Origin of the sequence: Flavobacterium sp. 83 (assembly GCF_000744835.1) — a bacterium.
GTDB lineage: Bacteria > Bacteroidota > Bacteroidia > Flavobacteriales > Flavobacteriaceae > Flavobacterium.
This window is the reverse complement of sequence record NZ_JQMS01000001.1, coordinates 3,632,975-3,748,317: the sequence shown is the minus strand read 5'-3', so window position 1 is coordinate 3,748,317 and position 115,343 is coordinate 3,632,975. Positions and strand designations below refer to the sequence as shown.

Annotated in this window: 95 protein-coding genes (2 of these 95 running past the window's edge); 50 read left to right on the top strand and 45 right to left on the bottom strand. The window is 33.6% G+C overall.

All coding sequences use genetic code 11. The features are described 5' to 3' along the window. Positions 1-890: the 3' portion of a peptidylprolyl isomerase gene (locus T410_RS16170; RefSeq protein ID WP_035674757.1), read on the top strand. The gene continues 43 nt to the left of window position 1, outside the view; 890 of the gene's 933 nt are visible here — the last part of the coding sequence; its start codon lies beyond the left edge, outside the window; it ends in the stop codon at positions 888-890. A 98-nt stretch (positions 891-988) separates the two neighbouring features. On the opposite strand, the gene T410_RS16165 is transcribed toward T410_RS16170, so the two are convergent. Both T410_RS16165 and T410_RS16160 read right to left on the bottom strand, forming a co-directional pair. Then, the gene (locus T410_RS16165) at positions 989-1,888 is read right to left on the bottom strand and encodes an alpha/beta fold hydrolase (protein ID WP_035673779.1); all 900 of its coding nucleotides are present in this window, start codon (positions 1,886-1,888) and stop codon (positions 989-991) included. A gap of 167 nt (positions 1,889-2,055) precedes the next feature. After that, positions 2,056-2,610: a thioredoxin family protein gene (locus tag T410_RS16160; RefSeq protein ID WP_035673777.1), complete on the bottom strand. Its 555-nt coding sequence runs from the start codon at positions 2,608-2,610 to the stop codon at positions 2,056-2,058. A 172-nt stretch (positions 2,611-2,782) separates the two neighbouring features. On the opposite strand from T410_RS16160, the gene T410_RS16155 reads away from it, so the two are divergent. Further along, positions 2,783-3,118 (top strand): tRNA-binding protein, encoded by a 336-nt coding sequence (locus tag T410_RS16155; RefSeq protein WP_035673775.1) that lies wholly within the window; start codon positions 2,783-2,785, stop codon positions 3,116-3,118. A 4-nt stretch (positions 3,119-3,122) separates the two neighbouring features. Here the strand turns inward: T410_RS16155 and T410_RS16150 are convergent, their stop codons facing one another. The 4 genes from T410_RS16150 to T410_RS16135 all read right to left on the bottom strand — a co-directional run bounded on the left by T410_RS16150 (position 3,123) and on the right by T410_RS16135 (position 8,869). Beyond that, positions 3,123-3,671: an alpha/beta hydrolase gene (locus T410_RS16150; RefSeq protein WP_035673772.1), complete on the bottom strand. Its 549-nt coding sequence runs from the start codon at positions 3,669-3,671 to the stop codon at positions 3,123-3,125. 144 nt (positions 3,672-3,815) lie between these two features. After that, positions 3,816-6,335, bottom strand: coding sequence for a magnesium-translocating P-type ATPase (gene mgtA / locus T410_RS16145; RefSeq protein WP_035673769.1), 2,520 nt, complete (start codon positions 6,333-6,335; stop codon positions 3,816-3,818). Positions 6,336-6,657: 322 nt separating this feature from the next. Beyond that, the gene (locus T410_RS16140; protein ID WP_035673767.1) at positions 6,658-7,038 is read right to left on the bottom strand and encodes a PUR family DNA/RNA-binding protein; all 381 of its coding nucleotides are present in this window, start codon (positions 7,036-7,038) and stop codon (positions 6,658-6,660) included. A 70-nt stretch (positions 7,039-7,108) separates the two neighbouring features. After that, positions 7,109-8,869: an ABC transporter ATP-binding protein gene (locus tag T410_RS16135; RefSeq protein ID WP_035673764.1), complete on the bottom strand. Its 1,761-nt coding sequence runs from the start codon at positions 8,867-8,869 to the stop codon at positions 7,109-7,111. A 203-nt stretch (positions 8,870-9,072) separates the two neighbouring features. Between T410_RS16135 and T410_RS16130 the strand changes: the two genes are divergently transcribed. The 3 genes from T410_RS16130 to yajC all read left to right on the top strand — a co-directional run bounded on the left by T410_RS16130 (position 9,073) and on the right by yajC (position 11,621). After that, positions 9,073-10,179, top strand: a complete 1,107-nt coding sequence (locus tag T410_RS16130; RefSeq protein WP_035673761.1) for a Glu/Leu/Phe/Val dehydrogenase — start codon at positions 9,073-9,075, stop codon at positions 10,177-10,179. A gap of 226 nt (positions 10,180-10,405) precedes the next feature. Next, the gene (nusB, locus tag T410_RS16125; protein WP_035673759.1) at positions 10,406-11,317 is read left to right on the top strand and encodes a transcription antitermination factor NusB; all 912 of its coding nucleotides are present in this window, start codon (positions 10,406-10,408) and stop codon (positions 11,315-11,317) included. Between the two features lie 31 nt (positions 11,318-11,348). After that, positions 11,349-11,621 (top strand): preprotein translocase subunit YajC, encoded by a 273-nt coding sequence (gene yajC / locus T410_RS16120; RefSeq protein WP_035673758.1) that lies wholly within the window; start codon positions 11,349-11,351, stop codon positions 11,619-11,621. Between the two features lie 269 nt (positions 11,622-11,890). Here yajC and T410_RS16115 read toward each other — a convergent pair whose 3' ends face one another. The 6 genes from T410_RS16115 to T410_RS16600 all read right to left on the bottom strand — a co-directional run bounded on the left by T410_RS16115 (position 11,891) and on the right by T410_RS16600 (position 17,061). Further along, positions 11,891-12,613: a transposase gene (locus tag T410_RS16115; RefSeq protein WP_238567389.1), complete on the bottom strand. Its 723-nt coding sequence runs from the start codon at positions 12,611-12,613 to the stop codon at positions 11,891-11,893. Between the two features lie 370 nt (positions 12,614-12,983). Next, on the bottom strand, positions 12,984-13,427 hold the full coding sequence (locus tag T410_RS17140) for a hypothetical protein (protein ID WP_051929471.1): 444 nt from the start codon (positions 13,425-13,427) through the stop codon (positions 12,984-12,986). Positions 13,428-13,715: 288 nt separating this feature from the next. Further along, entirely contained in the window at positions 13,716-14,303 is a 588-nt protein-coding gene (locus T410_RS16105; protein ID WP_035673752.1) for a YdeI family protein, read from the bottom strand. Then, positions 14,304-15,581 carry a peptidase T gene (gene pepT, locus T410_RS16100; protein WP_035673749.1) on the bottom strand — a complete coding sequence of 426 codons (1,278 nt, stop codon included), beginning with the start codon at positions 15,579-15,581 and terminating at the stop codon, positions 14,304-14,306. It abuts the gene before it with no gap. 224 nt (positions 15,582-15,805) lie between these two features. Continuing rightward, positions 15,806-16,228, bottom strand: coding sequence for a DUF1003 domain-containing protein (locus T410_RS16095; protein WP_035673746.1), 423 nt, complete (start codon positions 16,226-16,228; stop codon positions 15,806-15,808). Between the two features lie 161 nt (positions 16,229-16,389). Next, positions 16,390-17,061, bottom strand: a complete 672-nt coding sequence (locus tag T410_RS16600; RefSeq protein WP_051929470.1) for an alpha/beta family hydrolase — start codon at positions 17,059-17,061, stop codon at positions 16,390-16,392. Positions 17,062-17,304: 243 nt separating this feature from the next. On the opposite strand from T410_RS16600, the gene T410_RS16085 reads away from it, so the two are divergent. The 4 genes from T410_RS16085 (at position 17,305) to T410_RS16070 (ending at position 21,328) form a co-directional block, all read left to right on the top strand. Next, positions 17,305-18,324 (top strand): quinone-dependent dihydroorotate dehydrogenase, encoded by a 1,020-nt coding sequence (locus tag T410_RS16085; protein WP_035673744.1) that lies wholly within the window; start codon positions 17,305-17,307, stop codon positions 18,322-18,324. 98 nt (positions 18,325-18,422) lie between these two features. Continuing rightward, positions 18,423-19,286 (top strand): hydroxymethylglutaryl-CoA lyase, encoded by an 864-nt coding sequence (locus T410_RS16080; RefSeq protein WP_035673742.1) that lies wholly within the window; start codon positions 18,423-18,425, stop codon positions 19,284-19,286. A 99-nt stretch (positions 19,287-19,385) separates the two neighbouring features. After that, on the top strand, positions 19,386-19,937 hold the full coding sequence (locus T410_RS16075; RefSeq protein ID WP_035673740.1) for a hypothetical protein: 552 nt from the start codon (positions 19,386-19,388) through the stop codon (positions 19,935-19,937). Then, complete coding sequence (locus tag T410_RS16070; protein ID WP_035673738.1) at positions 19,934-21,328, top strand: DUF5723 family protein; 1,395 nt, start codon at positions 19,934-19,936, stop codon at positions 21,326-21,328. Before T410_RS16075 ends, T410_RS16070 begins: the two co-directional genes overlap by 4 nt. Before the next feature lie 6 nt (positions 21,329-21,334). Here the strand turns inward: T410_RS16070 and T410_RS16065 are convergent, their stop codons facing one another. Further along, the gene (locus T410_RS16065) at positions 21,335-23,836 is read right to left on the bottom strand and encodes a cation-translocating P-type ATPase (RefSeq protein ID WP_035673735.1); all 2,502 of its coding nucleotides are present in this window, start codon (positions 23,834-23,836) and stop codon (positions 21,335-21,337) included. A 162-nt stretch (positions 23,837-23,998) separates the two neighbouring features. Here T410_RS16065 and guaB point away from each other — a divergent pair, with 162 nt between their 5' ends. Continuing rightward, a complete protein-coding gene (gene guaB, locus T410_RS16060; RefSeq protein ID WP_035673732.1) occupies positions 23,999-25,471 on the top strand; it encodes an IMP dehydrogenase in 1,473 nt (490 codons plus the stop codon). Between the two features lie 63 nt (positions 25,472-25,534). Here the strand turns inward: guaB and T410_RS16055 are convergent, their stop codons facing one another. The 4 genes from T410_RS16055 to T410_RS16040 all read right to left on the bottom strand — a co-directional run bounded on the left by T410_RS16055 (position 25,535) and on the right by T410_RS16040 (position 31,072). Next, positions 25,535-27,775: a cation:proton antiporter gene (locus tag T410_RS16055; RefSeq protein ID WP_035673730.1), complete on the bottom strand. Its 2,241-nt coding sequence runs from the start codon at positions 27,773-27,775 to the stop codon at positions 25,535-25,537. 385 nt (positions 27,776-28,160) lie between these two features. After that, the gene (locus T410_RS16050; protein ID WP_051929469.1) at positions 28,161-28,946 is read right to left on the bottom strand and encodes a polysaccharide deacetylase family protein; all 786 of its coding nucleotides are present in this window, start codon (positions 28,944-28,946) and stop codon (positions 28,161-28,163) included. Positions 28,947-28,965: 19 nt separating this feature from the next. Next, positions 28,966-30,312, bottom strand: coding sequence for an adenylosuccinate lyase (purB, locus tag T410_RS16045; protein ID WP_035673727.1), 1,347 nt, complete (start codon positions 30,310-30,312; stop codon positions 28,966-28,968). 67 nt (positions 30,313-30,379) lie between these two features. Continuing rightward, the gene (locus T410_RS16040) at positions 30,380-31,072 is read right to left on the bottom strand and encodes an NAD-dependent deacylase (RefSeq protein ID WP_035673724.1); all 693 of its coding nucleotides are present in this window, start codon (positions 31,070-31,072) and stop codon (positions 30,380-30,382) included. Positions 31,073-31,137: 65 nt separating this feature from the next. Here T410_RS16040 and T410_RS16035 point away from each other — a divergent pair, with 65 nt between their 5' ends. Next, a complete protein-coding gene (locus tag T410_RS16035; RefSeq protein ID WP_035673722.1) occupies positions 31,138-31,800 on the top strand; it encodes an RNA methyltransferase in 663 nt (220 codons plus the stop codon). Between the two features lie 70 nt (positions 31,801-31,870). On the opposite strand, the gene T410_RS16030 is transcribed toward T410_RS16035, so the two are convergent. The 8 genes from T410_RS16030 to T410_RS15990 form a co-directional block, all read right to left on the bottom strand. Next, the gene (locus T410_RS16030) at positions 31,871-32,176 is read right to left on the bottom strand and encodes a type II toxin-antitoxin system RelE/ParE family toxin (protein WP_035673720.1); all 306 of its coding nucleotides are present in this window, start codon (positions 32,174-32,176) and stop codon (positions 31,871-31,873) included. Next, positions 32,176-32,394: a hypothetical protein gene (locus tag T410_RS16025; RefSeq protein ID WP_035673717.1), complete on the bottom strand. Its 219-nt coding sequence runs from the start codon at positions 32,392-32,394 to the stop codon at positions 32,176-32,178. The genes T410_RS16030 and T410_RS16025 overlap by 1 nt, the downstream gene beginning before the upstream one ends. A gap of 432 nt (positions 32,395-32,826) precedes the next feature. Beyond that, positions 32,827-33,441: a hypothetical protein gene (locus T410_RS16015; RefSeq protein WP_035673711.1), complete on the bottom strand. Its 615-nt coding sequence runs from the start codon at positions 33,439-33,441 to the stop codon at positions 32,827-32,829. Between the two features lie 383 nt (positions 33,442-33,824). After that, on the bottom strand, positions 33,825-37,193 hold the full coding sequence (gene secA, locus T410_RS16010; RefSeq protein ID WP_035673709.1) for a preprotein translocase subunit SecA: 3,369 nt from the start codon (positions 37,191-37,193) through the stop codon (positions 33,825-33,827). A gap of 84 nt (positions 37,194-37,277) precedes the next feature. Then, positions 37,278-37,499 carry a DUF2795 domain-containing protein gene (locus T410_RS16005; RefSeq protein WP_007138072.1) on the bottom strand — a complete coding sequence of 74 codons (222 nt, stop codon included), beginning with the start codon at positions 37,497-37,499 and terminating at the stop codon, positions 37,278-37,280. 175 nt (positions 37,500-37,674) lie between these two features. Then, a complete protein-coding gene (locus T410_RS16000; protein ID WP_035673706.1) occupies positions 37,675-38,244 on the bottom strand; it encodes a cob(I)yrinic acid a,c-diamide adenosyltransferase in 570 nt (189 codons plus the stop codon). A 31-nt stretch (positions 38,245-38,275) separates the two neighbouring features. Continuing rightward, a complete protein-coding gene (locus T410_RS15995; RefSeq protein WP_035673703.1) occupies positions 38,276-39,133 on the bottom strand; it encodes a RimK family alpha-L-glutamate ligase in 858 nt (285 codons plus the stop codon). Between the two features lie 153 nt (positions 39,134-39,286). After that, a complete protein-coding gene (locus tag T410_RS15990) occupies positions 39,287-39,973 on the bottom strand; it encodes an ABC transporter ATP-binding protein (RefSeq protein WP_035673700.1) in 687 nt (228 codons plus the stop codon). 372 nt (positions 39,974-40,345) lie between these two features. On the opposite strand from T410_RS15990, the gene T410_RS15985 reads away from it, so the two are divergent. Next, entirely contained in the window at positions 40,346-41,020 is a 675-nt protein-coding gene (locus T410_RS15985; RefSeq protein WP_035673697.1) for a DUF6565 domain-containing protein, read from the top strand. 103 nt (positions 41,021-41,123) lie between these two features. On the opposite strand, the gene T410_RS15980 is transcribed toward T410_RS15985, so the two are convergent. Together T410_RS15980 and T410_RS15975 are read right to left on the bottom strand one after the other, a co-directional pair. Then, positions 41,124-41,753 carry a carbonic anhydrase gene (locus T410_RS15980; RefSeq protein ID WP_035673694.1) on the bottom strand — a complete coding sequence of 210 codons (630 nt, stop codon included), beginning with the start codon at positions 41,751-41,753 and terminating at the stop codon, positions 41,124-41,126. A 26-nt stretch (positions 41,754-41,779) separates the two neighbouring features. Continuing rightward, positions 41,780-42,586 carry an O-methyltransferase gene (locus T410_RS15975; protein WP_035673691.1) on the bottom strand — a complete coding sequence of 269 codons (807 nt, stop codon included), beginning with the start codon at positions 42,584-42,586 and terminating at the stop codon, positions 41,780-41,782. Between the two features lie 183 nt (positions 42,587-42,769). Here T410_RS15975 and T410_RS15970 point away from each other — a divergent pair, with 183 nt between their 5' ends. Together T410_RS15970 and T410_RS15965 are read left to right on the top strand one after the other, a co-directional pair. Then, positions 42,770-44,320 carry an SDR family NAD(P)-dependent oxidoreductase gene (locus T410_RS15970; RefSeq protein ID WP_035673688.1) on the top strand — a complete coding sequence of 517 codons (1,551 nt, stop codon included), beginning with the start codon at positions 42,770-42,772 and terminating at the stop codon, positions 44,318-44,320. 291 nt (positions 44,321-44,611) lie between these two features. Further along, entirely contained in the window at positions 44,612-44,917 is a 306-nt protein-coding gene (locus T410_RS15965) for a hypothetical protein (protein ID WP_035673686.1), read from the top strand. 100 nt (positions 44,918-45,017) lie between these two features. Here the strand turns inward: T410_RS15965 and T410_RS15960 are convergent, their stop codons facing one another. The 4 genes from T410_RS15960 to T410_RS15945 form a co-directional block, all read right to left on the bottom strand. Beyond that, positions 45,018-46,712 carry a hypothetical protein gene (locus T410_RS15960; RefSeq protein ID WP_051929468.1) on the bottom strand — a complete coding sequence of 565 codons (1,695 nt, stop codon included), beginning with the start codon at positions 46,710-46,712 and terminating at the stop codon, positions 45,018-45,020. 150 nt (positions 46,713-46,862) lie between these two features. After that, the gene (locus T410_RS15955) at positions 46,863-47,657 is read right to left on the bottom strand and encodes a hypothetical protein (protein ID WP_035673683.1); all 795 of its coding nucleotides are present in this window, start codon (positions 47,655-47,657) and stop codon (positions 46,863-46,865) included. A gap of 67 nt (positions 47,658-47,724) precedes the next feature. Then, positions 47,725-47,985, bottom strand: coding sequence for a hypothetical protein (locus T410_RS15950; protein WP_035673680.1), 261 nt, complete (start codon positions 47,983-47,985; stop codon positions 47,725-47,727). A gap of 442 nt (positions 47,986-48,427) precedes the next feature. Then, positions 48,428-50,290: an ABC-F family ATP-binding cassette domain-containing protein gene (locus T410_RS15945; protein ID WP_035673678.1), complete on the bottom strand. Its 1,863-nt coding sequence runs from the start codon at positions 50,288-50,290 to the stop codon at positions 48,428-48,430. Between the two features lie 320 nt (positions 50,291-50,610). On the opposite strand from T410_RS15945, the gene T410_RS15935 reads away from it, so the two are divergent. The 10 genes from T410_RS15935 to ftsY all read left to right on the top strand — a co-directional run bounded on the left by T410_RS15935 (position 50,611) and on the right by ftsY (position 58,425). Continuing rightward, entirely contained in the window at positions 50,611-51,798 is a 1,188-nt protein-coding gene (locus T410_RS15935; RefSeq protein ID WP_035673672.1) for a glycosyltransferase family 2 protein, read from the top strand. Between the two features lie 83 nt (positions 51,799-51,881). Beyond that, complete coding sequence (locus tag T410_RS15930) at positions 51,882-53,183, top strand: dihydrolipoamide acetyltransferase family protein (protein WP_035673669.1); 1,302 nt, start codon at positions 51,882-51,884, stop codon at positions 53,181-53,183. Positions 53,184-53,316: 133 nt separating this feature from the next. Next, on the top strand, positions 53,317-54,090 hold the full coding sequence (locus T410_RS15925; RefSeq protein ID WP_035673667.1) for a 3'-5' exonuclease: 774 nt from the start codon (positions 53,317-53,319) through the stop codon (positions 54,088-54,090). A gap of 91 nt (positions 54,091-54,181) precedes the next feature. Next, entirely contained in the window at positions 54,182-54,793 is a 612-nt protein-coding gene (locus T410_RS15920) for a fumarylacetoacetate hydrolase family protein (RefSeq protein ID WP_035673665.1), read from the top strand. Beyond that, entirely contained in the window at positions 54,793-55,137 is a 345-nt protein-coding gene (locus T410_RS15915; protein ID WP_035673663.1) for an Hpt domain-containing protein, read from the top strand. Before T410_RS15920 ends, T410_RS15915 begins: the two co-directional genes overlap by 1 nt. 206 nt (positions 55,138-55,343) lie before the next feature. After that, positions 55,344-56,597, top strand: coding sequence for a CinA family nicotinamide mononucleotide deamidase-related protein (locus T410_RS15910; protein WP_035673661.1), 1,254 nt, complete (start codon positions 55,344-55,346; stop codon positions 56,595-56,597). A gap of 72 nt (positions 56,598-56,669) precedes the next feature. Continuing rightward, complete coding sequence (rpmB, locus tag T410_RS15905; RefSeq protein ID WP_024980263.1) at positions 56,670-56,906, top strand: 50S ribosomal protein L28; 237 nt, start codon at positions 56,670-56,672, stop codon at positions 56,904-56,906. A gap of 27 nt (positions 56,907-56,933) precedes the next feature. Then, positions 56,934-57,116 carry a 50S ribosomal protein L33 gene (gene rpmG / locus T410_RS15900; protein ID WP_017495179.1) on the top strand — a complete coding sequence of 61 codons (183 nt, stop codon included), beginning with the start codon at positions 56,934-56,936 and terminating at the stop codon, positions 57,114-57,116. A 74-nt stretch (positions 57,117-57,190) separates the two neighbouring features. Continuing rightward, complete coding sequence (locus T410_RS16835; protein WP_073370281.1) at positions 57,191-57,343, top strand: DUF4295 domain-containing protein; 153 nt, start codon at positions 57,191-57,193, stop codon at positions 57,341-57,343. Between the two features lie 128 nt (positions 57,344-57,471). Continuing rightward, positions 57,472-58,425: a signal recognition particle-docking protein FtsY gene (gene ftsY / locus T410_RS15890; RefSeq protein ID WP_035673656.1), complete on the top strand. Its 954-nt coding sequence runs from the start codon at positions 57,472-57,474 to the stop codon at positions 58,423-58,425. A 187-nt stretch (positions 58,426-58,612) separates the two neighbouring features. Here ftsY and T410_RS15885 read toward each other — a convergent pair whose 3' ends face one another. Continuing rightward, positions 58,613-59,689 carry a serine hydrolase gene (locus T410_RS15885; protein WP_035673653.1) on the bottom strand — a complete coding sequence of 359 codons (1,077 nt, stop codon included), beginning with the start codon at positions 59,687-59,689 and terminating at the stop codon, positions 58,613-58,615. A gap of 243 nt (positions 59,690-59,932) precedes the next feature. Between T410_RS15885 and T410_RS15880 the strand changes: the two genes are divergently transcribed. Both T410_RS15880 and T410_RS15875 read left to right on the top strand, forming a co-directional pair. Further along, positions 59,933-60,376 carry a hypothetical protein gene (locus T410_RS15880; RefSeq protein ID WP_035673650.1) on the top strand — a complete coding sequence of 148 codons (444 nt, stop codon included), beginning with the start codon at positions 59,933-59,935 and terminating at the stop codon, positions 60,374-60,376. Next, entirely contained in the window at positions 60,357-60,653 is a 297-nt protein-coding gene (locus tag T410_RS15875) for a DUF721 domain-containing protein (protein ID WP_035673647.1), read from the top strand. Before T410_RS15880 ends, T410_RS15875 begins: the two co-directional genes overlap by 20 nt. A 164-nt stretch (positions 60,654-60,817) precedes the next feature. On the opposite strand, the gene T410_RS15870 is transcribed toward T410_RS15875, so the two are convergent. Both T410_RS15870 and bshC read right to left on the bottom strand, forming a co-directional pair. Then, entirely contained in the window at positions 60,818-61,237 is a 420-nt protein-coding gene (locus T410_RS15870) for a nucleoside-diphosphate kinase (RefSeq protein ID WP_035673645.1), read from the bottom strand. A gap of 86 nt (positions 61,238-61,323) precedes the next feature. Beyond that, a complete protein-coding gene (bshC, locus tag T410_RS15865) occupies positions 61,324-62,913 on the bottom strand; it encodes a bacillithiol biosynthesis cysteine-adding enzyme BshC (protein ID WP_035673643.1) in 1,590 nt (529 codons plus the stop codon). 104 nt (positions 62,914-63,017) lie between these two features. Here bshC and T410_RS15860 point away from each other — a divergent pair, with 104 nt between their 5' ends. After that, positions 63,018-64,301 carry an MFS transporter gene (locus T410_RS15860; RefSeq protein WP_035673640.1) on the top strand — a complete coding sequence of 428 codons (1,284 nt, stop codon included), beginning with the start codon at positions 63,018-63,020 and terminating at the stop codon, positions 64,299-64,301. Between the two features lie 7 nt (positions 64,302-64,308). Here the strand turns inward: T410_RS15860 and T410_RS16595 are convergent, their stop codons facing one another. Beyond that, entirely contained in the window at positions 64,309-67,377 is a 3,069-nt protein-coding gene (locus T410_RS16595) for a T9SS type B sorting domain-containing protein (RefSeq protein WP_051929467.1), read from the bottom strand. A gap of 144 nt (positions 67,378-67,521) precedes the next feature. Here T410_RS16595 and T410_RS15845 point away from each other — a divergent pair, with 144 nt between their 5' ends. The 4 genes from T410_RS15845 to T410_RS15830 all read left to right on the top strand — a co-directional run bounded on the left by T410_RS15845 (position 67,522) and on the right by T410_RS15830 (position 73,566). After that, positions 67,522-69,744 (top strand): radical SAM protein, encoded by a 2,223-nt coding sequence (locus T410_RS15845; protein ID WP_035673638.1) that lies wholly within the window; start codon positions 67,522-67,524, stop codon positions 69,742-69,744. Between the two features lie 104 nt (positions 69,745-69,848). Further along, a complete protein-coding gene (locus T410_RS15840; protein WP_035673636.1) occupies positions 69,849-70,334 on the top strand; it encodes an acetyl-CoA carboxylase biotin carboxyl carrier protein subunit in 486 nt (161 codons plus the stop codon). Positions 70,335-70,338: 4 nt separating this feature from the next. Then, positions 70,339-71,778, top strand: a complete 1,440-nt coding sequence (accC, locus tag T410_RS15835; RefSeq protein ID WP_035673633.1) for an acetyl-CoA carboxylase biotin carboxylase subunit — start codon at positions 70,339-70,341, stop codon at positions 71,776-71,778. 246 nt (positions 71,779-72,024) lie between these two features. Beyond that, the gene (locus T410_RS15830) at positions 72,025-73,566 is read left to right on the top strand and encodes an acyl-CoA carboxylase subunit beta (RefSeq protein ID WP_035673631.1); all 1,542 of its coding nucleotides are present in this window, start codon (positions 72,025-72,027) and stop codon (positions 73,564-73,566) included. 88 nt (positions 73,567-73,654) lie between these two features. On the opposite strand, the gene T410_RS15825 is transcribed toward T410_RS15830, so the two are convergent. Next, complete coding sequence (locus tag T410_RS15825) at positions 73,655-74,482, bottom strand: DUF4339 domain-containing protein (protein WP_035673629.1); 828 nt, start codon at positions 74,480-74,482, stop codon at positions 73,655-73,657. Between the two features lie 441 nt (positions 74,483-74,923). Between T410_RS15825 and T410_RS16980 the strand changes: the two genes are divergently transcribed. The 6 genes from T410_RS16980 to T410_RS15800 all read left to right on the top strand — a co-directional run bounded on the left by T410_RS16980 (position 74,924) and on the right by T410_RS15800 (position 83,054). Beyond that, complete coding sequence (locus T410_RS16980) at positions 74,924-75,109, top strand: hypothetical protein (protein ID WP_152556966.1); 186 nt, start codon at positions 74,924-74,926, stop codon at positions 75,107-75,109. Positions 75,110-75,358: 249 nt separating this feature from the next. Then, positions 75,359-76,849, top strand: coding sequence for a Fic family protein (locus T410_RS15820; RefSeq protein ID WP_035673626.1), 1,491 nt, complete (start codon positions 75,359-75,361; stop codon positions 76,847-76,849). Positions 76,850-77,028: 179 nt separating this feature from the next. Beyond that, positions 77,029-78,120, top strand: coding sequence for an SGNH/GDSL hydrolase family protein (locus T410_RS15815; RefSeq protein WP_035673623.1), 1,092 nt, complete (start codon positions 77,029-77,031; stop codon positions 78,118-78,120). After that, positions 78,110-79,489: a sialate O-acetylesterase gene (locus T410_RS15810; RefSeq protein WP_035673621.1), complete on the top strand. Its 1,380-nt coding sequence runs from the start codon at positions 78,110-78,112 to the stop codon at positions 79,487-79,489. The genes T410_RS15815 and T410_RS15810 overlap by 11 nt, the downstream gene beginning before the upstream one ends. A 213-nt stretch (positions 79,490-79,702) precedes the next feature. Further along, complete coding sequence (gene bglX / locus T410_RS15805; RefSeq protein WP_035673618.1) at positions 79,703-81,997, top strand: beta-glucosidase BglX; 2,295 nt, start codon at positions 79,703-79,705, stop codon at positions 81,995-81,997. Between the two features lie 100 nt (positions 81,998-82,097). After that, complete coding sequence (locus tag T410_RS15800) at positions 82,098-83,054, top strand: aldo/keto reductase (RefSeq protein ID WP_035673616.1); 957 nt, start codon at positions 82,098-82,100, stop codon at positions 83,052-83,054. A gap of 41 nt (positions 83,055-83,095) precedes the next feature. Here the strand turns inward: T410_RS15800 and T410_RS15795 are convergent, their stop codons facing one another. From T410_RS15795 to T410_RS15770, 6 genes are all read right to left on the bottom strand, one after another. Further along, positions 83,096-84,385 (bottom strand): cellulase family glycosylhydrolase, encoded by a 1,290-nt coding sequence (locus tag T410_RS15795; RefSeq protein ID WP_035673613.1) that lies wholly within the window; start codon positions 84,383-84,385, stop codon positions 83,096-83,098. Between the two features lie 179 nt (positions 84,386-84,564). Beyond that, complete coding sequence (locus tag T410_RS15790; protein ID WP_051929466.1) at positions 84,565-87,408, bottom strand: TIM-barrel domain-containing protein; 2,844 nt, start codon at positions 87,406-87,408, stop codon at positions 84,565-84,567. 42 nt (positions 87,409-87,450) lie between these two features. Beyond that, on the bottom strand, positions 87,451-88,653 hold the full coding sequence (locus tag T410_RS15785; RefSeq protein ID WP_035673611.1) for an AGE family epimerase/isomerase: 1,203 nt from the start codon (positions 88,651-88,653) through the stop codon (positions 87,451-87,453). A gap of 2 nt (positions 88,654-88,655) precedes the next feature. After that, on the bottom strand, positions 88,656-89,849 hold the full coding sequence (locus T410_RS15780; protein WP_035673608.1) for a glycosidase: 1,194 nt from the start codon (positions 89,847-89,849) through the stop codon (positions 88,656-88,658). Between the two features lie 23 nt (positions 89,850-89,872). Beyond that, positions 89,873-91,264 carry an MFS transporter gene (locus T410_RS15775; RefSeq protein WP_035673605.1) on the bottom strand — a complete coding sequence of 464 codons (1,392 nt, stop codon included), beginning with the start codon at positions 91,262-91,264 and terminating at the stop codon, positions 89,873-89,875. 33 nt (positions 91,265-91,297) lie between these two features. Further along, positions 91,298-92,443, bottom strand: a complete 1,146-nt coding sequence (locus T410_RS15770; protein WP_035673603.1) for a glycoside hydrolase family 26 protein — start codon at positions 92,441-92,443, stop codon at positions 91,298-91,300. Between the two features lie 281 nt (positions 92,444-92,724). Between T410_RS15770 and T410_RS15765 the strand changes: the two genes are divergently transcribed. The 12 genes from T410_RS15765 to T410_RS15710 all read left to right on the top strand — a co-directional run bounded on the left by T410_RS15765 (position 92,725) and on the right by T410_RS15710 (position 111,216). After that, positions 92,725-93,603: an AraC family transcriptional regulator gene (locus tag T410_RS15765; protein ID WP_035674737.1), complete on the top strand. Its 879-nt coding sequence runs from the start codon at positions 92,725-92,727 to the stop codon at positions 93,601-93,603. A 461-nt stretch (positions 93,604-94,064) separates the two neighbouring features. Further along, a complete protein-coding gene (locus tag T410_RS15760) occupies positions 94,065-97,373 on the top strand; it encodes a VCBS repeat-containing protein (protein ID WP_035673600.1) in 3,309 nt (1,102 codons plus the stop codon). Positions 97,374-98,037: 664 nt separating this feature from the next. After that, the gene (locus tag T410_RS15755) at positions 98,038-101,184 is read left to right on the top strand and encodes a TonB-dependent receptor (protein ID WP_035673598.1); all 3,147 of its coding nucleotides are present in this window, start codon (positions 98,038-98,040) and stop codon (positions 101,182-101,184) included. Between the two features lie 14 nt (positions 101,185-101,198). Next, on the top strand, positions 101,199-102,761 hold the full coding sequence (locus T410_RS15750; protein ID WP_035673596.1) for a RagB/SusD family nutrient uptake outer membrane protein: 1,563 nt from the start codon (positions 101,199-101,201) through the stop codon (positions 102,759-102,761). A gap of 268 nt (positions 102,762-103,029) precedes the next feature. Continuing rightward, the gene (galA, locus tag T410_RS15745) at positions 103,030-105,894 is read left to right on the top strand and encodes a beta-galactosidase GalA (RefSeq protein WP_035673593.1); all 2,865 of its coding nucleotides are present in this window, start codon (positions 103,030-103,032) and stop codon (positions 105,892-105,894) included. Positions 105,895-105,905: 11 nt separating this feature from the next. Continuing rightward, positions 105,906-107,147 (top strand): glycoside hydrolase family 27 protein, encoded by a 1,242-nt coding sequence (locus T410_RS15740; protein WP_035673590.1) that lies wholly within the window; start codon positions 105,906-105,908, stop codon positions 107,145-107,147. A 2-nt stretch (positions 107,148-107,149) separates the two neighbouring features. Continuing rightward, positions 107,150-108,115, top strand: a complete 966-nt coding sequence (locus T410_RS15735) for a glycoside hydrolase family 5 protein (RefSeq protein ID WP_035673588.1) — start codon at positions 107,150-107,152, stop codon at positions 108,113-108,115. Between the two features lie 414 nt (positions 108,116-108,529). Then, a complete protein-coding gene (locus T410_RS15730; RefSeq protein ID WP_035673584.1) occupies positions 108,530-108,949 on the top strand; it encodes a ubiquinol-cytochrome c reductase iron-sulfur subunit in 420 nt (139 codons plus the stop codon). Positions 108,950-109,031: 82 nt separating this feature from the next. Continuing rightward, positions 109,032-109,430: a hypothetical protein gene (locus tag T410_RS15725; protein WP_035673582.1), complete on the top strand. Its 399-nt coding sequence runs from the start codon at positions 109,032-109,034 to the stop codon at positions 109,428-109,430. Between the two features lie 11 nt (positions 109,431-109,441). Next, a complete protein-coding gene (locus T410_RS15720) occupies positions 109,442-110,305 on the top strand; it encodes a DUF5777 family beta-barrel protein (RefSeq protein WP_035673580.1) in 864 nt (287 codons plus the stop codon). Positions 110,306-110,323: 18 nt separating this feature from the next. Continuing rightward, positions 110,324-110,665 carry a hypothetical protein gene (locus T410_RS15715; protein ID WP_035673578.1) on the top strand — a complete coding sequence of 114 codons (342 nt, stop codon included), beginning with the start codon at positions 110,324-110,326 and terminating at the stop codon, positions 110,663-110,665. 5 nt (positions 110,666-110,670) lie between these two features. Next, the gene (locus tag T410_RS15710; RefSeq protein ID WP_035673576.1) at positions 110,671-111,216 is read left to right on the top strand and encodes a YceI family protein; all 546 of its coding nucleotides are present in this window, start codon (positions 110,671-110,673) and stop codon (positions 111,214-111,216) included. Between the two features lie 66 nt (positions 111,217-111,282). Here the strand turns inward: T410_RS15710 and T410_RS15705 are convergent, their stop codons facing one another. The 3 genes from T410_RS15705 to T410_RS15695 form a co-directional block, all read right to left on the bottom strand. After that, entirely contained in the window at positions 111,283-112,617 is a 1,335-nt protein-coding gene (locus T410_RS15705) for an aminotransferase class III-fold pyridoxal phosphate-dependent enzyme (protein WP_035673574.1), read from the bottom strand. Between the two features lie 23 nt (positions 112,618-112,640). Further along, positions 112,641-113,090, bottom strand: coding sequence for a GNAT family N-acetyltransferase (locus T410_RS15700; protein WP_051929465.1), 450 nt, complete (start codon positions 113,088-113,090; stop codon positions 112,641-112,643). 104 nt (positions 113,091-113,194) lie between these two features. Beyond that, the gene (locus T410_RS15695) at positions 113,195-114,652 is read right to left on the bottom strand and encodes a CoA-acylating methylmalonate-semialdehyde dehydrogenase (protein ID WP_035673569.1); all 1,458 of its coding nucleotides are present in this window, start codon (positions 114,650-114,652) and stop codon (positions 113,195-113,197) included. A gap of 202 nt (positions 114,653-114,854) precedes the next feature. Here T410_RS15695 and T410_RS15690 point away from each other — a divergent pair, with 202 nt between their 5' ends. Further along, positions 114,855-115,343 carry the 5' end (the start) of a Na+/H+ antiporter NhaC family protein gene (locus tag T410_RS15690; protein WP_035673566.1) on the top strand. Its footprint extends 1,038 nt past the window's final position, so the window shows 489 of its 1,527 coding nt (coding positions 1-489); the start codon lies at positions 114,855-114,857; the stop codon falls past the right edge of the window.

The following is a 115,343-nucleotide window of genomic DNA, read 5'->3' as shown; positions in this document are numbered from 1 at the left end:
CGATTTTAGTAAAACTAACACACGATTTAACACCAGGAACAGTAGGGAACTTTGTAGCTCTTGCTGAAGGAAATATGGAAAACAAAATAAAACCGCAAGGACAAAAATTCTATGATGGTTTAAATTTTCATAGAGTTATTCCTGATTTTATGATTCAAGGGGGATGTCCTCAAGGAACAGGAACTGGAGACCCAGGTTATAAATTTGATGATGAATTCCATAAAGATTTACGTCACAATGCACCTGGTGTTTTGGCAATGGCTAATTCAGGTCCGGGTTCTAATGGATCTCAATTTTATATCACACACGTTGCAACACCTTGGCTAGATGATAAGCATACCGTTTTTGGTAATGTTGTAGAAGGACAAGATGTAGTAGATGCAATTGCTCAAGGAGATGCTTTAGAGTCAGTTGAAATCATTAGAGTAGGAGACGAAGCTAAAAACTGGAATGCTATTGAAGCATTTGTTGGTTTAAAAGGCGCTCGTTTAAAAAAAATAGCCGCTTTGAAAGCTGAATCAGAAGCAAAAATGGAAAAATTAGCTGCAGGATTTGAAAAAACAGAAAGCGGATTGCGTTACCAATTTATCCAAAGAGGTTCTGGTAAAAAAGCAGAAGTAGGAAAAACAGTTGCTGTTCACTACGAAGGATCTTTAGAAAGCGGAAAAGTTTTTGATTCTTCTTATCCAAGAAAAAAACCAATCGAATTTAGATTAGGTCAAGGTCAAGTTATTGAAGGATGGGACGAAGGGATTGCTTTATTGCAAGTTGGCGATAAAGCCCGTTTCGTTATTCCTTCTGATTTAGCATATGGTTCAGCAGGTGCAGGAGGAGTAATTCCTCCAAATGCAACATTGATTTTTGATGTAGAATTAATGGACGTTAAATAGTCTAATTCAGATAATATTTTTTAGTTGTCAGATAAAACAAAAAACCCAAAACGAAAGTTTTGGGTTTTTTTATACGGCAAATCAATTTATTACTTTTTTTAAACCTCTGAATTTAGAAATTCAAGTAAATCCTTGTTTAATTTATCTTTTTCAATGTAAAATAAACCATGTGGCGCTCCTTCGTAAATAATAAACTTATTATCCGGGATCAGTTTTGTAGCTATTTCTGAAGTAATTTCAATAGGAACGGTTTTGTCTTCATCACCATGAATAATTAATGTAGGTACATTTACCGAAGCCATTTCGCTACGAAAATCGGTTGAGGAAAATGACTTTGCACATTCTATAGTTGCGCGCGGTGATGCCAATGAACATAACATTCTGTAATAATCTAATAAGGGTGAACTGATGGGCTTACTTATAAAGCTTACCCCGAAAAATGTTTTTCCAAAACTATCCAAAAAGCCAATACGATCGTCTTTAATTTGTTCTGCCATTGCATCGTATTTTTCTTGTGGAACACCATCTGGGTTGGAATCAGTTTTTAATTGAAATGGAGTTACTGAAGATATTAATACTGCTTTTGAAACTCCTTTGCCACCATGACGACTAAAATAACGTACCACTTCACCACCTCCCATCGAAAATCCTACCAGCGTAACTTCCTTTAAATCCAATTGATCAATAATAGCTTTTAAATCATCCGCCAATGTATCATAATCATAACCATTCCATGGTTGTGAGGATTTTCCAAAACCACGACGGTCATACGTAATAACTCTAAAATTATTATGAACCAACGTGTCAATTTGATATTCCCACATTTCATTAGACAGTGGCCAGCCATGAATAAGAATTACGGGTTTTCCTGTGCCATAATCTTTTACATATAGTTTTACATTTGTAGCTGTTACAATGTATTTATCTGTGAGCATTTTCAATTCAGAAAAATTATCTTCACTAAGTAATTCACTTCTGTTAATTTGACTATTTTCCATAACATTTATTGTTTACAAAATGAATTTAGTATTCATCATATTGTAAAATTAGATGTATTTGACAAAAACAGTATTACAGAATTACTTTGAATAGTTGTAACTTTTTTGTTTTGAGGTAAATAAAAAAGTATGCTGCTGAAAATTAAGGTGTTCTTCTAAAAGGGGAGTTATTTCCACTTAATATTACAACCAATACTTGGTTTTTGATTCGGATTAATTATTCGATTATAAATCACACTATCTATTGCACCCCGTAAATCAGAACCGCTAAGTGAAATTCCATTTCCTGGTCGGCTATCATCTAGCTGTCCGCGATATACTAATTTATTTTGGTTGTCAAACAAGAAAAAATCCGGAGTGCAAGCCGCGTCGTATTCTTTGGCTACCTCTTGTGTTTCGTCATATAAATAGGGGAATTCCATTTTATTTTCGAACGCAAATTCTGTCATCAACTCCGGTGCATCTTCGGGATATTGTGAAATATCATTACTTGAAATAGCGATTATACCAATTCCCTGAACACGATAATCATTAGCAATCATTATAATTTCTTCAATGATATGGCACACAAACGGGCAGTGATTGCAGATGAAAATGACTAAAGTTCCTTTTTCTCCTTTTAAATCTGAAAAAGAAAACCATTCACTAGAATTAGTGTCTTTCAAATGAAATTCAGGAGCAACAGTTTCAAGCGGAACCATTTTTGAAGCAGTTTTTGACATTTATTTTTTCTGGGATTTAAGTTTTTAAAAGCGCTCTTTTTAAAAGTGTTGAAGTTTTTTTAGATTTTAAACTTTAAAGTTATGAAAAATGGATTGTTTCTAAACAGAAAATAGTAAATTTCGTTTGTAAAATAGTGTCATTGAAAATTGACTTTAAAATGAAAATAAATTTATGGATTTAACTTGGTCTGAATTTGAAAGAGTAGAAATGCGTGTGGGAACAATCTTAGAAGTAAATGATTTTCCCGAAGCCAGAAAACCGGCTTATCAATTAACAATAGATTTTGGTGCAGCAATTGGAATTAGAAAAACATCAGCGCAAATAACTAAGCGCTACCAAAAGGAAGAATTGAAAAACCGACAAATTGTTGCAGTGGTCAATTTTCCTAAAAAGCAAATTGGGAAATTCATGAGCGAATGCTTAGTCTTAGGTGCAGTAGGAGATGAGGGAGATGTTATTTTATTGGCTCCTGATTTTAAAATTGAAAATGGATTGCGAATCGGATAAAAAATTAATTATTAATTTTATTGATTAATTGTTGCAATAGCATTTGTCCTTCTTCCCAATAATTAAGATTTGATTCAGAATTAATATGTCCTTTTTGACCAATATTTATAAAGTCACTTCCCCACATTTCAGCTAAATACTCTGCTCTTTTTGATGATATGTAAGGGTCATTTTCGCTGGTCACCACGATGGAAGGGAAATCTAATTTAGATATGGGTATCGGTGAAAAGTTCCAAACTTTCTCTGGTGTATGTTCTGGAGAATCCACATCAGCAGGAGCAACCAGTAAAGCACCAATTATATTAGGATTATTATTTGCAGAAACCCAATGCATTACTAAAGAAACGGCAAGACTGTGTGCAACCAAAATAGTGGGTTCTTCCAGTTTTAGTATTGCTTCGTTTAGTTTTGAAAGCCAATCCTCGCGTTGAGGTTCGTCCCAATTGTTTTGAATTACCTTAGTAGCATTTTTATATTTTTTGAGCCAGTAGCTTTGCCAATGGTTTTCTCCTGAATCTCCCAAGCCTGGGATAATTAATAATTTTATTTCCATTCTAAATATATAACTAATAGGAGTCCGTCTAAAAAAGCGTAAGTATTTAGAAGAACTATTTTGTGGAATAAAAATATACAATTTAATCGATATAAAAATCCTTTTCAGAAATAAAAAAAGACTTTCATTTGACTCTATTATTTATTAAGATCGTACATACTTTTTGAAAAACCAAACCTTTAAAAGGTCAGCTGTAATGATATAGATTAAAACTATTAGTATCATAATACCCATATTGAGTAAGGGAAGAGGGCTTAATCCTACTGTACTTGCGATGGGAAGATAAGGGAGTGTGATTGTAATAAGTAGCCCTAGCATACTCAAAATAAAAAGATATTTTCCCGGTTTGCTTTTAAAGAAGTTTTTATGTGTTCGTATTATAAACAGGATGAATAATTCAGTAAGTATAGATTCTACAAACCAAGCAGTTTGAAAGGCAGATTCTTTTACTTTGAGTACATAATAAAGTATAAGGAAGGTGATCACGTCAAATAATGAACTGTGAATCCCGAAAATAATCATATAATTTCTAATAAATTTTAAATTCCATTTTCCGGGTTTGTTCAATTGTTCTGGGTCCACATTATCAGATGCGATTGTGAGATAAGGGAAGTCAGTTATGAAATTAGTTAGTAAAATTTGTTTCGGCAACATGGGCAGAAACGGCAATAGAAGAGAGGCAATAGCAACACTGAACATATTGCCAAAAGTAGAGCCTGTATTTATGAAAATATATTTTAGAGTATTTGCAAAAGTCTTTCTTCCTTCTTTAATGCCATCTATAATAACTGCTAAATCTTTTTCCATTAATACAAAATCAGCAGCTTCTCGAGCGACATCAACAGCATTTTCTACAGATATTCCAATATCAGCAGCAGTTAATGCTGAAACATCATTAATGCCGTCGCCTACATAAGCAACGGTGTATGTTTTTCTTAATGCTTGGATGATGTGTTCTTTTTGCTGTGGTTCTACTTCGGCAAAAATATGTGTTTTTCTTACCAGATTTTTCAGTGCTTCCGGACTTGTACTGAGTAGTTCTTGCCCTGTCATTACAACTGGATTTGTGATGCCAATTTTTAAAGCGATAGATTGTGCTACATTTTTATTATCACCAGATATTATTTTAAGGTGTACTTGTAGTTTTTTTAATTCCTCAATTGTTTCTGTAATGCCATTTTTTATGGGATCTTCCAGTAAAATAAAACCAGCAAAAATCATAGCAGTTTCATCTTCTTTTACTATCGCATTGGAATTGATGTTTTTATAACAGATGCCTATGCTTCTCAAACCTTTTATTCCAAATTCTTCATATTTGTTTTCAATTTCGGCTTTATGTTGTTCTATGTCCTCAACAGCTCCATTATTCAATCGCACCATAGTACAAATACTCATAATGTTGTTAAACGCGCCTTTGCTGATCAATAATTTATTTGTGTCAGTAGTGATAGCGATGCTTAATCTTTTGCGTATAAAATCATAAGGGATTTCACCTAATTTTGTTGGATTAGCCTTTGCTTCTATTTGCATCTTTTTTATAGCCTCGTCGATTGGGTTAGCATAACCTGTTTCAAAATAAGCATTCCAATAGGCTAATTCTTTTACAAATTCATTTTCAGAACCTAAGCCATCAACGGTTCCTGCAACTATAATTGCACCTTCTGTAATGGTGCCAGTTTTATCAGTACATAATAAATTGACTTCTCCTAAGTTTTGAATAGAAGCCAATTTTTTTACGATTACTTTCTTCTCTAACATTCTTTTGGCACCAGCACTCATTGCAATAGTAGTGATTGCGGGGAGCAGTTCAGGCGCCATTCCTACGGCTAAAGCCAATGCAAATAAGGCCGATTCAATGGCACTTTTGTGATTTAATAAATTAACAATCAGTATGAATATTGATAGCACTAATGTTATTTTCATTAAAAAATAACCAAAGTCTTTGATACCTTTTTCAAATTTAGTTTCTACTGTAGCGGAAGCACTTTTTGCAATAGCACCAAAAATGGTTTTGCTTCCGGTATTAATTACTAACGCTTTGGCTGTACCGCTTACTATATTTGTTCCTTCCCAGAGGCAGTTTGTTCTTTTAGTTAGTTCCGTTTTGGCATCCACTATTCCTACCATTTTTGCTGTTGGATAGGATTCTCCGGTTAAACTGGCTTCATTGGCATGTAATTCATTCGCTTCAATAATGAGGCAATCTGCGGGCAACATATCCCCGGCTTTCAAGAAAATAATATCCCCGGGAACTATAGTAGAAGAAAGGATTTCCTGTGCTTCTCCGTCTCTCAGAATGGAGCTTTTTAATGCAATCATAGATTGTAAAGCAGCTACAAAGCGGCCTGCATTTCTTTCTTGGAAAAAACTAAGAAAACCGGTAGACAAAACGATAAAGAGTATTATAAAAACATCGGAGGTGTCACCAAGAAAGGCTGATAGTATGACAGCTCCAATAAGCAGTAACATCAACGGGCTTTTAAATTGTCCTATGAAGAGTAAAAAATCTTTTTTTAAGACAGATTTGTTTATTTTGTGTTCTCCTGATTCTAGCAGAATTTTATCAGCGACAGTTTTGGATAAACCGTTGTCGCTGCTATTTAGTTTTTGAAACCAATAGTTGGGGGCAAATTGCCAAAAATTATCTGTTGGAGAAGTTTGCATAGAGACTAATTTTTTAAACTGTAAATTAGAAAAGCAATTGAACTGTTTTTTTTTGCTAAATATAATAGTAAGGAACTAATGTGTAATTGGGTGATAATAGTTGAAATGATAACTTGAAAAATAAATTATATATAGTTGATTATCAAAGTTAATCATTTTAAATATTAAATTGATATATTGAAAAGTTTAATAAATTAATAGCTATTGAACCATTTTTTTTAAGCTAGTTGTTTTGATGTGAAATCACCTGATTTTGAAAGTAAAAAAGTCCAAAAATCATAAGACTTTTGGACTTTTTAGTTGGTAAGTAGGGAACTAAAAATTAAATATCATCAAATTCTATATCAGTAAAAGTTGATGTTTGTGGTAGAATTTCATCATCTGTTTTGTCAGATGCATATTCTTTTTTGAAATCTTTTTGGTGTCTCTCAGAGATTACTTCTTCGCCCTTGTGGTTCAAAACATAAGAAGTCATTTCTCCAAGAATTTCTGTAAAAGCGGCAAAGTCTTCTTTGTATAAATAAATCTTGTGCTTTTTAAAATGAAACGATCCGTCTTCTTCGGTGAATTTTTTGCTTTCGGTAATCGTTATGTAATAATCATCAGCTTTTGTAGCTCTCACATCAAAGAAATAGGTTCTTCTTCCAGCACGCAAAACTTTAGAAAATATCTCTTCTTTTTCTAACATGTCATTTTCTCTCATAATCCTTTCTGTCAATTTTTTTTATTTAATAGCAATCAAAAATCATAAAAATTTATGTATTATACAACAATTACAGTAATTCTTTTTCGGAAAGTTGCTTTAAATACAAGGATGCATAATATCCTTCTTGATTTATCAATTGATTATGAGAACCTTGTTGGATAATTTTTCCGTCTTCAAGAATGATAATATTATCTGCATTTTTAGCTGATGAAACTCTATGACTAATGATAATTGTGGTTTTATCCTTGCAAATTTCATAGAGGTTGTTTAAAATAGCTTCTTCAGTTTCTGTATCAACGGCCGATAAACAGTCGTCGAAAAGTAAAATAGCCGGGTTTTTAATAATAGCTCTGGCTATAGAAACACGTTGTTTTTGCCCACCTGAAAGTGTTATTCCACGTTCGCCAAGAATGGTGTCGTATTGTTTGTTGAAACCAATGATATTGTCATGTACCACCGCATTTTTTGCTGCAGTTTCGACTTCCTCATCAGTTGCATTTTCTTTTCCGAATTTAATATTGTTCTTAATACTATCCGAAAACAAAAAGGCATCTTGTGGAACAATCCCGATACTGTTTCTTAAATCATAAAGGTTTAATGTGCTAATTTCATTGCCGTCAACGATTATTCTTCCATCTGTAACTTCATACAAGCGAGAGATTAAAGAAGAAATAGTCGATTTTCCAGATCCTGTTTTTCCGAGAATTGCCAGCGTTTCTCCTTTTTTTACTTTAAAGGAAATATTTTTTAAGGCTTCTATATTCGTATCTTCATAGGTGTAGCTCACATTTTCGAATGAAATAGTACCTTCAATAATAGATTTATTTGGATTTTTGTTTTTTATTTCCGGTTCGATTTTCAGGAACTCATTTAGACGTTTTTGGGAAGCTTCGGCCTCCTGAACCATTGATGAAACCCATCCTAACGAAGCAACTGGCCAAGTTAACATGTTGACGTACAAAATAAATTCTGCGATGGTTCCAATGCTTTTTATAGTTCCGTTTATGTACATTAAACCTCCAAAATAAATCACAACTAAGTTACTTATTCCTATCAACGCCAACATTAAAGGACCGAATAAAGACTGCACTTTTGCCAAATCCAAACTCTTGCTTTTACTTTCGTTTGCCAAATCGACCATGTTGTTTTGATGTTGGTCTTCTAATGAATAGGCTTTTATAACTCGTATTCCAGAAAATATTTCTTGTGAAAAACTGGAAACTTTCGATAGGTATTGCTGGAAAATAGTACTTCTTTTATTGATTTCCGAACTTAATTTGAAGATGCAATACGATAAAACCGGTAAAGGAAGGATGGTATATAATGTCAATCGTGGCGATACATTATACATATAGCCAATTACAATTGCAAAACGGATAAAGGTGTTTATAGTATACATTACTGCTGGTCCCACGTACATTCTTACTTTGGAAACATCTTCGCTAATACGGTTCATTAAATCACCGGTCCGGTTTTGTTTGTAGAAATTTTGAGACAAGTTTTCATATTGTCTAAATACTTCGTTTTTTAAGTCAAACTCAACATGTCTCGACATCACAATAAGGGTTTGTCTCATCAAAAAAGTAAGAAAACCTGCGATAATCGTGGTTGCAATAATCAATAAAATGTTTGAAACTAATTCTTGTTGAATTACATCTGCTGTAACAGATTTGTCCTTTGAAAAAGCTTCAATCGCTTTAAATGATTTACTGATCAATTTTGGCGTAAACAAAGAAAATATTTGGGCGATAATTGTAAATAAAATACCAAGAGAAAAGCTGTATTTATATTTGATGAAGTATTTATTTAAATAACGTAATTCTTTCATTTTTTTAAGATATTCTGTGTTGAAAAAGTTTTATTTTTTGGATAATAATCAATTTTTAACAATGCTAAAAAATGATTATTTAATTATTGTTGTTGTGAAATTGATAAATAAAAGTGTTTAAATTAGGATATATTTATTTTTTATGTAAATTTGATTTGTCTTTTTGACAAATTCGCAATTTATTACTATAAAAAATAATACTTATGAATGCAGCTTTCACAACTGGAAAGGAACTTCAAAAAATGGATCCTGTTTTTGGTCAACTTTCATTTGACGATCATGAACAAATTGTATTTTGTAACGACAAAGATACGGGTTTAAAAGCAATTATTGGTATTCATAATTCGGTTATGGGGCCTGCTCTAGGTGGTACACGTATGTTTAATTATGCCAATGAATGGGAAGCACTAAATGATGTATTGCGACTTTCTCGTGGTATGACTTATAAAGCGGCTATAACAGGATTAAATATTGGTGGAGGTAAAGCGGTTATTATTGGCGATGCCAAAACGCAAAAGACACCTGAATTGATGCGGAAGTTTGGTGAATTCGTTCATTCGCTAAGCGGAAGATACATTACTGCCGAAGATGTGGGAATGGAAACCAGAGATATGGATATTGTAAGAGATGTTACCCCCTATGTTACTGGAATTTCTGAAGAAAGAGGAGGTGCAGGAAATCCTTCGCCTATAACAGCTTATGGAGTGTATTTAGGAATGAAAGCAGCAGCGAAACATCAATTTGGTACTGATGTTTTGGAAGGTAAAAAAGTATTAGTACAAGGAATTGGGCATGTGGGAGAAACTTTGGTTGATTATTTGACAAAAGAAGGTGCGCTAGTAATAATAACTGATATTAATGAAGAAAGATTGTATGAAGTAGGAGCGAAGTACCATGCAAAAATATTTAATGGAGCTGATTTATACAGTGCCGATGTTGATATTTATGCGCCTTGTGCTATGGGTGCAACTATAAATGATGCAACGGTACATAAAATTAAAGCAAAAGTAATTGCTGGTGCGGCTAATAACCAATTGGCAAATGAAAATATCCACGGAGCAATCTTGCAGGAACGAGGAATTCTTTATGCACCCGATTTCTTGATTAATGCTGGTGGAATTATCAATGTATATGCGGAATTAGCCCATTATGACAAAGCTGAAATAATGCGTAAAACGGAAAATATTTATAATACTACATTAGAAATTATTGATTTTGCTATTGCAAACAATATGACGACACACCACGCAGCTTTGACGATAGCGCAAAATAGAATTGATCAAAGAAAGTTAGATAACAGTAAGAAGTAGTTTTAGTTTTTATTTACAGTCGCAGTTTACAGTAAAAGTTTTCAGGTATAACCGAAAATTATAACTGAATTCTGCGACTGTTTTCTTATAGGATAATCTAAATTAGAACCAAAAGCTTTTTTTAACGTTTTAATTTTATTTTAAAAAATGAAATTCTTATTTTTGCGGACTAATTAATAAAAGTTCTTACAAGGTGGTAAATAGAAGACACATACGCGTTAAAGTCATGCAGTCCATTTATGCGATGCATCAAAGCGGTTCAGATAATCTGGAGAAAGAAGAAAAATTCCTTTTTTACAGTATCGACAATATTCAAGATTTATACCTTATAATGCTTTCTTCGCTGATTGAAATTTGTAAAACAGAAACTGTCTTTTTACATAAATCAAGTTTGAAACATCTTGCAACTCCTGAGGAGCGTAAACCCAATGAAAAATTCGTTAAAAATCAAATTTTTCAAATTCTTTCCGAAAATAATTCATTAAACATTGCACTGGAAAACCGTAAAATTAATAATTGGACTTTAAACGACGATTATATTTTATTGCTTCTTAATGAGATAAAAGCAAGTAAATTGTATGCGGATTACATGAGTAATTCAGTGAATAAATTTGAAGAAGACCGACAATTTATCGTTGATTTATTCATGGAAGTAATTGTTCCAAACGAAAAATTATACGACTATTTAGAAGATGATAAGTTGACTTGGGTTGATGACATTCCATTAGTGAACACCCATATTATCAAGCAATTAAAAGCGATTAAATCTGGTGAAGATGATAATTTCAGAGTTCCAAAATTGTACAAAGACAACGAGGACAAAGACTTTGTTAAGGATTTGTTCCGAAAAACAGTCTTAAATGAAACAGAATTAGCCAAAGAATATATTGACAAAACACCAAACTGGGACAGTGACAGGATTGCTGAAATTGATACTATTATTCTTAAAATGGCAATTTGTGAATTTTTGAAATTTCCATCTATTCCTGTGAAAGTTACCTTAAATGAATATTTAGAAGTTGCCAAAGAATATTCTACACCAAAAAGTAGTATTTTTATCAACGGTATTTTAGATAATTTAGTCAAAGAACTGGAGGCCAGTAAAAAAATTATTAAAGCCGGTCGTGGTTTAATGTAATATTTATAAATAAAAAAAGAGAATTAAAATTATGGGACAATTAACTCAATTTGCGCCGTTTCTATTAATGTTTGTGGTAATCTATTTCTTTATGATCAGACCACAACAAAAAAGAGCTAAAAACGAAAAAGAATTTGAAAGCAGCTTGAAAGTTGGCGATAAAATTATCACAAAAAGTGGTCTTCACGGAAAAGTTTCTGAGTTAGCTGATACTACTGTAGTTGTTGAAACTATGTCAGGAAAATTGAAAATGGAGCGTTCAGCTATTTCTATGGAAATGAGTGCTGCTTTGAACAAAAAATAATTTTGCTTTAGCGATTTAAAAAAGTCCCAACCGAATTTTCGGATTGGGACTTTTTTTTGATAAAAAAGGTAATGCGGTCAAAAATGGTTGGTAAATTTTCATTTTAGATTGCTTATATTTCAGCATCAAATTGAAGAGGAAGTTGGCACTGCTGAGGAGCAACCAACCAGCAATAAGTTTGATGATTATACGATAATTGAAAGGATAGTTTTTTAGCTATCCTTTTTTATTAATTATCGGCAATCTGATATGGCTAAAGAAAACCTACTTTACGTTTGGTTTTTATAATATAAATACCATTTCAAGAAGTTCTTTCTATTGGCTAAACTTAATCCTCTATGAATATTCAAGTTACCTTTTAAGTGTCCAAAAAAGGATTCTAAAGAGTTTGTTGAGTTGGGTATTTTGTCGTCCTTGAGATACAGAAACATATTGGGTAAAGCTTTCTTGATTACGGTAAATGATCTTCTAACCATTTTATGAGTATACCAATATCTTCCCGTTTCAGTATTGTATGATTTTTGATTGATAAAATATCTGTATTGTTCTTCCCACTGGATAAGTTCAATAAGCCATAATTGACGTTTATATTCAGAATTGATATGATGAATTTTAACGGCTATTTGCTTGAGTTCAAAACCAGATTTATGTTTCGGATTTTGTGTAAGCCATATTCTACACATTCTTGAAATATGCACCAAACACCTTTGGAAAGGCACTCTCGGACAGACTTTTTTGATGGCTTTGATAGATGATTTGTCTCCATCGGATGTGATACTTTTTATTTTGATTCCTAAATTCAACAGGTTTTGCAAGTCTTCGGCAATTTCTTCAAAATGTTCTCCATTGGTCATCCTGTAAAGCTGTGTCAACTTTAAATGAAAGTTTCTGTAAACCACCAAACAGACATCATTAGGAAAATAAGTTCCGTCAATTATCAGGTAAATTTCATCCGTGGAACTGAATTCTAAAACAGGTGCTTTGCGTAACATTTTAGAAAAATAACGTTGCAATGTACTTTTGCTGTATCCTGATTCGAGTGAGATTTTATCAAATGTATCTTTGCCAATTATCCAATTTTTGAACCAAATTTCTTTGTTGGAATCCGAAACAGATTTATTGCTGGAAGTGAATAATTGACAGCAATCTTTACACTTAAATCGTTGTTTGCTTTCCCTTATTCCCCATTTAATTGTTTGAAGACTTTTACACGTTGGACAGCGTTTTTTTTTGAGTTTTTCATAAATAAAAAAAGTTTATTGAAACGAATTTCAATAAACTTTCGGGAATATCATATTTTACAATGCTTCACAGCATTTTTACCAACCATTTTTGACTATTAAACCATAAAAAATGATAGCTTTATTTTTTATTTTTCTTCGCTTTCTTTGCTTTTTTGGATTTTGCTTTTGCTTTTTTAGCTTTTATCTTTGCTTTGACTTTTGCTTTTTTTGCTTTATCCTTTTTTGCTTTTTTTGCCTTTTTAGCTTTTGCTTTCGCTTTTTGTTTTGCTTTTTCTTTAGCGTCTGCTTTTTTTGCTTTTTTCTTGTCTTTGTCTTTCATTTTTACTTTGTTTTTAGTCTCGTTTTTGCTTTTTTTCGTTTTTGAAAAGTCACCATTATCCTCTAAACTAATAGTCGAAATCTCTATAGTTTCCGTTATGATTTCTTCAATTACGGGTTCTGTAATTTCAACAGGTTCAGCTATAGGTTGAACGACTTTTGTTTTTCGCACTCTAATTGGCTTGTCAATTTCAGGTTTTTCTGGAGATACAGGAGTTGTTTCCGTTTCTTTGTTTTGTGTCATAATTTATAGTATTAGCTTTTATTCAATTTAAGGTGTAGTTGTTTCATTGTTAATAAATTATTAAGTTATTGTAAGTAAATATAGTGATTTAATACACTAGTCAATGTTAAGTTTTTTAGGATGATTTCTATATTTCATTCTGATTTGCAGTGAATCGTATTATCTTTTTTTAAAAGTATAGCGCAGCTGTTTTTGCAGTGGATTTCCGATAGCTGTATTATGAAGTTATTCTGATTAGGATTAAATAAAAAAAATCCCAACCTGACACTTCAGAATTGGGATTTTAGTTTATCGGTATTTGTCATTTAAACCAATATTTGCTAATAGCATTGGTTTTATTTTTTCGATTCGGGAACGTTTGGTTTCCTCTCGTTTTGCGGTTTCAATATATTCTAAAAATTCCTTTTGTTTGTATGGAGAGAATTTTAGAAATGCTTCTGCTAAATTTATATCAGCATCCAATTCCTTTTGTAAAAATTCTGAAACGATACTTTTTCCTTTTTCGGGTTTCAGATTTTTTCCTTGTTTTTCATTTTCTATGGCTCCATGAATATAATGTAAAACTGCTTCTTCATTAACTTCATCTTTGGATGAAAACCGCCATTGTCGCAAAGATTTGGTAACACCTTCTTGTGCATTGACTAAAACTTGTTTCTCATCTTTTAGGAAAACACCATTGAAAAACCAAATCGTAAAATAGTTTTTGAATCCTCCAATTCCAAGTACATTCTTGCCATTGAGTACATAAACACAACCGCCCCATTTTGTGGTTTCAATCAGTTCCGTTTTAGCAATAATTGATTTCAGAAATTCCAATTCTTCTGACCAACTATCGTTTTTATCCCAAATGTGTGTATTGGTTTTTAACGGTTCCAATTATTTCGTATTTTTAGCTATTTCTTCTGTTTTAGTGAAATCTCCTGCTGCGGTCAATTCGGCAATTTTTACAATTACGTTAACTGCTTTTTGCATACTTTCTACAGGAACATATTCGTATTTTCCGTGAAAATTATGTCCGCCGGCAAAAATATTTGGGCAAGGCAACCCTTTATATGATAATTGAGAACCATCTGTTCCGCCACGAATTGCTTTTATAAGTGGTTTTATATCCAATTCTCTCATTGCTTTTTCGGCAATATCCACAATATGTTTTACGGGTAAAACCTTTTCTTTCATATTGTAATATTGGTCTTTAATCTCAGCAATAGCTATATCTTCGCCAAATTGCTTCGCAAATTTCTTGTTGATTTTTCGAGTGATTTTCTCAATTAGCTCCTTGCGTTTTTCAAATTTTTTCTTGTTATGATCGCGGATAATAAGTTCAAGAACTGTTTCTTCAATGCTTCCCGTTAGATGATGCACATGGAAAAAACCTTCGTAGCCTCTTGTTTCTTGTGGTGTTTCATCTTTTGGTAATTCATTTATAAAATCATTGGCAATCAACATGGAATTAATCATTTTTCCTTTGGCATAACCGGGATGTACGCTTTTTCCTTTGAAAATAATTTTGGCTCCAGCCGCATTAAAATTTTCATATTCTAATTCTCCTACTTGACTGCCGTCCATAGTGTATGCCCAATCTGCTGCAAATTTATCCACATCAAAATGGTGTGCGCCACGACCAATTTCTTCATCTGGTGTAAAACCAATTCTGATTTTTCCGTGTTTGATTTCTGGATTTTGGATTAGGAATTCCATTGCGGTAACAATTTCGGTAATTCCGGCTTTATCATCTGCTCCCAATAGAGTTGTTCCGTCAGTGGTAATCAAAGTTTGTCCTTTATAAAGCAACAAATCTTTAAAATAGCTAGGTGATAGCACAATATTTTTATCGACATTTAATACAATGTCTTTGCCGTCATAATTAGCAATAATTTTCGGTTTTACATTTGCACCGCTAAAATCAGGAGAAGTATCAAAGTGAGAAATAAACCCGATAGTAGGTACTTCATGATCTACATTACTGGGCAAAGTAGCCATGATGTAGGCTTTGTTATCTATTGTCACATCTTGCATTCCAATAGCTTTTAATTCCTCTACCAGTTTATTGGCTAAATTCCATTGTTTTTCAGTGCTTGGTGTCGTTTCTGAGTTGGGATCAGATTCAGTATCTATAGTTACATAACCAATGAAACGGTCAATAATATGTTGCATAAAGTATATTTTAATGAGTCACAAATATACAGTTTATTTAGAGATTCATTTTATTGTGAAGAGTTTGTATTTTCTTCATTTGTATTAAAATAAAACGAAAATGAATAGGCTATAAGCTGATGATTTCATTTAATACTTAACATAAAAGGTGAGAAAATCACATACTCTTTTAATGATTGGAAAATCTACAATTTCATCTAAACTATTTTAGTTGATTTTAGATTTTATTTTGAAGAATTTTTCTTCATTTCTTCTAACATCGTAATGATTACATCTAATTTTTCTACTTCTAATTTATTCAATTTTATTGTCAAAGCTTCAATTTCGAGTTTAGCATCTATATTCGTTTGGTAATCTGCTTGCGCCTGAACTCTGTCTCGATCATTTTGCCTGTTTTGGGACATCATAATAATAGGGGCGGCATAAGCTGCTTGTGTAGAAAAAAGGAGGTTTAGTAAAATAAATGGGTACACGTCCCAATGGTACATGAATCCTACTAAATTTAATGCCATCCATAGAACCACTAAGACAGTTTGAATAATAATGAATCTCCAGGATCCCATTCCTTTTGCAACTGAATCTGCTAAACGGCTTCCAAAGCCTAATGTTTCAATGTGTTTTTCGTGCCAGTTTTTATGATTAATCATGTTGATGAATTTAGTTTAGTGGATATTTTTGCTATGGTATAGATTAATATGCCGCTTATTTTTTGGTGAAAAATATTTAATCGAAATTAATTTTGAGTAAATATATGATTTAATAGACTTTAATGTTTTTATAATTTGAACTTATCTTTTATTTATGAATTTTATGGAAGATTAATTATGGTATTAATTTTTGCAAGCACATTTTTCCAATCATCATCTGAAGTTTTAAAATCATGATCTGTATCTACAAAAAATAGTTCAATGCTAGGAGAAAGGGCATAATTCCCTATCGTTTCAATTCCACCATATTCATCTTTTTTACCTTGAATGATTAAAAAAGGGGTTTGTAATTTTTTTAAATGAATAAAGCGATGCGGTTCTGTTTCTTTTTCAGGATGTTTGAAAGGATAGCCAAGGCAAATAATATGCTTTATATTAAATTCATCTGCAATTAGAGAAGCTATTAATCCACCAGCAGACCTAGATATTATAATTATTTCTTTTTCGGTACCCATTTTAGAAATTAACTGTTTTAGTATTCTGGAACGGAATTCAACGTAGTTAATGTTTGCTTTGTAATAATTATAATAATTTTTGAAATTCAGAGCTGCATATTTAAAAAGGCAAATTTTTCTGTTTATTTTCTTAAATATATTGGGTAACCAAATATATTTTTTTTCAAAATTCAAGATGTGATAATAGGCACTTCCAATAGGTTCATATAGAATCGTAAACTGATGTTGTTCTAAATATGCGAACAACGAATTATTTAATGAACCATCTTTTCTTAAATTTTCTCGTCCTACAATTAAAATAATTTTATTAGAATTCATGTTTTTATCCTCTGATTTTTTTAAAATATAGCACTAATTTATTAAATATAATTAGAAAACATTAAACAGTATTTTAACTTTATATTTTTATGAAATGGAGTGGTATAATAGTAGTGAAATGAAATAGTTTAGATTTTTTTCATTGTTGGGTTTTTGATGGAACAAAATTATTAAATAAATTATTTTGCAAATATTTAATTATCGAATAGATAGTTCTATTTTTGCACCATTAACTCAACAACCATGTATAAATTACTTATTCGCCCGATACTTTTTTGTTTTGATCCAGAAAAGGTTCATTATTTTACTTTTTCATTGATTCGTTTCTTGTCTAAAATTCCAGGATTTTCATTTATTTTTAAATCGCTTTACGAAGTAAATGACCCAAGATTAGAAACCGAAGTTTTTGGATTAAAATTTAAAAATCCGGTAGGGTTAGCTGCTGGTTTTGATAAAGATGCCAAGTTGTATAAAGAATTGTCCAACTTTGGTTTTGGTTTTATCGAAATAGGAACTCTTACCCCAAAAGGACAAGAGGGAAACCCTAAAAAGCGTTTGTTTCGTCTAAAAGAAGATAGCGCGATTATCAACAGAATGGGGTTTAATAATGGTGGTGTTCAGGAAGCTGTTGAACGATTAAAAAGCAATAAAGGTGTTTTAATTGGTGGAAATATTGGAAAAAATAAACTAACTCCAAACGAAGAAGCAACTTCAGATTACGAAATTTGTTTTGATGCTTTGTATGATTATGTGGACTATTTTGTGGTGAATGTTAGTTCTCCAAATACACCAAATCTTCGCGCTCTGCAAGACAAGGAACCGTTGACGCAATTATTGCAAACCTTGCAAAATAAGAATTTGGCTAAGCCAAAGCAAAAGCCAATTCTCTTGAAAATTGCTCCTGATTTAACGGATGAGCAATTATTGGACATTATAGATATTATCAAGGAAACTAAAATCGCAGGAGTTATTGCCACTAATACCACGATTTCAAGAGAAGGATTACAATCCGAAAACAAAACCGAAATGGGTGGATTGTCAGGGAAACCATTGACAAATCGTTCCACTGAAGTAATTCGATTTTTATCTCAAAAAAGCAATAAAGCCTTTCCGATTATTGGAGTTGGAGGAATTCATTCTGCAGACGATGCTGTAGAGAAACTTGAGGCAGGAGCGTGTTTGGTTCAATTATACACTGGTTTTATTTATGAAGGACCAGCTTTGGTAAAAGCAATCAACAAAAAGATTTTAGAAAAATTGTAGGTTTTTTTAATAGGCTAAATTACGTAATAGTATCAATTTAGCGAAATTTAAAATTGATGATTTAAAATTCATAATTGTTTTTCTATCTTTGGTTTTCTATGGAACCAATAAAAATTATAGAATGTCCACGCGATGCCATGCAAGGCATTAAGCAATTTATTCCTACTGAGCGAAAAGTATCTTATATACAATCTTTATTGCGTGTAGGATTTGATTCCATAGATTTTGGAAGTTTTGTTTCGTCAAAAGCGATTCCGCAAATGCAGGATACCGCAGCAGTTTTATCACAACTTGATTTGTCACAAACCAGAAGCAAACTTCTTGCGATTATTGCTAATACACAAGGCGCAGCTTTAGCCTCTGTTCATCCTGAAATAAACTATTTAGGTTTTCCTTTTTCGATTTCAGAGAATTTCCAAATGAGAAATACGCACAAAACAATAGCGGAATCTTTGGTTACGTTGCAAGAAATTCTTGAAATTGCTTACAAAAGCAATAAAGAAGTAGTAGCATATCTTTCGATGGGTTTTGGAAATCCGTATGGAGATCCTTGGAATACCGAAATAGTAGGCGAGTGGACCCAAAAATTATCTGATATGGGAGTTAAAATCCTTTCGCTTTCGGATACAGTGGGAAGTTCAACACCAGATGTAATCTCCTATTTATTTTCAAATTTAATTCCAAAATATCCCCAAATAGAGTTTGGTGCCCATCTTCATACTACCCCTGATAAATGGTTTGAGAAAATTGATGCAGCTTACAAAGCAGGTTGCCGACGTTTTGATGGAGCAATCCAAGGTTTTGGAGGATGTCCCATGGCAACAGATAACTTAACAGGAAATATGCCTACCGAGAAATTATTGTCCTATTTTACTTCTCAAAAAGAAAATACCAACACAAGTCCTATGAGTTTTGAAAGTGCTTATAATGAAGCTTCTAAGTTGTTTGGAGCGTTTCATTAGAAAAAGACAGCTTTTACAAGAGGGATTAAAATAATATGTAGCACTTTGCTGCGTTGGTAGTTTAGTAATAACGAGATTGATTTTAATAAATAAAATACAATGAAACTACTGGCTTTTAATAGGGTTTTAGGAATGCTAATTCTGGGATTATTATCTTTTTCTTGTTCAAGTAATCTTGATTTTAATCAGGCAAATGATTTAAAATTAGAACCTGTTGTTGTTGCTAATTTGGCTTATTTTGATGTTCCAGCAAATCAGTTTGTAACTAATGGAGTGGAACAAACTGTAACTATTGATACACCTACCGTTGATGTTTTTAATGATGCTTTTTTTAAAAATAATTTAGCAAGGGCTGATTTTTATTTTGAAATTAATAACACCATAAATAGAGCTTACGCTTTAGACTTAGTGTATTTGGACAAAAATGATCAGGTTCTTTATTCAACTAATTTTGTTATACCTGATTATACAGGCATTGAAAATTTGGTGACTAAAACCGATATGTTTGCAAATACTAAACTTGATTTATTGAAAAGAACTACTAAAATTGCTTTCATCCTGAGAATGTTCCCTGGGCCTGTAGTAACCGAAAATAGTATAGGAAGTATCAAATTGCGTTCGAGTGTAACGGCTTATTTAGTTATACAATGAGAAAAATAATCTTTCTTTTAGTACTGTTGATATCGGTTAAATCGATTTCCCAAAACAAACAAATTTTATATAATTTCACCTCAGTTCCTCAGTCTTTGATGGCTAACCCTGGTTCTGATGTGAAGTACAAAGGATATTTTGGAATTCCTTTATTATCTGGAATTTCTGCTAATATTGGCTCCAGCGGATTCTCAGCCTATGATTTGTTTGCCAATGACGGAGTTGATTTTAATGTAAAATTACGGAATGTTGTATTTTCTACCACCAGAAAAGATAAAGCAACAATCAACGAGCAGATTGAATTATTCAATGGAGGTTTCAAAGTAGGCGATTGGGAAAGTAATTCTTATGTTTCTTTTGGAATGTATCAGGAATTTGATTTTCTGAGTTATATGCCTAAAGATTTAGCTACACTTGCTTTAGACGGGAATAGAGATTATTTAGGAAAAGTCTTTAATTTAGGGGATTTGAATGTTAAGGCCGAAATGCTTTCGGTTCTTCATATTGGATATCATAAAAATATTAATGAGAATTTGATCGTTGGGGGTAGAGGGAAAATTTATTCCAGTGCTTTTAATGTTACCTCTACTAATAACTCTGGATATATTTATACAATTCCTTCTACTAATGGAATTTATGAACAAGTTATTTCTTCTAATTTAGAACTCAATACCTCCGGAATTTCAAAATATACTGAAAAAGATTATTCAGGTGATATAGTAAAAGACATCACTAAAAAAGCTTTTTTTGGAGGTGATTTAGGGCTTGGTTTTGATGCAGGCCTTACGTATTATCCTAAAAAAAATATTCAGTTTACGGCAAGTATTGTTGATGTTGGATTTATAAAACATTCTAAAAATGTGGAAACTTTCACCTATAAAGGGTATTATAAATATGAAGGTATTACTCCTAATTTTACAAATGGGAATTCTTCAGGAAATGTATATCAGGAATTTAAGGATGCAATTCCATTGGATACTTTATATACTAAATATACTACTTGGCGTCCAGCAAAATTTAATTCTTCCTTTCAATATTCCTTCGATGATGCAAGAAGTAAAGATTGTAATTGTGAAGGAATTGCTTCCGGATATAAAAATGCTGTAGGTGCTCAATTATTTATAATGTCTACTCCAAGACTACCTTTTATGGCTTTCACCACCTACTATAGAAGGCGTGTCTTTAATTCTTTAGAAATGAAGGCAACCTACACATTAGATTCATATTCTTATAAAAACATTGGATTAGGATTATCAGGACAGTTTGGAAAACTTAATTTATATGCTCTCGCGGATAATCTTTTAGAATATCGTGATTTGGCAAAAGCGAATAGTCTTTCTTTTCAATTGGGATTAAATATTATTTTCAAAGATAGTAATGAGCCTTATTGATTATAGTTACTGATGGCTTCTTCTTTTGAACCATTTGTAAATTTCTATCCAAAGTACTGAAACCAATCCCACTAAAATACTCATTCCTATTTGTGTTCCAGAAACACTTTCGAACTGGAAAAAATGAGCAAATAAAGGAACAAAAAGCAACAATGCTGTAATTAGAATGGTCATACCAATAATAAGCAGTACTAAATTGTTTTTATAGCCTAAAGTTGTAAATATAGAATAGTAAAAGGAACGATTAGTAAGTGTCAAGAAAATATTTGAAGCTATTAATGTTAAGAAAACAGTAGTTCTTGTTACACTTTCAGAACAATTGTCAGCCACACAATATTGATAGACAAATAAAAGTCCTATTGTGATAATTATACCTTGAATTATACTAATGGCAATCTCTTTCAGGTTGAAAAAAGTGGTAGTAAAAGGCCTTGGTTTCAACAGCATTAAGTTACGCTCCATGGGTTCATTTTCATAAATAATAGAACAAGTTGGGCCCATAATTATTTCTAGAAAAATAACATGCACAGGAGAGAAAATATTAGGATATAACCATCCTAATGCCAAAGGAATAAAGACAATCATGATGATAGGAATGTGTATCGAAATGATGTATTGTATGGCTTTTTTTAAATTGTTATATATTTTTCGGCCCATTGCAATCGCATCAATCATTTTAGAAAAATCATCGTTAACTAAAATAAGATTAGCAGCTTGTTTGGCAATTTCGGTACCTTTTTTGCCCATAGCTATTCCTATGTGAGCCGATTTTAGGGCAGGACCATCATTCACACCGTCACCAGTCATGGCTACAATTTGGTTGTTATCTTTTAGTGCTTTTATAATTTTGAGTTTGGCTTCAGGAAACATTCTTGTGAAAATGGTTGTTTCCATCACTTTTTCTTTTAGCGTTGCTTCATCCATTGCCATTAATTCATCTCCATTCAATGTTTTTTCTGGGTTTTGAAAACCAATTTGTTTAGCAATCGTGGCAGTTGTCTCTGCATTATCACCTGTAACTATTTTTACCTGAATTCCTGCTTTATAAAATGTTTCAAAAACCGTTTTTATATTTTCTTTTGGAGGATCGTAAAAAGCAACTAAGCCTTTAAAATGAAATGAAAAATCCTGCTGTTTTTTTGGATAATCTGTTCCTGAGAAATCAGCAACACCAACACCTAAAACGCGGAATCCAGCTTTAGCCATAGTTGTCATTGCCGTAAGGATTTGTTGTTTTTCTTTTTCGGATAAATTGGAGCTTGCAATCAATGCTTCCGGAGCACCTTTGGCAGCAATAATTCTTGTTCCGTTTTGGTTTTCAAAAACATGAGTCATCATAGGAGGCTTTCCGCTCAATGGATATTCATGGATTAATTTGAAATTAGGACGTTCATCGGTAATTTCTAATTTTGAATACGCTTCATGTAGTGCAATTTCCATTGCATCAAACGGGATAGGTTCACTGGCCCACATAGAGAGTGTTACTAATTCCTTGTCTTCGCTACTTGGAACTTCTTTTGGATTCGAAATTTCATTCGACGAAAATGTATACCATTGCGCCAGACTCATTTTGTTTTCGGTAATGGTTCCTGTCTTATCAGTACAAATTACGGTAGCGCTACCCAAGGTTTCAACCGTTTTTGTCTGTTTTGCAATAACCCCCATATTCATTAATCGCCAGGCACCAAGTGCCATAAAAGTGGTAAATGCAACAGGAATTTCCTCTGGAATAATACTCATTGCTAAGGTTAATGCTTTCAATAGACTGTCTAAAACATCGTTTGAATTGTAATAATTAATCGACCAAACAATACCAAAAATGACTAGTCCTATGAAAGACATTTTTTTTACAAAGTTGCCTATTTGCATTTGCAAAGGCGTTTTGTCTTCTATAATTGTTTCTAGACTTTTACCTATTTTACCTAGTTTTGTTTGGTTGCCAATAGCAGTTACTTCACAAATTGCTAAACCACCGGTAACAATTGTTCCTAGAAACACATGTTGGTTATCGGAAGATTCGTTTTTAAAAACAGAAAGCGATTCACCTGTAAGAATAGATTCGTTTACGGAGAAATCGTTGGATTGTAAAATGATGCCGTCGGCTGGGATAAAGGTACCTTCTTCCGTTTGAATCAAATCTCCCAAGACAATTTCCTCACTTGGAATTTCCATTATTTCGCCATTGCGAATGACTTTACTTTTGGGCTGTGATAATTTCTTTAAAGCCTCAATTGCATTCCTACTTTTTGATTCCTGATAAAGAGAAATAGTAGAAACTATTAGTATAGCGATGGTCATGAAAATTCCATTTCCAAAATCTCCTGTAATGAAATAGATACTGGTAGCAGTTAGGAGTAATAAAAACATAGGCTCTTTAACCATTTCGATTAAAGAAGTGAAGAAATTATTTTTACCCCGATGTGCTATGGAATTAGAACCGTACTTTGCTCTTGATTGAATGACTTCATCATTTGAAAGTCCTTTTAATTGTTGTTTAGCTTCAGTCATGAAAAGAAATGAATCAAATTTATAGATTGTAAATAATACTGTAGTTCGGGATAGAAATAATTGGCTATTAATGCAATTTAATCATTTATTATAAAAAACTATCGTTTTTTCGCTTAAGATTGTCTATATTTGCACGCAATTTAACTACAACTACAAATTGCAATGATCGCACACAATTCTAAGATTATCGGCGAAGGATTAACTTACGATGATGTACTATTAGTTCCTAATTACTCAAATGTTCTTCCACGCGAAGTGAGTATTCAATCAAAATTTTCAAGAAACATAACACTTAATGTACCTATTGTGTCCGCTGCTATGGATACTGTTACCGAAAGCGCAATGGCAATTGCTATGGCGCAAGAAGGAGGGATTGGTGTTTTACATAAAAACATGACTATTGAGCAACAAGCTGCAAAAGTTCGTAAAGTAAAAAGAGCTGAATCAGGGATGATTATTGATCCAGTGACTTTGCCATTGACTTCGACTGTAGCCGATGCTAAAAATGCAATGAAAGAATTCGGAATTGGTGGTATTCCAATTGTCGATGAAAATAAAATATTGAAAGGGATTGTTACCAATAGAGATTTACGTTTCGAAAAAAACAATGCCAGACCTATCGTCGAGATAATGACTAGTGAAAACTTGGTAACTGTTGCCGAAGGTACTTCTCTTGAACAAGCCGAAGTAGTTTTGCAAGGGTATAAAATCGAAAAACTTCCGGTAGTAAATGCTGATTATAAATTAGTAGGTTTAATTACGTTTAGAGATATTACTAAATTGACTCAAAAACCAAATGCAAACAAAGACAAATACGGACGTTTACGTGTTGCCGCTGCATTAGGTGTTACTGCAGATGCTGTTGAAAGAGCGACTGCTTTAGTTAATGCTGGAGTAGACGCAGTTATAATTGACACAGCTCACGGACATACAAAAGGAGTTGTAGATGTGCTAAAATTAGTTAAAGCTAAATTCCCTGACTTAGATGTTATTGTTGGTAATATTGCTACTCCTGAAGCAGCCAAATATCTTGTAGAAAATGGTGCAGATGGTGTAAAAGTAGGAATTGGACCTGGTTCTATTTGTACAACTCGTATCGTTGCAGGTGTTGGTTTTCCACAATTTTCTGCGGTACTTGAAGTTGCGGCAGCGATTAAAGGTACTGGAGTTCCTGTAATTGCAGATGGTGGAATTCGTTACACTGGTGATATTCCTAAAGCTATCGCTGCTGGTGCTGATTGTGTGATGTTAGGTTCCTTATTAGCCGGAACAATGGAATCTCCTGGAGAAACTATCATTTTCGAAGGAAGAAAATTCAAATCATACCGTGGAATGGGTTCTGTAGAAGCGATGCAAGAAGGATCTAAAGATCGTTATTTTCAAGATGTGGAAGATGACGTTAAGAAACTGGTGCCGGAAGGAATTGTAGGACGAGTTCCTTACAAAGGAGAATTGAATGAAAGTATGCAACAATTCATTGGTGGTCTTCGTGCCGGAATGGGATATTGTGGTTCAAAAGATATTCCAACTTTACAAGATACAGGTCGTTTTGTTCGCATTACTGCGAGTGGAATCAATGAAAGTCATCCGCATAATGTGACAATTACTAAAGAAGCACCGAATTATTCGAGATAAAATAGTCTGAAAAGACAAATGATAAAAAGTGCAAGATTCGTTTCTTGCACTTTTTTTTTATCCCTAATCATGAACTAAATCGGCTAATAATTTTTTGTCACCAACAATCCAAAGTATATCATTTTTTTCAAGAATAATATTGGACTCCGGATTGAGAATTCGATTTCCTTTTTTTTCTATTCCTACAATCAACCCACTCGTTTTTTCTCGTAATTGGGATTGACGGATGCTTTTTCCTATGAATGCTTCGTTTTTTAATTCTATTTGTCGCAACACAATTTCTGCTTCTTTGATTATATTAGGAACATCAATTTCATGTTGGTCCAAATAGGATTTAAATGCAGCCACTTGAGAATCTGTTCCTATTACACATAGTTCATCGCCAGGAAATATACGCTCATTTTTGTTGGGAATATTAATCATAATATCCCCTCGTTTAATAAATGCAATATTTATTCCTATTTGCTCTCTGATTTTCAGTTCTTCCAATGTCTTTCCTGCAATATTTGACTCTGTCGCAATATCGAAAAAAGTCATGTGCCCATCCCAAGGAGATAAATCGCTACGGCTTCTTTTGGCTTTAGTAATTTCTCGGGCATTAAGGTTTTTTAAGAAATGATTTTCAATTTTGTGATATTGTGCATTTAATCTTTTTTGGAAAACAAAATAAACAACTAAAGCTACAATCAACGTGATGAAAGCAATAACTGGAGAGAAAAAAATGTTTAGTAAAAAACCAATAAAAAATATGGTGAGTAGTAATCGTAATAAAAACATCATCAGGATTGGACCGCGATATTTTCGTTCTTCAAGCAAGATTGCCACTTCATTTACGGCCACACGACGTAATGACAGCGCCCATAAAAAAGGAGAAAGTACTACTAACGTAATTAATGCGCCTAAAGCATTTCCAAATTTAAAATCAGTAACCATTGGTAAAAGATATTTTGACGAAAGTAAAATGGCGGCAAATATAATTACGGAGTAAACGACAACTTGAACAATATAGGCGTTGATTACAATCTGCCAATTGCTAACTGATTTAATTGACTGAGCATTAGCGCTGTAACGCTCAATGCTTTTGGTCCATTTTCTAGGTAATTTTCTAGATAAATATTCTGAAAATGGCGTAGACATTTTTATCATAAACGGAGTAGTAAAGGTAGTAACTGCCGAAACTGCCACCACTATAGGATATAAAAAAGAGCTTGTTACGTTCAATGTCATTCCTAACGTTGCAATGATAAACGAAAATTCACCAATTTGTGACAAACTCATTCCCGTTTGTACAGATTGTTTTAACGGTTGCCCGGAAAGTAATGCCCCAATTGTAGAACTTATGGATTGTCCAAAAATGGTAACGATAGTCAAAATCATTACGGGAATAGCATGTGCATATAAGGTTTGTGGATTGATTAACATTCCTACAGATACGAAGAAAATTGCTCCAAATAAATCCTTAACAGGCTTTACTAAATGCTCAATATGTTCTGCTTGAGTTGTTTCGGCAATAATGGACCCCATGATAAAAGCACCTAGAGCAGGTGAAAAACCAACATCTGCTGCTAGAATTACCATCATCAAACATAAAGCAAGCGAAATAATAAGCAACATTTCATCTGATAATAAATGTTTTGCTCTTTTGAGTAATGTAGGAATAAAAAAGATGCCTCCAATAAACCAGATTGTTAAGAAAAACACCAATTTTAAAACAGATAGGAATAATTCACTTCCCGAAAATTGTTGGCTCACAGCAACTGTCGAAAGTAAAACCATCATCAAAATGGCAATTATATCTTGAACAATGAGCGAGCCTATTACAATACCTGCAAATTTTTGTGCTTTTACGCCTAATTCATCAAAGGTTTTGAGAATGATTGTTGTTGATGAAATCGAAAGAATAACACCTAAAAAGATACTGTCCATTTTCGACCAATCCATCCACTGACCTACTAGAAAACCCACCAATACCATCGTGAAAATTTGAGTAATCGCGGTAATAGAGGCTGTACCACCTACTTTCATCAATTTTTTAAAGCTAAATTCCAGACCCAAACTGAATAATAAAAAGATTACACCAATTTCTGCCCAAACCTCCACACTTTTAATATCTGTTACTGATGGGAAAAAATTAAAATGATTTCCTGCTAAAAAACCTGCAATCAAATAACCCAAAACAAGTGGTTGTTTTATTTTTTTAAACAACAAAACAGCAACTCCTGCTGTCATTAGGATTAATCCTAAATCGCTAATCAGTGGTTCTAAATGGTGTGCAGCTTGTGATACAGTTTCTGTTGGATTCATAGGCGAGTACTTTATTTGTATGGTTTTTTCTATTCTTGTAATATAGATAAAATTTTAAAAAACACTCCTGTTAAGCATTAGTTTTAAGATAAATTTATAAAAATTATTATCCTGTAAAAGTTAAAATCCAATTGGTTTTCCGTTACCTTTTTTTAAATAAATAAATAAACTATTTGAGTTTTTTAGGAGCTATTACAGCCTTAAATTTCAAGCTCTCGCTAATGATTTTTTTTCTATTGTGCTTTCAGGAACTTTTTCTGGTCGCTCTGTAAGGACAAAAAAAATAGCTTTATTTCCTCAACGCTTTTCACTCCTGTCTGGGCTATTTAACCCGAAGCATTTGTGCTTTTATAAAATTAACACTTTTTGCAGTTGTAATGAAATCTTATTTTATATTGTTTAATTCCGATAAAGTGTAAAAGGTCATGTTGTGTTGTTTGACATAACTGCAAATCAGTTGTAATGTTTCCATTTTAGTCTGATAATTAGCGGTTATGTTTTGCACTGGTTTATGACCAAACAATACCAGAATTTTGTGCTTTCGTTCAGCATAATCCAATAATTTTAGAAGATACGGAATACTGAAATTGGGATGATCCGTATCAATCCCTATTCCATAGACTAGTCTGGAGTTATTGAAATAGCAGTTTTGAAAAAAGGGATCTTCCGCACCGTAAGTAGTTCCTCTGATGATTTTAAACTTTTTAAAAAGTGCTTTATCAATGTTAGTATTTCTAAAACCAAATGGATAGGCAAATGAAGTTACTTTAAAATTATAAAAGTGCATTAAAGTAAGCATCGGGTTGATTTCCTGATTGATGTAGGCATCAACTCCGTTTTTTGCAACAAATTTAGGAGCATTAAAATGATGGAAGCCATGTCCCGCAATTTCATGTCCCTCTTTTTGTAATTGCTTGAGTTCTTTTATTTCAGAATGAGATAGCGTATTTATTTTGGAAACACAAAAAGTAGCTTTCCAAGAATATTTACTTAATATTTTATCTGCTTGATACCATTCATTAATACTTGTGTCGTCAAATGAGATTACAACTCCAGGATTAATCTCTTTAGCATTGCTTTTTTGAGAAGTAGTTTTATTTTCACAAGAAAATAAAAAAAAAGTACAAAGTAATATGAATTTGAAGATTTTGTTGTTCTTATTACTTTGCACTTTATAGATGTGGTTTTATTTAAATTCCCAAGAAATTACTTGGAGTGATTTGCATTAATTCGGCTTTAATGGCATCCGAAACGTCTAAAGTAGCTATAAATCCGTGAATCGCATTTTTGTCAATCGCTTCATTGGTTCTGGTTAATCCTTTCAACGCTTCATACGGATTAGGATAGGCTTCACGACGTAAAATTGTTTGAATTGCTTCAGCAACAACTGCCCAGTTTTTCTCTAAATCTTCGTGGAATTTTGGTTCATTCAATAACAATTTGTTTAATCCTTTCAAAGTTGCTTCAAAAGCGATTAACGTATGTCCCATTGGTACGCCAATGTTTCTCAAAACCGTACTGTCTGTTAAATCGCGTTGCAATCTTGACAATGGTAATTTAGCTGATAGATGTTCGAAAATAGCATTGGCTATTCCTAAATTTCCTTCTGAATTTTCAAAATCAATAGGGTTTACTTTGTGTGGCATCGCTGAAGATCCTATTTCTCCCGCTTTGATTTTTTGCTTGAAATATTCCATCGAAACATATGTCCAAATATCTCTGTCTAAATCAATGATGATGGTATTTATTCTTTTCAACGCATCAAAAAATGCAGCGAAATGATCGTAATGTTCAATTTGTGTAGTAGGGAAGGAGTGGTGCAAACCAAGATTTTCTTCAACGAATTTCCCTCCGAATTTTCTCCAGTCAATTTGTGGATATGCCACATGATGTGCGTTATAATTTCCTGTTGCTCCGCCAAATTTAGCCGCAAAAGGGACATTAAATAACAAACGCATTTGCTCTTCTAAACGCTCTACAAAAACACCAATTTCTTTACCCAAACGAGTTGGTGAAGCAGGCTGTCCATGTGTACGAGCAAGCATTGGTATAGCCGCCCATTCAATACTTAACTCTTTCAATTTTGAAGTTAAAGTAATCAAAGAAGGCATGTACACTTTCTCGAAAGCTTCTTTTGTAGAAAGCGGAATCGCAGTGTTGTTAATATCTTGAGAAGTCAATCCAAAGTGGATAAACTCTTTGTATTCAGATAGGCCTAATTTTTCAAAAGCATCTTTGATAAAGTATTCAACCGCTTTTACGTCGTGGTTGGTTACTTTTTCTGTTTCTTTAATCCAAAGAGCATCTTCGGTAGAGAAATTTTTATAAATGTCGCGTAAACTTTCGAATAAATTCGGGTTTACATTTTTTAGTTGTGGTAAAGGAACTTCGCACAAAGCAATAAAATATTCAATTTCAACTAATACGCGGTATTTGATTAAAGCTTCTTCAGAGAAAAATGGAGCTAGAGAAAGGGTTTTACTTCTATATCTTCCATCAATAGGAGAAATAGCATTCAATTCGTTTAAAGTAGTCATTGTCGTGTTATTTATTGGAAAAGCACAAATATAAACCTTTCGAGACAAAATAGAAAACGAATGGTTTTTAAATAAGTCCGATTAGCTTCTTTTTTAGTGTTTTCACTCCTTCTGAAGCTACTTCTGGAATTACTTCCAATGGATTTTTAAGATTTGGGATTTTTATAGGTTTTGGATCAATATAAAAAACGGGCGTTTCGCGCTTTGTAAAATCAATTAATCCTGCCGCTGGATACACTTGCAACGAAGTACCGATAACAGCAAAATAATCTGCAGTCTGTGTTATTGCAATAGCTTCGTCAAGCGCAGGAACTTCCTCTCCAAACCAAACAATATGAGGTCGTAATTGGTTTTGATTATTATCGAAATCACCAAAATTCAAATCATTCTCCCAATCCAAGATATAGTTTTGATTTTTTGTGCTTCTTACTTTTAATAATTCGCCATGCAAATGCAACACATTCGAACTTCCGGCGCGTTCATGTAAATCGTCAACATTTTGTGTGATAATAAAAACATCAAATTCATTTTCTAATTCTGCTAAAATTTGATGACCTAAATTTGGTTGTACTTCTTTAAGTTGTTTTCGTCTTTGATTATAAAAATCCAGCACTAAAGCGGGATTTTTATGCCAGCCTTCCGGAGTTGCGACATCCATAACGTTATGTCCTTCCCAAAGTCCGTCACTATCCCGAAAAGTTTTGATGCCACTTTCCGCACTAATTCCAGCACCAGTCAGAACCACTAATTTCTTTTTCATTTGTAAAATGCATTAGGAGATAAAACTACTCTTTTTTAGTATTTTTGCCAAAAAAATAACCCACAATGATTGATATCGATTATCTTAATTTTCTTGAAAATATTCTGACTGATAACCGAAAAGAAAAATTTCTAAAAGTATTGGAAAACAGAACCAATCATTTTACCATTGCCGTTGAAGATATTTTCCAGATGCACAATACTAGTGCGGTAATGCGCAGTTGCGAGGTTTTTGGGATTCAGGAATTGAATGTGATTGAGCAACGGTACGGAAAAAGTATCGATAAGGAAATTGCGATGGGCGCTCAAAAATGGGTCGACATCAATACCTTCGACAGCATTACGAACTGTGTTGATACTTTGAAAGCTAAAGGATATCAAATCATTGCCACAACCCCTCACGAGAATGATTGTTTGATGGACGATTTTGATATTTCGAAACCAAGCGCTTTGTTTTTTGGAACCGAAAGAGACGGGTTGTCAGAAGAAATTTTACAACGTGCCGATGGTTTTCTAAAAATTCCCATGGTAGGTTTTACCGAAAGTTTGAATATCTCGGTTTCAGCGGCAATCATTATTCAAAACTTGACAAATCGATTGCGAAATTCAAACATTGATTGGCATTTATCCGAAGAAGAAATTTTAGTAAAAAGATTGGCTTGGGCCAAAAATTCCATAAAAGATATCAAAAGAATAGAGGAACGATATTTTGAAGAGAACCCGAAGTAGATTGGATTTATTTATGGATTCCAAATTAAAAAAAATGTTATAAATACCAATAGGAGCATACTTTTCAAACTTATCGTATGTCCTTTTCTAATTGGTCTGGATTCTGTCTTGTGTCAAAAACGGTGATAATCTCGACTTCTTTTTTGTCAAAGTTTATTCTGTAGTAGAAAGAGGTTTGTTTTGTTACAACACATCTAAAAAGCCCTTGAAATACGGAAGATTGCGGGCAACTTTCAGGTTGATTTGAAATTTGTTCAATTTTAGAAGTTAGCTTTTTAATAAAATCATTTCGAACTTTCAAATTCCAATTCTCTAAAAGAAAATCATTCAATTTTAAAAGTTTATTTTCAGCTAATTCGGATAAAAATACTTTCACTAAGAGATTTTTTTCAAAAAGTCATTGAACGCAACTTTTTTTCCTTTATTTAACTCTTTTATCCCTTTTTCAATTTCTTCTTGTTCGGGTACACTCAATTCATCCCAAAAATCAACTTTTTCTCTTTGTATGAATTCTGTGATTTTTTCGATGAATTTATCATTCTCAATGTTGAGAATCATTTTTACCAATTCTATTTTAGAAGTTTGAATATCCATAATATTTATTTCTTAAATTCAAAGTTACAAAAAATATTTTCATCCTATATTATAATCTTGCCTTTTAGACGATGGAAGAATATCATCCATTATTTCGATAAAGTAGTTGACAAGTTTGCGGAAGTGTGTAGTTTTTAGTTTAAGAAACCGCGTTACAAACGCTACGATGGTGCTCCAAATTAAAATGGTACTCGTTGCAAACGAGCACCAGACATTGGGGAGTAGTGTTTTTTATGTGGATTTATTTTGAATATAATTTTTAGTATAAAAGTATAATGAAAATACAACTGAAATACTCGTTAAAATGGAAAGAAAAAGTCCAAAATAATATGATGTTTTTAAATTGAAATATTCTGAACTTCCTAATGTTAACAATGCTACAATTAGGGCCCATAAATTTTGATTCAAATTTATTTTAAAATTTTCCATTTTTTATTTTATATTGTTAAGTATATTTTCATAAATTTCTAAGTCACTTGGTCGTGTTCCATAAACTTCATTTGAATCATCATTTTCATAATACCTTATTTCGTCGGGAGGTTTTTCCCCTTCAATTGTTTTCTTATAAATCACTTCATTTGTTTTTTTATCGATATAAGTTATAATTATGTTATTTTTAAATCCAACTTTATTTGTTCTAGAATAATGACCTATGTTAATTAAAGTATCACTTATTAAAACGATTGTATTTATTTCGCTATTTTTAAATGACATATATTTATTTTTAAGTTTAGTATTTAATTGGTAGTTAAAAAATATTTCTTTTTTTGTATCATAAACCCTTTTTTGAAATATGAGAATTGGTTTTCTTGGAATTGACTTTTGAATATTTTGAAGATTGACATTTTCAATATCCTTCACAATTTCTTCAAAATTAAAATCAAATTGCTTTAAGTATGTTTTTCTTTGTTCGGATAATTCATCATACTCTTTTTGTTTTTCGTTATCACGTATTTTATCATTACAGGTATTTACTATAAAAAAAGGAATTGCTATTACAATGATTATTAAATAGCAACCCAAAGGCATTTGATTATTTCTACTCATTCCGTTTTTTTTTTTTACATTACTGCCAACTTGTATATAGGTCTGACAGCATTAGACTTATCATCCCAAAATTGAGAAGGTAGGTCTGATAAACGTTAGACTTTATTTATTTTCAAATATATAAATTAATCACTGAAAAATCTTATAAATAAGAATTACTACTTAATTTATCTTCAAAGATATATTCTTTGATTACAGGATCATTACGGTAAACCGTAAACGGAGTTATTTATCGCAAATCCCTAGCCCCGACAGCAGTGGAAATCCTTGTGGGGCTTTCGTTTTGCCCCACAAGATTGAAACGTATGGCGGGAATAGCTCCAAAAAAAAATCCCCAACTACTTTCGTAATTGAGGAATTTAATTTAAGGAATCTAACGGTTATTAGTTAACGATAACCCATTGCCCTGAAGCGATTAAGCTTTCGGCTTTTTTGTATTTCATTTCTTGTGTTTGTCCGTTAGCCACGTTTTGAATTGTAACGTTGTCATTGCGATTGATTTTTGGCATATCTCTCACGATAGTTTCTGTTACTTGTCGTTGTTGGGTTTGCTTCGCCTGTTCGCTTGCGCTCGAGTCTCCCGCTTCGCGATTCGCACTTTCACTATTTGGAATTTCGTCTTTACTCAGTTTATAGTCTTCTTGTTGACGAACTTCTTTCGCTTCCTGAATTTGTTGATTCTCTTGTGCTGGTAAATCACCTTTAAACAAGAATGAAATAACTTCTTTATTTACATTGTCAAGCATTCCTCTAAACAAATTGAATGCTTCCAGTTTGTAAATAAGCAATGGATCTTTTTGTTCGTGAACGGCCAATTGAACTGATTGTTTCAACTCGTCCATTTTACGCAAGTGTTTTTTCCAAGCCTCGTCAACTATAGATAAAGTGATGTTTTTCTCAAAATCAGCAACAAGTTGCGCTCCTTGAGTTTCATACGCTTTTTTCAAATCAGTAACCACACTTAAGGTTTTGATTCCGTCAGTGAATGGAACTACAATACGCTCAAATTGATTGTTTTTATCTTCGTAAACATCTTTTATTATAGGGAACGCTTCTCTGGCGCTTCTTTCTGTTTTCTCTGTATAAAATTCTAGTGTCGCTTTATACACTTTACCAGTTAATTCCATTTCAGTTAATTTCACAAACTCACTTTCGGTAACCGGAGAAGTGATAGAGAAATAACGAATTAATTCGAATTCAAAGTTCTTGAAATTATTTGTTGCTTTGTTTTCGTCAACAATCAATTCGCAAGTATCGTAGAGCATGTTGGCAATATCCAATTTCAAACGCTCTCCAAACAAAGCATGACGACGACGTTTGTAAACTACTTCACGTTGTGCATTCATAACATCATCATATTCCAATAAACGTTTACGAACACCAAAGTTATTTTCTTCTACTTTTTTCTGAGCACGTTCGATAGATTTTGTCATCATAGAATGCTGAATCACTTCACCTTCCTGCAATCCCATTCTGTCCATCACTTTAGCCACTCTGTCAGAACCAAACAAACGCATTAGGTTGTCTTCAAGAGAAACATAAAATTGAGAACTTCCCGGGTCACCTTGACGACCTGCACGACCACGTAACTGACGGTCAACACGACGTGAATCATGACGTTCTGTTCCTACAATCGCTAATCCACCAGCGGCTTTTACTTCGGCAGATAATTTGATATCGGTACCACGACCAGCCATGTTTGTTGCAATTGTTACGACACCAGGTTTTCCTGCTTCTTCAACGATTTGAGCTTCTTGTTTGTGCATTTTTGCATTCAAGACATTGTGTGCAACACCTCTCATTTTCAACATTCGGCTTAACAATTCTGAAATCTCTACAGAAGTTGTACCAATAAGTACAGGTCTTCCTGCATTTGATAATTGGGTTACATCCTCAATTACGGCATTGAATTTTTCACGAGTAGTTTTATATATAAAATCTTCTTTGTCTAATCTAGCCATTCCTCTGTTGGTAGGAATTTCTACCACATCCAGTTTGTATATTTGCCATAACTCACCCGCTTCAGTAACTGCAGTTCCAGTCATACCGCCTAGTTTGCTGTACATTCTGAAATAATTTTGTAAAGTTACTGTTGCAAATGTTTGTGTTGCAGCTTCAATTTTTACATTTTCTTTGGCTTCAATAGCTTGGTGCAATCCATCAGAATAACGACGACCATCCATAATACGACCTGTCTGTTCATCAACAATCATGATTTTGTTATCCATGATTACATATTCTACGTCTTTTTCGAATAAAGAGTAAGCTTTCAAAAGTTGAGTCAATGTGTGAATGCGCTCACTTTTTACACCAAAATCTTGGAATAATCTTTCTTTTTCCTCTGCCTCTGCGTCTTTATCCAGTTTTTTCTTTTCGATAGCTGCAATTTCAGTTCCAATATCTGGAAGTACAAAAAAGTCAGCATCTGTATCTCCTGAAAGGAATTTGATTCCGTTATCAGTCAATTCAACTTGGTTGTTTTTTTCTTCAATTACAAAATACAAGGCTTCATCAATCTTATGCATTTCACGATTGTTGTCCTGCATGTATTGATTCTCCGTTTTTTGAAGCAATTGTTTGATTCCTTCTTCACTCAAAAATTTAATTAAAGCTTTATTTTTAGGTAAACTTCTGTAGGCTCTTAATAATAAGAAACCGCCTTCTTTAGTATTTCCTTCTTTGATTAATTTTTTAGCTTCAGATAAGAAACTGTTAGCTAATTGACGTTGCAAACTAACTAAGTTTTCAATTTTCGGTTTCATTTCCATGAACTCATGGCGATCACCTTGCGGAACTGGTCCTGAAATAATCAACGGTGTTCTGGCATCATCAATCAAAACTGAATCGACTTCATCGACAATAGCATAATTGTGTTTTCTCTGAACTAATTCGTCTGGCGTATGTGCCATGTTATCTCTTAAGTAGTCAAATCCAAATTCATTATTCGTTCCGTAAGTGATGTCAGCATTGTATGCTTTTTTTCTTCCTTCAGAACTTGGTTGGTAATTGTCAATACATTCAACAGTTAAGCCATGAAATTCGAATAAAGGTGCTTTCCATGTACTATCACGTTTAGCTAAGTAATCATTCACAGTAACTAAATGTACACCGTTTCCAGTCAAAGCATTTAAATAAAGAGGCAAAGTTGCCACCAATGTTTTTCCTTCACCTGTTTGCATTTCAGCTACTTTTCCTTCATGCAAAACCATTCCACCTATTAACTGTACGTCATAGTGAATCATGTCCCAAGTAATTTCTTTACCGGCAGCACTCCAGGAATTAGCCCAAATTGCGTTGTCACCATCTAAAGTGATATAGCTTTTAGTTGCTGAAAATTCACGATCTTTTGCAGTTGCCGTAACAACGATTTGAGTGTTGTCTTTAAATCGTCTTGCAGTTTCTTTTACTACTGCAAATGCTTCAGGAAGGATTTCCATCAGCGTTTTCTCCGAAATTTCGTAAGCTTCTTTTTCCAGCGCATCAATAGCGATATAAATATCTTCTCTTTTATCAATGTCTTCAATGCTTTCCACTTCCTGTTTCAATGCGTTTATTTTTGCATCTTTTTCAGAACGGGCTTGTTTTATTTTGTCTTTGAAAAATACGGTACGTGCTCTAAGTTCATCATTAGATAATGCCATTAGAGGATTTTCAAAAGTTTTAATTTTGTTAAGATAAGGCTGTAAGGCTTTTACATCTTTTTGAGATTTATCTCCAACAAAGACTTTAATGATACTGTTTATAAAACTCATAATATGTTTTTATTTCTATTTGTGTAATTCTGTAAATTTAAACAAAAAAAAAGCCTCTTTTGAGACTTTTTCTTGGTTTACTTTTTAATATTCATCCTCATTCCAAAGATAATCTTCGTCTGTAGGATAATCTGGCCAAATTTCTTCCATTGATTCATATATTTCGCCTTCGTCCTCAATAGATTGAAGGTTTTCTACTACTTCTAATGGAGCTCCTGCTCTAATAGCGTAGTCAATAAGTTCGTCTTTGTTAGCAGGCCACGGTGCATCACTTAAATAGGATGCTAATTCTAATGTCCAATACATCTGTTGTCGATTTAGTTTTGTGCAAAAATAAATTTTTTACTGAAAAATACAAGTAAAAAATCATTTATTTTTAGTTAAAGTTAAGAACGTCTTTTTTGTTTAAAGTTTAAGGTTTAAAAGTTTAATTTTTTTTAACCTGAAATACAGCTGAAAACTGACCGCTGCATATTATAAACTACTTCCTTGGAATCCATTTGACCTCCGCAGCGTTCAAATCATGAGACAACTTTCGTGCCAACACAAAGAGGTAGTCAGAAAGTCGGTTTAGGTACTTGATTGCGATCTCAGCAACGGGTTCATTATGGCTTAAATGGACTGCTAAACGCTCTGCTCTGCGACAAACGCAACGCGCTATATGACAATATGACACAGTTGTGTGTCCCCCAGGAAGTACAAAATGAGTCATGGGTGGCAATGCTTCTTCCATAGCATCAATTTCATTTTCCAATAATTCAATATCGGATTCGATAATACCTAATTTTTTTAAACGCAACTCTCCGTTTTTCATCACCTCTTTTTCCGGAGGCGTAGCAAGAATTGCTCCAACAGTGAATAATCGATCTTGAATTTCAATAAGGATTTCTTTATAATGGCTATTCATTTCCTGATCCCGAATTAATCCTATATAGGAATTCAATTCGTCAATAGTGCCATAACTTTCTATACGGGCATGGTCTTTCGGGACTCTGGTTCCGCCAAAAAGTGCTGTTGTTCCTTTATCTCCAGTCTTTGTATATACTTTCATCTACCGTTTATTTGATTTTAAAAGAACAAATTTAAGGTATTAATTCCACTATTGCAGCTACAAATCGTTCCAGTGAATCAGGACTAAGATTGAAATACAAATCGGGTTCTATGCATTCCATCTCCATTAAGTACAAATCATTGTCAATTACTATTCCGTCCACTCTTGCATACAATAAATTCTCTGGGAATGTCTCCGTTATTTTTTGTGCTTTTTCAATAAGCTCCTGACTTGGTTGAACCAAATTGTATTTTCCTCCAAATTGAGATTGTACTCTAAAATCCCCGTCTACAGGTTTTTTATTGACACAATGGGAGAATTTTTTATTGAAAAAGATAAAAGAGGTTTCGCCCAATGTTTGAATTTGAGGCATGAATTCCTGCAAAAGCAATTCTTTCTCCGAAGCGATAGTTTTGTATTGTTTGTTTATTCTAGGAATGTCTGATCTTTCAAAAACTTCAGTTAGATAAGAACCCGCGGAAAATGCTGGTTTTATAACTGCTTTTTTCCATTTAGTTGGAATTAGCATTGCGAGATCAAGATTGCTCGTTTTGTCTATGAAAACAGTTGGGAGGATTTTTATCTCCCGTTTTTCCATTTCTCTTAGATAAAACTTATGTATATTTTGTTTGATTACTCCAATAGGGTTAAGCGTTTTAATTCCTGATTTTTCTATTTGGTCGAGCCAAATAGTAAATTCGGTTTCTTTTTCGAAATAATCCCATGTATTGCGAAAAATTAAATAGTCGAAATCGCTCCAGTTGATGGTTTTGTCACTCCAAATCACAGCTTTGGCTTCTATATTATGCTTGGCTAATTCAGGAATTAATTTTTGATCTTCGGGAGTTAAATCAGGAAGTTTTTCGCAGGTCAGTAAAGCAATTTTCATTTTGGTTGCAGATGTTATTTGGAATTTTATATAGCATTTTTAGTGGGATTTCCTAGCCCGGATAGCAGCGGTATCCTCTTTTATGTTATTCAGACGAAGAAAGAATCACATAAAGAGATACAAGCGAATAGCCGGAATAGCTTCTAAAAAAAACTATTTTGTAGTGTCGCTTTCTATAAGGCCATCTCTTAAACGGATAATTCTATTGGCGTAAGCAGCAATTTCCTCTTCGTGAGTTACTAAAATCACTGTATTTCCATTGGCATGAATGTCGCCAAAAAGCTTCATTATCTCAACGGATGTTTTACTGTCTAGATTTCCTGTAGGCTCATCAGCAAGGATAATGGACGGTTTGTTGACCAATGCACGGGCAATTGCCACACGTTGCCGTTGTCCACCTGAAAGTTGGTTGGGTTGATGATCCATTCTGTCAGCAAGATTTACCTGTTCTAATACTTCGGTAGCTCGGGCATTTCTCTCGGATTTAGAAAATCCTGCATAAATCATAGGTAAGGCTACATTATCTAAGGCGGTTGTTCTGGGCAAAAGGTTGAAAGTCTGGAAAACGAAACCAATTTCTTTATTACGAATTTCAGCTAATTCATCATCTTTCATCTGGCTGACATCTTTTCCGTTAAGAATATAACTCCCTGAAGTAGGCGTGTCCAAACAACCTAGTAAATTCATTAGAGTTGATTTTCCAGATCCGGATGGTCCCATTAATGCAACATATTCCCCTTTATTTATTTGTAAATCAATGCCTTTTAGTACATAAACGATTTCGTTTCCGAGTATAAAGTCTCGTTTGATATTGGTTATTTTTATTAACGGGTTTGCCATTGGTATTTTAGATTTTCACCCTTGAGCATCGCTTAGGGAACTATTAGATTAGATTTTAAAAGTACAAAAGACTTTTGAATTATTAATAAGTAGTTGTTTTTTTAAAATTGTTACATTTTTAGAATCAATTTAAAAGAGTAAAGTGATTTGTAGAATTTGAAGAATTGTGTTTTTTACTTCAAATACTATTTTAATACGCATAATTACTTTTTGAGGTTTTATATTATTTTAGTCATAATTTGTATAATTCACATTATTTTATTTTTTATTTCACAATTAATTTGATTTATTTCATAATTTTTGGTTTTTTATTAAAAATGTTGCAGTGCTGATTACATTTGTATGTGTAATATTTAATAAAATCAAGTAATTATGGAAAATACAAAGTTGTTGTTAGGATTAGCGGTAATCGCTTTAGGATTTACATCTTGTAAGGATGAAAAAGCAGAACAAGCAGAAAAAACAGTTGATACCTATGTAATGTATGTAGATTCATTAGGTAATGTAGAAGCTAAGGATGCTAAAGAAAATTGGCAAGGTATTGAAGCGACATATCAAATAAGAAATGGAGAAGCACAAGCAGCTTTGACAAATATGAAAGATAATGCAAAAATGCAGGAACGTCTTGATGCGGCCAATGCAAAATACGAAGCCTTGAAAGCTAAAGTTGAAGCTGAAAAAACAGCTGAACAAAAAGTTATAGTGGTTGCAAATCCAAAACAGCAACTAAGAAATGCTCTGTTTGGTGAAGGAAAAATAGGGGATGATATGAATTTTAACTGGGTAAATGCAGCTAACATTCATAGAGTTTACCAACAATTTGTGCATGCTGTGGAGGACAATAAAGATAAATACTCTCGTGAAGACTGGGATGAAGTTAAATTAATGTATGAAGCATTGGACAGTAGAAAAAATACTGTTGAAAAAGAAGGACTTTCGTCTGAAGATAACAGAAAAATTGCTGGTTTAAAATTGAAATTTGCACCAATGTATACATTGAATAGAATGGGAGCAAAATCAGGAGAAATGAAAAGAGCAAAAGAATAAGAAATTACTAATTCAATGGAAAGATGACAGTCAGTAATGGCTGTCTTTTTTTTTATACAATCCTAAAGGGTGTAATTTAATGGGTAATGTCGCGAACGGTCAATTAGGTCACTATTTTATAAATTTCTGTAATATCTTTTAATATTTCATCAAAGTTTATTTTTAGGTCAACTAGTGTGCCGGTATGAATGTCAAAAATCCATCCATAAACTTTTAAATTACGTTCGCTGTTTGCTTTTTGAACTTCGGCTGTTTTGATGATATTGATACATTGTTCCTGTACATTCAATTCCACGAGTCTTTTGTACTTTTCTCCTTCATTTGTTATGGAGTTCAGTTCTTTCCTGTGAATTCGGTATACATCGCGAATGTTTCTTAACCAAGGATTTAAAATACCCAAATCAGATTGTTGCATTGCCGCATGAACACCGCCACAAACATAATGTCCACAAACAACAATATGATTTACTTTTAGATGTACTACGGCATAATTAATAACTGACATGGAGTTCAGGTCAGTATTAGGAACCATATTGGCAATGTTTCGGTGCACAAAAACCTGTCCAGGTTGTAAACCCATTAGTTCTTCGGCAGAAACACGACTATCAGAACAACCGATATAAAGGAATTCCGGAGATTGTCCTTCTGATAGTTTTTCAAAATAATTTTCGTCAGCTTGAAGTTGTTTGGCAATCCAGTTGCGATTATTTTCAAAAATTTGTTTGATGTCCATGTGGTGATATTTTAAATGTACAAAATCTAAATTCGAATTACAAAATGTTCTTTCGGTTGTTCTCTTCTAAAAAAAACCAATCCCCATTGAAACGTATCAATAGTAACAGTCACTTTGGGATGTTTTTGGATGATTTTCCAAACTTGTTCCATTTCTACCGACCAATGAATGTCATCGAAAATCCAAACAGTTTCATTGGTAATCGTTGGCAACAAAAGCTCGAAATAGTCCAATGTTGCTTTTTTGGAGTGATTGCCGTCGAAGTAAATGAGTCGAAAGTTTAAAGTCGAAAGTCGAAAGTCACTCAAATAACTGGTGAATTCAGAAACTTCACTAGTTACATTCTTGAAATTGAATTTTTGAAATTGTTCTTGAGCAATTTTTGCCGTTTCAGGACAACCTTCGAGTGTAGTTATTTTGGATTTTAAATTGCCTAAAGAAAGTGCAGAAGTCGCTAATCCTAATGAAGTGCCAATTTCTAAAATAAAATGCTTTGCTTGTTCACTATGGCTTGAATCAGGTTGCAAATAATTCGTGATTCTAAATAATAATTCGGCTCGTTTTGGAGAAATTCCAGCAGTTTTTGCAATCTTGGAAATTACTCTTGTATTCGATTTGAAAACTTTCGAACCGGCACCAAAATCAGTTACTTCAATCGTATTGTTGTTTTTTAAAAGCGATTTTCTGTAATTCTTTAGAACAACATATTCGGGTTTTGACTTGTTATCATAAAAACATTTTGTCAATAAAGTAAACACAAATGGTGAATGTACCGCATGCTCATTTTTTGAGTGCCAAAGGAATTGTAAGTACGATTTTATTTGGAATAACATAGAAACATTTGCAAAGTAAGCGCGAAGATACTAAGATAATAGTCGAAAGTCAAACGTCTTAAAGCAGAAAGTGACAAAATCAAAAGCAAAGACTTTACGACTTTCGACTTTGAAACTTTACGACTTTAAAAGTCTATCTTTGCGCCCTTGGAATTTGCAGAAGAATAATATCCATTTTTTACAATGATGATTGAACAAATAGAAAATATAAGTGCCATAAGCTCGGAAGAAATTGACCGATGCATCGCTATTTTGGCACAATTGAATACCGATACCGACCAAATATTTGATATTCCAAAAGAACAACGAACGGCTTTAATTAAAGCGGCAGGAATGTTTTCCAGACCAGATCGTGACGAACTTTCCAGAAGAAAAAAAGACGGGAAAGTGGCGGCCAAACGTAAAATGGAAAAGAGGGACCGAACCGCCCGTAAGGAAACCGGAATCCGTCACGCCCGTGAAGCGAGTATTTTTGTGGCGCCAAAACTATTGGCTTCGCATGATCTCGCCCACAAAGAGCAATTAGAACTGGAAACTCCTAGAAATTGTTATGTATGTAAAACCGAGTTTACTAAAATGCACCACTTTTATGATACGATGTGTACGGATTGTGGGGATTTTAATTACGCGAAACGTTTTCAAACCGCAGATGTAAAGGGACAAGTTGCCGTTATTACAGGTTCGCGCTTAAAAATTGGGTATCACATTACGTTGATGCTCTTGCGCGGAGGTGCGACTGTTATTGCAACGACTCGTTTTCCGGTGGATTCAGCATTGCGATTTTCTAAAGAACCCGATTTTATGGATTGGGGACATCGTTTAAAAATTCACGGATTGGATTTACGACACATTCCGAGTGTGGAGATTTTTTGCAATTTCATAGAGCAAAAATATGAACGATTGGATATTCTAATTAATAATGCAGCACAAACCGTAAGACGTCCTGCCGGATTCTATACCCATTTAATAGAAAACGAGGAGCGTTCAATTGCTTCTTTACCACAGCAAGCACAGGAATTATTATTGGATCATACTAATTGTTTGGATGAATTAAAAGTATTGACATCAGGAGCTTCCTCCAATCAAAATATGCCGGTGACTTGGCATGGGCCAGAACCAGGAATTGGTTTACGTGCTTCCGCCAAATTATCTCAGATTCCATATTCTTTTGATAATGCATTGGTCGCAAATGAAGTTTTCCCTGAAGGAGAACTTGATGCCGATTTACAGCAAGTGGATTTAAGAAAAACCAACAGCTGGCGCTTGCGATTGGGACAAATAGAAACCACCGAAATGATTGAAGTGCAGTTGGTGAATTCAGTGGCACCTTTTGTATTGTGCAACCGCCTTTCCGAAGTGATGAAGAAAGAAAACACGGGGCAAAAGCATATCATTAATGTGTCGGCAATGGAAGGGAAGTTTCATCGTTTTTTCAAAGAAGACCGTCATCCGCATACCAATATGGCCAAAGCCGCTTTGAATATGCTAACGCACACTTCCTCAGGAACTTTGGCTAAAGATGGGATTTTTATGAATGCGGTTGATACCGGTTGGGTTACTGACGAAGATCCCGCAGAATTAGCCAAAAGAAAACAGGAAGAAGAAGATTTTCAACCTCCATTGGATATTGTAGATGGTGCTGCCCGGGTTATGGATCCGTTGTTTGACGGAATTAATACTGGAAAACACTGGTGTGGAAAGTTCTTGAAAGATTATAATCCGATTCCCTGGTAGGAATTATTTATTTATAAAATTAAAAACCACAACCGAATTAGATTTTGTTGTGGTTTTTTGTTGGCCTGTTTTACTGTTACGGAATATAAATCTGTATAACCTCATAATTTATGAAATTTTTAGAGTTTTATATGGGGTTTGAAACTATTTTATTAATTAGTTTTGTTGTAAATTAATAATTTAAGGGCTGTTATTGTGCAGTTTTCTTTTTATTAGTATCTTTAATAAAGAATTTAGCAAAATATTAGTAGAGACATTATTTTATTTAATCACATTTTAATTTTAAATACTATGGTAATAGAGTATCAAGGGCAGCAAAACGGAATTCCGACAAAATTTACTATAAAAATCATCGGAAATAATATATCGAAAACAAGTTCGAATTACCAAATTGATTTATTGGTAGGGGACAAGCAATTACCAACTTTTAGGACATTCATCCATAAGAGCTTGGCTAATTGTTTAAAAGAAGTTTACTTGTTCCGTAAACACAACGGTATCAAGTTTGATGCTGCTACAGAAAAAGTTGCGCCTAAAGTAACCCTTTACAATTCAAATTTATACAACTATCATAAAAAGACCTTGTTTATGGCATAAACCATTTATACGAGTTTATAAAATGAAAACCACAACAGAATTTGATTTTGTTGTGGTTTATTATTTTGTTGCTCATGTTGTTCAGCTTAACCAAGAACTATTATAAACTTCGAAGAGCGGAGCCGTCTACTCGATTGTGCGTAGTTTGTTTATGTATTGCTTGTTCAATTTCTAGTTTTATTACCTCAAATTCATATTTTTCATTAACGTAAATTAATATACAATTATTTTCTAAACATATTTTGCGTTTATTCTCATCTCTTTCTTTAGTTTTTTCAAAAGCCTCAATACCACCAAAAAAATCGATTGGTTCATAATGTTGTGAGCCTTGATATTCAATTGCAATATTTAGTTCTGGGAAATAAATATCAATATGTTGTCTTCCTAACCATTTTGGTTTTCCATGATGAATAACATATATTTCTTTAAAATGTTCTGTTATTTTGTAAAATAATTCTGTTTCGCTTATCCAACCTTCGCCAATTTTTGGCATACCAATTTTCTCTCTATAAATATCTTCTGCCTTTTTAATTATAAATCGAAATTGGTTTAATATTGCTTTTTCAACAACGTGTTTTAATCCTGAATTTTCAAATCCGATTTTTTCTTGATTATCATCTATTTCTTTGTAATAATTATACTCTCTTTCAGATAAATAATATTTTGAATAATATTCTGAATTATAATTAGTTGAGTTTGTTAGTTTGAATAACTGTTTGTCATCAAAAAACATGTCGAAAAACATTGAATTATTCTCTTTTTCGTAAGTTTCTAAATACTCAATTATATGTGTTTTTATATCTTCAATATTATTTTGTCCGAATAATGTCAAATGACTAAATCCTGCTAATTTTGAAATAATATCTCCGTTTAAAGTTCTCCTTTTTAATTTGTTTTGATATTCCCAAACTGTTTTAACCGATAGATACTCACGTTTATTTATAAACGCCCAAGCACTTTCGAAATCTTCATTTTTTTCAAACACTTGAATAATAGAAAGCGAAATGTAATTCCCAGTTTTTGGATAATATTTTTCAATTTTTGAAAACTGATTTTGAAGTTTATTTATTTGTCTATGATTATAATATTGTGATAATAAATCATAATAAAGGACGAAAGAATAATTATCATTTCCCTCTAGATCTATGAATTTATCATTTTCAAAACTTTTCTTGAAATATGAATAAAAACTTTTTTGTTCTTGATTAGCATTTGTAATTTCTTCAGGCGAATATATATATTGGTGTTTCCAATATGGAACATTTAGTTCTGATTTTGATAAACCTAGGTTTTCTTTTTCAATTATTTCAGTTCTATTTTTTTTGTCATTCCAAAATTGAATTTTTCCAATAACTTCAATATTACTCAAATCTATTGAATCTTTTAAATGCTTTGGTAAAAATAAATCTCCTCCAACATATCTAAGTTTTCCTAAATTTTTAATTTTAGTATCTCTTAAACTTAATTTTCCACCAACATAAGACAAATTACCTAAATCGTTAATGTTTGAATATCTCATTAATGCATCTCCGCCAATTTTTTCTAGATTATTTAATGATTTTAATGGTGAAGCAATCGAATGAAAACTTGTCCAAAAATCGCCTTTAACTTCTACTAATTCTCCTAGATTTTCAATTGAAGAATCACATATTCCAAGAAATCCATTAATAGTTTTTATTCCTTCGAGTTTTCTTAAATGTTCTCCGCGAATAATAATGTTTTCCTCAATTAAATTTGAAGAAATATAATTTTCTAAATCTGAAGAAATAAATATGTCAATTGGTTCTTTCGTCATTTTGGTCAAATTACGCACAACATTTGGCAACTTGGCGATTTGCCGGATTAAGGAAGCCTTAATTTTCGGTTAAACACTGATTTTTCAAGTACAAAATCAGCTTTAAATTAAGCCTAAACTCGCCATTACCAAATTGCGATTAGTGGCAGTTTATCTTGCTAAACACTTTAAATATTCTTTTAACTGAAAAGCATTTGAATTTTTTAATTTTCTTTCGTAAATATATAATGAATAATCAGTTATAGTTTTATTTGTGAATTCAACAATGTCTTCTTTTTCTAATTTTAAGAAGCAACTGTAGGTGTAACCTTTTAAGCGACTTTCAATTTTGTAATCAATTTTAGCGTCAGGTTTTGTTAAAACTGTTCCGTCAGAAAATAATATTTTAAGACCTTTTTGATTAATATTTAATGTTGTTCCGTATGATTGTAATGTTAAATAGATTCTTGTTTCTCCATTTTCTTCTACTTTGGTTATTGAATATTCATATTCTGTTGGGGTATTTGTCGTTAATTTCGATGAAAATTTATCTTTTTCAGAAATTAATCTTGTGCAAAGAAAATTATCAGGTGGAGTAAAACCACCAACTACATTTAATAAAAATAAATCAGAATATTTTGGGTCGTATGAATAATATACTTTTTCTAACTCTTTATTTTCAAGAATAAGCACAATATCATTTTTGTATGTTATCGGATGTTTCATAGAACCAATAACTGAAAATGTTATTCCCATAAGTTTTTCAGGGTCATTTCCTGTACCTTTTTTGAATAATATTTTTGTCATTTCGGCATTTTTGTAAAATCCAGAATAATAAGAAATTCCTTCTTTTACCGTAACAGATTTACCGATTAATAAATCAGCATCTTTCCCAACGAAAAATTGTTCTTGTCCAAATACTGTGAATGTAATAAGAAATAAAAATAAAGATGTAATTTTTTTCATTTTGTTTGTTTTAATTTTTTTTTTTTTATGCTTAAAGTGCCACTAACGTTTGGCAGTTAGTGGCAGTTTATAAAACTGTTGACGATTTAACTTTTATACTTTTTGCTTTGTAATTTTCTGGAGTTTCAGTTGTAGAAAATGCTACAGGAATATTGAATTTTATGCGATTCTGATTTTGACTTGTGCTTTGGTCTGTAATTCCGCCTCCAATATTTAAAAATCCAGCGACTTTCAATTCCGCTTTTCCATTTCCATTCTGCTGTTCTTCAACACCTACCAAAATATCAAATTCTAAGTTTTGAATGTAACGCCATCCATCACTTCTCAAAAGTTTTTCACCACTTTTGCCGATCTCAACTTTTTCAGGATTTACAATTACGCCATAATCTTTTAATTCCTCCTGACTCTCAATAATTGCTATACTAATTGATGAAATTGTATTCTTTATAAAATCTTTTAAGTCCTTAAAATATAATTTTTTAGATGAATTGCGTGATTGTTTATTTTTTAAATTAAATGCTCCGGCAAAATTGCCACTAACTTATATATAAGTTTGATAAAAGGCATACATTATCTTTTCTCAAAAATATATAAAATAAACTACAAAACACCAATCTGACTTTTGATTAATTCTAATTTTTCTTACGAATTTAGAATTAGTTTATTACAAAAAACAAACCCACAACAAAATCAAAATTCTGTTGTGGGTGTAAACTCAATAGTATTGATGTTCGGTACTGAAAACTGAGACTGAACACTGAATACTAATTTTATCCTTCTATCTTAGCACTTAGCTCAAACCAGCGTTCTTCTTTCTCTTCAATTTTATTGATGATGTTTTTCAATTCGTTAGCTTTCTTTTCAATATCAGCTTCGGCAATTTTTCCATCTGAGAACAGTTGCTCAATAGTTGTTTTCTGAATCTCTAAATCTTTTATTTCTCGTTCCGTTTTCTGGAATTCTTTTTGCTCGTTGAATGTCAGGTTTCCAGTTGGATTGTTTTGTTTCCAGTCTTTCTTTTCGGCTTTGTTTTCCTCTTTTTGAGCCACATCTGTGCTGTCTTCATAGGCTCTGAAATCAGAATAATTTCCAGGAAAATCCTCGACCACACCATCACCTCTAAAAATGAACAAGTGATCCACGATTTTATCCATGAAATATCGGTCGTGAGAAACCACTAAAAGACAACCCGGATAATCCAAAAGGAAGCTTTCTAAAACATTAAGCGTCACGATATCCAAATCATTCGTAGGTTCATCCAGAATCAGGAAGTTTGGATTCTGAATCAAAACCGTACACAAGTACAAACGTTTCAATTCTCCACCACTCAATCGATCGACAAAATCATATTGTTTTTTAGCATCAAACAAGAAACGCTCTAACAATTGTGAAGCCGAAATCAATTTCCCTTTCATCAACGGAATAAATTCTCCGTATTCTTTAATTACATCAATCACACGCTGACCCGGTTTTGGGTTGATTCCGCTTTGCGTATAGTAACCCACTTTTATTGTTTCGCCAATCACTACTTTTCCGCCATCAAGTGGTAAAGTTCCTGTCAATAGATTCAAGAAAGTCGATTTTCCGGTTCCATTTTTACCAATAATTCCAATGCGTTCACCACGTTGAAAATCAAAACTGAAATTATCCATGATCACATGATCCTTGAATTTTTTGGAAATTTTGTGAAGCTCAATAATCTTGCTTCCCATACGTTCCATGTTAATTTCAAGCTCTACTTTATTTTCACGACGACGGCTTTGTGCTTTTTCTTTAATTTCATAAAAATCATCCTGACGCGATTTCGATTTTGTCGTTCTCGCTTTCGGCTGACGACGCATCCATTCCAGTTCTTTTACAAAAAGATTCTGCGCTTTATCCACGCTAGAATTCTCAGATGCGATGCGTTCTTCCTTTTTCTCTAAATAATAGGAGTAATTTCCTTTGTATTGGTATAATTTTCCGTTGTCTAATTCAATGATTTCATTACAAACACGCTCCAGGAAGAAACGGTCGTGAGTAACCATAAACAAGGTAATATTTTCTTTGGCAAAATAGCTTTCCAGCCATTCAATCATCTCTAAATCCAAGTGATTCGTAGGTTCATCCAGAATCAATAAATCAGGACGATTAATCAAAATGATAGCTAATGACAAACGTTTTTTCTGTCCACCCGAAAGATTTTTTACTTTCAGTTTGAAATTTTCCAACTTCAGTTTGAACAAAATTTGCTTGTACTGTGTCTCAAAATCCCACGCATTGTGCTGATCCATTCCGTCAAAAGCTTTTTGGTACGCTTCTTCATCTTCAGGATTTTCTAACGCTTTTTCATACGCTTCAATCACTTTCAACGTCTCATTATCCGAGGCGAAAATACTTTCTTCAATAGTCAATTCGTCCTGCAAATTATTATTTTGCGATAGGAAAGCCATTTTTATGCCTTTTCTCAAAACAACTTTCCCTGTATCCGATTCTTCCAAACCGTTAATGATACTCATAATAGTTGTTTTTCCAGAGCCGTTTTTGGCTATGAATGCAATTTTTTGATCTTTATTAATTCCAAACGAGATGTCTTTAAACAATGTACGTTCACCAAAAGATTTCGAGATGTTTTCTACGGATAAGTAATTCACTTTGTAGGGTATGAGTTATAAATTAGAAGCTATGAGTTCGTTGCGAAACATAACTTTTTTGCAAAAGTAATTCATTTATACCAAGTTTCAAGTTTTTGAGGTTCAAGTAATCTGAAAACTGAAAACTTTGGGTTAATTTTAGGACCGAATAATCTGTTTTGATTTAGACATATTGTTCCCGCTGTCATTCCAATCTTTTTGTTCTTAAAGAAAGAACAAAAAGGATTTTCCCTTCCATCGGGGCTAAGGAGAAGCATGTTTTTGTATTTTTTAAACTTTGAATCTTTGTGACTTTGCATCTTAAAATATATCTTTGAAAAATGCAACTATCCGTCATTATTCTCAATTATAACGTTCGCTACTTTCTGGAGCTCTGTGTGTTAAGTGTTCAAAATGCATTGAAAACCATTGACGCCGAAATTATTGTAATCGATAATAATTCCAAAGATGATAGTTGCGAAATGATGGAGCGGCGTTTTTCAAACGTTAAACTCATTAAAAACAAAGAAAATGTAGGTTTCCCAAAAGGCAATAATATTGGTGTAGCCCAAGCGCAAGGGGAATACATTTGCATTCTCAATCCAGATACCGTTGTTGCCGAAGATACGTTTGTTAAAATCTTAAATTTTGTCACTTCGAGTGCAGTCGAGAAGAATAATTTAGGAATCCTAGGCTGTAAATTGATCGATGGAACAGGGAAGTTCCTGCCGGAAAGTAAACGTGGCATTCCTACACCTTGGGTTGCTTTTACAAAAATTATGGGTTTGTATCAGTTGTTTCCTAAGTCAGAAACATTCGGAAAATATTACGCATCACATTTAAACGAAAACCAAACAGGAAAAGTAGATATACTTGTAGGAGCATTTATGTTCATGAAAAGAGATTTGTATCTTGAAGTGGGAGGTTTTGATGAAGATTGTTTCATGTATTCAGATGATATTGACTTGTCTTATATGGTTTTACAAAAAGGTAAGTCCAATTATTATTTCCATGAAACTACAGTAATTCATTATAAAGGAGAAAGTACAATTAAGGATGGAACCTACATGAAACGCTTTCAGCAAGCGATGGATTTCTTCTATAAAAAGCATTTTAAAGTTTCTGAATTTTTTACTGTTTTTATGAGGATGGGAATTGTCTTTTTTTCTTTTGTAAAAATGTTGCAAGGAAAGCCCTCTCGAAACCCAGCAGTAAAAAACCATTCAAAATCATTCTTATTGTATTCATCAAATGACAAATTGGGGAGTAAATTAGAGTTGATTTTGCAAAAAAAAGTTGCATTTCATGATTTGAAAACAGAAAAAATGGTAATTTCGTCATTGGTAAGAAATAAGGCTGGAACCGAAATTATTTTGGATAATGAATTCGTTCCTTTCAAGGAATGTATCGCAATTCTCGAATCTTCAAGGAATAAAGGATTTACTTTTAAAATCATACCAAAAAACGCTAATTTTTTAATTGGAAGTAATAATAGTAACGAAAGAGGTGAGATTATAAAAATAGAGTAAAAATTACATTAAATGTAATTTATGTTTAAAATATTTAGTAATTTCGCAAACTGAAAATCAAAATTACCTTTTAGGTTAACAATATGGCAAGATTTGAATTAAAGCTTCCGAAAATGGGAGAAAGCGTTGCAGAAGCGACCATTACAAATTGGTTGAAACAAGTTGGTGACAAAATTGAAGCCGATGAAGCGGTACTTGAAATAGCTACTGATAAAGTCGATAGTGAAGTGCCAAGTGAAGTTTCAGGTGTTTTAGTGGAACAATTGTTTGGTAAAGATGATTTGGTTCAAGTAGGACAAACCATCGCTATTATTGAGACCGATGGAGCAACTGTTTCAGAAGCTGTAGCAGAAATTTCAGCTCCAGTTGCTGTTGAGGTAATTGAAAAAACTTTGGAGGCAGTCAAAGAAAGTGTTGCAGCTCCAGTAGATTTCTCAAATTCTGAAAAATTCTTATCCCCATTGGTTAAAAATATAGCCAAAGAAGAAGGGGTTTCTATAGCTGAATTAGAATTAATTTCTGGTACAGGTAAAGAAGGAAGAGTTACTAAAAACGATATTTTAGAATACGTAAAAAATAGAACTAGCCAGCCAGTAGTATCTACTCCGGTTGCTGTAGTTCAAAAAACAGTTCCAGTTCCAGTTGCTCAAAAGGCAGCTCCGGTATCTGTAAGTGGTGGAGATGAAATCATAGAAATGGACAGAATGCGTAAGCTGATTGCTGGATATATGACAGCTTCAGTACAAACATCTGCTCACGTACAATCGTTCATCGAAGTCGACGTGACGAATATTGTAAAATGGAGAGAAAAAAATAAAATTGCTTTCGAAAAAAGAGAAGGAGAAAAGTTGACTTATACTCCAATTTTCATGGAAGCAGTTGCAAAAGCACTGAAAGATTTCCCAGGAATGAATATTTCTGTAGATGGTGATTTTATCATCAAGAAGAAAAATATCAATCTTGGAATGGCGGCTTCATTACCTAACGGAAACTTAATTGTTCCGGTTATTAAAAATGCAGATCAATTGAATTTAGTTGGAATGGCAAAAGCAGTAAACGATTTAGGAGGTCGTGCAAAAGCAGGAAAACTAAAACCGGACGATACGCAAGGAGGAACCTATACCGTTACGAATGTGGGAACTTTTGGAAGTGTTTTTGGTACGCCAATTATTAATCAGCCGCAAGTTGGAATTTTAGCTCTTGGAGCAATTCGTAAAATGCCGGCAGTAATCGAAACTCCTGAAGGAGATTTTATCGGGATTCGTCAAAAAATGTTTCTGTCTCACAGTTATGATCATAGAGTTGTAGATGGTGCATTGGGAGGAAGTTTTGTAAAACGAGTAGCTGAATACTTAGAAGCTTTTGATATCGACAGAGATTTCTAAACACACATAAATGCAATTTAAACCCGATTAGTTTTTTTGAAAATTAATCGGGTTTTGTTTTTGGATTATTTTTGGGAACTTTAAACAAAATCAAACCCAAATTTCTATATTTGTAGTCACACAAAATTTAAAAATGGAACTTAAACTCAATAAACCAATTTGCTTTTTCGATCTTGAAACCACAGGAATTGACATAGGAAAAGATAGGATTGTAGAAATCTCAATATTCAAAGTTTTTCCGAACGGAAATAAAGAAAGTAAAACTTGGTTAGTGAATCCAACCATTCCAATTCCACCTCAAACAACCGCTGTTCACGGAATTACCGATGAAAAAGTAGCTAATGAACCTACTTTTAATGAATTAGCGACGCAAGTTTATAATATGATTAAAGACAGCGATTTGGCTGGATTTAATTCTGATCGATTTGATATTCCATTGTTAGCCGAAGAAATGTTGAGAGCCGGAGTGGATTTTGATATGAAAGGCAGGGTTTCTGTAGATGTGCAAACCGTTTTTCATAAAATGGAAGAACGTACATTAGGTGCTGCGCACAAATTTTATTGTGGAAAAACACTCGAAAATGCACATTCTGCTGAAGCGGATACTATGGCCACTTACGAAATATTAAAAGCGCAATTAGACCGTTATCCTGAATTGGAAAACGATATGAAATCATTATCGGAATTTACCACAAGAAAGAAAATTGCTGATTTTGCCGGAATGATTGCTTTTGATAAAGATAATCAAGAGATTTTTACTTTTGGAAAACACAAAGGAGTGAAAGTCGATAAAATTCTGGAAACTGAGCCGGGTTATTTTAGTTGGATACAAAATGCGGATTTTCCTTTGTATACCAAGAAAGTTTTAACGGCAATTAAACTTCGAAAACTGAATACGAAAAATTAAACTGAATATTTTAAGTGAATTTGTGCGTGGTAAACAGTGAATGGTTACTTTTTCGCTCATATTTCACAACTCACGATTCACTCAAAAGAAAATGAAAATAATCTGCATCGGTAGAAATTATACCAATCACATAGAGGAGTTGCATAACGAAAGACCTACTGAGCCAGTGGTTTTTATGAAGCCGGATTCGGCTGTTTTATTAAAACAACATCCATTTGTAATTCCTGAATTTTCGGAAGACATTCATCACGAAATTGAAATTATTGTCAAAATAAATAAGGTAGGTAAATATATCGAGCCTAAGTTTGCTCATAAATATTATGACGAAATTAGTGTGGGAATCGATTTTACTGCACGCGACTTGCAAGATAAGTTAAAAGCGAAAGGTTTGCCTTGGGAAAAAGCCAAAGCGTTTGATGGTTCTGCTGTTATAGGAGAATTTTTGCCAAAAAATCAATTTAGTTCATTAGAAAATATTACTTTTGAATTAACCAACAACAATAAAACGGTTCAAATTGGTAATTCCAGTAATATGTTGTGGAAAATTGACGAACTTATTTCTTATGTTTCTCAGTATTTCACGTTAAAAATTGGTGATATTATTTTTACGGGGACTCCTGAAGGAGTTGCAGCAGTAAAGCCGGATGACGTTTTGGAAGGATTTTTAGAAGGACAACAACTATTTAGAATACAGGTAAAATAATGGCTATAAACTACAACCTTTCAAAAGTGTACGCACTTTCAGACAACGATCCGGAATTTGTGAATGAAATTTTGACTTTGTTTGTTACTGAAGTTCCAGAAGATTTATTGCAAATCAAAGAAGGAATAAAAAAGAAAGACCATAAGCACGCTTATTCCTATGCGCACAAAATAAAGCCAACACTTGATTTAATGGGATTAAATGTAGCTTTCGAGGAAATTCTTCAAATTGAAGCCTGGACTAAAGGTGAAGGTAAAAAGAAAGATATCAAAGAAACTTTCAAGAGCGTTAAAAATCAAGTCAATGATGCGATCAAAGAAATAAAAAAGGACTTTGATTTGTAAAATTTGGGTGTGACCTGCTAAAAGGTAGGTTGGGTTATCCGTTGAAAACTAAGTTCACTGAATTCTTTAAAAATATTATGTAAAAATTTTCCCGAAGAAAAACCGGGATTTTTTTACTGTTATCTCTCAAGTAAAAAAGGAATGTAATAAATTTATACATTCCTTTTTTAGATTAAAATCTCACAAAAAAACTTCACTTAAAAAAAATGAAAGCAACAATAATTACTATAGGTGACGAAATTTTAATAGGCCAAATTGTCGATACGAATTCGGGATTTATTGCTAAATCGTTAGATAAAATTGGAGTTGAAATCAACGAAATGATTTCTATAAGCGATGATAAAAAACATATTTTAGATACGTTTGCTAAGCTTCAAAATACAGTAGATTTGGTCGTTATTACCGGCGGTTTAGGCCCGACAAAAGATGATGTTACTAAGAAAACATTTTGCGATTATTTTGAAGATAAATTAGTGGTAGATCAAAAGGTGCTTGCTCATGTTACGCAACTTATTGAAGGTTTTTATAAACGAACTATTACCCAGATTAATAAAGATCAGGCGCTTGTTCCGTCTAGATGTACGGTGCTTCATAATCAGGTAGGTACTGCGCCGGGCATGTGGATGAAAAAAGAAAATACAGTATTTATTTCGCTGCCTGGAGTTCCTTTTGAAATGAAATATTTAGTAGAGCATGAAATAATTCCAAAAGTAGTCCATGAATACAAACGGCCTTATATTATTCATAAAACAATTCTTACTTACGGTCAAGGAGAAAGTATGGTTGCTGAACGGATTGAAGAGTGGGAAAATAACCTTCCTAAATTTATAAAATTAGCTTATTTACCTGCACCGGGAAGAGTTCGTTTGCGTCTTTCGGCTCGTGGGACTGACAAAGAAAAATTAGAAGCCGCTATCGAGGAAAATGTGAAATCACTAGATGTTATAATTCATGATATTATTGTTGGTTTTGATGATGATGAGACTTTGGAGGTTGTTGTAGGGGAAATGCTTGCAAAACAAAATAAAACGGTGTCGACTGCTGAGAGCTGTACAGGAGGAAAAATTGCAGAGGTACTAACATCGGTTCCCGGAGCCTCAAATTATTTTAAAGGTAGTATAGTTTCTTATGCTACTGAAGTGAAAATAGACGTTTTAGGGATTTCAGAAAGTATTATAAATGAATATTCTGTTGTGAGTCGTGAAGTAGTTTCTGCTATGGCGTTGAGTGTTAAAAAGATGATGAAAACCGATTACGCAATTGCAACAACTGGAAATGCAGGACCTTCAAAAGGTGATTCTAATGCAGAAGTTGGCAGCGTTTTTATCGCATTGGCTACCCCGACTGAAGTAATTGTTGAAGAATTTAATTTTGGTCAACCCCGTGAAAAAGTGATAGATAGGGCAGTAATTAAAAGTTTAGAGCTGTTGCAGAAAGAAATTTTGAAAAATGTGCGATAAATTTGTTGCTTAATAGGTTTATTTTTCTTTTCTTTGCACCCTGATTTTGAATAACGATAAAAGATAAGTATAATGTCAAGAGTTTGTGACCTTACAGGTAAAAGAGCGATGGTAGGAAATAACGTTTCTCACGCTATGAATAAAACTAAGAGAAAATTTTCTGTAAACTTAGTAAAAAAGCGTTTTTATCTTCCAGAAGAAGATAGATGGATTACTCTTAGAGTAGCAGCATCTACGATAAAAACAATTAACAAAAATGGAATAGCTGCAGTTTTGAAAAAAGCGCAGTCAGAAGGATTTATTAAATAATCTTTTCCAAAATAAATAAATAGCAAGATGGCAAAGAAAGGTAATAGAATCCAGGTAATTTTAGAATGTACTGAACACAAAACATCAGGTGTTGCAGGGACTTCAAGATACATAACAACAAAGAACAAAAAAAATACTCCAGACAGATTAGAGATTAAAAAATTTAATCCAATCTTGAAACGTGTAACTGTTCACAAAGAAATTAAGTAATAATTAGAGATTTTAATAAAAATTTCAAATGATTACGTTTGGAGATTTTATTTAAATACAATAACAATTGAATCATGGCAAAGAAAACCGTAGCATCGTTACAAACATCTTCTAAGAGATTATCAAAAGCCATCAAAATGGTAAAATCTCCTAAAACAGGTGCATATACATTCGTAGAATCTATTATGGCTCCAGAAGCAGTTGATGAATTCTTGAAAAAGAAATAATTCACAAGCATATTATATAGAAAAGCTACTTTCATTCGGAAGTAGCTTTTTTATTTTCTATATTTACCAATTAGAAAAAGTATGGGGTTTTTAGGGCTCATGCATCATTTTTTTATACCACAAATACGATGAGTTTTTTTAAAAGAATATTTTCTTCAGAGAAAAAGGAAACATTAGACAAAGGTCTTGAAAAGTCAAAAACAAATTTCTTTTCAAAGCTAACTAAAGCCGTTGCCGGAAAGTCGAAAGTTGATGATGAAGTTTTAGATAATTTAGAGGAAATCCTTGTTGCCTCAGATGTGGGTGTAAATACCACATTGAAAATAATCACCCGAATAGAAAATCGTGTTGCTTCAGATAAATATCTAGGAATAGAGGAACTGAATGGAATTCTGCGAGAAGAAATTGCCGCTCTGTTATCTGAAACAAATGCAGGTGAAGCTACTGAATTTGTGATTCCAATTAAAACTAAGCCTTACGTTTTGATGGTGGTTGGCGTAAATGGTGTTGGTAAAACTACCACAATAGGTAAGTTAGCTTATCAGTTTAAAAAACAAGGTTACAAAGTTGTTCTTGGTGCTGCTGATACTTTTCGTGCTGCAGCTATTGATCAATTGCAAATATGGGCGGATAGAGTAGGTGTTCCTATTGTTCGTCAAGATATGGGAAGTGATCCTGCTTCAGTGGCTTTTGATACCTTACAATCAGCGGTAGCTCAAAATGCAGATATTGTAATTATTGATACTGCCGGACGTTTGCATAATAAAATTAATTTGATGAATGAATTAACCAAAGTAAAACGAGTAATGCAAAAAGTTGTTGGCGAAGCGCCACACGATGTATTATTAGTTTTGGATGGTTCTACTGGTCAAAATGCTTTTGAACAGGCTAAACAGTTCACTGCTGCTACAGAAGTAACGGCACTTGCTGTTACTAAACTGGACGGTACTGCTAAAGGTGGAGTGGTAATAGGAATCTCTGACCAATTTAAAATTCCTGTAAAATATATAGGTGTTGGAGAAGGAATCGAAGATTTGCAAGTTTTTAACAAGTATGAATTTGTTGACAGCTTTTTTAAATAAAATACGTTTATGAATTTTTCTTCTTTTAAAAATAGTAACCCTATTTATTTTTATTTTGTAAGTATTATTGCTTTTGTATTGGCGAATTTTATGCGTGATAAAAGTATTGGTTTCTATTATTTTTTGTTGGTAATTGGTTTGGTTTTCTTTGTTTTAGGTTTTATGAAACGATTAAAGACAAAATAGTTTACTGATATAAGGCATTGATTTTTTGCCATAAAACATCGTCAAAATCAGATAATGCCAAATTTACATTATCGGCTGCGTCACCCATTCTGATTACTACCATGTTCTTGCTTGGAATTACGTATATTTTTTGATCATTTTTCCCTAAAGCCATAAACATATCGTTTGGTGCGGACTTGATTATGCTTCCGGGTAATGTAAGTTGTGATTGCGGTAAATGATAACTGGCTTTTCCATTTATCCACCACAAATAGCCATATCCTAAATTAATATTTTGTGAAGTTGTAGTTGCTTCAGTAAAGTAGTTTTCATTCAAAATTATGGTATTGTCCCATTTTCCTTTATTGTACATTAATAAACCAAAACGTGCCATACTTCGCGTTGTACTTGCGTAAACAGAATTGTTTCCAGATTGAATCCATGTACCATCCATTCCTATTTTGTCTCTTAATTTGGTATTGAAATAAGTGTTCCAAGTTTTTCCGGAGGCTTGAGCGATAATATCTTGGAGTTTTACATAGACGTTATGATAAGCCCAACGCGTTCCTGCATCGGCTTTGTATTGCAGACTTGCCGGTGAGATATCATCGCCATTTGCAATATCTTCAATACCGGAAGTCATAGTGAGTAAGTTTTTGCAGGTAATTAGATTTTCTTTGGCCAATGTTTCGCTTGTCCAACCTATTCCAATGTATTGTGAAACTTTATTGTTGATGTTTAAAAGACTTTCTTGTTGTGCAATCCCTGTTAGAGTTGACGTTAAAGTTTTTCCGGCACTTGCCCAATACCAATTGCTGGTTGCTGAATGTCCGTTGAAATAATTTTCCATAACAATGCGGCCATTGACTAAAATCATGAAGCTTTTGGTATGTTTTAGTTCTAAATAATCTAGAAGTGCTTGAACAGCGGCTTGTTTCCAACTCAAACTTGCAATTGATTTTGTTTCCCAGGTTGTTCCTGTTAACGGTGGAAAATACAGAGATTCTGTTGGAGTAGGTATGGGAGCTGGGACAGTAGATTCTGAACTGCAACTCATGCATAAAAACGCGAAAAGCAGGCTGTAGATTTTTTTTGACATGTTTTGGCTGTTTTGTAGGGTAAGACCAAAAATATAGAAAATAGTTTAATGTGTTTTGAATTTTTTGTTTTTGTTTGAATTTATTAAGGTTAACTTTGTCCTTGAACTAGTGCTTCTTTTTAGCTCAAATGGTATAGCCCTGATGGAAGTGGCATCCTTTTTCTTGCGCTTCTGACGAAGGAAGAAGCTCAAGAAAAAGATATAACGGACAGCAGGAAATAGCTCCTAAAAAATAAATTAAATATGAAAAACACATTTAGCATTCTTTTTATAGCATTCTTTTTTGTGGCTTGTCAGCAAAAGATAAACCCTGCCGATGTTGCGAAATTAAATGGATATTGGGAAATCGAGAAGGTTTCTTTTGAGAAGGAAAAAGATAAGGATTATAGTATTAATGAAAGTTATGACTATTTTAAAATAGACAAAAATAATAAAGGAATTAGGAAGAAAGTGATGCCACAATTGGACGGGACTTTTTTAGTGAATGATGCTTATGAAAATGTCGCGGTGCGATTTGCAGATGACAAGACATATATTGATTATTCGACTCCTTTTACAAAATGGAGTGAGGAATTAATCACGTTAAAGGATGATGAATTAGTATTGCTGAATGCAGAGAAAAAGGAGTATCATTACAAGAAAACTGGACCAATAAATTTACTGGGCGATGGCAAAAAGGTTAAATAATCAGAGTACGATAGGGGATGTTTTGAAACAAATTATTCAAGTGAATAAACTACAACCAGGAATGGATCAGATTGACGTTAAAGATGCATGGAAAAATCTTATGGGCAATGGTGTGAATAGTTATACTAATAATGTGGTTTTGAAAGGTAGTACGTTGTATGTGGAGTTAACGTCGTCAGTATTAAGGGAAGAATTAAGTCATGGGAGGTCAAAAATCGTCGCCATGATTAATGAGGAACTGCGTCGGGATGTGGTTAAAGATGTTGTTTTGCGTTAGACTTCTTAGATTAGATTAGATATTTTCGATTGTTAGATATTAAGATTTTTAGAAAAACAACATTTTAAAAGAAAACAAAAATTAGATAAAAAATAAAACCCGCTTCATTGAAGCGGGTTTTATTTTTAAAGAATCTAAGAAGTCTAAAAATCTAAGATCTATAATTAAAATTGCTCTCTTCCAGCAAAATGGAAAGCACCTTCTATAGCTGCATTTTCATCGCTATCAGAACCGTGAACTGCATTTTCTCCAATAGAAGTTGCATATGCTTTACGGATAGTCCCTTCCGCAGCTTCGGCAGGATTTGTAGCACCAATTAAAGTTCTGAAATCTTCAACAGCGTTGTCTTTTTCTAAAATAGCAGCAACAATTGGTCCTCTTGACATGAATTCAACTAATTCACCGTAAAAAGGTCTTGCAGCGTGAACTTCATAAAATGTTTGAGCATCAGCAACAGTTAATTGTGTTAATTTCAAAGAAATGATTTTGAAACCTGCAGTAGTAATCATAGCAAGTATGTTCCCGATGTGTCCGTTAGCAACAGCGTCAGGTTTAATCATTGTAAAAGTTCTATTTGTAGCCATTTTTTCGTTTTTTAAATTTTGTGCAAAATTAGTATTTTTTTATTGATTTTTTTTACAAATTTGGTATTCAAACAACAATAATCTGGTTATAGTTCAATAGTTTCGAATCTATTGTTCAATGGCTTGAGTTTTTTGACTAGTGTTGGAATCAGATTTTCGCCATTTTCCAAATAGAATTCTGAGAAATTTGCTTGACGTTCTTGTAAACTTTGGTTAGGAAACAATTCGTTTTGTAAGTCAATAATACGTTGTAAAATATCGGTTAATTTTCTTTTTTGAGCCTTTAACAATCGTTTTTCAAGATTTTCTAATCCCTTATTTTGCTTTACTTCCTGTGCTTTTACTGCTCCAATGAAAGATTCATCCGTTTTATTTGCAACTTCATAAAGTACTTCAAATTGTGTTTTAAGTTGCTCTTTCAGATTGGTTAAATCGATTGGAAATTCCGATAATTGCTTCGTTTTATTATTAATTAAATCGGCTTGTTTTGAAAATAAATCAGTCCAAGTTAAATTCAGTTTGTCTGCTTTTTTAGCTTGTTTTTCGGTTGCTAATAACACTGAATTTCGAAGTAAGAGTATTGGAAAAGGGACTTTTGCAGCAGCAAAAAATGATTTCAGTTCCAGCCAATACGCAATTTCTCCGCCTCCGCCAATGTAACATAAATTGGGTAAAATTACTTCCTGATACAACGGACGCATAATCACATTAGGGCTGAATTTTTCTGGATGGTTTTCTAAAAGTGCCAGAATTTCAGCCTCCGAAAATTCAATTTTAGTATGGTTTACTTTGTATGTGTTATTTTCAAAAACGATGCGTTCGCGAAGTGTATCCTCGATATAAAATAAATTGATTTCTCGAGGGTTTACTTGAATGGTATACTCTTTTAGTTTTTCGGCAGTTTCAAGTACCAATGGATGTGAGGATTGGTGCAGTAATTCTTCTTTTACAAAAGGAATAAAGTTGCGTTTTAATTCTTGATTATCAGCATCCAAAATTACTAAGCCGTAAGTTCCAAACAATGCATTTGCCAAAAATCTTGTAGCATCGGCTAGATTATCATGTTTGATATAAGAATCCTCAAATAGTTTTTTTATGGTATTTGCATTCAAACTGGAACCAATTTCTAATGTAAATATTTCAAGAAATTCATCTAGACTTTCAGTGGATAATCGACCAACAGGCCCAGTACTTTCAGTATTCCATCTGAATTTTTTTCCTTTAAAATTGAAATAATTAATTTCTTCAAAGTCATGGTCTTCGGTTGCCATCCAATAAATGGGAACGAAGTTGTAGGTTGGATATTTTACTTTTAATTCGGTTGTTAAATTAATAGTCGAAATTATCTTATATAAAAAGTAAAGAGGACCGCTGAATAAATTTAATTGATGTCCTGTAGTGACTGTAAATGTATTTGTATTACTTAAAGCATCAATATTTTGTTTCGTTAAAACCGAAGCTTCAATATTCAAATATTGTTTTTGTAAAACGGAAACTAATGTTTTTCTGGATGTGTCATTAAAATTTGCATGCTTCTCCTGAATTTGCCCTTCAAAGTTTTCAAGCGTTGGAAATCTGTTATATAAGGATTGTAAGTTTGTTTTTTGAGCTAAATAATCATTCATCAAAGGAGAGAAATATCCGGAATTCTGATAGCTGATACAGTCGGTTGGCATAATAAAGTTTTATATGTTGCTAATTTACCAATAATAATTGGAACTATAATATTTGTTACTTTCGAAAAATAGTATCAATTTTATCGAAATATTTTAACATTACTATGAAAGATAATTTAAAACCTAATACAGAAAATTCATTAAAACATGTTCTTTTTGGCAGTTTAATAGGTACAACTATAGAGTTTTTTGATTTTTATATTTATGCAAATGCCGCAGTTTTGGTTTTTCCTCAATTGTTTTTTCCTTCAACAGATAGTACCAATTCGGTTTTGTTATCCTTAGCGACGTTTTCGATTGCGTTTCTTTCTAGACCTCTCGGTTCAGCGGTTTTTGGTCATTATGGAGATAAAATCGGTCGTAAGACAACTTTAGTAATTGCTTTGTTGACGATGGGTATTTCAACGGTAAGTATTGGTTTCTTGCCCAGTTATTCCAGCATTGGAATAGCTGCTCCCTTATTATTAATGTTGTGCCGTTTTGGTCAGGGAGTTGGTTTAGGTGGCGAATGGGGTGGAGCGGTATTGTTGGCGATAGAAAATGCTCCGCCTAATAAACGTGCTTGGTACGGTATGTTTCCACAATTAGGAGCTCCAATAGGTTTGTTGCTTTCGGGAGGAACTTTCTTGATTTTGACCGATACGATGAGTGCCGATGCTTTTCTTGATTATGGATGGAGAATTCCGTTTATAGCGAGTTCGTTATTGGTTGTTGTAGGTTTTTATATTCGATTAAAAATTACTGAAACTCCTGCTTTCGAAAATTCTAAAAAAGAACAAGAAGAAGTGAAAATCCCATTTTTCACTTTATTGAAGTTTTATAAAAATCAGTTAATTTTTGGCACATTTGCAGCTATAACTACTTTCTTAGTATTTTATCTTATGACGGTATTTACGCTAAGTTGGGCAACATCAGATTTGGGTTATTCTAAAAGAGATTTTTTATTGATGCAATTGTTTTCGGTATTATTTTTTGCGCTTTTTATTCCAGTTTCTGCTTTAATTGCAGATAGAATAGGACGAAGAAAAATGCTTCTTTATGCTACAATTGCTATTGCTATTTTTGGTTTTGCATTTTCTTTTTTCTTAAACTCAGGCAGTACCATTCTAGTGACTTTGTTTTTATGTGTTGGTATGGCTTTGATGGGATTTACGTATGGTCCTTTGGGTACTTTCTTGTCGGAATTGTTTCCTACTACCGTTCGTTATTCGGGTACCTCTCTGGCATTTAATTTGGCAGGAATCATCGGAGCAGCTTTTGCGCCTATGATTGCGATTTGGTTGGCGACGCAATATAGTTTGACGTATGTTGGTTTTTATTTGAGTACCGCAGCCTGTATCTCTTTATTTTCGTTGTTGATGATTAGCAAAGAAGAACATAAGTTTTAATGATTTACTATCTCTTTAAACTAAAATGACCTCGATATTCTTTTCCATTCGCTCTTATAACAACAAACCAATAATCTGTAGCAGGAAGTTCATGACCATTAACAGTTGCATTCCAACCGATGTTATTTTGTAATTCGGTAATGAATTTCCCATAACGATCGAATATTTTGACGGTTAGTCCAACTTCAATATCTGAAAATTTGATTTTCCAAGTATCGTTAAAACCGTCTCCGTTTGGGGTAAAGAATTTTGGATACATCAATAAATAGACTTCATCAGTTGCAGTTCCGCAACCGTTTTTGTCTCTGACAGAAACGGTATATTGACCGCTGATTAAGTTTGAAAATTGATTGCTATCCTGAAAATGAATTCCGTCGATAGCATATTCAAAATCGCCTGCACCGGTTACAAAAATGCTTATTGTATTTTGATTATCCGTCCAGTCTTGGGTATCAATTGAAGTAATGGTTGCAATATTTGATTTTCGTACTTCAAAAGTCTTTGTACTCGAGCAAGAAATAGTGCTATAATTATTGGTAACTGTAACGAAATAATTTCCTGGATTTGCAACAATTATAGAAGATGTTGTTGCGCCGTTTGACCATAAATAAGAATCGAAACCTGAACCGGCATCAATTGAGATTGTATTATTTTCACAAATGGGAACAACATCTGGAATCGTTATTTTAGGTTTGGATAAAAGGGTTAGTTTTAATTCAACTATAGCGTAGCATGGCGTATTTGAATTGATACGAACGTAGATTTTGTTTTCGCCCAAAGCTAACTTATAATTCGAAAAATTAGTAATTTGATTGGCTGCCAATTGATTTTCTGCACTTGAAAAAGTCGAATAATAAGAAAAAGTATAACCAGTAGTATTGGAGATTAACTTCGTGTTATAATCGGATAAATTCACTTTCTCAGAACCATCATTCAAGTCATCACAAAATAATTCGGTATAATCATTTGCGGGTAAAGTGCTTATAAGTGAAATTGTAACAGCTAATTTATTAGGGCTTTCGCAGCCGTTTTCTGTTTGCGAAGCATAATAGGTCACCCCATCTTGTAAAGTAGTTGAATTTGACAAAAGAGCTCCAGCACTAGTATACCATTTTATTGCAGTTCCAGAAACTACAATAGTAACTAAAGTTGGATTTTGACTTGTGCAAAAAGTTTGAGTTGTATTTCCTGTTGGGGCAGGAGTATTTTGGATATTGATTAAAACAGGTGTTCTGTCGCTTTCACAACCGTTTATGGTTTGTGAAGCATAATAAGTTATTCCGTTTTGCAATTGAGTTGTGTTTGATAAAAGTGTTCCATTTGCTAAAGCATCATACCATTTTATGTTTTGACCAGTTATAGTTATATTGTTTAAAGTGGCATTTTGTTGGATACAGAAGGTTTGAGGTGAAAAAGATGAAGGCTTTACAATATTTAAAAGATTGACAAATACAGATACTCTTTCACTTTCACAACCATTTGAACTTTGCGAGGCATAGTATGAAAAACCAGTCATTAAAGAAGTTGTAATAGGGATAGAATTTCCTCCAAGCAGAGAATTGTACCACTTAATGTTATTTCCTGTAATTTCTAAATTGGCCAAAGTAGGGTTGACTATATTGCATAAATTTTGCGGAGATACTGCCAAAGGTATAGTAGTTGTTTTTAGACTTATTGTGACAGAAGATCGTGGTCCTTCACAATTTCCTGCTGTATTCATAGCGTAATAAGTTTTCCCTTCAACTAAAAGAGTGTTAAATGGAAGTTCGATTAAGTTGCTTTCAGAATTGAACCATTTGATTCCGTATCCCTCGACTGTAATATCGCTTATTGTTGGATTTTGCTTAGAACATATTGTTTGATTCGCTGACTCAAATTTTGGTGGAATATCATCAATGAAGCTTGCTGTTGCATCTTTACGTCCATTCCAATAATAACCAAAAAAGTATGCATTAGGAACATTTATACATTTTAAGTTGGGATTATTTACCCAGCTGTTATAATCATTCCACCAAGTCCAACTAACTGAACTTCTTAAATCTAAGGATATTAGTTGGTTATTATTACATCTAAGAAGTCCTAGGTTGTTGTTTTTTGAAACATCTAAACTTGTTATTTGGTTGTATTCGCAATTCAAAAAGTTTAGAGCAGTATTTTTTGAAGTGTCTAAATTAGTTAAATCATTAAAGTTGCAAATTAATGAATATAAGTTGGTGTTTTTAGAAATGTCTATATTAGTTAATTGATTATTAGAGCAGTGTACTTCGTGTAGCGAAGGATTGTGAGAGAAATCTAAATTAAGTAATTTGTTGTTTAAGCATCTAAAATACTCTAGTTTAGTATTGGTGGTGAAATCTAAATTAATCAAATCATTGTATTCGCATGAAAATGACTTTAGCTGTATGTTATTTGAAATATCCAAAGTTGAAAGTTTATTTGTCCCGCAGGCAAAAATAGAAAGCATAGTGTTTTTTGTAACGTCTAAATTTGTCAATCGATTCTCACCACAGCTTAGGAAATTTAAATTAATTGCATTAGTAACATTAATAGCTGTTAATGAATTATTATTTAACTGCACAGTTTCTAATAAGGGGCAGTTTGAAAGTTCTAAAGTAGTTAATTGGTTAGATGAAGCCGATAAGTATTTTAGATTAGTGTTTTTCGTAATATCTAAACTAGATATGTTATTAAAGCTACAATTTAATTCTGTTAAAGCAATGTTTTTAGAAATATCCAAACTTGATAATCTATTAGAGGAACAAATTAATTTGGTTAAAGCTAAATTTTTTGAAACATCTAAACTCGTAAGCAAGCTGCCATCAATAATAGAAAGTTCAGTTAAAGCCGTGAAATCTTCTATTCCTTTAAGGCTGGCAATAAAATTTTGGCCTCCAGTAAAAAAATCAAGTTTAGTAACTGTATTTATATTTGAAGTTAACACTTTTCCATCAATAGAACCGCTGTCATAACCTTGACGAATCAAAAACCATTCGAAATTTTGATCAGGAATTAAGGTATATTGAGAGTAAGTTGCAAAAGAAGATATAAAAAATAAAAAAAGTAAAATTCGCTTCATAAGTAAGATTTATAGCGAGGTAAATGTAATTAAATATCTACAAAATAAATCCAAATATCAAACAATATAAATGAAATAGAACCTCAAAAATCTTTTCCTGAAAAGAATAGAATTATCCCTTATTTTTGCACCAAACTATTTCTTTTGAAAACGAAACTTTTCCTCATTACGCCTCCTTTTACCCAACTGAATACACCGTATCCAGCAACTGCATATATCAAAGGGTTTCTGAATACCAAAAACATTGAATCGGTTCAGGCCGATTTGGGAATCGAAGTGATTTTGAAATTGTTTTCGAAAGAAGGTTTGCAAAGTTTATTTACCGTTGCAAGTTCAACGTTTAATGCTGGAGAAATTTCAGAAAATTCAAAACGTATTTTCGCTTTACAAGAAGAATATCTTAAAACCATCAATCCCGTAATTGCTTTTTTGCAAGGAATAAATCCAACATTGGCACTTCAAATTTGTCAGGAAGATTTCTTGCCGGAAGCGTCCCGATTTGTACAATTGGAAGAATTGGATTGGGCTTTTGGAACCATGGGAACACAGGACAAAGCGAAACATTTGGCGACTTTGTATCTCGAAGATATTTCAGATTTTATAGTGGAATGTGTCGACGCTAATTTTGGTTTCAGCCGCTATGCGGAACGTTTAGGGCGAAGCGCCAATTCTTTTGACGAATTGTACGAAGCCTTGCAACAAGAACCGACGTATATTGATGGAATCTTGCTTTCGATTTTAAAAGAGAGAATAGAAACGATTGAACCTACATTATTCCTTATTTCGGTTCCATTTCCAGGAAACTTATATTCGGCTTTTCGTTCCGCACAATGGGTGAAAAAGCATCATCCAAATATCAAGATTTCAATGGGTGGTGGTTTCCCAAATACGGAACTGCGTTCGCTTTCAGATACACGCGTTTTTGAGTTTTTCGATTTTATCACGTTGGATGATGGTGAAGCACCAATCGAAGAATTAATAAATGCGGTCACTTCGAGCTTGTCTTCCCGAGCGCAGTCGAGGGGCGAGAAGCAATATAAACGAACCTTTCTGTTGGAAGATGGAAAAGTAGTTTACAAAAATAATTCCGTAAAACACGATTACAAACAATCGCAAGTGGGCACGCCTGATTACTCTGATTTGCTTTTGGATAAATACATTTCGGTTATCGAAATTGTGAATCCCATGCACCGTATGTGGAGCGATGGCCGCTGGAACAAACTCACCATGGCGCATGGTTGCTATTGGGGGAAATGTACTTTTTGTGATATTTCTTTGGATTATATCAAAGTGTATGAACCCGTTGCCGCCAATTTATTGTGCGACAGGATGGAGGAAATGATTGCCCAAACAGGTGAGAACGGATTTCATTTTGTAGATGAAGCGGCACCTCCGGCATTGATGCGTGCTTTAGCTCTCGAAATTCTTCGCAGGAAATTAGCAGTGACGTGGTGGACAAACATTCGATTCGAAAAAAGTTTTACCAAAGATTTATGTTTGCTTCTTAAAGCATCTGGTTGTATCGCCGTTTCTGGTGGTTTGGAAGTTGCTTCGGACAGATTATTAAAATTAATTGACAAAGGTGTTACGGTCGAGCAAGTAGCAAAAGTTACCCGAAATTTCACCGAAGCCGGCGTAATGGTTCATGCCTATTTGATGTATGGTTATCCTACACAAACTATTCAGGAAACCGTGGATAGTCTCGAAATGGTACGTCAGTTATTTGAAGTTGGTGTATTGCAATCGGGATTTTGGCACCAGTTTGCCATGACGGCACACAGTCCCGTGGGCTTGTATCCGGAGAGATTTGGTGTGGTAAAAGAAACCGAAATCTTGGGAACTTTTGCTAATAACGATATTAATTATACCGACTCAACAGGAATCGATCATGATAAATTCAGTTTTGGATTGAAGAAATCCTTGTTCAATTTTATGCACGGAATCTGTTTTGATTATGAGTTGCAGGATTGGTTTGAATTTAAAATTCCAAAGACTAAAATCTCCCCTGATTTTATATTTGACGCTTTACAGGAAGAGGAGGATTTCAACAGTAAACCTACAGCCAAAATCGTTTGGTTAGGCGGAAAACCATTTGTAGAACATTTTACGAAATCCAAAAAAGGAAATTCCTGGGAAATGATGACTTTGACTTTCCATGATAAGAAAGAAAGTTTCAATATTCAAACCAATAGACTAGAAGGAGAATGGCTGGTAGAAATTCTTTTGAAAATTTCTGTTTCTAAGGTTAAAATCTACACTTTTCAGGAAGTTAAAGCTGATTTTGAATCAAATTTAGAAGACTTTGAATTATTTTGGTATTCAAAACCAATTAAAACTTTGAGAGAATTTGGATTATTAGTGTTGTAGATTTATTTCACGATAACTATATTAAATTAGCATAAAACTTTTATTTTTCGATTACGAAAACGTTTTCTTTACTTATTTTTACAACCAATTAAATAAATACACGTATGAGTATTGGTTATAAAGTAAATGTCAATGATACTTTTCATTTTGATTTTGAAAAGGAAAGTATTTCACAACTGGATGCAGTGAGTGTGGAAGCTAATAAATTTCATATACTACATCAAAATACCCCTTATAAAGCGGAAATCCTAACTTCTGATTTTCTTAAAAAAAGCTATACGGTAAAAGTGAATAACAACACCTATGTTGTGGCAATTTCAAATCCTTTGGATATTCTTATCAAAGAAATGGGGTTTGAAACAGGACTTACCAAACAAGTCAATTTTATCAAAGCACCTATGCCCGGATTGATTCTCGAAATAAGTGTTGTGGTGGGGCAAGAGGTAAAAGAAAATGACAACCTGATTATTTTGGGCGCCATGAAAATGGAAAACAGTTTTCTTTCTCCAAAAGATGGCGTTATCAAAACCATTTCGGTTGCTATGGGAGATGCAGTAGATAAAGGTCAGTTGTTAATTGAATTTGAATAAGACTATGAAAAAAATATTAGTTGCCAATAGAGGGGAAATTGCCATTAGGGTGATGAAAACTGCACAAAAAATGGGGATTAAAACCGTGGCGGTATATTCTACTGCGGATAGAAATGCACCTCACGTAAAATTTGCCGATGAAGCCGTTTGGATTGGAGAAGCTCCTTCAAGTCAATCCTATTTATTAGGTAGTAAAATTATAGAAGTTGCCAAATCTTTAAATGTGGATGCCATTCATCCCGGTTATGGATTTTTGAGTGAAAATGCTGATTTTGCTGAAGAAGCCGAAAAAAATAACATCATTTTTATTGGTCCAAAGTCGAAAGCAATAAAAATCATGGGAAGTAAATTAGCGGCCAAAGAAGCCGTTAAGCAATACAATATTCCAATGGTTCCCGGTTTTGACGAAGCCATTACAGATGTCGAAAAAGCAAAAGTAGTTGCCAAGGAAGTTGGTTTTCCAATACTGATTAAAGCCTCAGCAGGTGGCGGTGGAAAAGGAATGCGTGTGGTAGAAAGCGAAGCTGATTTCGAGTCTCAAATGGATCGCGCTATTAGTGAAGCGATTGCTGCTTTTGGAGATGGTTCTGTTTTTATCGAAAAATATGTGGGCTCGCCAAGACATATCGAAATTCAGGTTATGGCAGACAGTCATGGCAATGTGTTGTATTTATTCGAAAGAGAATGCAGCATCCAGCGTCGTCACCAAAAAGTAATTGAAGAAGCGCCTTCTTCGGTTTTAACACCGGAATTGCGAAAAAAAATGGGAGAGGCAGCCGTTTTGGTAGCCAAATCCTGTGATTATTTAGGAGCTGGAACTGTAGAATTTTTATTGGACGAAAATAATAATTTCTACTTCTTGGAGATGAATACTCGTTTGCAAGTGGAACATCCCGTTACCGAATGGATTACCGGAACCGATTTGGTCGAGCTGCAAATCAGAGTAGCTCGAGGTGAAGCATTAGCAATCAAACAAGAAGACCTGAAAATAAAAGGGCACGCGATGGAATTACGTGTGTATGCCGAAGATCCGATGAATGATTTCCTACCGAGTGTGGGTCATTTGGATGTATATCAATTGCCGGTTGGTGAAGGAATTCGCGTAGATAACGGTTTTGAGCAAGGCATGGATATTCCCATTTATTACGATCCGATGTTGGCCAAATTAATCACTTATGGAGAAACCCGAGAAGAAGCGATTCAAATTATGATTAAGGCCATTGAAAATTATCAAGTGGAAGGTGTGCAGACAACATTGCCTTTTGGGAAATTTGTTTTTGAACATGAGGCGTTTCGTTCCGGGAAATTTGACACGCATTTTGTCAAGAATTACTACAGTGCCGAAATGTTAAAAAATCAAATAGCGCAAGAAGCCGAAATCGCTGCGAAGGTCGCTTTGAAACAGTATTTTGAAGATCAAAAAATCGTACGCTTACCGAATTAATTTTTTTTTTTTAACCATTAAGAGATTAAGTTTCATTAAGAAAAGTAAAACTTAACTTTAATGGTTTTATTAGAATCTGTGGCTAATATTAAAAGAATAAATTAGCCACTGATTAAAATGATTTTCACAGATTCTTTTAATAATGAGCATGAAATCTGTGTGAATCTGTGTAATCTGTGGCAAAAAAATTCTGGCTTTAGTCAAAAGCAAAAGGGATATTAAAACTTAGCGGTTAAAAAACAAAGTATGAAAGACAAAATAAATACATTAAACGATAAAATTGCCGAAGCTCATTTGGGTGGCGGTAAAAAACGTATCGAAAAACAACATTCGAATAAAAAACTAACCGCAAGAGAACGTGTCAATTATTTGATGGACGAAGGTTCTTTTGAAGAAATTGGAATGTTGGTAACGCACCGAACGTCTGATTTTGGAATGGAAAAAGAACTGTATTATGGTGATGGTGTAATCACAGGATATGGAACCATAAACGGACGATTAGTTTATATTTTCGCTCAGGATTTTACCGTTTTTGGAGGTTCTTTATCTGAAACCCATGCTGAGAAAATCTGTAAAGTGATGGATATGGCAGTCAAAATGGGAGCGCCCATGATTGGACTAAATGATTCTGGTGGAGCACGTATTCAGGAAGGGGTTCGTTCTTTGGGTGGTTATGCTGATATTTTTTATAGAAATGTACAAGCCTCTGGAGTAATTCCACAGATTTCTGCAATTATGGGACCCTGCGCCGGTGGTGCCGTGTATTCTCCAGCCATGACTGATTTTACCATGATGGTTGAAGATACCAGTTATATGTTTGTAACTGGTCCGAATGTGGTAAAAACCGTAACCAATGAAACCGTAACTTCGGAGGAATTGGGTGGGGCTAGTACGCATTCTACTAAATCTGGTGTGGCGCACATTACTTCTACTAATGATGTGGAATGTCTGGAAGATTTGAAACGCTTGTTGAGTTATTTGCCACAAAGCAATAAAGAAAAAGCACATAATTTACCTTATGAACTCAATGATGAGGTTCGTACCAAATTAGCGACAATTATTCCGGATAATCCCAACAAACCCTACGATATGCACGAGGTGATTGGTGGGATTATTGACGAAGATTCGTTTTTTGAAATTCATAAAAATTATGCCGAAAATATCCTGGTGGGTTTTGCTCGATTGGGAGGGAAAAGCATTGGGATTATAGCCAACCAACCGATGATTTTAGCCGGTTGTCTCGATGTGAACAGTTCGAAAAAAGCGGCTCGATTTACCCGTTTTTGCGATTGTTTTAATATTCCGTTATTGGTTTTGGTGGACGTACCGGGTTTTTTACCGGGAACCGATCAAGAGTGGAGCGGGATTATCGTTCACGGAGCAAAATTGCTATACGCTTTAAGTGAAGCGACCGTGCCAAGAGTAACCGTGATTACCCGAAAAGCGTATGGTGGTGCTTATGATGTAATGAACTCGAAACACATTGGTGCCGATATGAATTTTGCCTGGCCGACTGCTGAAATTGCCGTAATGGGCACCAAAGGAGCCTCGGAAATTATCTTCAAAAAAGAAATTAACGAAGCCGAGGATCATGAGGCAAAACTCTTGGAAAAAGAAGCTGAATATGCCGATTTATTTGCGAATCCCTACATAGCAGCGCAACGTGGTTTTGTGGATGAGGTAATCCTACCACAAGACACAAGACGGAAACTGATAAAAGCCTTTAGCATGCTCGAAAATAAAGTGAGCGTTACGCCCAATAGAAAACACGGGAATATTCCTTTGTGATTGTTTATAAATAGAGAAACCACCTGATGAAGGTGGTTTATTCATTTTAAACTTGAATTCTTTTAATCAATTTGTTCTAGATGTATTTTTATTTACAAAAATAAGGGTCAATTTCTCCCGCTTTTGGTGCAAATGAATTATCATAACACATATGTAGCTTTTTAGATGAAATTGATTGAACTTTCGCATTAACGGAAGTTCCTCTGTTGCTTTCTGGAGCTGATGCAGATTTATCTTGTTTTGCTGGAATATTATAAATTGTTACTATTTCAGTCTTGTAAATTCCGCCATTATCTTTGATATAATCAATATTTACATTTACTTCGTTTAGTAAGTACTCTGTGTTGTTTGTTACAATTATATCCAAGTTACTAATACCTCCTAATTCATTATAAGTATACTGATTAGTACTTGCACTAACATATTGTTCAATGTTATTTCTATAACTTCTATTTTTTTCTGTCAATTCTGCATTTATTCTATCTCTTTCTGCATCTTGATCATCAAGATTATTGGACGAAATGAATTCACCGTTATCATTGTAATTTTGTTCTGAATTTGTTGATGCGTAAATTACTAGTCCAAAAAATAAAACTGCTAAAACTCCAACTCCAATTAGCACATTTCGTAATGTTTTTTTCTTTTTCGGCGCAAAATTTTGGTTATTTTCATAAACTGGTTTTGAAAATATTGGTGGATTTGGATTTGATTTTTCTTCAGAGAAATTTTTAAATTTTGGAGGTAAAATGGTTGAATGTACGATTGATTTTAATTCTTCTACATTATTTGCAGTAGTCCAATTTTGCAATCCCTCAAACCAAATTGGGGTTTCATTTTTAAGTTGCAATGTTTTAAGTTGTTCAAAGTCAAATGGACCAATTTCACTTTGCCCATTATGAATAAAATACTTTCTCATAAATTTTAATTTCTGTTTTTTATTTTTAAGGGTTTTGACTCATTTTGTGGACAACTACCTCATTTCTTTGTTTAAATTTGGCACTAAAATAAGATTTATTTTTCGGATAATTACTATTAATTTAAATATAACGCCAACTTCAAATTAATCCGAAAAACTGCAATTTTGCAAAACCTGTGTTTTTATATATTAGCTATAGTACTTATTTTTAGGAGGATTTTATTTTTAAAATCGTTGTTAATTCTTCCATTGTTAACCAAGGTCTCTTTTTTAAACATCTTTTACGGTTTTCCGTAAAAGGAGAAAATTTTGATTGGTTATTTTGTCATTTTAAAATACCGTTTGGCATTTTTTATTACCATTTGACATTTTAGTATCTTTCTAATAGCAATTACAAGCATAGGTTTGCTTTCTATGTTTTATTTTAACCAACCCACTATAATGTTTAAAAAGAAATCCCTTTTACTAGTATTGCTATTCCTTTCCTTTGCTTCATTCTCACAAAAAGTAGCGGAGCAAAACAGTTCCTTTCTCTATTCAGGAAGAGTGGAGCATCTAGCCGATGATAAAGTGATTTTGATAGTTTTTACCGTGCCGAATATTTGTTTTACCGTAAAAATTTATTAAAACAAAATGACTTTTTAATGTAGATATAGTTTTTACCGTAAAAACCTTCCGATTTATCAATTTTACCGTAACTATTATCTGTTTTACCGTAAAAAGCATTCGAAATAATTGTTTTTCCAGAGAAATAACTATTTTTCCATGAAATTTATTAAAAATTGATTGCAATTAAATAATTGTTTTTCCATATTTGTATTAAATTTTAATTGTTTTTCCAGAGTAATAATTGTTTTTCCAAAAATATAGATTTGTATGGAACAAAAAATAGGGTTTTCTTGGTTGAAAGAATTTTATAAATTGAACAAATGTTCTTTGAAGCATCAATCCTTTATTGGAAAAAAGGATGGAATAGAAATGACTTCGAAAGGTGTCGTTCTTCAAGTATTTAGATCCAGTAAGTTTGCTGTTGAAAACAATCCGCTGGAACATCTTGTTTTTGGAATGAAATACGACTATCTTGATTTTCATTTAATAAAATCTGTTTTTAAAAAAATTCCTGAAAAAGAAATTATTGATTTTATAGGTAATTCTCCGTCAGGAATATACTCTAAAAAAATTGGTTTTCTGTATGAGTTTCTGATGGATAAATCACTCGATTTGGACTTTGTTATTTCTGGAAATTATGTTGATTTGTTAGATAGAAAAAAATATATCGTCGGAAAAACGGTTAAGAATTCTAAATGGAAAATCAACGACAACTTGCTGGGAACTCCAGAGTTTTGCCCAATTGTTAGAAAAACAATCGAAATAGAAACTTTTCAAAATATTGATATTTCAGCTCAAATAACGCAATTACGGAAAGAGTATCCGTTAGACATTTTTAATCGAGCAACCAATTATCTATACGGAAAAGAAACAAAATCATCTTATGAAATTGAGCATGAAAAACCTTCTCCAAAACGCATAGAACGCTTTGTCTCCTTATTAATGAAAGCGGGAACAATTGGGGAAGAGGAAATGTTTGAAGAGAAAAACTTAACGCTTTTGCAAAATGAAATTGTAGATCCAAGATTTGCCGTAAAAAGCTATCGTGATTTTCAGAATTATGTGGGGCAATCACTTCCCAATTATTCGGAAATGCTACATTATATATGCCCGCCACCGGAACTGGTTCCTTCTTTGATGGATGGTTTAAAACAAGTTGCCTTAAAAACGGGAACCACTTCAACATTAGTTCGAGCCAGTGTGTTGTCGTTTGGTTTTGTTTTTATTCACCCTTTTGAAGATGGAAATGGGCGTTTGCACCGATTTTTGATACACGACACCTTAGTTCGGGATAAAGTGGTTCCCGATGGTTTGATTATACCGGTTTCGGCACATATACTGAATAATCTCAAGGAATATGATGCTGTCTTGGAAGATTTTTCCAGAGAATTAATGCATATAATTGATTATGATAAAGATGATAAAGGAATAATTCAGGTTTTAAATTTAGAGGAAATAGAAAGCTATTACCGATTTCCTGATTTGACCGTTCAAACTTCTTTTTTAGGAAAAACAATTCAAGAAACCGTGATGACAGACATTCCGAATGAGCTTGAATTTATTATGAGATACGATGAATTGAGACTTTCTATTCAGGAAATTGTTGATATGCCCGACAGAGAAATTCATTTGATGATCCAATTTTTGCATCAAAATAAAGGAGTATTTCCAAAAAGGAGAAGAAAAGATTTTGAAAAAATAACCGATGCTGAAATAGAATTGATGGAGAAAGAATATCAAACTATTTTTGAATTGTAAAATGGTAAAGTTAAATGTATTGAAAGCTATTTTTATTGCCTAAAATTGCATTACAATCTTTCGCAATAGAAAATACCTTTTGGTGTTTTTTTATTACCATTTGACATTTTAGTATCTTTCTAATAGCAATTAAAAGCATACGTTTGCTTTCTATGTTTTATCTTAACCAACGCATTATAATGTTTAAAAAGAAATCCCTTTTACTGGTATTGCTATTCCTTTCCTTTGTTTCCTTTGCTCAAAAAGTAGCGGAGCAAAACAGTTCCTTTCTCTATTCCGGAAGAGTGGAGCATCTTACCGATGATAAAGTGATTTTGATAGGTTCCGCATCGTCTGTTTCGTTTAATTTTAAAGGGGATTTGTGTTCTATTTCGTTACAAAGTCTTGAAGAACACCAAAATTATGTTGCATTAGAATTAGATGGTACTTATATTGGAAGAGTTCGAATTGAAAAAGGAGTGTTGCAGTCCTTTCCCATTGTAATTTCCAAAAAGAAAAAAACACACCGTCTCACCATTTATAAAGCTACAGAAGCTTCGAATGGTGGGGTTTTATTTGGTGGAACTACAGCCAGACTAACCCAAATCACTCCTGAATACAAAAAGAAAATAGAACTCATAGGCGATTCTATTACATGTGGTTTTGGTAATGATACGGCAGCAATTCCTTGTGGAACTGGAGAATGGTACGATCAGCATAATGCGTATTGGGCGTATGGACCTATCGTTTCTCGTAGTCTGAATGTGGATTATGTGTTGAGTTCCGTTTCTGGATTTGGGATGTATCGCAACTGGAATGACGAGCATAAAGACGAAGCCATTATTCCTGATGTTTATGAAAATTTGTATTTGAATAAAGACAATTCAAAACCGTATGATTTTGCTTTTCAACCGGATTTGGTTAGTATTTGTTTGGGAACGAATGACCTTTCGGATGGTGACGGAAAAAAAGAACGATTGCCTTTTAACGAAGAAAAATATGTTTCAAACTACATCAATTTTATCAAAACAGTTTATAAACATGCGCCAAATACCAGAATAGTATTGTTGAACAGTCCGATGGTTTCGGGAGACAGAAATGTAACTTTGGTGCGTTGTTTGAAAAAAGTGATTCATGCTTTTGAAAATGATACCCAACACAAAACCATTGCCTTATTCGAATTTCAATCGATGAAACCAAACGGTTGTGGTTCGCATCCGGATATTGCTGACGACAAAATAATGGCCGACCAATTAACTCCTTTCTTTAAAAAATTACTAGATGAAAAATAATATAATTGTTTTTGTTCTTTCTCTAATACTGTCACATTCCGCTTTCGCAAATGTTACGCTTCCAAATGTGCTTTCGGACAATATGGTTTTACAACGCAATTCCGAAGTTAAGATTTGGGGTTGGGCGAATCCACAGGAAGAGGTCGTTATAACTCCAAGTTGGAATCATCAAGAGTATAAAATCAAAGCCAGCAATCAGGCTAAATGGGAAATGAATATACCAACTCCAAAAGAAGGCGGACCGTATACAATTTCCATAAAAGGATACAATGAAATTGTATTGAAGAATATTTTGATTGGCGAAGTGTGGATTTGCTCGGGACAATCCAATATGGAAATGTCAGCGAGTTGGGGCATTGAAAACGGGGATGAAGTGGTGAAAAATGCCACGAATCCGAATATCCGATTTTTTATGGTTCCCAAATTGACGGCAACTGCACCACAAAACAATGTATCGGGAAACTGGACGGAATGCACGCCAGAGACGATGAAATATTTTAGTGCAACTGGTTATTTCTTTGCTAAACGTTTACAGGAACAGTTGAAAAATGTACCTATTGGTTTGATTGGTTCGAATTGGGGTGGAACGCCAGCGGAGATTTGGATGCCAGAAGAAGTCATTCAAAAAGATGCGGTTTTACTGGAAAGTGCCAAAACCCGAAAAGAAGAATCCTATGGACCCAACCAACCAGGACGCGCTTTTAATGCGATGATTTATCCTTTGGTGGAATTTAAAATTGCAGGTGTGATTTGGTATCAAGGCGAATCGAATGTGGGTTCAACGGTTTATGACAAAACCTTTTCGGCTTTAATCACTTCTTGGAGAAAATTATGGAAGTATGAGTTTCCGTTTTATTATGTCCAGATAGCACCTTATCAATATGGAGAAAATCATTTTGGAGGTGCTGAAATTAGAAATGCGCAACGCAAAGTATTGCAAGAAGTTCCCAATACCGGAATGGCGATGACCAGCGATATTTCTCGTATAGATGATATTCACCCAAAAGACAAGAAATCAGTGGGTACAAGATTGGCGAATTTGGCTTTGGTGAATATGTATAAAACCAACTCAGATTTGATACACGGACCGCTCTACAAAAGCATGAAAATCGATAAAAATAAAGTTGTTGTTGCTTTCGATTATGCCGACGGATTGTATTTTAAAACAAAAAAATCAAATCAATTTGAAATTGCCGGAACTGATAATGTGTTTTATGAAGCGGAAGCCGTGATTAAAAAAAACACAGTGATTTTAAAATCGGATAAGGTGGCACATCCTGTCAAAGTTCGTTTTGCATGGACGAACACAGCACAATCAGAGTTGTTTAATAAAGCGAATTTACCTGCTTCGTCATTTTTGAGTGAATGATAAAATTTTAAACAAGTTAACCACATAAGGAATATAAGGACATTTAAGTAGAAGCTAATGTAAAAGTCCAAAAAGCTCTCGTGATGTCGCGTGAGGGATAGAAGGCGGTATCCTCGTAGCGTAGCGAAGAGATAAAGCTGTATAGCCCGACGCTTTTCCTGATTTTTTTCAGGGAAAGCGTCACGACCAAAAATTAAAAAACCAAACCAAATTATGAACACAAAAAAATTAATTACTGCGGGGATTTTTTCCCTGATTACCATTTCAACTATGAATGCACAGAAAAAGCCACATTTAGATAAGACCAAACCGATTGAGGAGCGTATTGATTTGTTGATGAAACAAATGACGCTGGAAGAAAAAGTGGGGCAGATGAACCAGTATAACGGCTTTTGGGAAGTGACTGGACCAGCGCCAAAAGAAGGAAATGCCGAGTTGAAATACAAACATTTGCGTGACGGTTGGGTAGGTTCGATGCTATCTGTTCGTGGGGTGAAGCAAGTAAAAGCGGTACAGAAAATTGCGGTGGAAGAAACGCGTTTGGGGATTCCTTTAATCATAGGATTTGACGTGATTCACGGATATAAAACCTTGAGTCCAATTCCGCTGGCAGAAGCGGCAAGTTGGGATATGGAAGCGATAAAAAAATCAGCTCAGGTGGCCTCAGACGAAGCCTCAGCGGTGGGAATTAATTGGACTTTTGGTCCAAATGTGGATGTTTCTCATGAAGCGCGTTGGGGTCGTGTGATGGAAGGCGCGGGTGAAGATGCCTATTTAGGAAGTAAAGTGGCCATTGCCCGAGTTACAGGTTTTCAAGGTGATACCAGAGCAGATTTGGCTAAAGTAAATACGATTGCGGCTTGCGCCAAACATTTTGCAGCCTATGGTTTTGCTGAAGCAGGAAGGGATTATAATACGGTAGATATCAGTAATTCGAGGTTGTATAATGAAGTTTTACCGCCTTTTCATGCCGCAACAGAAGCGGGAGTGCGAACGTTTATGAATTCCTTTAATATTCTGAATGGAATTCCCGCAACGGGAAACAGTTTTTTGCAAAGAGATATTCTGAAAGGGAAATGGAATTTTGATGGATTTGTAGTTTCAGACTGGGCTTCGGTTCGTGAAATGATAGCGCATGGATTTGCTAAAGATGGTGCAGAGGCGACTCAAAAAGCAGTAATTGCGGGTTCTGATATGGATATGGAATCGTATTTGTATGTGGTTGAATTAGCTAATTTGGTTAAAACCGGTAAGGTAAAAGAAGCTTTGGTTGATGATGCGGTTCGCCGAATTCTAAGAGTGAAATTTGAGTTGGGATTATTTGATGATCCGTATAGATATTGTGACGAAAAGCGTGAAAAAGCGACCATTGGAAGTAAAGCTAATATTGCAGGTGTTTTGGACATGGCTAAAAAATCAATCGTGTTGTTGAAAAACGAAAAAAACTTGCTTCCGCTACAAAAATCTGGACAAAAAATTGCTTTAATAGGAGCTTTGGCAAATGATAAAAACAGCCCTTTGGGAAGTTGGAGAATTGCCTCAGATGATAATACGGCCGTTTCTGTATTGGAAGGAATGCAACAGTATAAAGGGAATCAATTGACTTTTGAAAAAGGAGCCGATTTGACGGTTGGGAAAACAGCTTTTGTAGATGAATTGGTTTTCAATACGACAGATAAAAGCGGATTTGATGCTGCCAAAAAAGTTGCTGCCAGCGCTGATGTAGTAGTGATGGTGTTGGGAGAACATGGTTTTCAATCAGGAGAAGGACGCAGCAGAACTAATCTTGATTTGCCTGGCGTACAACAGGAATTATTGGAAGAAATTTATAAAGTAAATCCAAATATTGTTTTGGTTTTAAACAACGGAAGACCATTGGCTTTGCCTTGGGCAGCAGCACATATACCTGCCATTGTCGAAGCTTGGCATCTGGGTACACAAACCGGAAATGCTGTGGCTCAGGTATTGTACGGAGATTACAATCCAAGCGGGAAATTGCCTATGTCGTTCCCAAGAAATGTAGGTCAATGCCCTATTTATTACAACAATTACAGCACAGGACGCCCTACTAACGGGGAGGGAAATGTTTTTTGGTCGCATTATACAGATGTGGAGAAAACACCACAATTTCCTTTTGGTTTTGGATTAAGCTATACGACTTTCGATTATAAAAACGTGAGAATTAATAAACCCGCTTTCGCAAAAGGGGAGTCGGTTGTGGTTTCAGTAGATGTTACCAATTCTGGAAATTACGATGGAAAAGAGGTGGTGCAATTGTACCTTCATGATGATGCAGCAAGTTTGGCCAGACCGGTAAAAGAACTGAAAGGCTTTGAATTAATTGACTTGAAAAAAGGCGAAACTAAAACAGTAACGTTGACATTAACCGATAAAGAACTTGGTTTTTATGACAATGACGGAAATTATTTGGTTGAACCGGGAACTTTCAAAATCATGGTAGGAGGAAGCTCAGACAAAGGATTAGAAAGTGGGTTTGAATTACTATAAATTACATTTTTAAAATATATTTAAACACATAGAATTTTTAAATTTTATGTGTTTTTTTTATCTTTAAATTCTTTTATTTTTCAATCTTTAAATACACTAAATGAAATACAACAGATGCGGGAAAAGTGGTTTGTTACTACCACAAATTTCTCTTGGATTATGGCATAATTTCGGGTCAGTAGATCATTTTGAAAACGGAGAAAATATTGTCAAAGCCGCTTTTGACAAAGGGATTACGCATTTTGATTTGGCCAACAATTATGGTCCGGTTCCAGGTTCGGCAGAAACTAATTTTGGTAAAATCCTGAAGAATAATTTTCAAGGAAATCTGCGTGATGAAATTGTAATTTCAACCAAAGCTGGTTATACGATGTGGGAAGGTCCTTATGGTGACTGGGGTTCCCGAAAATATTTATTATCGAGTTTAGACCAAAGTTTGAAGCGCATGAATTTGGACTATGTGGATATTTTTTATTCACATCGGTTTGATCCTGAAACGCCTTTGGAAGAAACCATGATGGCGCTTGATTATGCCGTACGAAGCGGAAAAGCGTTGTATGCAGGAATATCCAATTATAATGCAGAACAAACCAGAGAAGCTACTGAAATCCTAAAACGATTGGGAACACCTTGCCTGATTCATCAAGTGAAATATTCGATGTTTGTGCGAGAGCCAGAAGCAGGATTACTAGATGTTTTGGAAGAAAAAGGGGTTGGCTGTATTGCTTTTTCGCCTTTGGCGCAAGGACTTTTAACGGATAAATACCTGACAGGAATTCCGGAGAACTCCAGAGCTTTTAATCCGAATGGACATTTGCAATTAGAAGAAGTTTCGGATGTGAAAGTTCAAAAGATAATAGCTTTGAACGAAATTGCAAAAGAAAGAAACCAATCCTTGGCACAAATGGCTTTAGCTTGGTTATTAAAAGACAACCGAATCACGTCCGTATTGATTGGGGCGAGTTCAGTAGGGCAGTTGAATAACAATATTGACAGTTTGCAGAATTTAGATTTTTCTGTTGATGAATTAAAAAAGATAGAACGTATTTTGGGATAAATATAATGTAGAGACGCACTACAGTGCGTCTCTACATTATATTATTTCAATTTTAAATTATACATTTTAACCAATTCCAATGTCAATTTATCTGAAGAAAAAACGCTGTTTAATCCTTGTGGTTCTTGAGGAGGATCAGCTGTAAAAGTATCACCTGCATTCCATTTCCCTGAGGTGTTAACGGCTTTTCCTTCGCCACCAAAACCCCAAAAATTAATTCCTTGTAACGCCTCATTATTGTTACGGCTTTTTACTAATCTTTCAAAGAAAGCTTTGTAAAATGCATTTCGATCCACTACTGAGGAATTTGGTAGCAGGCTTTCATTGGCTCTTGGTAATCCAAATTCTTCAATAACTATTGGTCTGCCTAATTTTTTAGCTACTTCAACATGCTCGTTTATGTATGCTGTAGCTTTTTCTATGGCAATTGGTAAAGTAGTTTTTGCGTCATCAGCTTTGAACCAACCCCAGTTTTTTGGCCAGATATGCATCGTTAAATAATCAATTTTCGGATTCATATGCGTGCGTTCATAGGTAGCCAAATCATCATTCGAGCCTGCTTTTCCTTCAGAACCTGTTGAAATCAAGTGGTTTTTGTCTAAACTATCAATTAAATCTACCGTTTTGTTTAGCCAAGCAGTAAATTTCTCTTCATTATCAACATTCAAAACGCGGGGTTCATTACCTACTTGCCAAGCCATAATTGCTGGATCTTCGGAATATTTTTGCTTATTATAGGCATTTTTTCGGCCCAAAATATATTTTATATGATTTTCAAAAGCCATCATACACGGTTCACAACTGTGGTATTGCTTTACAAAATCCATAAACTGTGGCCAAGTATTTGGTTTTATGTTTGGATTCGGGATTTTACCGTAGCCATTCCATTCTAAATATTGTGACATCCCGCCAGACCATTCCCAGTTGTTGTTGAGGTACAAAACTGCGTACATATTGCGTTTTCCCATTTCGGAAATCAAGAAATCCAAACCATCCAGCAAATCGGCATTGTATTTTCCCTGTTCGTATTGCAAAGCCGGACTAACGGTGTAATCGTACGTTCCGCCATCTGCACCTACTAGGATTCTCAAGTTATCAATGCTGTTTTTCTTCATTAAATCCAGTTCACGAAGCAATCGTTTACGATCGCCTACTTTTTTAGATGCCAATAAACTTCCGTACCAGTAATTGGTGCCAACATACGAATACGGTTTGTCACCTTTGTAAAATTGCGGCCCTTTTACGGTTATTGGCGCTTGTTTTTGGGCCGAACAATTTAAGTTTGCCAAACAAAAAGTTAACAAGGCTATTTTTGTAATTGTCTTTTTCATGTTTTTAAATTGGTGTTTTTTTATCTAATTGTTATTCTTGAAGCATTTTTGTTTGAATCGAATCTGCTACAAGTAAACCCTTAGAATTCATAATGTGGCTTGATTTTTATAACATGATGCGAAACCTTATAAATAAGTGAAATTAATTTTTTACTTAATCCGTTGAGTGTAATTTATTTTTACTGTTTTACAATTATTTCAGCTCCATTGTAGCGTACTTTATTACCTTCATTTGAATTTGAAATCAAATTGAATGTAGCTTTTTTAGTTTTGTCAATGAATACAATATTAAATGTTCTGTTTTTTAACATTCTTTTGAAATGTCCTTTTCGATTTCCAATTGTCAGTGTTTTATGTGCTTCGTTGTAGCCAAATTCAATATTTGAAAATTGGTCTTTTTCGTAGTTATAATTGATGTTTTCATCTTCATACAAAGTGAAACGGGCATCTTTTCCTGTGTATACATAAATTGTTAAAGGTTCTGTTGATTTTTGAGAAGTAAATTCGATATTTGGACCACAAGGAAGAATAGAACCTTCTTTTACATATAAAGGTATTTGTTCATAGGTAGCTTCGGCATTAATGGTTTGTCCTCCTTCAAGAAATTCACTGGTATAGAAATTATACCAACCGTTTGTGTTTGGTAAATACAACTCACGATTGCGTTTTTTGTATTCTGAAACAGGATTTACAAGTAACGAAGGTCCAAACATAAATTGGTCAGCAATATTTAATACTTTTTTATCAGTGTTAAAATCCATTGGAAGACCGCGCATCATCGTATAATCGTTGTGATATATTTGCCCTGCTAAAGAATAGATATAAGGCATCATTCTATAACGAAGTCTGTTGTAATATAAGATGCTTTTGTAAGCCGGATGATTTTCGGGCGCAATATTGAATATTTCTCTGTATGGAAACTGTCCGTGTGCTCTGAATAAAGGGCAAAAAGCTCCATACTGATACCAGCGGGCATTTAATTCTCTCCATTCTTCAAGAGTTTCACCAGTAGCATTTTCATAACGGGTTTCTACTGAAAATCCTCCAATATCGGTAGTCCAATAGGGTAGCCCAGACATTGAGAAGTTCAAACCGGCAGGAATTTGATTTTTTAGATCCTTCCATGTTGAACCAATATCGCCACTCCAAGTAGCCGCAGCATAGCGCTGTAATCCTGCAAAACCGGAGCGAGTGAGCATAAATATTCTTTTGTTTGGATCTACGCTGCGTTGTCCTTCATAAATTCCTTTGGCATTCATTAAAGAAAATGCATTGTAATTTTTTTCTGGAGCTCCTAAGAAGTTGTTCCCGATCATTTCTGTGCGGACTTCCGGAGGCATATTGCTATGTACATCTGGCTCAGAGGCATCCATCCACCAAGCATCAATTCCTATTGAATATATTTTACTGTTTATAATTTCCCAAAATGCTTTTCTCGCTTCGGGATTGTAAGGATCATAAATTGCATTTTTAAAACCTAGCCAGTCTTTTCTTCCTTCTGCAACGTTTCTTTTCAATATGAATCCTTTTGCGTCCAGATTTTTGTAGTTTTGGGTGTCTTCATAGAATTTTGCCCAAACTGAAATCATCAAATTGGTATTGTATTTTTCATGCAATGTTTTCATCATTCCTTTTGCATCTGGAAAACGATCAGTGTCAAATTCCTGACTTCCCCATTGTCCTTCTCTCCAGTATCTCCAGTCTAGAACGATGTTGTCTAAGCCAATTTTTCTTTTTCTGAATTCGGCAACAGTGTTTACTATTTCATCTTGCGTTTTGTAACGCTCACGACTTTGCCAAAATCCCATAGACCACTTAGGCATCAGCGTAGCTTTTCCGGTAAGGGTTCTGTATCCGCTGATTACTTCGTCCATATTTTTTCCGGAAACAAAAAAGTAATCGATTTTTTGACTTGCTTCGGATTCGAATGCAAATTCGTTTTTTTGTTCCTGACTCAAAGGTTTTGACCATTTTAAGCTGATAAAAGACTCATTTGATAAAGGATCCCATTCGATCCTTAGTTTGTGTTTCACCCCTTTTTCTAAGTAAATGCGAATGAGTTCATTAGTAGCGTTCCAGCCTTGTCTCCATCTTGCAGCCACTAATTTATCGTCAATATAAATGTTTGCATATCCTGATGACCATAGATTAAATTGATGTTCTCCTGAAAAATCGGTTTCAAAAGCACCTTCCCATTTAACGGTTGTGTTTTCAAGATTAATTCCGTCAGGTAGGTTTTTTAAAGAGGGGATATAGCTGTAATCTATAAAAGATTCAGGTCTGGAAAGTACTTTAGACGGATCTTTTTTGTTGGTATAAGTCGCTGTAAGCCAACCTTTGTCTCCTTTATCAGAGAAAAGTCTTAAAGTTGATAATTTATCATAGTTTTGAGTGTCAATAGATTTTGTAATCGAATTATTATCCCATAAAATCCCGTAATTTTTGCTTGATATTAAAAAAGGAATAGCGACTTCGGTATTGTACTGTGACAAGAGAACTTTAGTTCCTTTGTAATTGAAAATCCCATTTTGATGCTGTCCTAATCCATATAAACCTTCATCATTTTCAGAGGTAAAAGATTGTCTTACAGTATAGGATTGTGCTCCGTCAAGAGTTGTTCCATTAAATGTTTTACCACCACCTTTAGTTTCTTGTAAAAGAACTTTACCAAAAATATCTTTAAAAACAATTTCTCCAGTGAGTGTTGACACTGATGCACTTAAGGTTTCTGTTGAAATGGTAACACTATCGTTTGAGTTTTCAATCTTGAATTTTGCAGTGTTTTGTTTTGGATCTAAAAGCATTAGACTTTTAGTGGTGTCAAATGTTGCCGTTGGGCTAGCGGTTATGTGTAAGATAGAACTCGATACAACCTGTATTTTTATAGCTTCGGCATCGTTACGTTGTCTGTTTTTTGTTTTTATTTCAACACCATCAATCAGTTTTGTATAATCATTTTGAGCCAAAACGTTACAAAAAGAAATTAATAGTAAAATCAATATACTTGTTTTTGGTAGGTTCATTTGAATTTGATATTAATTTATTTTATAACTGTTTTTAACGATTTAGTTTGTCAATTGATTCTTAATCCGATTAATGACTTCAATGCAAGCGCGACCATTGTGATAGGGACATTTCCAGAAACCAGCTTTGTCTTTTTGTATTAAAGAATAATCTGCATTTATTCCCCAATGCCATTCCCCATTTTCTGTATCAAGAATGTATTTCTTTATAAATTCCCAATTCTTTAGAACTACATCTAAATAGGCTTGATCTCCGGTTAATTCATAAGCATTAAAAAAACCAATCATCAATTCCGCTTGTGGCCACCAGTGTTTTTCGGCAATTAAATCATTGCTTTCGGGTTTCAATTCATACCATAAACCACCATCTTCATCGATTCCTTCCTTGGTGACATCCGTAAGTTGAATCGCATGTTTTTTATAACGTGCAATCAAAGCTTCATCTTCTGATATTTCGGCACATTGCAACAAGAGCCAAGCCGCTTCAATATCGTGGCCATACGAAATAACATCTGGTTTTTCTACCCAGTTTTCATCAAAAAATAGTCTTAAATGCCCCGTTTCTTCATTTATAAAATGGGTGTCAATCACTTCTAGCAATTCAACAATGTCTTTGCGCAGGGTTTCATTTTTCCATACTTTATATAAATTGGCATAGCCTTCTACAATATGCAAATGAGTGTTCATCGTTTTCTTTTCGTTAGCGTCTTTATCGCTCAAACGTAAATCGTCAATGTTTTTCCAGTCTCGGGTAAAAGCTTCCAGATATCCTTTGTTGATGGGATCATAACTATGTTCCTGAATCTTTTTGTACAAATCAATGGCAACTTCCAGTGCTTTCTCCTCTTTGGAAACAGCATAATATTCAGTCATTCCATAAATAACAAATGCTATTGCATAGATTTGGTTTTTGGTGTCTTTTGGAGTTCCATCGTAATGGAGACTCCAAAAAATTCCGCCAAATTCAGTATCATAAAAATGCTTTATAATATAATCAAAAGATCTTTTTGCTATCCTTCTATGTGCTTCGTTTTTGGTCAGTTGGTATGCTGATGCAAAAGTCCATAATATTCGTGCATTTAAAACCGAACCTTTTTCTGCTTGCGAATTAATTTGATTATTATAGTCTATTTGACCAATGAAACCTCCGTTTTTGGTGTCCATAGTAAACTTCGACCAATACCCAAGAATTGAATCGAGTTCAGTTGTAAGTTCAGATTGTAGTAGTTTTAATTGTAAAGACACGTTTATAAAATTACTTTGTTTTTATTTACTAATTCAATAATTGTATTTACAGAACCTGCTGATGTAAAAGTATCTTCAGGAGTATTCATGACATAATCAATCAGTTTTTCAACGGATGAAACGGCAACATGCATTCTAGTGTCTGAAGACGCATAATAGATAAATACGGTTCCGTCTTCGTCTTCAATCCAGCCATTAGAAAACAACACATTCGAAACATCGCCCACTCTTTCTATTCCTTCTGGAGCCATAAAATGTCCGGCAGGTTTATGGATTACTTTTGAAATATCATTTAAATCCGTCATGAACATATACAAGGTATAACGCAATCCGGCAGCAGTATTTCTAACACCATGAGCCAAATGCAACCATCCTTTAGCTGTTTTTATAGGAGCCGGTCCAAGACCATTTTTAAGTTCGTAAACAGTATGGTATTGTTTTCCGTAGATGATAGTTTCGTCCAGTACAATTGGATTTGTCATGTCATCAATATAACCAAGTCCTACACCACCACCATTTCCGATGTCAATAAATCCATCTTGTGGGCGTGTATAAACGGCGTATTTTCCGTTTACAAATTCAGGGTGAAAGACTACGTTTCTTTGTTGTCCTGTATTCGAAATCAAATCAGGCAAGCGTTCCCAGTTCACTAAATCTTTGGTACGAACAATTCCTGCATTGGCAATTGCGGAACTAGTATCTCCTTTAGGCGCATTTGGGTCTTTTCTTTCGGTACAAAAAATACCGTAAACCCAACCGTCTTCGTGGTTTACCAATCGCATATCGTACACATTCGTATCCGGTTCTTCCGTTTGTGGTAAGACGCAGGGTTTATCCCAAAATATAAAATTATCCACTCCATTTGGACTTTCGGCAATAGCAATAAATGATTTTCGGTCAAAACCTTCTACGCGAACAGCCAGAATGTATTTATTATTCCATTTCATTGCCCCTGAATTTAGAGTGGCATTCACACCAATTCGTTCCATTAACAAAGGATTGGTAGTCTCATTTAAATCATATCGCCATTCAATTGGAGCATGATTGGCTGTTAAAACAGGGTTTTTATAGCGTTCGAATATACCGTTCCCAACAGAAGATTGAGGCTCGTTTTTTTGCTCAATTAGTTGTTGAAATTCATTTGTAATTTCAATTTTTCTTTTTTGGAAATCGGTATTTATTGTTTTTGTATTCATGATTGAAAGTTCTAAATCAAGTATTAATTAGTTAAATTTCTTTTGTTGTTAAGGTCTTGTTCAATAGTCTGTAGTTTTTCTTCAGTAAGCGGGTAGAATAAGATGAAAATTACTGAAATAAGAGCGGCGGCGGCTGGAAGAATGCTTAGCATCAGTTGGATTCCGTTTTGTGTAACTGCAGTTTGCTCAATATTTGCCTGAAATCCATAATACCCCAAAAGCCATCCTGTAGCAGCACCTCCAATAGTCCATCCAAATTTTTGAGACATTGAAGAAGCCGAGAATACAAGTCCGGTAGCACGTCGTCCTTGTTTCCATTCGGAATAATCGGCACTATCGGCATACATAGACCAAATTAACGGGAAGATACAGCCGGCACAAATGCTAATCAATATTTGGAAAACCATAATCAGCAATACATCTTCTTTTCCGAAAAAGTAAAAAATCACGCTCAAAATGGCAGCTAAAGACATTGCCCCGAAAAAGGTTTTCTTTTTACCAATTTTATTTGCTATTGGCGTTGCTGCAATCACACCAATGATGTTTGCTGCCTGGCCTAAAACTAAGTATAAAGAAGTAGGAGTCATTGCAAAGGTTTCTCCAAAGAGGTTGAAACTATAACTTACCGTATCGCTCACATAATATTTAAAGTAATACACCGCTGCACCATCACGGATTGAATTGAAGACTAATGCTCCAATTCCTGCTCCAAGAAGAATCCACCAAGGTTTATTTTTCCAAAGGTCTTTCAAATCTTCTTTTAAATCTGTTTTTTCATCAGAAATAGGTTGGACTCTTTCTTTGGTCAGAAAAAAACATCCCCAAAAAAACAGAGTAGTGATAATTCCAAAAACAATTATGGTGTACAACCAACCTGTTTTTGAATTCATGTTTCCTCCAAAATGATTTACCAATGGTTCAATTAACCAAAGGGCTAATAAACTTCCGCCAAACGCAAAAACCATTCGATACGAAGAAAGCGTAGTGCGTTCTTTTCTATCCGAAGATAGTACGCCCAAAAGAGATGCGTAAGGAACATTGATTATAGAATACACCATCATCATTAACGAATAGGTTACATAGGCGTAGATTATCTTTCCTTTTTCATCAAAATCAGGGGTGTAAAAGGTTAGTATTCCTATAATGGCAAATGGTATGGCTGTCCACAAAAGATACGGTCTGAATTTTCCCCAACGTGTTTTTGTACGGTCAGCAATAATTCCTACCAATGGATCAAAACAAGAATCCCAGATTCTTGTAATCAGAAACATAGTTCCCACAACAGCAGGTGCCAAACCGAAAACATCGGTGTAAAAAAACATGAGATACATACTGAATATTTTCCAGAACATGGATGAGGCAGCGTCTCCCAAGCCGTAACCAACTTTTTCTTTTATACTTATTTTATTATGCATTTTTTGTGGTTTAAAGGTCTAAAGGTTAATTAATTATTTTTTATATAGGTTTTCTTTTGCAGCATCTTTTTCGAATAAAATTTTGTCAAGATTATAGAAATCTACGAAGTCTTTTTCGCTCACTTGCCCTTTGAAAGGGGCGTAATAATGCATTTTCTTTTCTTTTTCCTGCCATCCGTGGTTTCTCCAAACTAGCACATAGGAAATTTTATAATCCCCAATCGCTTTCATTAGTGAATTGGTCCACCATTTATCATAAGGAATCGCTTCATAACCGGTCTCGGCAAAAGCCATAATTTTATTTTGCTCTTTGGCAACTTCATTCATTATCTTGAATTGTCTTTGGCAATTTTCTACAAAAGAATTGTCTTTTGTAGGATCATTGTATTGGTAATTGTCAAAACTCAAAATATCCGCATAATCAGAACCTGGATAGTATTCTAAAAATTCTTCTTTCGTTTTGAAATCAGCCGTATTATAAACATAGATTAAATTATGAACGCCCTTTTTTTGCAAATAATCAATGGTGAATTTCCATAAAAGCTTGAATTCTTCAGGGCTTCCATTATTTTTGCACCACCAAAACCAGTTTCCTGTAAGCTCATGATAAGGACGATATAGCATCGGAATTAATTTTCCGTTTTTATCTTTTAAAGTTAAAATATATTTTGCAGCTTCATCTAGCCAAGATTTAAATTTTTCATGACTTTCTCCTCCCGGTAAAGCTGAAGTCAACGATTTTGGAGTGGTATCCCAGGCATTTTTTCCGGTCAAAGGATTATCAAAATGCCAACTAAGGGTTATAACTCCGCCTCGTCTATGAGCATCTTTAATAAACTGTCTCATTTTATCAAAAGGAATACCGTCAATATTGTTTGGTGATTTTTTTTCCAATCCGCCAAGATCCCATCCATATACTGCAGGATAATCTCCAGTAACCTCTTTTACATCGCTTCTTCCGGCTTCATATTTCCAATTCACTCCGTAAGCTAAATCGTCCTGATGACCAAAAAGGATTCCCTTTTGGGTCATTTTTTTTAGGTTTTTGTATAAAATTATGGTTTCTGGAGTAGATTTTATATCAGAAAGAGACGATTTTGTATCAATGGTTTTTGCTTTAGAAGAACATGAAATTCCAACATAAAAGAAGGTTATTAGAGCGAAAAGAGTTTTTTTCATTTAGTGGTAATTAATTTGAGTACCTAAATTTTAAAAGCACGTTTTATTTGAAAATTGTATTTAGAATCCATTATAATATCAAAAATAAAAAAAAGGCCATTTGGGCTTTGTTATTGTTAAAACTATAAAAATAGTAAGTATTAAAAATGATTCGTATTTAATATTGATATTGTTTTTAAAAAATTGATAAATGTATTTTTCAAAGATAATGGGATGACTTGCTTTTAATTAATATTATTTTATCAATTATATATCATATTATTGCAAATAAAAAAGGGACTATGAGCAATTTGAAAAATTTTTACAGAGAGATACCGCCGCTTTCTTCCGGAGACAGTTTTTTAGTTTTTGATAGAGTTAAAGATAATTTTGATTTTCCGGTGCACTATCATCCTGAATTTGAACTCAATTTTATTCAAAATGGCAAAGGTGTTAAGCGGGTTGTGGGAGATAATATAGAAGAAATTGATGATGTCGAATTGGTATTGGTTGGTCCTAATTTATACCACGGCTGGGAGTTGAATAAATGCACAAATAAGCAAATTCACGAAATAACAACTCAATTTCATAATGATTTATTTGATGAAGCCTTGTTGTCAAGACGATTGATGCATCCTATTAGGGATATGTTCAATCGATCTATTCATGGAATTTTATTTTCAAAAAAAATTACGGAAGAACTCGCACCGCGACTGATTAAAGTTTCAAAACTGGACGGGATGGATTATTTTCTTGAGATTATTTCCATACTATATGATTTAGCTATTTCCAGAAATCAAAGGCTTTTGTCAACATTCACAGTTGATTATGATACGTTTGACGATTACGATAAAATGAAATTGGTTTATGAATATGTGCAAAAAAACTTTGCGGAGAAAATAACATTAGAAGACGTTTCGAGTGTGGCGAGTATGACTAGTATTTCGTTTAATCGATTTATCAAAAAGAGAACTGGGAAAACTTTTGTCAATTACATAAATGATATCAGAATTGGATATGCTGCCAGATGGCTGGTTGAAAAAGATTTGAGTATCTCGGAAATAGCTTTCAAATCCGGATTTAATAATATTGCTAATTTTAATAGAAGTTTCAAGTCTATAAAAAAATGTACACCAAGTCAATATAGAGAAGATTTTTCTGGCTTGAAAAGAATATTGTAAGCTGTTTAATGTTTTTGATTCTTTTTTTCTTCTAAATTAATTTATCGATAATCTATTTGGATTGTTTATGGCTTATCTGTCTTCTGGATCTACAGTTTTTTTTGGGAATGTTTTTTTAGATCTGTAATTTAAATATCGTTTAAATTCCTTTTGGAAACCTGCAACTGTTTTTTTTTATCATGATTTTTTGTGAAAATAAATTGCGTTTTGTGTAATTTAAAGCTGTTATTTTTTATAAATTAATTACTATTTGGGTAAAAAGTAAAAATATTATCGTAAAATGACATAATACTATTAAGTAGGTGTTTGTATCTGGTTTAGATTTGTTGATTATAAATTATTTCAATGAATGGATTACTAATCCTTTTGTTTTTTATAAAAACTTTCTTGATTCTGTTAAAAATTGAAAAAGAAAGGTTTAGCTATCAACGTCTAGTTGCAAACCAAATAGTAGTTTAATTATGTTAATGCGAATTGTTGTTTTTTTATTAGTTATTGTTTCTTTTTCCAGTTGCTCAAAGTTCAACAATGATGCTTTGTTTTCTAAACAAGAATCAGACGATACGGGAATTAAGTTTGTGAATAAAGTAGAGAATGGTCCCAAAATGAACCTGTTCAAATACAGGAATTTTTATAATGGTGGAGGAGTTGCAATTGGGGACATTAATAATGATGGATTATCAGATGTCTATTTTACATCTAATCAAGGTTCTAATAAATTATATCTCAACAAAGGAGACTTTAAATTTCAAGATATTTCTAAATCGGCTGGAATTGAAGGAACTAAATCTTGGTCAACAGGAGTTGTAATGGTTGATATTAACGCCGACGGTTTATTGGATATTTATGTTTGTAATGCCGGTAATACCGAAAGTAAAAACCAAGAAAACGAACTTTTTATCAATAATGGGAACCTTACTTTTACTGAAAAGGCTGCAGAATATAATTTGGCCAATACAGGAATAACAACTCATGCGTCTTTTTTTGATTATGATAAGGATGGCGATTTAGATTGCTATATTTTGAATAATAGTTTCATTCCGGTAAGCAGTTTGAATTATTCAAATAAAAGAGAATTACGTGACAAAGATTGGAATGTTCCTGAAATTTTAAAAGGAGGAGGCGATAAATTGCTCCGTAATGATAACGGTAAATTCAACGATGTAAGTGAGTCAGCCGGAATATATAGCAGTCTTATAGGATTTGGTTTAGGAGTGACTGTCGGGGATGTAAATGGAGATTTATATCCGGACATTTATATATCTAATGATTTTTTTGAAAGGGATTATTTATACATTAATAATAAAAACGGGACTTTCACAGAACAAATACAGGACTGGGCTAGCCACACAAGCCAGTCTTCGATGGGTGCAGATATGGCAGATATAAATAATGACGGTAAAGCCGATATATTTGTTACAGACATGCTTCCGGAAAATGATGAACGTACTAAAAACGTAACCAGTTTTGATAACTATGATTTGTTTTCGAGAAAATTAAATCTAGATTTCTATTATCAATACATGCAAAATACTTTGCAACTCAATAACGGAAACAATCAATTTAACGAAATTGCTCATTATGCAGGTGTTGCGAAAACCGATTGGAGTTGGGGAGCGTTACTGTTTGACATGGATAATGACGGGTATAAAGATATTTTTGTAAGTAACGGGATTTACAATGATTTGACCAATCAAGATTTTATGGACTTTTTTGCAAATAGTTTTTTTCAAAAATTGGCAACATCAGGTAAGAAAGATGAGATGGAAATGATTATTGCTAAAATGCCTTCCACTCCAATCCCAAATTATGCCTATAAAAACAATAAAAATATAACTTTTACGAATGAGGCGCAAAATTGGGGATTAGATACACCGAGTTTTTCAAATGGATCCGCTTATGGAGATCTTGACAATGATGGAGATTTAGATTTGATTGTCAATAATGTCAATATGGAAGCTTTTGTTTATAAAAATAATTCAGAAAAAAATCCAAAAAATCATTTTGTTAAAGTAAAATTAAAAGGAGATAATCAAAATAAATTTGCAATAGGAAGCGTGGTAGAATTATTTTCCGGGAAAGAGATAATAAGACAAGAATTAGTTCCGTCAAGAGGTTTTCAGTCGTCTGTAGATTATGCAATGACTTTTGGAATCGGTTCTAAGAAAATCGATTCTTTACGGGTAATTTGGCCAAACAGTAAATCTCAAACTATAAAAAAGGTGGTTAATAATACTACTTATAATTTAAATGTTACTGATGCAAAATTAAATTATAGCTTGAAAAAACAGGAATCAAAACCGTTTTTTTCTGAAAAGAAAGCAATCTTTTTAGCGCATAAAGAAAATGATTATATCGATTTTGATTATGAAGGGTTAATTTCAAAAGAACTTTCGCAAGAAGGACCTAGTCTTGCTGTAGCAGACATTAATGGTGACGGTAATGATGATATTTTTATTGGCGGAGCGAAAGGGCAAGCTGGAAAAATCTATTTGAATAATGGAAATGATAATTATATAATTAGTAATCAAAAGGATATAGACAGCGATGCTAATTATGAAGATACTGCGGCTGGTTTTTTTGATGTTGACGGTGATGGAGACCAAGATTTATTGGTTGGTTCCGGTGGAAATGAAAAAGAGGACCAAGCAAATTATAAAAATCGATTGTATTTGAATAATGGAAAAGGAATTTTTATAAAAAGTAAAACGAGTGTTCCAACAGTTAATACTAATGTCTCCGTGATAGCGCCAAATGATTTTGATAATGATGGTGATATAGATGTTTTTATAGGAAGCAGAAGTGTTCCAGGTATTTACGGTGTAAATCCAAAACAATTATTATTAGAGAATGATGGTAAAGGTAATTTTAGTAATACTACTGATAAAAAGGCTTTTAAGTTGAATGAAGTAGGAATGATTGCGGATGCTGCTTGGGAAGATATTGATAATGACGGCAAAAAAGATCTGATTGTTGTAGGGGATTGGATGGCTCCAAAAATTTTAAAAAACACAGGGAAACGATTGGTTGAATACAAATCTAATTTAACAGAATACTCCGGTTTTTGGAACGCTGTTAGTTGTGTAGATGTCAATAATGACGGGAAGAAAGATTTAATTTTAGGGAACAAAGGGACCAATACTTCTTATAAAGCATCCAATGCAAACCCGATGCGATTGTTTATTAATGATTTTGATGATAACGGAACGGTTGAGCAAATAGTCACTCGGTCGATTAATGGTAAAGATTTTCCAATTCATTTAAAAAAAGAAATAACATCCCAAATTCCGATGTTGAAAAAGAAAAATCTAAGCTATTTAGACTATTCAAAAAAGACATTTCAAGAATTATTTGCTCCAGAAATCCTGAGTAAAACCATACAAAAAACCGCTACTATTCAGGAAAGTATAATTGCAATTAATGCTGGAAATGGAACGTTTAAAGTGAAAGTTTTACCAAAAGAAGTTCAGTTTTCTTGTGTAAATACGATCTGTACTTTGGATGTAAATCATGATGGAATTTTAGATATTATTCTAGGTGGCAATCAATATGAATTTAAACCACAATTTTCAAGATTAGATTCTAATTATGGAAGTATTCTTCTAGGTGCTAAAAATGGAATTTTTTCATGGTTGCCTTATAATAAATCAGGTTTCTTTGTTAAAGGAGAAGTGAAACATGTTAGGACAATAAAAAATAAAAACAATACTATTTCTTTATTGGCTGTTATAAATGATAATATTCCTAAAATATTTAAACTTAATAAATAATTTTTAGAATAGAATTTGTTTTCCAGAAACTATATTGGTTAATAATAAACTTAGCGCTTTGAGGTAATAAATTTATTTTTGATACTACTTAAGCTTTTATTTTAACGCTAAAAAAAACTGATCCTTTTTTTTCATAAATCAGTTAAATAATTACAGTCCCATCTTTTTTTGTCTTGTTTTCTAAAAAAAGTATGCACATGAAAATAGGAGTATTTCTAAAGCATAAAATATTTCTTTAAAAACTATGTGTTTTGTTACTATTTGGTCTTTAAAAATTAAAAAAGAATAAGTTTTTTTTAAACCGTACAGGTATTTATAAAAAAGAATAGTTTTTTGAACTCTTTTTTTATTTATAAATGCCTGGTTCAATTCTGCACAGTAAATTAATAAATCTTCGGTTAGTTGTTTTTAGAGGTAATGTTATGTTTTTCAGTTGCGTAAAAAAATAACTGATGGATTATTTTAACAATGCTAAAATACTATTAACAAAAGATAATTTTGTATTAATCAAAGGTTTTCATTGTTATTACATTTGAAAATCTGTTTTTATATCTATTTAAAAATATATTATGTATAAAAAAAGAATAAATTTTTTACCAAAAGTATATTTAGAAGACTATTAACAAACTAATCAATTAACCATTTAACAAACTAAAAATTAATTATGAAAAACTATTTATTTAGAAATTTACTCCTATTTGGAGCTTTTATGATTTGCGGTTTCATTCAGGCCCAAAGTGTTTCAGGTACAGTATCGGATGTTAGCGGTAATTTACCAGGGGTAAACGTTTTGGTGAAAGGAACAACTAATGGAACTTCAACAGATTTGGATGGGAAATTCAAGTTGAATAACGTTACAAATAATGATATTTTAATCTTTTCGTATCTTGGTTATGTTTCCCAAGAAATAAAAGTTGCAGGAAAATCAATCATTAATTTAAAACTTCAATCAAGTTCAGCAAATTTAGATGAAGTTGTTGTCGTAGCTTATGGTTCAAGTAGAAAGAAAGACTTGACTGGAGCCGTTTCATCAGTAAGTGCAGAGAAATTAAATGCAATCCCAGTTTCTTCGATAGATCAAGCTTTGCAAGGAAAAGTGTCTGGAGTTCAGGTAACTAATAATTCAGGAGCTCCTGGTTCTTCGATGCAGGTTAATATCCGTGGTGTGGGTACTTTTGGTAAAACTACACCTTTGTATATTGTTGATGGTTTTCCAACTACTGATATTTCGTATCTAAATGCTAATGATGTACAATCATTAACTGTTTTGAAAGATGCCTCTGCTTCTGCATTGTATGGTATGAGAGCCAGTAATGGTGTTGTGATTATTGAAACTAAAAGTGGTAAAAAAGGCGCTATTACGGTTGATGTTAATTCATGGATGAGTTCAAATACAGTTCCTAAAAAAATCCAATTATTAAATGTTAACGAATTTGCAGCATTTGCTAAAGAAATTAAAGGTACAGCCTTAAAAGATTCTTATTTACCGGAATGGGATAATCCAAGTGCATTAACTAATGTAGATTGGCAAGATGCTACATTTAGAACTGCTATACGTTCTGGACATAACATCAGCATCAGAGGCGGAAATGAAATGTCAAAATTAGCTTTTACAACTGGAGTATTAAATGAAGAGGGTACGGTAATTGGTTCTTCTTCAAAAAGATATAATGTTGGGATGAAAGGAGATTTCACGATTTCTGACAAATTCAGAGCTAAATCCAGTTTGAAATACGGATATCAAGAAACATACCAACCGCTAGGTCCTGGTTATTTTGGATTATCTCAAATGTATACAAACGTTCCTTATTTATCAAACACTACTGGAACTAATTTACCTGTTAGTAATGGTTTATATGGAGCATTTCCAGATGCTGATGCAACTTCAACCAGTACAAATTATATTGCACAGGCGTTAGAGCAATCAAATAACAATGGTAGAAACACATTTCAAGGAAGTTTAGGATTAGAATATGATATATTGAAAGGTCTTGTTGCTAAAACGAATCTTGGTTTTACAACTAGAAATTATGCAGGATCTTCATTTCTTCCAAAATATAAAAGATCTGTTATAAATAATGACCAACGTGACAAAGCGATATATAATGTAAGTCAAAATACTTCAAAGGAATGGTTAGCGGAAGCATTTTTAGAATATACTAAAACATTCAACAAGCACAAATTTTCTGTATTGACAGGTTATACTGCGCAAAAAGAGGCTGCTTCTATAGTGTCAGCTAGAGGACTTGGTTTCTTGACCAATAACATTAGAGATTTGTCACAAGCACAAACAGTAGATAGCAATCAAGGGTATTCTTCAACGCAAACTTTAGTGGGAGCATTGGCAAGATTAAACTATAATTATGATAGTAAGTACTACATCACAGGTACTTGGAGAAACGATGGTATTGGAAATCGTTTTGTTATAGAAAATTCAAGAGCTAATTTCTTTTCTGCTGCTGGAGGCTGGAATATAGATGAAGAAGCATTTATGGATGGAAGTGTTTTCAATGTATTAAAATTACGCGCTTCTTGGGGGCAAACTGGTAATGCATTGGGTGTTTCTCCTTTTCAATATCTTGCTAATTACAGCAATGGAACAAGTGGAACAGATGATTCAGGATATATTTTGGGTGATTCACCGTACTTGTCTTCAGGTTTGACTCCTGATAATACACAGAATAAAAGTTTAACATGGGAAAAACAAGTTCAAACGAACGTAGGTTTTGAAGGAGAATTGTTTAATAATAGCCTTTATTTTACTGTTGATTACTTCGTTAAAAAATCGTCTGATTTCTTGTTTAACAAAGTTACTCCAGCTCAAAGCGGATTTTCTACAGGAGCTGTAAATGCAGGTCAAATTTCAAATAAAGGTTTGGAGCTTTTAGTTGGATATAGAAAAACTAAAGGAGAGTTTACTTGGGATGCTTCTGTGAATCTTACGACAATCAAAAATAATATCGATAAACTAGCGGATGAGAATACCAAGTTTGTTTTATTGGAAGAAAACTTTATACCAACTTGGGCAACTAACTGGAAAGATGTTACAAGATCTTATGTTGGGGGTAATGTAGGTACTTTCTATGGTTACAAAGCGGATGGAATTTTCCAAACACAAGGCGAAATTGATGCTCTTAATGCAAATGCTCCAGGTGGTGCATATCAAAATCCAAAAACATCTCCTGGAGATAGAAAATTTAAAGATTTGAATGGAGACGGTAGAATCACTGATGCAGATAGAACTGTTATTGGTAGTCCAATACCAAAAGTTTTTGGGAACTTTAACTTTAATGCTAAATATAAATCTTTTGATTTAGGGATAGATATTTATGGAACTTTTGGAAATGATATCTTGAATTATTCAAGAGTTGAACAAGAGACTGCAGGTGGTTTTAATTTAGGTCAAACCTACACAAACGTTAGTAAAGATTACTATAACAACCGTTGGACTGTTGCAAATCCTTCTAATGAATATGCAAGAGCAATTGTTGATGATGTAGATACTAAAAACAATAGAGTGTCTGACCACTTTGTTGAAGATGGTTCTTATGTAAGATTAAGAAATGTGAAATTTGGTTACACATTCCCTTCTTCAATGATTAAAACGATTGGGATGACGAATTTAAATGTTTTTGTAAGTGCTCAAAACTTACTTACCATTACAAAATATAGTGGTATTGACCCAGAAGTAGGACAACTTGGATCTAATATAGATGGAAAAACACTTGATACTGTTCAAGCAACAGGAATTGATATAGGAGCTTATCCAGTTTCTAAATCTCTAACCGTTGGAGTTAATTTACAATTTTAATAATATTATTAGTCATGAATAAAAAATCATATAAAATAAATCTTTTAAAAATTACTGCAGGATTTGCAATATTGATAGCAATTGGCTGTTCTAACGAATTTTTACAAGATAAAAATACTAAAGGGATTACTGACGAAGTTGTTTTTGGGAGTGATCTTACTGCAACTGCAGCAATAAGTGGAATTTATGATGTCTTGCAATCAGATTCTGACGGTAGAGAATACGATACAAAATCACTATTTGTACCTGCAAATTATACAACCCAAGATTATGAAGATTCTGGTGCGGATACTGAATTTAAAACCTACAATATAGGTACTGATTCCGGACGATTTAATAACCTATGGATTATAAATTATAAAGGTATTGGAAGAGCTAACATTGCTTTGCAAAAATTACCAAAATCTATTGAAAGCGGTTCAATTAGTAAAGATTTAGGAAATAGACTTATTGCGGAAAGTAAATTTCTTCGTGGTTTGTTGTATACTATGTTAGCACAAAATTTTGGAGGAGTACCAGTTGTGGTAAATCCGTCTGGGGGTGATGTTGCAGTAGATGATTATGCTCCTAGAAATACACAGGATGAGACATTTGCTCAAGTAGCTGCCGATATGGAAGCTGCAATTCCTAACTTACCTTGGAGCTATGGTCCGGAAGATAAAGGTAGAGCAACTAAAGCTACAGCATACCATTATTTAGGGAATGCTTATATGTGGATGAAACAATATGATAAAGCTGCAAAAGCATTTGAAGCTCTTGATGGTCATGCACAATTAGAGGCAGATTTTTTAAACGTTCATGCTGCTGCAAATAGAAATGGGAAAGAATCCTTATTTGAAATTCAGTTTTATGATAAAGCATCGGATATGGGTTGGGGACGTAATGACAACGTTACTGCTTTGCAATCGTTCTGTATGCCAAATGAAATTAGTGGTTGGGGAGGTTATATTAATGCTACCAAAGTACTTTATAATTCTTTTGAATCTGGTGATAAAAGAAAATTTGCAACTGTAATTGGTCCTGGAGATGTACATCCGGATCCATTATGCCAAATAAAAGATTTTCCAAATAACAATATTTATACTGATGCTCCTGCAAATACAATAAAAATGAACACAGCCGGTACAGTTGAAAAACCTTGGACTGCTGTAAGTAATGCAGGTTATTTTTGTGTGAAAACATGGAGAGATCCAGCGTTAACAGGAAATGGAAATGGAAAAATATTTGGTGGTCAAAATCTTATTCTGGCTCGTTACGGAGAATCATTGATAAGTTTAGCAGAATGTTATTTGAATTTAGGTAAAACTGCTGAAGCAATTACAACTATTAACAAGATTAGAACTAGAGCTGGTTTAGCTTCTCTTACTGCTATTACAACGACAAACATATTAGATGAATACCGTCATGAAATGGCTGGAGAATTTACCCTTTGGTATTTGTATAGAAGATCTGGAAAAGCTACTGAATATATCAAATTGAGACATAACATTACAATACCGGCTGGTAGAGAATTAATGCCATTGCCAAAATCACAAATTGATGCAAATCCAAATTTAGTGCAAAATACTAGTTACTAAATATTTTTTAAGAATAGGCTGTTCCATAAAGGCAGCCTATTTTATAAGTTGAATTAATACAGTTTATCCCCTTTTGTACAATTGAGAAAAACAACGACAGTTTTTCATTGAATGAGTTTATGATTCAATTCATTCTTAAAAGCATATGTATACGGGATAGATTAGAATAAAATAATTTGTTTTTTGAGTTTGTTTTTTAAAAGATTCCCTAATTGAGCAATTAGGGAATTTTTTTATTAAATTTTAATAGGGGTATAAATAGTTAAAAATGAAAAAACGAAAAAAAATTATAGGGCTGTTTTTTTTACTTCATTTTGTAATGTTCTCGCAATCTAAAGCAATAGTACGAGGAAGGGAACATATCTCAATTGATCGTAATTGGAAATTTGCATTTGGTCATCCATCAGATGCAAAAAAAGATTTTAATACCGGAACGGCTTATTTTTCCTATTTAGCAAAAGCAGGTTTTGGGGATGGAGCCGCTAATGCTAATTTTGATGATCGATCTTGGCGAAATTTAAATGTGCCACATGATTGGGCTGTGGAACAGGATTTTAGTAGTAAAGCCAGTTTTAGTCATGGGTTTAAAGCGATTGGAAGAAACTTTCCAAACAAAACTATTGGCTGGTATCGCAAGAAAATAACCATTCCTGAGAGTGATTTAGGACGAAGAATTTATATTGCTTTTGATGGGGTTTTTCGAAATTCAATTGTTTGGATAAATGGACATTATTTAGGAAACCAAGATAGTGGCTATTTAGGTTTTGAGTACGACATTACCGATTATATTAATTATGGAGGAGAAAATTCAATTGCAGTTCGCGTGGATGCAACCATGGAAGAAGGTTGGTTTTATGAGGGTGCAGGAATTTATCGTCATGTTTGGTTGAATAAAACAAATAATCTGCACGTTCCTGTCAATGGTACTTTTGTGCAAACAAAAACCAAAGATAATGCTACAACAATAAACGCATCAGTTTCGGTTACAAATGAAAATAAAATGTCAAAATCCTTCAAAATCCTTCAAACTGTTTTTGATGCATCAGGAAAGAAAATATCAGAAAATACGATAAACTCATGCAGTTTAAAACCTAGAGAAACAAAAGACTTTACTTCAGATATGAAGGTTCAAGATGCTACACTTTGGTCAATTGAAAATCCGTATTTATATAAAATGGTTACTTCAATTTATGAGGAAGATAAATTAGTAGATAACTACGAAACCACTTTTGGAATAAGAACAATTCGGTTTGATGCCAATGAAGGTTTTTTTCTTAATGGAAAACATCTTAAAATAAAAGGAACCAATAATCATCAAGATCATGCAGGAGTAGGGACAGCAATACCGGATGCTTTGCAAGAGTTTAGAATTAAAACCTTAAAGTCATTTGGCAGTAATGCTTACAGATGTTCTCATAATCCGCCAACACCTGAATTATTAGATATCTGTGACCGCTTAGGGATGCTTGTTATTGACGAAAATCGTCTCATGGGAAGTACTCAAACTCAATTAGGAGATGTGAAAAAGTTGATTGAACGAGATAGAAATCATCCTTCAATTATTAGTTGGAGTGTGGGAAATGAAGAGTGGGGAATTGAAAACAATAGTGTTGGAGCCAGAATTGCAAGTACGATGCAGTCTTATGTTAAATCAATTGATTCGACCAGATATGTAACTGCAGCATTTAGTGGAGGAATAGGTAGTGATGGAATTACGACTGTTATGGATTTGTTAGGAATCAATTATATCGTGAATAAAAGTACTGACGAACAACACAAATTATTTCCCAATCAATTTATTTGGGGAACCGAAGAAGGAAGTACTAATGCAACTCGTGGCGAGTATTATAGGGACAATAAAAAAAACATTATGCCAGCTTATGATAAAGCGCCAAGCAGTAGTTTTATTAGTATAGAACAAGGCTGGAAACACTATAATTCACGTTCTTACTTAGCGGGAATGTTTATCTGGACCGGTTTTGATTATCGTGGAGAACCAACTCCTTTTCAGTATCCTTCTGTAGGGTCCTATTTTGGTATGGTAGACCAATGTGGTTTTTATAAAGACACTGCCTGGTATTTAAAAGCATGGTGGCAAGACGAACCAGTTTTACATCTTTTACCGCATTGGAATTGGTCTGGAAAAGAAAATCAAGACATAGAAGTTTGGGCGTACAGTAATTGTGACGAAGTAGAACTTTTTTTAAACAAAAAAAGTTTAGGTAAAAAAACAGTTGAAAAAGACGGCCATTTAGGGTGGAATGTAAAATATAATCCAGGAACTCTGGAAGCTGTTGGGTATAAAAACGGTAAAAAAAATCTAATCGATGTTGTAAAAACAACAGGAGTTGCCGCCAGTTTAAAACTAGAATCGGATAAAATTGTTCTTGACGCCAATAAAAATGATGTGGCTGTAATCAAGGTAAGTACACAGGACAAGAAAGGATTGCAAGTTCCTATTGCAGATGATGAAGTAACTTTTTCTATCACTGGACCTGCAGAAATAATTGGTGTTGGAAACGGAAATCCTACGTCATTAGAAGCAGATAAATTTTTAGAAACGATTACAGTTTTGAATATTGAAAATCTTAAAGAGAAAGAAGTTGAAAGTATTAGTTCATTAGAACAAACAAAAGATAACATCGCGATTGTTTCATGGGAAAATGCTTTTAGAGAGGAGAAGGATAGTGTTTTTGGAAAAAAAGTAAAAGCAATCTTGTATAGAACTGATTTTGAATTGTCCTCAAATTATAAGGAATCAATAATTACATTCTTTTATAATAGTTTGGGAAAACAGCAATCTATTTTTATTAATGGTAAACAAATAGCAAATACAATTCCTGAAAATAAAAATGGAGACACATTTGTCTTGGACAAAACAATGCTGCGTTCAGGTAAAAATACCATTGCAATTCTTACCGAGCCATTATTAAAAGTAAAACCATGGGATGTGATAAATCAAAATGCTGGTTCTATTCAAATTCTTACTTCGGCAGAACAATATAAGCGCAAATTATTTAATGGTTTGGCTCAAGTAATTATTCAAACTATAGGAAAAGCAGGAGAAGTTAAACTTACTGCTACTTCAAAAGGATTAAAACAAGCAGTCATTTCTATTAAAACAATTAAATAACACTACTTAAGATGAAAAAAACAACAATAAGTTTTCTATTATTACTTTTCACTTTTATAGGCTTTAGCCAAGGAAATAAAGTTACTCAAACAGGTGGAAAATTCGATGGTCTTGCCATGACTCCGCCTATGGGATGGAATTCCTGGAATACTTTCGAAACCAATATTGATGAAAAACTAATCAAGGAAACGGCAGATATTATGGTGACTTCGGGAATGGAAGCAGCTGGTTACAATTACATAGTTCTTGATGATGGCTGGATGGCCAAAGAACGAGATAAAAACGGTAATCTTGTTGCTGATCCGGTAAAATTTCCAAGTGGTATAAAAGCATTGATTGATTATGTTCACTCGAAAGGATTGAAATTTGGATTGTACAACTGTGCAGGCACCAGCACGTGTGCCGGATATCCTGGAACTCGCGGATATGAATACCAGGATGCTAGATTTTATGCGAGTTTAGAGATTGATTTTCTAAAATACGATTGGTGTAATACAGCAGGAATAAATGCTTCGGAAGCTTACGCTACTATGAGTAACGCGCTTAAAACTGCGGGTAAACCTATTGTTTTTAGCCTTTGCGAATGGGGAGATAACAAGCCATGGGATTGGGGAAAGCCAATTGGGAATCTCTGGCGAATTTCAGGAGATATTTATCCTTGTTTTGATTGTGAGTTCCACCACGAAGAAGGAAATTGGTCGTCATGGGGATTTATGAAAATTATCGAAATGCGCAAGGACATTCGTAAGTTTTCCGGTCCAGATCATTGGAATGATTTTGACATGCTCGAAGTGGGTGATGGAATGACAAATACGGAAGACAAAGCTCATTTTACAATGTGGTCGATGATGGCTTCACCGCTTATTGCAGGAAATGATTTCAGAAAAATGTCAAAAGAAACATTGGCTATTTTAACTAACAAGGAATTGATTGCAGTGAACCAAGATAAATTAGGGATTCAAGGATTTAAATATTCAGCAGCAGATGGAATGGAAGTTTGGGTAAAACCGCTATCCGATGGTAATTGGGCAATCACTTTTGTAAACAGAAGCGATGTTACTAAAAAAGTAAATTTCGATTGGAAAAAACAACTCATAAAAGATACCGATTTTAATTTAGAAGCAAATTTTAATACCACTTCCTATAAAATTAAAAACCTTTGGAAAAACAAAGAAGTGGGAAATACTAAAAAAGCTTTTATTGCTAATTTAGCATCACACGATGTAATTACTTTGAAATTAATTAAAATATAAATATGAATGTAAAGTCAAAAAATATAATATTATTGTTTTTGTTTTGTTGCTATTTTTCCAATGCTCAATTTGTAAAGCATCATGGACAATTGCAAGTTGTGGGAGTACAATTAGTAGATAAAAATGGAGAAGCTGTCGTGCTTCGCGGTCTGAGTTTTGGCTGGCATAGTTTCTGGCCTAGATTCTATAATGAACGAGCCGTAAATTGGTTGAAAAAAGATTTCAAATGCAATGTAGTCCGAGCTGCAATGGGTATTGAAATAGGAGACAGACCTTATATAAAAGAACCTGTTTTTTCAAAAGAAAAAATAGAAGCAGTTATAAATGGCGCTATCAAATCTGGGATTTATGTGATTATAGATTGGCACAGTCATAACATTAATCTCAAGGAATCGAAGGAGTTTTTTGCAGAAATATCAAAGAAATACGGTAAATACCCCAATGTGATATATGAAGTTTACAATGAACCTGATTATGAAACTTGGGAGGAAGTAAAAAGCTATTCCGAAGAAGTGATCAAAGTAATCAGGGAGAATGACCCCGATAATATTATTCTTGTGGGTTGTCCGCATTGGGATCAGGATATTCATCTTCCTGCTGCAAATCCTATAAAGGGCTATGATAATCTAATGTACACGATGCATTTTTATGCAGGAACACATGGAAAATGGTTGCGTGACAGAACTGATGAAGCTATAAAAAGCGGATTGCCGGTCTTTGTCTCTGAATCTGCGGGAATGGAAGCTACTGGTGACGGGCCTTTGAATTATGTATCTTGGCAAGAATATATTGATTGGATGGAAGCCAGGAAATTGAGTTGGATTACTTGGTCTGTTTCTGATAAAGAGGAAAGTTGTTCTATTCTAAAAAAATCAGCTAATTCTGAAGGTAATTGGAAAGAGGATGATCTTAAAGAATCAGGAATAAAGGTTCGGGAACTTTTGCGAAAATACGCTATCAAAAAATAATTCAATAAAACTCTGAACGCAAGTTTGGAGTTTTTTTTACTATTTCTGTGAAATTTTAATTGTTTATTGTTTTAATGTTATAGCCTTAAAATAAGTAAATTAGGTGTTTTGTTTTAATTTTTTTATTAAAAAATAAAATTTTTAAGTCATTTATTTAATAATATAGGTAGGGTTTTTTTCTATAAGGTTGTTTTGTTTATGTGCTAAAAATCGGTATAATTTTCATTCTATTTTTAAGCGATTTTTAAGCTAAAATAAAATTCAAAAGCAAACGGTTTGATTAGATTTGGTGAAATTATATTGATTTTAAAATAACATGATTTTACTTATAGATGGTGATTTGAAATGTTATTAGAGAAATTGAGTTTTAATTATAAAAATTAAGTAATAGTATTAAATTATAAAAATTAAATTATGAATAGGAAAGAGTTTTTTGCAAGAGTAGGATTTGGAGCAGCTGCCGTTTTATTACCAGCTTGTGTAGCCGGATTAGCAACAAGTTGTTCCAGTGATGGAACATCTTCAGCACCGCCGTCTGGTGTAGATTTCACTGTGGATGTGAGTTCAGGAACTTTGGCTACCAATGGTGGATTTATGGTTTCACAAGGAATTGTCATCGCCAAAACATTAGCAGGAGATTTTATTGCGGTTTCAGCGGCATGCACGCATGAGGGAACAAGCGTAAATTATAATTCATCAGGAAATAAATTTGTTTGCCCTAATCATGGTGCACAATTTAGTAGTACAGGAGCTGTAACTTTAGGTCCGGCAACCCGCAGTTTGACTCAGTATAAAACTGCATTAAGTGGAAGCACGCTAAGAATTTATGCTTAATCACTTCAGGGTTATCGACAATCGAAATTTTTTAGCTTTCGAATAAAATAATTAAGGAATTAACAATCATTTAAATAAAAGAATGAGTAAAAAAGTAAAAATAATTTTTGTTTCTCTGATTGTAATTGTTGCCGTTGGAATATTTGGTTATAATTATGTGATGCACGGAGGGGAAAGAAATTTAACTACAGAAAAGACAGATTTTACCGTTACAGCTGCAAATATTACAGCTGAATTTACAAACGATATTGAAGTGTCAAATAAAAAATACTTAGAAAAAGCAGTAGCAATTACAGGAACAATTACTAGTGTGAAAGCAATGGAGGTTATAATTGACAATACTATTGTTTGTAACTTAAAAAAACTCGATTCTTCACTCAAAAAAGGTCAAACAGTAACCGTAAAAGGCAGATTTGTTGGCTATGATGATCTAATGGGAGAATTAAAACTGGATCAATGTTTTGTAATAATTAATAATTAAATTAAATAAGAATGAAAAACTTTTTAGGTTTTGTGTTTATGTTTTTTATGGTTGGACAGGTCTTTGCTCAAGATGATTTATTAAATCAGTTAGACACTGTTAATTCAAAAGAAAAGCAAATTGAAACGTCAGCTTTCAAAGGGTTACAAATAGTCAACATGCAATCGACAAAATTACCTACAAAAGGAGAATGGTATATGGTTGTTTCGCACCGTTTTGGAGATTTGACTAAAGGGCTGGATAATTTTTTTGGATTGGATAATGCCTATACAAAAATTGGTGGAATCTATGGTGCCACAGATTGGTTGTCATTAGGTTTTTCAAGACAAACATACAATAAAACCTATGAGTTAACGGCAAAATATAAATTGGCAAATCAACAAATAAATGGTTTTCCTGTAACTATTGTTGGCTACAATACGATGGATGTTAATAGTGCTTTGAAAACGGCTCAATATCCTTATTTAAAATTTAATAATCGATTGGCTTTTACAACTCAAATACTAGTTTCCAGAAAGTTTTCTGATAAGTTTTCATTAGAAATGGCGCCAATTTATGTTCATAAAAACTTATATGAAGGAGGATTAGAACAAAAAGATCTTTTGCTGGCAGGTGTTGGTGCAAGATATAAAATTGCCAAAAGATTGAGTGTGAATCTTGAATATGCAGCACGAGTAAATATGCCGGAAAACTTTGTGTCCCCTTATCATAATCCACTTTCAGTAGGTCTTGATATTGAAACTGGAGGTCACGTTTTTCAACTGGTTTTCTCCAATAGCCAGCCTATGAATGATGTTGCTGTATTTTCTAATACATCGGGAAATTGGAACGGTGGAAGTATTTATTTTGGATTTAATATGTACCGAGTTTTTTAAAGATTAAAAAAATAAAATATGAAAAAGATAAAAATATTTTTAATGATTATTGGTACTGTATTTGTTGTTTCATGCGAGTCGAATACCTATGATCAGATTTCAGTTCCGGTTACTAATCCAACCTATGTTACAAATGTAAAACCTGTGATTACAGCAAATTGTACGGGTTGCCATAATTCAGGCGGGCAATTTCCTAATTTAGGGACATATGACCAGTTAAAAACGGCTATTGTAAGCGGAAAGGTTATATGTAAAATAGATGGTACATGCGGATCTATAATGCCTACAGGGGGTAAAATGCCACAAGGAACAATAGATATGATTAAGTTATGGACCGCTAACGGTTTTATAAATCAATAAAAATTATGAAAAAAATAGCATTTTTAGGATTGTTGGTTTTTGTAGGAAATGTGATGTTTTCTCAAAAAGTAATGACGCGTACAGGAGAAATAAAATTTGAAGCTTCAATGCCTGCTTTTGAAGAAATAGCCGCCAAAAATAATACTGTATCGTGTATTCTTGATGAATCTACAGGAGATTTTGTGGCATTGGCTTTGGTGAAAGCATTTAAGTTCAAAGCTCCTTTGATGGAAGAGCATTTTAATGAAAATTATATTGAATCCTCTAAATTTCCTAAGTCAACCTTTAAAGGGAAAATTTTAAATTTTGATGCTTCAAAATTGTCTTCAGCAAAAACTGTATATGATTTAGAAGGAGATTTAACTTTGCACGGTGTTACTAAGAAAATTAAAACTAAAATTACTTTAGTTGGAACTGCAGATAAAGTTAATGCTACAAGTAATTTTTTAGTTAAACCACAGGATTACAATATTGAAATTCCTAGTCTGGTAAAAAATAAAATTGCTGAAAACGTTAAAATTGTAATTAATTTTATACTCCAACCGAAATAGAGGTAATATATGAAAAAAAACTCCAAACGCAAGTTTGGAGTTTTTTTATGTCTTAAAATAGATGAGCTAAACTACATATTCATCAGCGATACTTAGTGCTTGAGAAATAATAGCTAAACCTTCGTCAATTTGTTCTTCATTTATCATTAAAGGTGGTGCAATAAAAATATAACCCCAACGTACAAAGGTATACAATCCTAATTCTCTTAATTTGGCGCCCACTTTATTCATCACTTCCATTTCGGCAGCATTAGCATTGAAAGGAGCCATCAATTGGTAAGGCTCTTTACTTTTTACAACATCTAAGCAGCCCAATAATCCTTTGTTTCTAAAATCACCTATTGAAGGATGTTTTTCACGCATTTCGTTGATGCGTTTCTCCATGTAAGCCCCCATTTTTATTGTATTTCCTATCAAGTTGTCGCTTTCGTAAATGTTGACTACTGCCAGTGAAGCCGCCAAAGAAACCGGATGTGAATTATAAGTCAATCCCAACCATAAAGGTGAATCATCGAATTTTGCAGCAATTTTATCCGAAACCATTAAACAACCTAACGGAAGGTAAGAGGAAGTCAACCCTTTTGCCATACAAATCATATCGGGCACAATATCACTATGTTCAAACCCAAACCATTTTCCGGTTCTGCCAAAACCACTCATTACTTCGTCAGCAATAAATAGAATTTCGTATTTTTCGCATAAGGCTTTAATACCTTTTAAATATCCTTTTGGATAATGAAGACAACCCGAAGATCCACTTTCTCCTTCAAAAATAAAGGCAGCAATGGTATGACCACCTTCATAACGGATGATTCTTTCTGCAGAATCCAAGCTCCATTTTAATCTCGTTTCTTCATCCTGATCACTTAAGCCATAAAAATCATAAGGATCGTCAAGATGAAAGATATTAGTAGATTGTTGCGCATCCGTATATTGTTTTCTGGGATCACCTCCAACAGTCATACTTGCGGATGAATTTCCGTGAAAGCCTCTGTATCTACCAAATATTTTATGTTTTCCAGTATATAAACGGGCTAGTTTTATGGCATTTTCAATAGATGAAGCACCACAAAGTGTAAAAAAAGCTTTGTTTAAATCTCCTGGACAAATGGACGCTAATTTTTTAGCCAATAGGGCTCGGATTTCGGTGGTACAAGAAGGCGTTACATAACTCACTTTTTGCATTTGTTCGACAACAGCATCCGTAACTCGCTGGTCGCCATGACCTATATTCACCGACATTAATCCGCTGGAGAAATCGATAATTTTTTTACCGCCTGTTTCATATAAATAAACACCTTCAGCTCTTTCTATCGGAATTGGATTTACATTTTTTTGGGCAACCCAAGTAAACAAGCTGTATTGTTTACTATCACTTATTATTTGGTCTTTAGTCAACATGCTCTTATTTATATAGTTTTAGTTTATTTTACAACAAGGTCATAGCTGTATAGATATTCGTCTCTTTTGAATCCCATTTTGTGATAGAGTCCTTGTGCTGTGATATTATTTTTTGCTGTTCTCAATCGAATTAAATCGGAGCCTAATTCTTTTGCCAAAGCAACAGTTTCTAAAATTAATTGTTCTCCAATTCCTTGTTTTCGAATAGTAGAATCGACAAATAAATCATTTAAAATCAGTATTTTATTCAATGCCAAAGAAGAAAATGTAACATAAATTAACGTAAATCCTATGGCTTTTTCTTTGTTATTTTTATCAAAAGCTAAAAAAATAATAGCTTCATTATTCTCTAATCGTTCTTTTAAATATGCTTTGTGTTTTTCATAATCAGATTTCTTTTTATAGAAAACCAAATACTGGTCAAACAAAGGTGTCAATTGATCTAAATCTTTTAGAGTAGCTTTTCGTATCATAATTGGTTATTTTTAGTTAGTTTGAATATTAAAAATACAAATTATTGTTTAATTTTTGCATTACTCTCTATTGGTTAGTTCAAAAAGTTTCTAAATAGGAAGATTTAACTCATCCAGTTTGTGCCTGCTTCAGGGTTCCATTTGGTAGTTGTCTTCTTTTCTTTGGTAAAAAAACCAACGGAACTTTTCCCGGTAATATCTCCTGAACCAAATCTTGATTCATTCCAGCCACCAAAACCAAAAGGTTCTCGGGGAACAGGAACACCAATATTTACTCCACACATTCCAGCCGAAGCATTTTCAGTTACATAATTGGCCAGACCACCGCTTTGTGTAAACACGGAACACGCATTTCCATAAGGGTTGGCGTTTTCAATTGCTAAAGCTTCGTCAATCGTATTAACGCGAACAATGGTTAGCACTGGTCCAAAGATTTCTTCTTTGGCAACTTTCATATCGGCAGTCGCGTAATCTATAATAGTTGGTCCAACATAAAAACCATTTTCTTTTCCGGGAACAATAACGTTTCGACCATCCAAAATGATTTTGGCACCCTGTTCTTCGGCTTCAGTAATATAAGACTCAATTCTTTCTTTGGCTGCTTTTGAAATTACAGCGCCCAATGTTGTGCCACATTGAATTTTATTGGCATCATCAATTAATTTGTCTAAAATACCATCGCAATTTCCAACAGCTATTAAAGTAGCCGCTGCCATACATCGTTGTCCCGCGCAACCACTCATCGAAGCTACAATATTAGAAGAAGCCATGTCAGGATGTGCATCTGGAAGCAAAATGATATGATTTTTTGCTCCGCCTAGAGCTAAAACTTGTTTCAAATTATGACTGGCTCTTTGATATACTATTTTTGCCACTTTTGTCGAACCTACAAAGGTGATGGCTTTAATATCGGGATGGTCGCAAAGATTTTCAACTGTAGATTGTGTGCCATTGATTATATTGAATAAACCATCTGGAAGACCAGCTTCTTTCAATAGTTTTGCAGTGTATTGGCTGCTGATTGGCACTGCTTCGGATGGTTTCAAAATAAAAGCGTTCCCTAATGCAATAGCATTTACAATAGTCCAATGTGGAACCATAGTTGGGAAATTAAAAGGAACAATCGAAGCCACAATCCCTAATGGCAATTTGGTAGAAGAACAATAAACTCCTTTACTGACTTCCATATTCTCACCATTTACAAATTGTGGAAGTGAACAGGCAAATTCTGTCAGTTCAATTGCTTTGTCAATTTCAGCTTTAGCTTCCCCATGAATTTTTCCATTTTCACGATAAATAATTTCGGTTAGTTCACTACTGTTTTGTTCTAGTAATTGTTTGTATTTATAGAAAACTTGCACACGTTCTTTTAAGGTAACTTTTTGCCAGGCTTTTTGTGCTTTTTGAGCAAAACTGATAATTTCATTCAAATCTTCCATAGTGGATTCATTGAAAGTAGTTAATTCATTACCGTCTAAAGGGGATATAACAGTATGAATTTTGCTGGAGCTTCCGGGTTTAAACTCCCCATTTATAAAGTTTTTTACTTCATTAAATACCATAACTATACTTTTTTAAGTTTTTCAAATATACACTTTTTAATAAAAATACAATAATATTTTTTGCTTAAATCAAAAATATTGTTAGATTTACAAAATAATTGCTTCATGATTAATTTATTTACAAAACGAAATAAAATTAGTTTAAGCAAAAAAGTTTAAAACTAACCAGTTTAAATTATTCTATTAACCAAAAACAAAATCAATGAAATCAATCTCAACTATTATTGGAATCGCCTTATTATTTCTGGCAGGACTTTGTTATTTTATCAATTGGCATGCTTTAGTTCCTGCATTTACTGTATTAGGAATAGCTATTATGACAAGAAAAGCATTAGAACCTTTAATTATAGGTTGTGCAGTAGGATTTGTTTTATTAGCAATGCAAGGTGGTTCCAAAGAATTTTTTCCTGAAGGTCAAGGAATGATTTTTCCACTTAATATGTTTGATGGTATGTTTTCATCCATTTCCAGAGATGCTCACGATCAAGGATTAATTTGGGTAATTTTAGTTTGCATATTATATGGTGCATTTGTGCAATTATTAGTTGCTTCAGGCGGAATAAATGCTGTGGGGAAATATTCTGAGAATCACGTTAAAAACAAAAAACAGTCTTTAATTATGACTTATTTTTTAAGTTTTTTCTTTTTTTTGGATGACTATTTAAGTGCGCTGTCTATTGGTAATACGATG

What these genes read in the sequence shown, in the direction of transcription:
- T410_RS16165 (WP_035673779.1), bottom strand. Translation starts at nt 1,888, where the DNA reads ATGGAAAATAGTCAAATTAACAGAAGTGAATTACTTAGTGAAGATAAT.
- T410_RS16160 (WP_035673777.1), bottom strand. Translation starts at nt 2,610, where the DNA reads ATGTCAAAAACTGCTTCAAAAATGGTTCCGCTTGAAACTGTTGCTCCT.
- T410_RS16155 (WP_035673775.1), top strand. Translation starts at nt 2,783, where the DNA reads ATGGATTTAACTTGGTCTGAATTTGAAAGAGTAGAAATGCGTGTGGGA.
- T410_RS16150 (WP_035673772.1), bottom strand. Translation starts at nt 3,671, where the DNA reads ATGGAAATAAAATTATTAATTATCCCAGGCTTGGGAGATTCAGGAGAA.
- mgtA (WP_035673769.1), bottom strand. Translation starts at nt 6,335, where the DNA reads ATGCAAACTTCTCCAACAGATAATTTTTGGCAATTTGCCCCCAACTAT.
- T410_RS16140 (WP_035673767.1), bottom strand. Translation starts at nt 7,038, where the DNA reads ATGAGAGAAAATGACATGTTAGAAAAAGAAGAGATATTTTCTAAAGTT.
- T410_RS16135 (WP_035673764.1), bottom strand. Translation starts at nt 8,869, where the DNA reads ATGAAAGAATTACGTTATTTAAATAAATACTTCATCAAATATAAATAC.
- T410_RS16130 (WP_035673761.1), top strand. Translation starts at nt 9,073, where the DNA reads ATGAATGCAGCTTTCACAACTGGAAAGGAACTTCAAAAAATGGATCCT.
- nusB (WP_035673759.1), top strand. Translation starts at nt 10,406, where the DNA reads ATGCAGTCCATTTATGCGATGCATCAAAGCGGTTCAGATAATCTGGAG.
- yajC (WP_035673758.1), top strand. Translation starts at nt 11,349, where the DNA reads ATGGGACAATTAACTCAATTTGCGCCGTTTCTATTAATGTTTGTGGTA.
- T410_RS16115 (WP_238567389.1), bottom strand. Translation starts at nt 12,613, where the DNA reads ATGTTACGCAAAGCACCTGTTTTAGAATTCAGTTCCACGGATGAAATT.
- T410_RS17140 (WP_051929471.1), bottom strand. Translation starts at nt 13,427, where the DNA reads ATGACACAAAACAAAGAAACGGAAACAACTCCTGTATCTCCAGAAAAA.
- pepT (WP_035673749.1), bottom strand. Translation starts at nt 15,581, where the DNA reads ATGCAACATATTATTGACCGTTTCATTGGTTATGTAACTATAGATACT.
- T410_RS16095 (WP_035673746.1), bottom strand. Translation starts at nt 16,228, where the DNA reads ATGATTAATCATAAAAACTGGCACGAAAAACACATTGAAACATTAGGC.
- T410_RS16600 (WP_051929470.1), bottom strand. Translation starts at nt 17,061, where the DNA reads ATGAATTCTAATAAAATTATTTTAATTGTAGGACGAGAAAATTTAAGA.
- T410_RS16085 (WP_035673744.1), top strand. Translation starts at nt 17,305, where the DNA reads ATGTATAAATTACTTATTCGCCCGATACTTTTTTGTTTTGATCCAGAA.
- T410_RS16080 (WP_035673742.1), top strand. Translation starts at nt 18,423, where the DNA reads ATGGAACCAATAAAAATTATAGAATGTCCACGCGATGCCATGCAAGGC.
- T410_RS16075 (WP_035673740.1), top strand. Translation starts at nt 19,386, where the DNA reads ATGAAACTACTGGCTTTTAATAGGGTTTTAGGAATGCTAATTCTGGGA.
- T410_RS16070 (WP_035673738.1), top strand. Translation starts at nt 19,934, where the DNA reads ATGAGAAAAATAATCTTTCTTTTAGTACTGTTGATATCGGTTAAATCG.
- T410_RS16065 (WP_035673735.1), bottom strand. Translation starts at nt 23,836, where the DNA reads ATGACTGAAGCTAAACAACAATTAAAAGGACTTTCAAATGATGAAGTC.
- guaB (WP_035673732.1), top strand. Translation starts at nt 23,999, where the DNA reads ATGATCGCACACAATTCTAAGATTATCGGCGAAGGATTAACTTACGAT.
- T410_RS16055 (WP_035673730.1), bottom strand. Translation starts at nt 27,775, where the DNA reads ATGAATCCAACAGAAACTGTATCACAAGCTGCACACCATTTAGAACCA.
- purB (WP_035673727.1), bottom strand. Translation starts at nt 30,312, where the DNA reads ATGACTACTTTAAACGAATTGAATGCTATTTCTCCTATTGATGGAAGA.
- T410_RS16040 (WP_035673724.1), bottom strand. Translation starts at nt 31,072, where the DNA reads ATGAAAAAGAAATTAGTGGTTCTGACTGGTGCTGGAATTAGTGCGGAA.
- T410_RS16035 (WP_035673722.1), top strand. Translation starts at nt 31,138, where the DNA reads ATGATTGATATCGATTATCTTAATTTTCTTGAAAATATTCTGACTGAT.
- T410_RS16025 (WP_035673717.1), bottom strand. Translation starts at nt 32,394, where the DNA reads ATGGATATTCAAACTTCTAAAATAGAATTGGTAAAAATGATTCTCAAC.
- T410_RS16015 (WP_035673711.1), bottom strand. Translation starts at nt 33,441, where the DNA reads ATGAGTAGAAATAATCAAATGCCTTTGGGTTGCTATTTAATAATCATT.
- secA (WP_035673709.1), bottom strand. Translation starts at nt 37,193, where the DNA reads ATGAGTTTTATAAACAGTATCATTAAAGTCTTTGTTGGAGATAAATCT.
- T410_RS16005 (WP_007138072.1), bottom strand. Translation starts at nt 37,499, where the DNA reads ATGTATTGGACATTAGAATTAGCATCCTATTTAAGTGATGCACCGTGG.
- T410_RS16000 (WP_035673706.1), bottom strand. Translation starts at nt 38,244, where the DNA reads ATGAAAGTATATACAAAGACTGGAGATAAAGGAACAACAGCACTTTTT.
- T410_RS15995 (WP_035673703.1), bottom strand. Translation starts at nt 39,133, where the DNA reads ATGAAAATTGCTTTACTGACCTGCGAAAAACTTCCTGATTTAACTCCC.
- T410_RS15990 (WP_035673700.1), bottom strand. Translation starts at nt 39,973, where the DNA reads ATGGCAAACCCGTTAATAAAAATAACCAATATCAAACGAGACTTTATA.
- T410_RS15985 (WP_035673697.1), top strand. Translation starts at nt 40,346, where the DNA reads ATGGAAAATACAAAGTTGTTGTTAGGATTAGCGGTAATCGCTTTAGGA.
- T410_RS15980 (WP_035673694.1), bottom strand. Translation starts at nt 41,753, where the DNA reads ATGGACATCAAACAAATTTTTGAAAATAATCGCAACTGGATTGCCAAA.
- T410_RS15975 (WP_035673691.1), bottom strand. Translation starts at nt 42,586, where the DNA reads ATGTTATTCCAAATAAAATCGTACTTACAATTCCTTTGGCACTCAAAA.
- T410_RS15970 (WP_035673688.1), top strand. Translation starts at nt 42,770, where the DNA reads ATGATGATTGAACAAATAGAAAATATAAGTGCCATAAGCTCGGAAGAA.
- T410_RS15965 (WP_035673686.1), top strand. Translation starts at nt 44,612, where the DNA reads ATGGTAATAGAGTATCAAGGGCAGCAAAACGGAATTCCGACAAAATTT.
- T410_RS15960 (WP_051929468.1), bottom strand. Translation starts at nt 46,712, where the DNA reads ATGACGAAAGAACCAATTGACATATTTATTTCTTCAGATTTAGAAAAT.
- T410_RS15955 (WP_035673683.1), bottom strand. Translation starts at nt 47,657, where the DNA reads ATGAAAAAAATTACATCTTTATTTTTATTTCTTATTACATTCACAGTA.
- T410_RS15935 (WP_035673672.1), top strand. Translation starts at nt 50,611, where the DNA reads ATGCAACTATCCGTCATTATTCTCAATTATAACGTTCGCTACTTTCTG.
- T410_RS15930 (WP_035673669.1), top strand. Translation starts at nt 51,882, where the DNA reads ATGGCAAGATTTGAATTAAAGCTTCCGAAAATGGGAGAAAGCGTTGCA.
- T410_RS15925 (WP_035673667.1), top strand. Translation starts at nt 53,317, where the DNA reads ATGGAACTTAAACTCAATAAACCAATTTGCTTTTTCGATCTTGAAACC.
- T410_RS15920 (WP_035673665.1), top strand. Translation starts at nt 54,182, where the DNA reads ATGAAAATAATCTGCATCGGTAGAAATTATACCAATCACATAGAGGAG.
- T410_RS15915 (WP_035673663.1), top strand. Translation starts at nt 54,793, where the DNA reads ATGGCTATAAACTACAACCTTTCAAAAGTGTACGCACTTTCAGACAAC.
- T410_RS15910 (WP_035673661.1), top strand. Translation starts at nt 55,344, where the DNA reads ATGAAAGCAACAATAATTACTATAGGTGACGAAATTTTAATAGGCCAA.
- rpmB (WP_024980263.1), top strand. Translation starts at nt 56,670, where the DNA reads ATGTCAAGAGTTTGTGACCTTACAGGTAAAAGAGCGATGGTAGGAAAT.
- rpmG (WP_017495179.1), top strand. Translation starts at nt 56,934, where the DNA reads ATGGCAAAGAAAGGTAATAGAATCCAGGTAATTTTAGAATGTACTGAA.
- T410_RS16835 (WP_073370281.1), top strand. Translation starts at nt 57,191, where the DNA reads ATGGCAAAGAAAACCGTAGCATCGTTACAAACATCTTCTAAGAGATTA.
- ftsY (WP_035673656.1), top strand. Translation starts at nt 57,472, where the DNA reads ATGAGTTTTTTTAAAAGAATATTTTCTTCAGAGAAAAAGGAAACATTA.
- T410_RS15885 (WP_035673653.1), bottom strand. Translation starts at nt 59,689, where the DNA reads ATGTCAAAAAAAATCTACAGCCTGCTTTTCGCGTTTTTATGCATGAGT.
- T410_RS15880 (WP_035673650.1), top strand. Translation starts at nt 59,933, where the DNA reads ATGAAAAACACATTTAGCATTCTTTTTATAGCATTCTTTTTTGTGGCT.
- T410_RS15875 (WP_035673647.1), top strand. Translation starts at nt 60,357, where the DNA reads ATGGCAAAAAGGTTAAATAATCAGAGTACGATAGGGGATGTTTTGAAA.
- T410_RS15870 (WP_035673645.1), bottom strand. Translation starts at nt 61,237, where the DNA reads ATGGCTACAAATAGAACTTTTACAATGATTAAACCTGACGCTGTTGCT.
- bshC (WP_035673643.1), bottom strand. Translation starts at nt 62,913, where the DNA reads ATGCCAACCGACTGTATCAGCTATCAGAATTCCGGATATTTCTCTCCT.
- T410_RS15860 (WP_035673640.1), top strand. Translation starts at nt 63,018, where the DNA reads ATGAAAGATAATTTAAAACCTAATACAGAAAATTCATTAAAACATGTT.
- T410_RS16595 (WP_051929467.1), bottom strand. Translation starts at nt 67,377, where the DNA reads ATGAAGCGAATTTTACTTTTTTTATTTTTTATATCTTCTTTTGCAACT.
- T410_RS15840 (WP_035673636.1), top strand. Translation starts at nt 69,849, where the DNA reads ATGAGTATTGGTTATAAAGTAAATGTCAATGATACTTTTCATTTTGAT.
- accC (WP_035673633.1), top strand. Translation starts at nt 70,339, where the DNA reads ATGAAAAAAATATTAGTTGCCAATAGAGGGGAAATTGCCATTAGGGTG.
- T410_RS15830 (WP_035673631.1), top strand. Translation starts at nt 72,025, where the DNA reads ATGAAAGACAAAATAAATACATTAAACGATAAAATTGCCGAAGCTCAT.
- T410_RS15825 (WP_035673629.1), bottom strand. Translation starts at nt 74,482, where the DNA reads ATGAGAAAGTATTTTATTCATAATGGGCAAAGTGAAATTGGTCCATTT.
- T410_RS16980 (WP_152556966.1), top strand. Translation starts at nt 74,924, where the DNA reads ATGTTTAAAAAGAAATCCCTTTTACTAGTATTGCTATTCCTTTCCTTT.
- T410_RS15820 (WP_035673626.1), top strand. Translation starts at nt 75,359, where the DNA reads ATGGAACAAAAAATAGGGTTTTCTTGGTTGAAAGAATTTTATAAATTG.
- T410_RS15815 (WP_035673623.1), top strand. Translation starts at nt 77,029, where the DNA reads ATGTTTAAAAAGAAATCCCTTTTACTGGTATTGCTATTCCTTTCCTTT.
- T410_RS15810 (WP_035673621.1), top strand. Translation starts at nt 78,110, where the DNA reads ATGAAAAATAATATAATTGTTTTTGTTCTTTCTCTAATACTGTCACAT.
- bglX (WP_035673618.1), top strand. Translation starts at nt 79,703, where the DNA reads ATGAACACAAAAAAATTAATTACTGCGGGGATTTTTTCCCTGATTACC.
- T410_RS15800 (WP_035673616.1), top strand. Translation starts at nt 82,098, where the DNA reads ATGAAATACAACAGATGCGGGAAAAGTGGTTTGTTACTACCACAAATT.
- T410_RS15795 (WP_035673613.1), bottom strand. Translation starts at nt 84,385, where the DNA reads ATGAAAAAGACAATTACAAAAATAGCCTTGTTAACTTTTTGTTTGGCA.
- T410_RS15790 (WP_051929466.1), bottom strand. Translation starts at nt 87,408, where the DNA reads ATGAACCTACCAAAAACAAGTATATTGATTTTACTATTAATTTCTTTT.
- T410_RS15780 (WP_035673608.1), bottom strand. Translation starts at nt 89,849, where the DNA reads ATGAATACAAAAACAATAAATACCGATTTCCAAAAAAGAAAAATTGAA.
- T410_RS15775 (WP_035673605.1), bottom strand. Translation starts at nt 91,264, where the DNA reads ATGCATAATAAAATAAGTATAAAAGAAAAAGTTGGTTACGGCTTGGGA.
- T410_RS15770 (WP_035673603.1), bottom strand. Translation starts at nt 92,443, where the DNA reads ATGAAAAAAACTCTTTTCGCTCTAATAACCTTCTTTTATGTTGGAATT.
- T410_RS15765 (WP_035674737.1), top strand. Translation starts at nt 92,725, where the DNA reads ATGAGCAATTTGAAAAATTTTTACAGAGAGATACCGCCGCTTTCTTCC.
- T410_RS15760 (WP_035673600.1), top strand. Translation starts at nt 94,065, where the DNA reads ATGTTAATGCGAATTGTTGTTTTTTTATTAGTTATTGTTTCTTTTTCC.
- T410_RS15755 (WP_035673598.1), top strand. Translation starts at nt 98,038, where the DNA reads ATGAAAAACTATTTATTTAGAAATTTACTCCTATTTGGAGCTTTTATG.
- T410_RS15750 (WP_035673596.1), top strand. Translation starts at nt 101,199, where the DNA reads ATGAATAAAAAATCATATAAAATAAATCTTTTAAAAATTACTGCAGGA.
- galA (WP_035673593.1), top strand. Translation starts at nt 103,030, where the DNA reads ATGAAAAAACGAAAAAAAATTATAGGGCTGTTTTTTTTACTTCATTTT.
- T410_RS15740 (WP_035673590.1), top strand. Translation starts at nt 105,906, where the DNA reads ATGAAAAAAACAACAATAAGTTTTCTATTATTACTTTTCACTTTTATA.
- T410_RS15735 (WP_035673588.1), top strand. Translation starts at nt 107,150, where the DNA reads ATGAATGTAAAGTCAAAAAATATAATATTATTGTTTTTGTTTTGTTGC.
- T410_RS15730 (WP_035673584.1), top strand. Translation starts at nt 108,530, where the DNA reads ATGAATAGGAAAGAGTTTTTTGCAAGAGTAGGATTTGGAGCAGCTGCC.
- T410_RS15725 (WP_035673582.1), top strand. Translation starts at nt 109,032, where the DNA reads ATGAGTAAAAAAGTAAAAATAATTTTTGTTTCTCTGATTGTAATTGTT.
- T410_RS15720 (WP_035673580.1), top strand. Translation starts at nt 109,442, where the DNA reads ATGAAAAACTTTTTAGGTTTTGTGTTTATGTTTTTTATGGTTGGACAG.
- T410_RS15715 (WP_035673578.1), top strand. Translation starts at nt 110,324, where the DNA reads ATGAAAAAGATAAAAATATTTTTAATGATTATTGGTACTGTATTTGTT.
- T410_RS15710 (WP_035673576.1), top strand. Translation starts at nt 110,671, where the DNA reads ATGAAAAAAATAGCATTTTTAGGATTGTTGGTTTTTGTAGGAAATGTG.
- T410_RS15705 (WP_035673574.1), bottom strand. Translation starts at nt 112,617, where the DNA reads ATGTTGACTAAAGACCAAATAATAAGTGATAGTAAACAATACAGCTTG.
- T410_RS15700 (WP_051929465.1), bottom strand. Translation starts at nt 113,090, where the DNA reads ATGATACGAAAAGCTACTCTAAAAGATTTAGATCAATTGACACCTTTG.
- T410_RS15695 (WP_035673569.1), bottom strand. Translation starts at nt 114,652, where the DNA reads ATGGTATTTAATGAAGTAAAAAACTTTATAAATGGGGAGTTTAAACCC.